This window comes from Neorhizobium puerariae, from assembly GCF_042429745.1.
GTDB classification, from domain to species: domain Bacteria; phylum Pseudomonadota; class Alphaproteobacteria; order Rhizobiales; family Rhizobiaceae; genus Neorhizobium; species Neorhizobium puerariae.
The window spans coordinates 1-114,491 of sequence record NZ_JBHMAA010000018.1 but is presented as its reverse complement, the minus strand read 5'-3'; the positions used below and the strand labels follow the sequence as shown (position 1 = coordinate 114,491).

The following is a 114,491-nucleotide window of genomic DNA, read 5'->3' as shown; positions in this document are numbered from 1 at the left end:
TGCCTGCTCTTCGTTTCCCTTTCCTATGTGCTGGTCAATCTGGTGGTCGATCTGCTCTATCCCCTGTTCGATCCCCGGGTGGTTGCCGAATGAAGACGTTCACTCTTAATGGATTGGTCGGCGGCATCCTGATCGCCATCCTTCTGATTACCGCCGCGATCGGCCTCTTCTGGACGCCCTTCGATCCGATGAAGCTCTCCTTCACGGCAAGGCTCGCCGCCCCGAGCGCCCAGCATCTGCTCGGAACGGACGAGTTCGGGCGCGACGTTTTGAGCCGGCTCATGGTCGGCGCCCGGGCGAGCGTCTGGATCGGCTTCCTGACGGTCTGTTTCACGACGCTGTGCGGCACGATGATCGGCCTCGTCAGCGGCTATGCGCGTGGCTGGGTCGATGGCGTGATCATGGCGATCAACAATGCGCTTCTCGCCTTTCCGGGCATCCTTCTTGCCCTTGGCCTGCTCGCGGTCTTCGGCGCCAACCAGTATGGCATCATTTTCGCGCTCGGCATCGCCTATACGCCATCCATGGCACGCGTCGTGCGCGGTACGGTTCTGTCGCTGCGCGAACGCGAATTCATCGAAGCCTCGCGGGTGATGGGCAATGGCGAACTCTACACGATGTTCCGACATATCCTGCCGAACTGCCTGGCGCCGATCACCGTCCTTGCGACCTCGATGTTCGGCTGGGCCATCCTGTCGGAAAGTGCTCTCTCCTTTCTTGGGCTCGGCGTGCCGCCACCGGCGCCGACCTGGGGCAACATGCTTGCCGCCGGTCGTCCGCTCATTCAGCAGGCCGTCTGGCTCGGTCTTTTCCCCGGCCTCTGCATCGCCCTGACGTTGCTCGGCATCAATCTTCTGGGCGATGCGCTTCGCGACAAGCTCGATCCGCGCATGAGGGGCCTGAAATGACGACGGATACCATGCTCAGCGTTCGCAACCTCTCGCTCGAAGTTGCAAGAACCGGTCACAAGGTGGTCAACGATATCAGCTTCGGCATCGTAGCCGGCGAGATATTCGGCATCGTGGGCGAAAGCGGTTCCGGCAAGACATTGGCGACCCGCGCGCTGATCTCGCTTCTGCCGCCGGCGATCCGCGTTGCCGGCGGGTCGGTCGCCTACAAGGGCAGGGAAGTCATGTCCATGTCGGATCGCGAGCTTCGCCGTCTACGCGGAGCCGAGATCGGCGTGGTGTTTCAGGAGCCGATGACCTCTCTCAACCCGTCGATGACGATCGGCAGGCAGCTGGAAGAAGGCCTGATCCTCCATATGAAGCTTGCGCCGGAGGAGCGCCGCGAGCGCATCCTCGACATGTTGCATCGTGTCGGCATCCGCGATCCGGGCGGTGCGCTGGCAGCCTACCCGCATGAGTTTTCCGGCGGCATGCGGCAGCGCATCATGCTCGCCTCGGTCATGCTCTTGAAGCCGGCCCTGCTGATCGCCGACGAACCCACGACCGCGCTCGATGCCGTGATCCAGCGCGACGTCATGGAACTGATGGTGGACCTGACGCGGGCCGAGGGCACCGCGGTCCTGCTGATCAGCCACGACCTGCCGATGGTGGCGCGCTATACGAGCCGTATCATGGTGATGGAAAAGGGCGCGATCGTCGAGCAGGGCCGGACGGAAGATTTGCTCGATGCGCCTCAGCATCCCTATACCAGAAAACTCCTGTCTTCCCTGCCGTTCCGGAATGCCGCGCGGGCGATCGATGCGAGCGGGGTGCCGATGGTGTCGGCGCGCAATATCGTGGTCGATTATCCCGGTCGCAAGTCGCTGCTCAAGAAGGGTAAGCTGAAGCGTGCCCTGCACGGTGTCAGCATCGACATCCACGAAGGAGAGGTTGTTGCGCTTGTCGGCGGCTCCGGTTCCGGCAAGACGACATTCGGGCGTACGATCGCGGGTCTCGTCAAGGAAAGCGGCGGTCAGATCCGGTTTCGCGGCCAGTCGCGCAATGAAGACTGGGCCGGCTTCCGGCTCAATTGCCAGATGGTCTTCCAGGACCCGTATTCCTCCCTCGATCCGCGCATGACTATCCTGTCCCTGGTCGAAGAAGCATTGCGGCTGGTCCCCGGACTTGACGCCGCAGCCAAACGCAAGCGCGCGCTGGAGACGCTCGAGGAAGTCGGCCTGGGCGCCGCCTATGCCGATCGCTACCCGCACGAGCTTTCCGGCGGCCAGCGGCAGCGCGTGGCGATTGCCCGGGCGGTGGCGCGGCGGCCCCGTTTTCTGATCGCCGATGAACCGGTCTCCGCGCTCGACGTCACCGTCAGGGCGCAGGTGCTTGAGCTCTTCTCCGAATTGCAGAAGCGGCACGGCTTTTCCTGCCTGTTCATCAGCCATGATCTCGGCGTCGTCGAGCAGGTCGCCGATCGTGTTGTCGTCATGCAGGACGGCAGGATCATCGAGGAAGGGGACCGCGACACGGTTTTTGATCATCCGAAGGAAGCCTATACGCGCCGGCTTCTCTCGGCCATTCCCGCCCTCGATCAGAACGACAAGGGCGGCGTGACTCTCAAATGGCGCCTGGAGACGTAACGTGGACACGCTTTCGAATTCCGACGTGATCGCCGAACGGCTGGCGGAAATCTGTGACGCCCAGCCCTTCGTGACACGATTTTCGGTTCGCAACCTGAAGACCGGCGAGACCATCGAACGCGGCGCCGATGAGGAAACCCCTTCGGCCAGCACCCGCAAGACATCGATCATGATGGCGGCGCTGAAGGCCGTGCATGAAGGACGGCTCGACCTCAACGAGCCGATCACCTATGAGGCCCGCCTCGCCGAGGAAGTGGCGAGCGGCATGTTCCGTTACCTGACGCCCGGTATCGTGATCTCCCTGCGCGACGCGATCACCGGCATGATGGTGCTGAGCGACAACGTCTGCACCAAGATGGTGTTCGAACGGCTGACGCTGGAGGAGGTCGATGGTTACTGCAAGTCGATCGGCCTTGTCGGCACCCATCATCGTTTTCTCATCCCGCCGCTGGCCCTGTCGCCGGACCACGCGCTGAAGTCGGTAACGACGACCACAGCGCGCGACCAGACGATGCTTCTGCAGATGATCCTTGATGCGCAGACGTCCCCAGCCGTGCAGGAACGGCTCGGCACCTCGGCCGAACTCTGCGCATATGCGTTGCAGACATTGAAGAACCAGATCCTGCGCTATGCCATTCCCTCGCGCCTGCCATTCGGCACAGTGGTGGCGCACAAGGGCGGAACAGGCAAGCGCGGCCGTATGAACGCCGGCATCGTCTACCGCGACGGCAGGCCCTTCTACATCATCTCCGCCTATACCGACGAGGTTCCGCAGGTCATGCCGGACGGGACCCCCGGTTACACAATGTCACTGGAGACTATCGGCCGGCTTTCGCGCGCCTGCTGGGACGGCTTTTTCCAATAACGATCAACAACAGACAAGAGGGTAGAACAATGAAAAGATTTCTTCTCGCAGGCGTCGCCGTGCTGGCTCTTGCCAGTGGCACTGCTGCACGTGACATCACGATTGCGCAAAGTTCCGATCTGCGCAGCGCCAATCCGGGTGTCAACCGTGACGGCAATACCGATGGCGTGATCCTGCACATCGTAGAAGGCCTTGTGGGCTATAACAACAGCGGTGAAGTGAAGCCGCTGATCGCCAGGAGCGTCGATACCTCGGCGGACGGGCTCACCTACACGTTCAAGCTTCGGAGCGACGTCAAATTCCACAATGGCAAGCCGCTCATAGCAGACGATGTGGTGTGGAACTGGACACGCTATCTGAAGCCCGAGACGAAGTGGGCCTGCCTGTCGGACTTCGCCGAAGGCGGCGCAGCGCATGTCACCGGGGTGAAGGCGGTCGACGCATCGACTGTCGAAATCAAGCTCGAAAAGCCCTCGGCCGTTTTCCTCGGCCTGACGTCGCGTCCTGAATGCGGGTATACGGGCATGATCTCGCCTGAATCCGTTGCTGCAGACGGCAGTTTCACCAAGCCGATCGGCACCGGCCCGTTCATGTGGGACGAATGGAAGAAGGGCGAGTATATCCACCTGAAGAAATTCGCCGACTACGTTTCGCCGGCCAATGGCGGCAAACCTGACGGCATGGTCGGCTCCAAGCGACCGCTCGCCGATGGTATCAAGTTCATGGTCATTCCCGATCCATCGACCGTAAAGGCCGGCCTGGAATCGGGCGTGCTCGACACGGCGGAACTCTCGCCGGATCTCATTCCGGAGTTCAAGTCGAACCCGAAGATGCAACTCATCATCGCACGGAACAATGGCAAGAACCTGTTCTACATCCAGACACGCGACAAGGTGCTCGGCAATCTGCACATTCGCCGCGCCATGGCGATGGCTCTCGATCTCGACGAACTGGTGGCCGCCGCATCCAACGGAACCGGCGAAGCGAATGGGTCGATGGTGTCGCAGGATTCCGTCTATTTCGACGCGGCCCAGAAGCAGCGCCTGCCTTTTGACCTGGAGGCTGCCAGGAAGGAGCTTGCCGCGGCCGGCTACAATGGCGAGCCGATCTCGATCATCGCCAACAAGCGCGGCAACGTGCCGAGCTTCCCGGCCGCTGTGATGGCGCAGGCGATGCTGCAGCAGGTCGGTCTCAACGTCCAGATCGAGGTCCTCGACTACGCGACCCAGGTCGATCGCCGCCGGTCGGGCAACTATCAGATCATCTCGCAATCTGTTGCGCCGCGCCTCGACCCGGCCCTGATGTATTCCTTCTATGTTGGCGACAAGGACAAGAACGCCTCGCTGATGTGGGATGATCCAAAGGCGATCGAACTGATGAAAGCTGCCTATGTCGAGGCCGACCAGGCGAAGCGGCAGAAGATCTTCGACGAGTTCCACGAGTTGATGTTGAAGGAGATGCCCGGCATCTTCCTCTACGACATGGTCGATGTCTGGGGTGCCACGAAAAAGCTGAAAGGTCAGCCGGTCTGGCAATCGAACGCCCGCCTCTGGGAAGTATCGGTCGACTGAAGTCCTTGCCCGCGCCGCCGTCGGACCGCGGCGCGGGCAACTCAATTTTCGCGGAGAGGCCGGCGCCCTGGCGGCGAGAGGCTTCTTGCGCCCTGAATGGCGCCGACACGATAAGAGGAAGAGCGATGAACCACGAGGCAGTGCAATCGATTGCCGCGGCGATCGAAGCGATGAAGCCGGAATTCACGACGCTGAGCGACAGTATCTGGGAATTCGCCGAGCTGAAGTTCGAGGAGAAACGCTCATCGGAACTCCTGGCCCAGACGCTTGAGGAGAACGGTTTTCTCCTTCGGCGCGGCGTAGCGGGCATGGAGACGGCCTTCATCGGCGACTTCGGTTCCGGCAAGCCGGTCATCGCCTTTCTGGGCGAATTCGATGCGCTGGCCGGAATGAGCCAGGCTGCGGACACCGCCAAGCACCAGGCCCTGGTCGAAGGCGCCACCGGGCATGGCTGCGGCCATAACCTGCTCGGTGTCGGATCACTGATGGCAGCCATTGCGCTCGCCCGATACATGAAGGCGAATAATCTGCAGGGCACCGTCCGCTATTATGGCTGCCCTGGCGAGGAGGGGGGCTCAGGCAAGACCTTCATGGTGCGCGACGGTTTGTTCGGCGACGTGGATGCGGCCCTGACTTGGCACCCCGCGCCGTTCAACGGCGTTCGATCGACCAATAATCTTGCAGTCATCGAATATTATTACCGTTTCAAGGGCGTCGCCGCCCATGCCTCGAATGCCGCTCATCTCGGCCGCTCGGCGCTTGATGCCGTCGAATTGATGAATATCGGTGTCAATTTCCTGCGAGAGCATATGCCGCAGGACTGCCGTGTCCATTATGCGATCACCGATACGGGCGGCAAGGCGGCAAACGTCGTACAGGCCAATGCTGAGGTGTTGTATCTGATCCGTGCTCCGGAAATGCCGCAGGCGCTCGACCTTGCCAAACGCGTCGAGAAAGTGGCGCGCGGCGCTGCCATGATGACGGAGACGGAGGTCGAGATCGTCTTCGACACCGCCTCGACCAATCTCCTGCCCAACATCACGCTCGAAGCCGCCATGCATGAGAACATGGCAGCGCTCGGCCCGATCGCCTTCGACGAGGCGGATCTCGCCTTCGCCCGGTCGATCCAGCAAACCTTTACCGACGAGGCGATCAGGAGCAGCATCCGGCTTTATCAGATCAGGGGCGATGTATTTTCCAATGCGAAGATCGACGGATCGATACCACTGCATCTCGGCCTGCGTGAATTCGAGGGCCATTCGCATTTCCGCGCAGGTTCAACGGATGTCGGTGACGTCAGCTGGGTGACGCCGACGGCGCAATGCTGGACGCCGGCCTGGGCAATTGGCACCAACCCCCACACCTGGCAGGTTGTCGCCCAGGGAAAAAGCGCAGCCGCTCACAAGGCGATGGCGCATGCTGCAAAGGCGCTTGCGACAACAGGGCTCTCGTTGATGACGACACCCGGACTTTTGGCCGCGGCCAAGGCGGAATGGGCGGACAAGACCGAAGGGCAGGCATATACCTGCCCGATACCCGACCATGTGACGCCCGGCTCGGTTCACAGCCGGTAGCCCACTTCCTTCCATTGGCGATGGCCAACCTGATGACCTGCATCCGACTTGCCGGCCGCATCGTATGGAAACGCTCCAAAGATATGGAAGTCGAAAGCTCGAAGTTAATGCGCTCCCTGCTTTCGAACCTCCAACGGCTTCGGAAAAGGCAAAGATAACAAGCTCCGAATGGCGAGTGGGAGGGCGTGTCTTCCAGAAGCGGAATCATCGTGTCGCTCGCTTGAAGCGGCAGAAGGATCTTGCTGGCGTAGAATATCCAGATCGATCGGCACCGCGCATCAGGAGGGACCACTTAAATGAATTTGAGAGGATGTTCCAGACCTTTCCGCAATAGATACCTTTCAAAATATGATGGCAAAGTTGGCTTGACAATAAATCTATATATTGGAATAAATTGGCTAATGGGGATGCTGAGCGTCCGGTATAGGTAGAAATCAGAGCCTCAGTGCATGAACGAAGGACTATCCTCGATTGGCATCGACGTCGGAGGAACGAAGCTCCTCTGCGGGATCGTCAAGGCGGACGGAAGCATTCTGACAGTTCGCCAAGCGGAGACGAGGGCCTCGCATCTTCTGTCGGACATGGAAGCTCTGGTCGCGGATGCGCAAGCCGAGGCTCGAGGGTTGGGTTTGGCGGTCGCAGGCATTGGTATCGGGATGAAGGGCGCGATTGATCCGCGGGCCGGTAAGTTGGTACGGTCGATCACGCTGGGGTTGGCCGACCTCGATATTACCGGTGTTCTGCGGAACCGGAGCGGCCTATCCGCCTGGATCGAGAACGACGTTCATGCTGCGACGCTTGGCGAACTGAAGTTCGGCCTGGGACGAAAGCACCGCGATTTCATCATGTTCAATGCTGGCACCGGCATTGCCGCTGGCTATGTCCTTGACGGGAGGCTGCATGTCGGGGCGAGCGGCACGGCCGGAGAGATCGGCCACATGGTCGTCTGTGGTGACTTGGACTTGCGCTGCAGTTGCGGACGATCCGGGTGCCTTGAAGACCTGATTCACAGAAGTCGCCGCGGCGAGCAGATCGCGATTGCATCGCATGAGGCGCTGAAGGATGTGCCGATCGCCTACCAGCTTCTGGCCCTTGCACTCACCAACCTGATCAATGCGTTCAACCCGTCGGCTGTGGCCTGCATGGGCGGCATGCTGATGAACAATGCGCCCATGATCGACATATTGGACCAGACCGTCAGGCTCATGGCGCTCTATCCCGCCGCGGAAGCGCTGGCTCCGATAGTCCCGGCTTATGGCGGCTATCAGGCCGGGCTGCTGGGTGCGGCTTCCTTACCCTTTCTGTACACCGATACCGGCGGCCGTGATGCCGCCTTGAAGCAAGGAGTCAATCATGTCGAGGCTGGACGGTTATATCCGTGAAACCCCCGAGGCCCTGGGGCGCCTGATCGACGCGCCTCCGGCGGTTGAGCCGGTCCGCGCTGCACTCGTGGGTCGCAAGCTGCGCAAGATCTGGATCTCGGGTTCGGGAACATCGCTTTTTGCCTCGGAGATCGCTGCGCGCATCTGGGAGGAGGCGCTCGGTATCGACGCCGAGGCCATCGGTGCCCTGCAATTCCGTGAACAGGTGGAAAGCCTCTATATCGGCCCCGACACGCTGGTGATCGCGATTTCCCAAACGGGCGCGACCAATGTTTTGGTCGAGGCGCTGTCTGTCGCCCGCGCACGCGGAGCCTTGTCCATCGCCTGCACCGCTTTTCCGGAATCGCCGCTGGCGCAGGCGGCCGACATCACGCTCGACAGCCGAACCGGGCCGGAGAACACGCCGGGCAAGACCAAGGGCTTCATCACCACGACCGTCGCGGTCGGTATTGTTGCCCTTGCCCTTGCAGATGACGATTGGCGGGCGCCAACAGAAGCCCTTCTCGACAAGATCGTCGCCACGCTTGCAGCGACCGATATTGCGATCGATGACTGGGTCATGCGGCTGAAGGAGGCGAAAGCCATCTGGACCGTCGGCTCCGGTCGCATGGCACCGGCCGCGGTCGAGGGCGGGCTGAAGATTCTCGAAGTTGCCAAGCTGCCGGTCATCGGCAAGGAACTGGAAGAGATGATGCACGGCCAGTTCCACGCCATCGGCGAGGGGGCGGGGATCGTCTTCGTGGCGGGGATCATGAGCAAGGCGAACCGCATAGGGGATCTGCGCCGCGTCATCGATACGGTCAATGTTCCTGTCGTCGCGATCGCCGACGGCCAGGCCGCGGCGGCCTGCCACGACCTGAAATGGGATCTCGTGCTGGACACGGCGGGCGTCGGCCCGTTCGAGCCCCTGGTCGGCGCGATTCCATTACAATTGCTGGCGGAAAAGCTGGCGCGCGCGCGCGGTCTCGATCCTGACCAGCCTCGCTACCCGGAGCTTTATCGCATTTCCGGATCAAAGAGTATTTACGCCAAGGCCGCCGGGAAATAACTCTTGATGTAAACCATCAAGTAAGGGCCTCATTTGGCACGCAAACGCAGCGATACGGGCGATAATCCCAGCTACAATCTGTACGTGGTCATGGACCTCGTGCGAACGCACGAGGTCCTGTCGCGTGCCGATATCGTCCGGCGAACCGGGCTTGCGGCGCAAACCGTATCGAACATCGTTGAAGTGCTGCTCAAGGCAGATCTGTTGCGCGAGGAGCGGCGTCCCGTCACGGGCAGGGGGCAGCCACCGCTCGATCTGCGAATCAACCCGAAGGCACGTTATGCGCTTGGAGTGGCGCTGGCGGGCGGGCGGATGATATCGGTATTGTGCGACCTGGCCGGCGAAGAAGTCGCACTGATCGACGAGGCCATCAGTTCGATGGACCCCGCAGACGTGCTGCCGAAGGTTGCGGCCCATTATCAGGAACTGCTCGACCAGGCCGACGTGCCGCGCGAGCGTATGCTCGGCATGGGTTTGGTGATGCCTGGGCTGACAGAGTCCGGCCAGTTCAGCACGCTCGTCAGCGAGCATCCGTGGCGCGGTATGTGGCAAGATCGCCCCTTCATCCAGGAACTTACGGAACTGACGAGCCTGCCCGTGCTGACTGACAGCGACCGCAGCGCCGCGGCGCTGAGCGAACGGCTGAGCGGTACGGGACGGGGCATACAGAACTTCCTTTATGTCTATTTCGGCGCGGGCATCGGCGCGGGCATGGTTTTTGCCGGCCTTCCCTATCGCGGCGGCACCGGGCGCGCGGGCGAGATCGGCCACATGGTCGTGGTCGAAAACGGCATCCCCTGCGGGTGCGGCAACCGGGGTTGCCTTGAGCGCTACGCTTCCCTGCAAGCATTGCAGGCGGCATTGACCGGCAAGGCGTTCGGGGAGGGGAGGCTCGATCCCGGCCTCCTGTCTCACGCCGTCCGCGAGGGCAATCCTATCGCGATGGACTGGCTCGATCAGGCTGCCGGACACCTGAGAAGCGCCATTGTCTCGATCGAGAATACGCTGGATCTCGACCAGGTCGTTCTCGGCGGCATCATCCCGGGCGAAATACTCGACGCGCTGATCGAGCGCCTTCTGCCGCTTCCAGCCAGCGTCCGCTCAGGGCTCGGCATGGCTGAAACACGGCTGATGAAGGCGGCGATCGGGCGTACCTCTCCAGCACGGGGCGCGGCCGCGCTGGTGATCCTGCAGTCCACGGTGCCGGATTTCTCGGTGCTGGGAAGCCAGGGGCAGATGGCCGTCCGCCCCGGCATCCTCGGTCAGAGAGGCGAGAATTCACCGAAATAGCTGTGCGTCTCGCCCGGCGCCACGAAGCGTGTGGAGGGTCGCTCGTCGAAGCTCCCTTTGAAACCTTCAGCATCGCCGTGGCCTGTCCAGGCCTCGATAGACAGGAACGCGGCACCCTGGGCGGCCCAGAGGATGAGATGTGGAAAACCGCCGACGCGGACCCGCATGCCGCGGCCGGCGCTATCGCGGAATTCAAGGCCATCGCTGTTGGCATCGAAGAAGCACAGTGCGCCGAGCTTGAAGCTGTCTCGCGTATCGATGCCAACCCGGCGATCCACGATGCCTGACGGTTTGCTGCGACCGGTAAACATCTTGTTCTGGACAAGCGGGATTTCGCTTGCCTCGTCCCGGTCGAAAACGACTTCGCCAAGGCCGTCGGCAAAGACGAACGCGGGATGGATGCCGGTGGAATAGGGCATGGGCCGATCGCCGGTATTGGTCACGTCGACCGATTGGCGCAGCCCTGCGTCAGTCAGACGGACTGTCACCGCGAGCCTGAATGGATAGGGGTAGGCCGCCTCGGTCGTTGCGTCGTTTACCAGTTCCAGAACGACGCGGTCGGCGGTCTGCGCGGCTACCGAGAACGTTGAAGTGAGGGCAAATCCATGGGTCGTCATCTCGCGCTCGACGCCGTCGATGCGGATCTTGCCATCCTTGGGAGAGCCGCAGACCGGGAACAGGATCGGCGCCGAACCTGACCACCATTGCGGGTCTCCGGGCCACATCAACTCTTTTCCCGAGTGCTTCCAGCTCTTAATTTCGGCCCCTGCCAGAAAAATTTCTGCTCTGTCATCCCCATGATAGATAACGATCTTTTCGCTGTCGTTCGACATTTTTGCCCTTTCTGCACGGCAAATAGCTCATATGCGCCTTTCACCCCGCTTGACACGAGATGAAAGTCGGATTTGTATTACTTCCATAAATTAGACTTATTCGCGAGACGCCGCAAGACAGCTCTTCAGGAACTGGGGCGCGGCACTCGCGATCACTCAGACCACAGGCGGGGCAGGTCCGGTCAGTGGCGCACGACAAGGTGGAAATTTTACATGGCATGGCGGATCGGCGTAGATTCTGGCGGAACGTTCACGGACGTCTGCCTGTTCGATGATGCAACCGAGCGGATGGAGATCTGGAAGGTTCCTTCCACTCCGCATGATCCTTCCGAAGCCATCTCCGCAGGCATTGAGCAGGGCATCCGCAATTCGGATGCGACGATCGCCGATGTCGGTTATCTTGGTCACGGCACGACGGTCGGCACCAATGCGCTGCTGCAGCACAAGGGCGCGCCGACCGGCCTGATCACCACCGAAGGTTTCCGTGACCTTCTGGAAATCGGCCGCCAGAAGCGTCCGAGCCTCTACGACGTCCAGATTGACAAGCCTGAAATCCTCGTGCCGCGCAACTGGCGCAAGGACGTGTCCGAGCGCATGCGCCACGACGGCGAAGTCGAGACCGCGCTGGACGAGGATGAACTGCGTCACATTATCCGGCAGATGCGCGATGGCGGTATCAAGTCCATCGCCGTGTGCTTCCTGTATGGCTTCATGCACACCCGGCATGAGAAGATCGCCCGGCGCATCCTCAACGAGGAATTCCCGGATGGTTTCCATACGGTCTCGCACGAGGTCGCTCCGGAATTCCGTGAATTCGAGCGGATGACGACCACGGTGGTCAACGTCTATCTCGGCCCGATCATGCGCACCTACATCAACCGCCTGGCAGAGCGCCTGACCGATCTGGGCGTCGCGGTTCCGGCGCATCTGACCCAGTCCAACGGTGGCGTGATCAGCCTCGACCAGGCTGCGGCCTTGCCGGTCCGCACTATTCTCTCCGGCCCTGCGACCGGTGTCGTCGCCGCGCAGGAAATCGGCAAGCTGATCGGCATCGAGAACCTCATCACCTTCGACATGGGCGGCACGTCTTCGGACGTGGCGCTTCTCGAAGGCGGCAAGTGCCGTCTCTCGGGCGAAGCGCTGGTCGAGGGCTATCCGATCAAGGCGCCGATGCTCGACATCCACACGGTGGGCGCCGGCGGCGGTTCGATCGCCTATATCGATAATGGCGGTCACCTGAAGGTCGGCCCCCGTTCGGCGGGCGCCAATCCAGGCCCGGTCTGCTATGGTCTCGGCAATGAGGAACCGGTCGTCACCGACGCCAACGTCGTGCTCCAGACCCTGAACCCGGAATATCTTCTGGCCGGGCGGCTGAAGATCAACCAGGAGCTGTCTGAGGCCGCGATCGCAAAGCTAGCCGAGCGGCTCGGCCTCGACATGACCGCAACGGCGGAAGGCATTCTTTCCGTCGTCACCGCCAACATGGCCCGCGCGATCCGCGTGATTTCGGTTCAGCGTGGCCATGACCCGCGCGACTACGCGCTCATCGCCTTCGGCGGCGCCGGCCCGCTGCATGCCTGCCGTCTGGCCAAGGAACTCGACATGAAGCGGGTGGTGATCCCGCGCCATCCGGGCATTCTCTGTGCGATGGGCCTGCTTCTGACGGACCTGAAGACCAATTTCTCCGCCACCAGCCTCAGCCCGCTCGACGAAAAGTCGCTGCAGGTGTTGACCAGTGGCTTTGCCGAACTCGATGCACAATGCCACGGGTGGTTCGAGCGAGAGCATGTTGCCAAGGACAAGCAGGGTATCGGCCGCAGCGTCGACCTGCGTTATGTCGGCCAGAACTACGAACTGGCGATCCCGCTGCCGGCTGGTCCGATCACCGGTGAAACTATCGCTGCGCTCCTCGAGGCGTTCAGCGCCGAGCATCTTCGTTCCTATGGATTCGTATCGGAAGGCGAACCGATCCAGATCGTCACGCTGCGTGTCGAGGCGACGGGCGGCGTCCGCAAGGCCGAATTCCCGGCCTATCCGGAGGAAGGTCCCGATGCTTCCGCTGCCGTCATGGGTAGTCGCAAGGTCTGGATGAGCGAGGCTAACGACTTCGTCGAGACGAAGATATACGAACGTTCGTCGCTCAAGGCCGGCAACCACGTGGCAGGCCCGGCGATCATCGAACAGCTCGACGCTACCACGGTCATCCCGCCCGGCATGGTCGCCCGCGTCGAACCTCATCTCAACCTCATCATCGAGGTCACGCAATGAACAAGCCCATCCAAGACGCAACTGTAGCCGTAACCGAGGCGACGATCAGCCCCATCACCGTAGAGGTGATCGGCTCTGCCCTCTCCTCGATCGTCGAGGAGATGGGCGAAGCCCTGGTCCGGGCCTCATACTCCACGAACATCAAGGAACGCCGCGACAGCTCCACCGCGCTGTTCGACATGGAGGGCACGACGCTCTGCCAGGCCGAGCACATCCCGATGCACCTGGGGTCCTTCATGGAAATGATCCCGTGCATCATGGAACGCTATCCGGTCGGTACGCTTCGTCCGGGCGACGTGTTCGTCGGCAACGACGCCTATGTCGGTGGCGGCACCCACCTGCCGGACATCGTTCTGGCAGAGCCGATCTTCTTCGACGGCAAGCCGGTCATGTGGGCGGTCAATACCGCGCATCATTCGGACTTCCTCGATCGCGGCCATGACCACATCTTCCAGGAAGGCATCCGTATCCCGCCGATCCGGCTCTATGCCGCAGGCAATCTGGTGCAGGACGTGCAGGATCTGATCCTTCTGAACTGCCAGCTGCCGCACGAGCGTCTGCCGGACTTCCGTGCCCAGCTCGCGGCGAACCGCATGGGCGTGCAGCGCGTCCAGGCGTTATGCGGCAAGTATGGCCTCTCTACCGTGCTGCGCGCCGGCAAGGCGCTGCAGGACTATGCCGAACGTAAGATGCGCGCCGGCATCCGCGCCATCCCCGACGGCGTCTACAGTTTCGAGGATACGTTCGACAGCCCCGGTTCGCGTGGTGAAAGCCTGTTGTTCAAGACCGAGATCACCGTGAAGGGCGATGAAATGCACCTGCATTTCGAAAGCCCGCCGCAGGTGCGCGCGGCCATGAACATGAACTATACCGCACTTCTGGCGACGGTCTATTACGCGGTGAAATCCGTAGTCGATCCGTCGATCCTGCCGAATGCCGGCCTGTCGCGGCCTTTGTATGTCACCGCGCCCAAGGGTACGATCCTGCATTGCATGTCGCCGGCCGCCGTCGATGGTCGCATCGGCCCGGCGCAGCGCGTCGTCGATATCATCCATGGCGCATTGATCCAGGCGGTTCCGGACAAGGTTACCGCCGCAGGCAACGGCGGCGTTCCGGCGGTCCAGTTCCTGGGCCAGGGCGCTGACGGGCGGATGTGGGGCTATAACGAAACCATCGGCGGCGGCTCGGGGGCGCGCTTCAACAAAGACGGTCTCGACGGCGTTCATGTCCATATGACCAATACGTCGAACCTGCCGGTCGAGGCGCTCGAGATCGAATACCCGATCATGCTGACCCGCTACGAGCTGGTGAAGGACTCCGGCGGCACCGGCAGATACCGTGGCGGCATGGGCATTCGACGCGTTTATAAGGTCTTGGAAGACTGCCATGGCCGAATGGACATCACCCGCGTGCTCTCGCAGCCCTGGGGTGTTCATGGCGCCGGCAAGGGTTCGTCCGCCAGTATCGACGCGACGGGCGTGACCTTCAATGGCGAATACGGTTTCTTCAAATCCGGCACGGTCATCGAGGTTCGAACCGCCGGTGCCGGCGGCTACGGAGATCCGTCCGCTCGGAGCGCCGAGGCGGTATCCCGCGACCTGGCCGAGGAACGTATCTCGGAAACGGCGGCGCGTGCCGCATATGGCTGGGCCGGCTGACTGTACGGCGCAGGCCGACCGCCGAGCCGGGAGGCCCGCGATAGATCTGAAACGCAAGCGAAGAGCTGAAAGAAAAAAGGGGATTCCGATGAACATTACTCGCCGCTCCATTCTCTTGGGTGCAGCCGCCATGCCGTTCCTGAACGTGGCCGCAGCTCTGGCACAGCCCGCAGACAGGAAGATCATCTTCGGCCTCTCCACCTACCCGGCCAATATCCATCCCTGGCTTCACGCCGGGACGGCGGCCGCGACGGTGAAATTCGCCATCCACCGCTCGCTTCTGGGCTATGATGCCAAGGGCAATCTCAAGGGGGAGCTCGCCGAAAGCTGGAATTACGAAGGTGAAGGCAAGTGGCTGTTCAAGCTGCGCACCGCCACCTGGCATGACGGTAGCCCTGTCACGGCCGAGGACATACGCTGGAACATCGAGACCGCTGCGGCGCCGAAGTCGACGGCCGTCATGGCGGCGCAAATGCGCACTATTTCCAATATCGAGGTTGTCGACGACAAGACGATCCGGCTGACGACCGCCAAGCCGATCCGTACCCTGCCGCTGACCTTCGCCTCCACCTACTTCCAGATGGTGAAGAAGGACTCGATCACCGACACCGTTCCAGGCATCGGCGCTGGTCCGTTCAAGTTCTCCAAGGACGAGCGCGGCGTGGCGATGGAGGTCGAGCCCTATAGCGACTACTACGAAGCCGGCCTCCCGGTAAACAAGGGCGTCCGTTTCGTCGCCTATGCGGACGAAAATCTTCGCGTTTCAGCACTGGAAGCCGGCGAGGTCGATGTGATCGAATTCGTCGCCTGGAGCGCCATGGACCGCCTGTCGAAAGAACCGGCCGTCAAGATGGATCACGTCGACAGCGGCCAGTTCATGTATCTGGTGTTCAACGCGGATGTGAAGCCGTTCAACGATCCTCGCGTTCGTCGCGCCATTGCCCATGCGATCCGTCGCCAGGAGGTCGTGGATGCGGTCTTCTTCGGCCAGGGCGGGCCGCTGGAAAGCCTGCCGATCCCGTCCAACTCGCCGATCTACGATCCCGCGGAAGACCACGTATTCAACTACGACCCGGAAAAGGCCAAGGCCCTGCTGGCCGAGGCCGGCTATCCCAATGGCTTCAAGACGAAGATCCTGTCCACCGCGCAATATGCCATGCACCGCGACACCGGCCTCGTCGTCCAGCAGCATCTGGCGGAGATTGGCATCGAAGCGGAAATGGTACTGCCCGACTGGCCGACCCGTGTCGGCATGGGCGACCGGGGCGAATACGAGATCGCCGTCGGCGGCCTCGCCTTCAGCTCGAACGATCCGGACGGCATGTCTGACGGTTATTCCAGCAAGCTTGCACCTTCCAACCTGCGCAGCTGGAATATGGTGATCCCCGGCGTCGACGAGGCGCTGGAGGAGGGGCGCAGCGAATTCGATCCGGCGAAGCAGAAGGAAATCTATGCCAGGTTCAAGAAGCTGGTCATCGAAAACGTTCCGATCGTTCCGCTGACCTGGCGCCGCCAGAGCTATGGCATGCGGGCCAATGTCACGGGCTTCACCAACATGCCGGGTGCTTTGACAAACTATTCCGGCAAGACACTTCTTACGACCAAGCTTGAAGGCTGAGGCAGAAGGAGGACCGGTTCTCGATGTGGTTTTTAAAACGGCTGGGGAGTTCGGTCCTCCTTGTCTTTCTGATCGTGACGCTTGTGTTCCTGGGGCTCCGGCTGGTGCCGGGGGACCCGGCACTGGCTCTCCTGTCGCAGAGCGGCGCGGCGGTCGACCCCAATTCGGTGGCGCAGTTACGGGCACAGCTCGGTCTGGACCGGCCTTTCGTGTTCCAGTATCTCGATAATATCGCCGCTCTTCTGCGCGGCGATCTCGGTGTCAGCATGCGCGACGGCGCGTCTGTTGCCAAGGAGATCGGGCTACGCCTGCCGCGCACCCTGGAGCTCGTCGCTCTGGCCGCGGTCATCTCCTTCGTCGTCGCGGCGCCCATGGGGCTTTATGCGTCCACCCGGGCCGGCGGCTTGCTGGATCGGGTCGGTTTAGCCGCGGCCGCAGTTTCGGTCTCGGTTCCGAATTTCGTGATCGGCTCGATGATGGTGCTGCTCTTCGCCACAACGCTACGATGGCTGCCGACCGGCGGCTATGTGCCGTTCTCGGAAGATCCCATCCGCCACTTCGGTCTGGCCCTGATGCCGGCGGTCACCATGGCGATCGGGCTTTTTGCTCTTGTTTTCCGTATGATGCGGACGACCTGCCTCGAGGTCATGCAGCGAGATTATGTGCGGACTGCCGTCGCCAAGGGCCTGTCGCCTCGCCGCGTGCTGTTCCATCACGTTCTGCGCACCGCGTTGATGCCGGTGCTGGCGGCCTTCGCGCTGAACCTCGGCATCCTGATCGGCTCGGCGGTCCTGGTCGAATATGTCTTCAATTATCCCGGCCTCTCGACATTGATGATCGACGCGGTGAACTCCCGAGATTATCCGATGGTGCAAGGCTGTGTCCTGGTGATCTCGGTGATCTTCGTGGGGCTGAACCTGCTCGTCGACCTTTGCTACGGTTGGCTCGACCCCCGGATTCGTCAGTTATGAGAAAGTCACTTCCCTTCATCGCCTTCGGGATTATCGTTCTCGTCGCGCTGATCACCCCGCTTCTGCCGCTGCCCAATCCGGTGACGATGAATATCGTGAGGCGGATGGCGAGCCCATCCGCCTTGAACTGGCTCGGCACCGACGAATATGGGAGGGACATGCTGTCGCGTCTTCTCTGGGGTGCACGGATTTCGCTGGCGGTCGCGGCCTCCACCGCCGTGCTCGCCTGTCTGATCGGCGGCGCGCTCGGCATCGTCGCCGGCTATTTCGGCGGCTGGATTTCGGCGATCATCATGCGCGCGACCGACGTCGTGCTCTGTCTTCCCCACCTGCTCGTTGCCATGCTGGTCGTCACCTTGTTCGGCCCCGGCCTCTCGACGCTGATCCCGGTGCTGGTCTTCGTCTATATTCCAAGCTTCGTGCGCGTGGCCCAGGTTTCGACGGCGATGATCCGCCCGAACGCCTTCGTCGAGGCGGTCGGTACGCTGGGCGCCCGGCAGTTCCGCATCCTCACCCGCACGATCTTGCCGAATGTCGCCGGGCCGCTTCTGGTACAGGTGAGTTTGACAGCGTCCTCGGCGATCATGCTGGAATCCGGCCTGTCGTTCCTGGGCCTCGGCGTACAGCCGCCGGCGCCCTCCTGGGGTTCGATGATCGGCAATGCGCGCGGTGTCATGAACATGGCGCCGATGCTGCTGGTCTGGCCCTGTCTCGCCCTGGTCCTTGCGGTTCTCACGATCAATTCGGTCTGTGACCGGTTGCGCGACCTGCTCGATCCTCACCAGGTTGCCAAGGCGCCGCTCAAGCAGACTGCCGCGGCACTGGCGCGCCGCGCCGCATCCAGGGTACCTGCGGCGGGCGATCTGGTCGAGATCCGCAATCTGGATCTGGCGCTGGCCGGATCTGGCGAGCCACCTGTCAACCTGGTCTATGGCGTTGACCTGACGGTGAAGGAGGGCGAGACGCTCGCCATCGTCGGAGAAAGCGGGTCGGGCAAATCCCTGACGGCGCTGGCGCTTGCCGGCCTGCTTCCTCCGGCGGTGCAGGTCGTGGGTGGCAGCGCACGGCTGGCAGGACAGGATATGCTCAGCCTCCCGGAGCCTGAATTGCGGATGCTACGCGGGTCGGCTATTTCCATGGTCTTCCAGGACCCGCTGTCGTCGCTCAACCCGGTCCATACCGTGGGCCGCCAGTTGACCGAAGCGATCCTCGCCCATCGGCCGATGTCGAACGCGGCTGCCCAGGCTGAAGCCGTCGAACTACTGAAGCTGGTCGGTATTCCTGATCCGGTCGCACGGGCGCGCAACTTCCCTTATGAAATGTCGGGTGGCATGCGACAGCGCGTGATGATCGCCATGGCGATCTCCAACCGCCCGAGCGTGGTGATCGCCGACGAGCCGACCACGGCGCTGGACGTTACCGTTCAGGCGCAGGTCCTTGATCTCCTGCGTGACCTGAAGGAGAAGGAGGGGATCGCGATGATCTTCATCGCGCATTCGCTACCCGTCGTTTCGGAAATCGCCGACCGTGTGGCCGTCATGTATAGCGGCGAGATCATCGAGGAAGGCTCGGCCCACACCGTGTTGCGCCGCCCGATGCATCCGTATACGCGAGCCCTGATTGCCTCGAGCCCTGAGGGCGATGATCTGCCCGAGGGTATTCCCGGCCGCGTGCCGCCTCCGGCCGCCCGCCCGTCAGGTTGCGCCTTCCGCGCCCGCTGCGCCTATGCAGCGGAAATCTGCGCCACCGGCCACCCGCCGCTCGTTTCGATCGGCGGCGACCACAGCACCCGTTGCGTCCGCTGGAGGGAAATCGCATGACCGAACCCTCGAACACCATAATTCCGGTGACGGCCGCTTCCGAACCGCTGATCGCAGCGAAAGGACTGGGTAAGGAATTCTATGCCCGCAGCATGTTCCGCTCGGCAGTCACCGTGCGCGCCGTTTCGGACGTTACCCTGTCGGTCGGCCGCGGCGAAATAGTCGGCCTTGTGGGCGAAAGCGGGTCCGGCAAGAGCACGATCGGCCGCATGCTGATGGGCCTGATCCCGCCGACCAGTGGCGACGTCACCTTCGATGGCGCTGCTCTCGGCAAGACCCGCGGATCGGCGCTCAGGCGGATGCGCCGACGGATGCAGATGATCTTTCAGGACCCCTATTCCAGCCTCGATCCGCGTCGCAGCATTGGCGCGCAGATCGCCGATGGGATGCAGATCCATGGTCTGGTGGACGCGTCCGAAACCAAGTGGCGCGTGGGCCAGTTTCTAGAAGAAGTCGGCTTGCCGGCCGAGGCCGCACGACGTCATCCGCATGAATTCTCCGGCGGCCAGCGCCAGCGCATCTCGATTGCGCGCGCGCTGTCCACGGAGCCGGAATTCATCGTCGCGGACGAGCCGGTCTCGGCGCTCGACGTGTCGATCCAAGCTCAGATCGTCCGGCTTCTTCACGATCTTGGCCGCAAGCGCTCACTGTCGATCCTGTTCATCAGCCATGACCTGGCGGTGGTACGTTCGCTCTGCGACCGGGTGGTGGTGCTCTATCTTGGCCGGATCATGGAGGAAGGGCCGGCGCGCGAGGTCTTCCTCAATCCCCAGCACCCCTATACCCGCGCACTGATCTCCTCCGCCCCAAGTCTCGATGCCGAGCAGCGCAAGAACCGTATCCTTTTGAAAGGCGATCCGCCGAGCCCCGTCAACCCGCCGTCCGGATGTGTGTTCCGCACGCGTTGCATGCATGCAATTCCGGCCTGCGCCACCGCTGTCCCCGCACTGGAGAAGCGTGCGGAGGGGCACTACGCCGCCTGCATCAGGCCCGAGGTGGCCTCTACGTCGCCTTGAGCGACCTCAACACCATCAGAATGACAAGGAGAACGCATGCAAACCCGGAAATATGACCAGCTCGAAGTCCGGATCTTCGAGAAAGACGAAGAGATCGGCGTCGATGCCGCAGCCGAGCTCGCCAAGACGATCAAAGCCGAACTGGCGAGGAAGGATGAGATCACCATCATCATGGCGCTGGGTGCGGCCCAGCCGTTTTTCTTTCCGGCGATCATCGCGCGCGATGACATCGAGTGGTCCCGCATCAATGTCTTGCACGTCGATACCTATATGGGCGTCGCCGAAGACTGGATCGAAAGCGGAGCATCCCGGATGCGCCGGCATCTGCTGGATCATGTGAAGCCGAAGGCCTTTTACCCGATGCTGGGCGATACCGTCCCGGTCGAGGCCGAGCTGGAACGCTATACGAAAATCTACAACGAACTGCAGCCCTGCCTGACCGTGGTCGGTATCGGCGAGAGCGCTCATCTTGCCTTCAACGACCCGCCGGCCGACTTCACGACAACCGAAGTCATAAAGGCCGTCATGCTGGACGAAAAGACCCGTGGCCAGATCAAACGGCGCGGCTTTTTCGAAAACCCGGATGACATTCCTTACTATGCTTTGTCGCTGACCATGCACGCCCTGCTGAAGACCGGTCGGGTGCTCGCCTTGGCGCACGAGCCGCAAAAGGCCCAGGCAGTGAAGGATCTCTTGGAAGGACCGCTCAGCATCATGTGCCCTGCTTCGATCCTGCAGAAGACCGCGAATGCGACGCTGTTCCTCGGCCCCGAAAGCTCGGCACTCCTGGAAGCCAAGTGATCGCCGGGATCACCACCGGCCGACACGAAAACGCGCGCCAGGACGGCGCGCGTTTTCTCACTGAAGCTTGGGGGCGCCGCAAAGCTGTAAAGGATGCGAAAGGCATTGCCTCAATGTTCTGCCTGGCGAGGTCAAGCACTCAAAGGACCGGAAGAAGGATTCGTATAATCTCGGCAAGACCTTCTTATATCTCATCGCTTTCGCGATACTGAAGGGCTGCTCGCAGGACAGCTTTCTCTACCGGCATGGGGATCGTTTTACAGCTTCGTCTTCTACCTGGAAATCGCTCTCAATAGTGTTGGTTGCGCCAAGATCACGCGGAGCGTGGGCGGCCAAATGGTTATCTTTCGCATTCCTGCCGATTATCCGGAAAAAATCTTAGCAGTCAGCATTTTCGGTTGACGCCGCTTTTTCAAGCGTCTCCCGCCATTGGGGCGCGGCAATGGCAAGCATCAATTTTCGGCGCTCCCGTAGACTACGCCCGCGAAGATCCGCAACGCCATGCTCTGTCACGATCAGTCCGGCTTCGCTGCGCGGTGTGCTGATCGGTCCGGAAAGACGGGCGACGATGCGGCTTTTTCCGGATTTGGCAACAGTGGAAGGCAGGGCGACAATAGGTAATCCACCTGGTGATCTATGCGCACCGCGAATGAATTCCGCGGCACCGCCAACGCCACCGACATAATGAGAACCAACTGTTTCGGCGTTGATTTGTCCGGTCAGGTCGACTTCGATCGCGGAATTGATGGCGGCAAGCTTGTTCACGTTGGCCAGCACGCCGGGATCGTGGGTGTATCCGGTGCCGCAAACAAGCAGGGCAGGGTTCTCGCGGGCGAAGTCATAGAGCCGATGGCTTCCCAGAAGCCAGCCCGCAACTGAAACACCCGTGTTGATCGACTTGCGGGCATTGGTGATGACACCGGCTTCCATAAGCTCTGCCACCCCGTCGCCGATGACGCCGGAATGAATGCCGAGATCGTGATGCTTCCGCAGGGCATCGAGCACTGCCTCCGGAATCTGTCCAAGTCCAAGCTGCAAGGTTGCGCCATCCTCGATCAGGCTTGCGACATTGCGTGCGACATGTCTTTCAACCGGCCCCGGCTTGATGGGGGGCAGTTCCAGCAGAGGATGCGAGGTATGAATGACGCCATCGAGTTCATCGGTGGCGATAGTCACTGCACCGAATACATTCGGCATCTGATCGTTGATTTCGGCGACGACGATCCGGGCGGTTTCGATCAGCGGCAGCAGATATTCCTGTACGAGGCCCAGACTATGGCGGCCCCGGGCATCCGCTGGCGGCAGATGGAGCATCAGAACGTCAACCGGCTCGAGTGCCGCTGCAAACTGCGAATACGGTAGCGGCAGAATATCGAGAAGGCCGGCTGCCGCCAACCGTCGGTTATTGGCGCTGGCACAATAGGATATGAAGCGCACGACATCACCAAATTCCGGCGAGGCCGTGTCGGACAATGTCAGGCCAATACCGGCCCGAAAGCCGCCGATTGCATGACGGTCGCGCATCAGCGCGGCCGTCAGCGTGGTTGGTTCGGCCCCTGCCTGTCCCCAGACCACCATTGCGCCGGCCGGAATCCAGTCCTGCATACGCAATTCGTCGAGATGGATTACCCGTGTGGTCGTCGCGCCGCGTTGCCTGCGCACCTGAAATGCGTCCATGACTTTTTCCCTTGCATGAAAGAGAACTGCGCAGTGAGCGAAGAGCGTCACCGTCGTTGGCCCGTATTCGCGTATCCGGTCAGACAGCCAGTTCCAGGGGGGCCGCGGTGCGCCCTTGCAGCTCTGCCAGCGACAATCCGTCGACCATATCGACGACCCGGAAGCCATGCGGCAGGACGTCAAGAACCGCGAGATCCGTGTAGACGCGGTCGACCGAACGTTGGGCCGTCAGCGGGTAGGAGCAGTATTCGACCAGTCGTGGCGCTCCGGTTTTCGTGACATGTTCCATGGCTACCCATACCCGCCTTGCGCCAACGGCGAGATCCATCGCGCCGCCTACGGCCGGCGCAAAGTCGCTGTCCGAACGGGCCCAGTTGGCGATGTCGCCGCCCATCGCCACTTCGTAGGCTCCAAGTACGCAGAGATCGAGGTGACGGCCACGGATCATCGCGAAGCTGTCGGCATGATGAAAGTAGCTGCCGCCCCGGTTGAGGGTCACATGCTGCTTGCCGGCATTGATGAGCCAAGGGTCCAGCGTCTCCGGAGTGGCTACAGGACCGATGCCGAGGATACCGTTCTCGGCATGGAAGACGACCTCGATCCCGGCAGGGACGTGATTGGCGACAAGCGTCGGCACGCCGATGCCGAGATTGACGTACCAGCCCTCGGGAATATCTCGGGCAATACGTGCCGCGATCTGGTCGCGGGTGCGGGCTGTCCATGAAGTGGTCATGTTGGAATCCTTAAGCAGCAGGGGAACCGTAGGGAATGTGGACGACCCGGTTGACGAAGATACCGGGTGTAACGACCCGTTCCGGGTCCATGTCGCCAAGCGGCAGAAGATGCTGTGTCTGTGCGACCGTCAGCTTGGCGGCCATGGCACAGATCGGGTTGAAGTTTCTGCCGGACGCCCTGTAGGCGAGATTTCCCCAGCGATCTGCTTCCCATGCCTCGATAAGTGCGACGTCGCCATGAAGAGCTGTCTCCAGCACGCATTCGCGCCCGTTGAACGCGCGAATTTCCTTGCCGGCGGCGAGCCGCGTGCCGACCCCAGTCGGAGTGAAGAAGGCAGGTATGCCGGCCCCTGCGGCGCGCATCCGTTCCGCCAGCGTGCCCTGCGGCACGAGTTCCAGATCGAGCCTCCCCTCCCGATAAAGCTCCTCGAATATCGTCGAGCCGGGAATGCGCGGGTAGCTGCAGATCAGCTTCCTCACGCGGCCTTCGCGCAGCAGCCGTGCCAGACCGACCTGGCCATATCCGGCATTGTTCGCAACCACAGTGAGGTCGCTTGCTCCCGTTTCGAGAACGCCTTCGATGAGATGCGTTGCCTGGCCCACGGCGCCGAAGCCCCCGAGCAGGAGCGTGTCGCCGTGTCGTAGCCCTTCCAATGCCTGGGCAATCGTCTCGGTCGTCTTGTCAATCATTCCCTCTCCTCCCAGAGACGTCGGTTCCACAAGAAACCTCGTGGTTCAATGTGGAAAAGTTCGTTATACGGACAAATGTCCATAAAATATCGCAACGTGATTTGATATTGTCAAGCTGGCAGACAGGCGGCAGAAGGTCGAAAATGCAGTGGCGAGGCGATGTGCCATAATTTATATCTATATATATCAATGTGATAAGTCGTATTTCGAGACCCTGTCGATCGTTTGCCATGGGAAGGATGCTTGACGACCCTGAAACATCGTCTACGCTGATTATCGAACAAATGTTCGTATTACGGACTTTTGAGAGGAAACATATGCTTCTTCAGGGAGGAGGAAGATGGTGAGGAAAATCATTGCATCCGTGATGGCTGTGGGGCTGCTTGCATTCGCCGGAGGCGCTGCTGCGCAGGAAAAGCCCAACGACCCGGCAACGTATAAATTCGGGGCCATTCTTGCCATGAGTGGCAAAGCGGACTGGTATGGCAAGGTCATGAGTCGTGCCATTCAGCTCGCCGTTGATGAAATCAACGCCAAGGGCGGTGTCGATGGCATTCCACTCGAAGCGATCATCGAGGATCACAAGAGCGGCGTGGCCAAGGAAGGCGTTTCGGCAATGAACCGCCTGATCAGCATTCACAAGGTTCAGGCCGTTCTGACCTCGTTCTCGCCGCCGACACTGGCCATTGCGCCGATTGCTGACGAGAAGGGGATACTGCTGCTCAATGGCGGCGGTACCAGTGCCGCCTTGCTCAACGCATCGAAGAACATGTTCCACAACCGCACGTTGTCCTCCGACCTGGGGCTGGCTGCGATCAAATGGGCGGAAAAGCGTGGTCTGGGCGATATGGCGCAGATGGTCTGGAAGAACGATGCCGGCGAAAGCGTTGCCGCTTCTGCCCAGCCCTATTGGGAAAAGGCCGGGCACAAGGTGGTTGCCACGGAGTTCGTCGAACTGGGAGCTTCCAATATCGACACTCAGGTTGCCAAGGTTCGGGTTTCCAATCCGAGCTGGGTCGGCCTTTGGCTATTCAGCCCGGAATCCGGCCTTGCCATCAAGAAGCTGCGTGAATTCGGGGTGAAGGTGCCGTTGATCGGCATCGAGTTTACCGGCGACATCAAGGAGATCGCCGGCAACACGGTCGAGGGCTTCGAATATGCCTCGGACTATTTCACGCCGTCCAATGAATATCCGTGGTCGCGTGACTTCGCGGCCGCCTACAGGGCTCGCTACGGTGAAGACCCGGAGTTCTACGCGGCCAATTACTACGAGAATGTCTATGTTCTCGCCGAAGCGATCCGCCGCGCCCGCGCCAAGGGCGGCGACTATTGGGACGGCAGGAAACTGATCTCCGCCATTCGCGAGAACCCGGTCTTCGATAGCGTGTACGGCGGCTCGATGACCTATCAGTCGAATGGCGTCGCCAAGAAGCGCGTTGCGATCTTCAAGGTCGAAGAAGGCAAGGGCAAGTTCGTTGAGTATGTCAGTCTCGACTGACAGGCCCGTTGGCCGGGCTTGAACCCCGGGGGCGGTTCGAGCCGCCCCTCCCACATCTATTCGTGACATCAAATTGAGGGTCGATCATGGACCTTGTTATACAGCTATTGCTGAATGGCGTCGTGAACGGCAGCCACTACGCACTGCTCGGGTTAGGCTTCGGGTTGATCTTCGCGACGACGCGGATCGTGCATTTTGCCTTCGGTTCGATCTTCACCTTCGGTGCTTATGTTGCCTGGTTCGTGTCCGGCCATACGGGCGCTCCGATCCTTCTCGGCCTCGTTGCCGGCATCGCGGTGGCCATGGCGCTCGGCGTCGCCTCCTATGTCGGCCTCTACCAGCCGCTGGAGCGCCGCGGCGTCAGTCCGCTCATTCCGCTGATCGCATCGCTCGGCCTGACAATTGTTCTCGAAAATCTTGTCGGGATCATTTTCGGTACCGGTGCGCGCACTATCGGCGTTGATGCCAGCATTTACTTTCTTGGACCGGCTTTCTTCACGTCGATCCACATCTGGCAGGTCGTGAGTTTCCTGCTGGTTTGCGTGCTGCTTTATCTGTTCGTGAACTACACGCGTTACGGCAAGGCCATCATGGCGATGACCGACGATCCGGAAATGGCGCGGGTTATCGGTATTGATACCGCCCGCGTGTCGATCCTCGTCTTTGCCCTGGGTTCCGCTCTTTCGGCCATAGCCGCCCTGCTGGTCACGCTGAAGGACGGCGCGAGCACGCATATGGGGTTCACGGCCGTGTTCATGGGTTTCGTGGCGGTAATCGTCGGCGGTGTCGGCTCTCTGCGGGGAGCCATTGCCGGCGGCTTCCTGCTTGGCCTCGTCGAAAGCCTCGGTCTCTGGAAAATCTCCACCGAATGGCAAAGCTCCATCGCATTCATCGTGCTCTTCTTGATGATCCTTCTGCGCCCGCATGGCCTCTTCAGTCTCGCGCGCAGGTAGGGAGAACACCAAATGGACTTTCTTTATCATATCGGCGTGCTGTTTTGCCTTTACGCCATCCTTGCGATATCGTTCAATCTTCTCATCGGTTTCGCTGGGCTGTTCGCCCTGTCCCATGCCGCGCTCTATGCGATCGGTGCCTATACGACCGCCATCCTGACGACCAAGCTCGGCCTTGCCTTTCCGCTGCCGTTTCTCGGTTCGGTGCTGTTTGCGATGCTTCTGAGCACGATCATCGCTTTGCCGGCGCTGCGTGTGAACGGGCACTATCTCGTCATCGTCTCGCTCGCCCTCCAGATCATCGTGCTTCAGGTCATCCTGAACTGGAAATCGCTGACCGGCGGAACCGATGGTATCGGTGGCATTCCGCCTTACCACTTCGGCAACATCGTCATCGATACACCGTTCCGCTTCATGATTGTCGCGTTCATTGCCCTCGTCCTGTGTTATTGCATCGCGGGGGTTCTGATCCGCTCGCCGTTCGGCCGGGCGTTGCGCGCCATGCGCGACAATGAATCCGCTGCCCAGGCTGTTGGCCTCGATATCCTGTTCATGAAGGTTGCTGTTTTCGCCATCTCGGCCGGTCTGGCCGCTGTCGCGGGGTCGTTGTTCGCCCAGTATTTCAGCTATGTCAGCGCCGAGAGCTTCTCCATCAACGAAACCATCTACATTCTCGCCATGGTCATCCTCGGCGGCGTAGGCAATCTGCGCGGCTCGGTGCTGGGCGCGGCCATTCTCATCATTCTGCCGGAACTGTTGAAATTCCTGCCGTTGCCGGTCGATATCGCTGACAAGATCCGTCTGGTTCTTTACGGATGCGTGTTGATGGCGGTGCTGGTTTTCGCACCCCAGGGGCTGCTTCCCGAACCGCGCGGCCGCAAGGCGATGTGGGTATCGCCGGATACGGACGACGATCGGACGGACGACGAAGCCCTGCTATCGTCCGAAGGCGGCAAGCGCGACGAAGTGGTGCTCGAAGGCCGTAATCTCGGCAAGCGTTTCGGTGGCGTCGTGGCGGTGTCCGACTTCTCGATTTCGCTGAAGAAGGGGCATATCACCGGTCTTCTCGGCCCCAACGGCGCTGGCAAGACCACGGCCTTCAACCTGCTGACAGGCTTTCTGAAACCGACATCCGGTCAGATTCTTCTCCATGGACGCGATATCGCCCGCAAGAAGCCGCATGAACTGGTTGAAGCTGGCGTGGCGCGTTCGTTCCAGGACCTCCGGCTGTTCACCAACATGACGGTGCTGGAAAATGTAATGGTCGCATTGCCCGGCCAGAAGGTGCGCGGCATCTGGCGGTTGTTCCTGACGCCGATGGCCGGGCGCAGGCGGGAGCAGGATGCCATTCGCAAGGCAATGCACATCCTGCGCTTTGTCGAGCTTCACGACCGTGCCTATGAGACGGCCGCCGATCTTTCCTATGCGGAAGAGAAGCTGCTGGTCGTTGCCCGGCTTCTGGCAACGGGGGCGGAAGTGCTGCTGTTCGACGAACCGATGTCCGGCCTCGACCAGACTACGCTGCACGACATCTTCCCGGTGATCCGCAAGCTGGCGGAACACGGCAAGGCCGTCTGCATCATCGAGCACAATCTCGACGTCATCAAGGAACTCTGTGACGAGGTCTTCTTCCTTGATGAGGGGCGCACCATGGCCGTCGGCAAGCCCGATGAGCTCATGAACAATCCCGAGCTCGCCGAAAGGTATTTCAAATGACCGGTCCCATTCTTGAAACAAGGGGTCTGAGCGCGGGTTATGGCAAGAAGAAAGCCATCCAGGGCATTGATCTTCGTCTGGCGCAGGGCGAAACGCTCCTCATGCTCGGGCACAATGGTGCTGGCAAAACGACCTTGATGCGGACGATCTTCGGCCTTTTGAAGCCGATGTCGGGAGACGTGCTCTATGAGGGGCAGGCGATCACCGGGCGCATTCCCGCGCGCAATGTAGTCGAGGGCATCGCCTTCGTGCCGCAGGGACACGGAATTTTCCCAAGCCTGACCGTCCGCGACAATCTGGAACTTGGCGGTTTCGTCGATGCCGATGCGGCCAGGAAGAAAAAGCGGATCGAGGAAATCTACGGAATGTTTCCGATTCTCCGCGATCGCGCCGGGCAGATTGCCGGCACGTTTTCCGGCGGCCAGAAACAGATGCTCGCCATCGGCATGGCACTGATGCACGGGCCGCGCGTGCTGATCCTGGACGAACCCTCCATCGGCCTTGCTCCCAATCTCGTGGGACGGGTCATGGAATCGATTGCCGAGATCAAGGCGCGCTTCAATGCCTCGGTCATCGTGGTGGAGCAGAATATCAAGTATTCCCTGCCCATCGCCGACCGCGTCATGGTGCTGAAGACAGGCGGCGTTATTTACGAAGGCGATCCAGCCCCGCTGAACGATCACGCCCGTCTGGTCGAGCTTTTCTGAGCTGCAAGCATGGCGCCGGCGCTTTGGCGCCGGTTCTACCTGCCAATGATTGAAAGTCGCATTCGCCGGAACAGCTTATGCTGGACCGAGCGACAGATCGGAATGATGGAGGAGTCTATCCTTTGCAAAATACGAACAAAAGTCCATTTAACGAACATATTGAATATGTGATGACGGTTGCCGGGCAACCACGGAGGGGCGCATGAAGGAGGCCTTTATCGTCTCTCCGCTGCGCACGCCGATCGGGCGCTTCGGCGGCGGATTGCGGCCGCTGACGGCCGATGCGCTGATGGTCCACGTCATCAAGGCGTTGCTTGCCCGAACCGGTATCCCGCCCGAAACCATCGGCGATGTCGTCGCTTCGCAATCCTATGCGTCGAGCGAAGCGCCGTGCATCGGGCGCTATGGCGCTCTGGCGGCCGGATTGCCGATCGAAGTGCCGGGATTCACGCTCGACCGGCGGTGCGGTTCGGGTCTTCAGGCCGTGGTTACAGCGGCCATGCAGATCCAGACAGGCCAGGCGGATGCCGTTCTGGCGGTTGGCGTCGAGAGCATGAGCAACATCGAATTCTACACGACCGACATGCGCTGGGGCCACCGGATGGGAAACGTCCAGCTCCACGATCGTCTCGACCGGGGTCGGGTGAAGTCGCAACCCATTGAGCGCTTCGGAACGATTTCCGGCATGCCGGAGACGGCAGACAACCTGGCACGCGACTACGGCATCTCGCGCGAAGAGGCCGATGCCTTTGCCGTGCGCAGCCATCGGCTGGCGGCCGCGGCATGGCGGGAAAACCGTTTCGATGCAGAAGTGGTGCCGGTCACCGTTCCGGGGCGCAAGGGCGAGAGCACCCCGTTTTCGCAGGACGAGGGTATTCGCGAAGATAGTAACGAGGCACAGCTGGCAAGGCTGCCGACGCTTCTGCCGCAGGGATTTTGCACGGCCGGCAATTCCAGTCAGCAGAACGATGCCGCCGCAGCCTGCCTCGTCGTCAGCGAAGACTACCTGAAACAGCACGACCTGCGGCCCATGGCACGGCTTGCGGGATGGTCGGCTGTGGGTGTCGAACCGAGCCGCATGGGCATTGGCCCGGTGCCAGCGACACAGCGGGTGCTTGAACGAACAGGTATCGCGCTCGACCGGATCGATCTTATCGAGCTGAACGAGGCATTTGCGACGCAGGCACTCGCCGTTCTCAAGGCGCTTGAAATCCGGGATTTCGACAGGGTCAACGTCAACGGCTCCGGCATCTCGCTGGGACATCCGATCGGTGCGACCGGCGTCCGCATGCTCGCCACCCTGCTTCACGAAATGGACAGGCGTAGGGCTCGCTATGGGCTCGAAACCATGTGCATCGGTGGCGGCATGGGCATGGCCGCGCTTTTCGAGCGTATCTGATCTTTTTCGGAAGGAGGAAACGATGGTTGCCTATATGGCGGTTCTGACAAAGGTCGTCAGCCTGGAAGGATGGGAGCCCTATCAGGCGCGTGTGGCGGACTGCATTGCCCGAAACGGGGGCGAGTACGTCGTGCGCCGGGGGCAGGCGCAGGCGCTCGAGGGCAGTTTTGCCCATGATCGTTTCACGCTTTTCCGGTTTCCGTCGCTCGAAGCTATCGAGCATTTCTGGAATTCCGCCGAATACCAAAATGAAATCAAGCCATTGCGCGACGGCCTGGGCGTTCTCGACGTCTGGGCGGTGCAGGGCGTCGAATAGCGGCCGGCCTTTCAGGCATCAGCCTCGTTTTATTGAGGGAAAAGACACATGAGAGAAGTTATCGTCGCCGGTGTCGGCATTACCCGTTTCGGAAAGTTTCTGGAACGCAATCTGAAATCGCTCTCAGAGGAAGCCGTGAGCGCGGCCCTGACCGATGCCGGCGCGCAGCCACATCAGGTCGACCAGGTGTTCTTTGGCAACGCGGCCGCAGGTCTGGTAACCGGTCAGGAGATGATCCGGGCGGAGGCAGCGCTTCGCAATACCGGGCTGGATGGCAAACCGATGTTCAACATCGAAAATGCCTGTGCCTCCAGCAGCAGCGCCTTCCACCTTGCATGGCTGACGATTGCCAGCGGTCAGGCCGAGACGGCGCTCGTCATCGGCTGCGAGAGGCTGTCGCACGAAGACAAGCGGGTCTCCTTTGAAGTCTTCGCCCGCGCGGTCGATCTGGAGGAGCCGCTGCCGGAAGGCTATCAGGCCGGAAGTGGCTCGCTGTTCATGGACCTCTATGCGGCCAAGGCACGCAAGTGGATGGAGGCAACTGGCGGCACGCGTGAGGATTTTGCCCGCGTCGTGGTCAAGAGCCGCCGTGCCGCTCACCTGAACCCTATCGCGCAATTCCGCAACGAGACCACCGTGGAAGAGGTACTGGCGAGCCGGATGATCAGCGATCCGCTGACACTTTTCATGTGCTCATCCATCGGCGACGGGGCGGCCGCGGTCCTGCTCTGCTCCGACGAGTTTGCCCGCAAGCTTGAGGTCAAGCCGGTTCGGGTCCGGGCATCGGCCATCGTCACCGCCAGAACGTCCGGAGAGCGAGAGCCGGTTGCAGTCATCGCCTCGCGCAAGGCTTATGAAATCGCCGGTCTCGGTCCGCAGGATCTCGACGTGGTGGAACTGCACGATGCCTCCGCACCTGCCGAACTCATTCATTACGAGAATATCGGGCTTTGCGAGGCGGGCGGCGCCATCGGGCTTCTGCGCTCCGGCGCGACGGATATCGGTGGGCGGGTGCCAGTCAATCCGAGCGGCGGCCTGCTGAGCCGCGGTCACCCGATCGGCGCGACCGGTGCGGCCCAGATCGTGGAGTTGACCCAGCAGTTGAGGGGGCAGTGCGGACCGCGCCAGCGGGAAGGCGCACGGGTTGCGCTTGCGGAAAACAATGGCGGTCAGCTCGCCGGCGATTCTGCTGTTGCCTGCGTCACCATCCTTTCGGTTTGAGGGGCGATCATGGAACGGACAGCTATCGTTACAGGCGGGGCGCAGGGTATTGGCCGTGCCATCTCCCGCGCCTTGCTGGATAAGGGATGGACGGTCGCGGTGTGGGATCGCGATCCGTCGGCGCTCAATGCCTTGATCGACGAGGCCGGCCCTGACATCGGACGTCTGGTGCCGCAGACGGTTGACGTGACCTCGGGGGTGGAGGTGTCGGCGGCGGTCGAAGCGCTGAAGACGCAGGATAAAACCCCTTCGCTTCTGGTGAACAATGCCGGTGTTTCCCGTGACAAGCGCATCGTCAACATGAGCGAGGAGGACTGGGACTTCGTTCTGTCCGTGAACCTCAAGTCACAGTTTCTCTGCTGCCGCGCCGTCGTGCCCGGCATGATCGAGGCGGGATTCGGGCGCATCGTCAATATTTCCTCCCGTGCCTGGCTCGGCGGGTTCGGGCAGGTGAACTATTCCGCTTCCAAGGGGGGCGTGGTGAGCCTGACGCGCACGCTGGCGCTGGAGCTGGCCAGCAAGGGCATCACGGTCAATGCCGTCGCACCAGGCATCGTCGAGACGCCGCTTCTTCTGAGCTATGCGGACGAGGTGCGCGACAAGCTGAAGAAGACCGTACCTGTCGGCCGTATCGGCGGGCCGGAGGACATTGCGAGGGCGGTTCTGTTTTTTGCCGACCCTGAAAACAGCTATGTGACCGGCCAGTTGCTCTATGTGTGCGGCGGCCGCTCGCTCTCCAGTCCCAGCGTTTGAAAGGAAGCCCCCGAATGAGCGTGGAACGAAAAGATACCGATCATGTCGCGGTTCTTAAGCTGAATGCACCGGAAACGATGAACGCCCTGACCGTCGAGGAATTGCGCAGCCTGCGCCGTCATCTGGCCGATTGCCGCGACGACGGCAATATACGTTGCATCGTCGTGACGGGTGCCGGCACCAAGGCATTCTGCACCGGTGCCAACCTGAAGGCGACCATGCCGCCGGAAACCTCGTTTGCGGCCGGCGTATTGAAGAGTCGCGACGCGGAAGCCGGTATCGGTGGGTATACCCGCCTGCTCGACCTGAGCGATCTCGATCTGTGGAAACCGGTGATTGCTGCCGTCAACGGTTATTGCCTTGGTGGTGGACTGGAACTTGCCCTGCAATGCGACCTGCGGATTGCCAGCGAGACGGCAAGCTTCGCACTGCCGGAAGTGACCGTCGCCAGCGTGCCCGCAGTCGGTGGCGTTCAATATCTTCTGCGCGCGCTGCCCGCTGCCCACGCAATGAAACTGGCGCTAACAGGCGGCCGGATCAAGGCCGACGAGGCGTTGCGGATCGGCCTCGTCAGCGATGTCGTGCCGGGCGATGTCCTGATGGAGACCGCCTTCGATCTCGCCGCAAAAATTGCCGCCAACGGTCCTCTCGCGGTGCAGATGGTGAAGAAGCTGGCTCTTGAAACGGCCCACATGGCGCCACGCGATTTCGTCGCTCACTCGAACACCGGCTGGGGTCTTCTTCGCGATAGCGCTGACCGGATCGAGGGACGCAAGGCCTTCGCGGAAAAACGCAAACCTGCCTATTCGGGCAGCTAACGGACCCGGCTGGCCCGATTGACGGCCTCTCTCGAAATTTCGGAACGAAACCATGAATTTTGAACTCGACGAAGAACAGGAAATCCTCGTGGAATCGGTGCGGCGCATGTCTTTCGACACGCTCCAGCCCATTCTGGACCGCCACGACAAGGACAAGCCGCTGCCCAAATCGGCGATGCTGGAAATCTATGGGCATCTGGCCGGGTTTGGCATCGCGGCGGCGCGTTTGCCGGAGGAACTGGGCGGTTCCGGGCTTTCCATGCTGAGCTACGGTCTGGTGATGGAACAGTTGCCGCCAGCCATCGCGCTTTCGCTTCTCTCGCATGACGGGTCGATGACCCGGTTCAGTGCCGGAGCCAGTGAAGCATTGCGCAGCCGGTACCTGCCGGATTTCATCGCGGGTCGAAAGATCATCTGCACGGCGAATTCCGAGCCTGACGCGGGGTCCGATTCCAATGCCGTTTCCACCCGGCTCGAAATCGAAAGGGACCGGGCGTTCATAACCGGCACCAAGCTGTGGATCACCAATGCGTCGATCTGCGACTGCATGGTCGTGTCCTGTTCGACCGGCAAGGATGCGCAGGGACGGCCCGTTCCGCAGCGCGTCTTTGTCGATCTGGCCAAGGCGCGGGTCGGTCTGCATGAAACCGCACTGGCCGGTCTGCGACAGGGGCATCTCTGTGAAGTGGTGTTCGACCGGACGGAGGTTCCGCTCGACCATCTCATCGGCGAGCCGGGGGATGCCGGCAAATACATGACCATCGTGTGGAACGCCAACCGGCCGCTGATCGGGCTCATGACGCTCGCGATTGCACGGCGTGCTTTCGATGTCGCGATGCAGCATGCCATGGACCGCCGGCAATTCGGTGCGCCGCTCGCGGCACGACAGCTTGTTCAGCAGGAATTGTCCGACATGGAGGCCGCTCTGGTCAGCGCGCGTCTGACCTGCCTGATGGCGCTGGCCAATCTGGACTCTGGACGCCGGGGCAATGGTGTTTCGGCGATGTCGAAACGGCTGGCGACGCAGGCCGCAGTCGATGTAATCGACAAGGCCATGCATATTTGCGGCGGGATGGGGATCACGGAGGAACTCGGCCTGGCACAGCTTTGGCAAGACGCGCGTGTCTTCCAGGTGCCGGATGGCACTCAGGGCATCCTCGCGCTCATTCATGGCAGGGAATTGACAGGCATCAGCGCGTGGCGCTGAGGGTCCGGGAAGGAAGGAAACAATGGGAGGAAGCGAAATGAACCGACTGCACTGGTCCCCGCGCTCGCCTTATGTCCGCAAGGTCATGGTAGCGCTGCACGAAAAGGGGATCGCCGATCAGGTCGAAACCGTGCGCACTCTGGCCGATCCGATCTTTCCTCCGGAAAGCTTTTTTCCGATCAATCCGCTGGCGAAGATCCCGACGCTGGAACGGGAAGGCGAACCGGTCCTGGTTGACTCACGCGTCATCGTCGAATGGGCGGATCAGCAGGCTGAAGGGGCAGTTCGTCTTCTGCCGTCCGATCCTGAAGCGCGTCTCGTGACCCTTCGGGACGATGCCATCGGGACGGGGTTGATAGACATTTCGATGACTAGGCTGATCGAGGCGGTCCTGCGACCGGAAGACAAGCGCGACGAACGGATTATCGCGACATGCCGGAAGAAGGCGAAGGCCGTGCTCGATTGGCTGGAGGCGCATGTTCCGAATCTGGAGGCGCGGCCCTTCGATGCCGGCCATCTGGCGATCGGCGTTGCGCTTTGCTACCTCGATTTCCGCTTTGCTGCCGATCAATGGCGCGAGGGACGGTCGGCGCTGGCCGCGTGGCATCAGGGTTTCAGCGAACGCCCTTCGGTCATCGCGACGGCGTTTCGCGACGATCCGCGTCCTTCGAACTGAGATGTGGCGGCGGGCCTTGCCAGTCATGGCCCGCCGTTTTCATTACCAGCCCATGGTCTGGCTGAGCTTTTCCGCAGCCCGCTGGAGTGCGGGCAGGAAGGTGTTCTTCAGGTCGTCTACGCTATGACGTGCGGTGACGGTCGATGCATTCAGTGCCGTCGTGATCCGCTGGTTGGCGCCAAGGATCGGCACGGCAATCGACCGGATGCCGATCTCAAGCTCCTCGTCGTTGATCGCATATCCCTGCGAACGGATGCGGGAAATTTCCTGCCAGAACGTATCGCGTTCCGTGATCGATTTCGGCGTCAGTTGCTTGAGCGGATGCGCGGAAAGCCAGCGATTGAGCTCCTCGTCCGCAAGGGCTGCCAGCAGCACCCGGCCGATGGATGTGTAGGCCGCCGGCAGGCGCGTGCCGTTGACGATGCGTGAGGAATAGATGCGGCGAATTTCCATGCGGTCGATATAGATGATCTCCGCCCCTTCGAGGATTCCGACCGATGCGGATTCGTCGAGTTCCTCTGTTAGCTTGTGCAGTATGGCAGCCGAACCGTCACCCAGACCGCGGGGCATGAGAAAGCCACGGGAGAGATTGACCAGTTTGGGCGTGAGCCAGAAGAACTTGCCATCGAAATCGACGTAGTTGATCTCTTTCAGCGTCAGCAGCAGGCGGCGTGCGGTGCCACGGCTCAGCCCCGTCAGTTTGGCAGCATCCGTCAGCGTCATCCGGCCCTGCTGCTTGACGGCGGCGGGGCTGGTGAAACATTCCAGTATGCTCAAGCCGCGGGCGACGGCGACGACGAAATCCGAACCGCGCTTGTCGTCTTCCGTATCCGGATTATCGTCTGTTTCCGGTGTCATCGTCTTGGTCATCCTTCCTGGCGCTCCCGGGATTGTAGATTTCCGGCGGCTTCGGGCCGCTCCTTTTCTCCTCTATACTTGACATTGAGGCGTAAGGGAATCTACATTTTGAACAAATGTTCGCATTGCGAACATTGTCGAATGTTTCGGGCTTATAGACTGTTCTCGCAGAGCGGTTCGGCGGCGGCGGAGCGGAGGCATTCACGAGAATCATGTCAGGGAGGAATACATGAGCGAACTGGAACTGCGCATCGGTGCGATCGAGGATCGCATGGCGATTGCGGAATTGCGCGCCCACTATTGCCATGTGCTGGATGATCGGGACTGGAGCGCGCTTGCCGGTCTGTTCACGCAGGATGGGGAATTCCAAGGCCTTGCCCATGTGAAAGGGCGGGATGAAATCCTGCGCTTCTTCCGGGATACGGTGGATGGCATTGCCCAGGGCTTCTGGCACTTCTGCACCAACGCCACCGTGAAGCTTGACGGCGACACCGCCACCGGGCGCATCTCGATGCAGTATCTCTCGGTGAAGAACGGGATCTCCTACGTTTCCGCCGGGCATTACGATGACGAATTTCGCAAGGAAGACGGCGTCTGGCGTTTTCGTAAGCGCAAGATCACCTTCTACTACTTCGCACCGCTTTCGGAGGGCTTTGTCGGACGGCCCATCTATATCGATCCGCAGGGGCTTCCGCTCAGTGCCGAAGCGCAGGCCGACCGCTGGAAAGACCGCGAGCACAAGGACGTCGTGGCATGATGATGCAAAGCAGAATGATCGGCAGAGCGCGTGTGAGCCGTGTCGTGGAATATTCGGCGCCCACGCACGATCCGGCATTTCTCTTTCCCGATCTGGCGCCAGAGGATCTGGCCAGCCTGTCAGCGGAACTGGCGCCGCATCACTATGTCCCGGCGATGAACCGACTGGTGGTGACCATCCAGATCTGGGTCGTGCAGATCGATGGCAAGGTCATTCTCATCGATACCGGCGTTGGTAATGGCAAGCCGCGCGGCCCGGCACGCATGAACGCCCTGAACAATCGCGTGCCGGAGTGGTTGCAGGCCGCAGGCGCGGGATTTGCGGATGTGACCCACGTCGTGCAGACCCATCTGCACGCCGACCATACCGGGTGGAACACCGTTCTGGATAATGGCGAGTGGCGTCCGGCATTCCCGAACGCCCGCTATCTCATGCCGCAGAACGACTATGAGCATCTGGCCAAGGCGGCGCGCGACGGGTCCGACCTGACGATGGACCGGAGCTGGCAGGATAGTGTCGCGCCCGTAGTCGATGCCGGGCTGGTCGATTTCGTCAGCGATGATGCGGGCGTGATTGCCGGTTGCCTCAAGGTCGAGCCGGTGCCAGGCCACACGCCGGGCATGCTGAGCTATCGTCTTGGTTCGGAAGGCGAGGAGGGCTTGTTTTGCGCCGACGTATTCCATTCTCCGATCCAGATCCTGCGGCCAGATATCAATACGGCCTATTGCCAGCTTCCCGAAATGGCCAGGGCAACGCGGGCGCGGGTGCTGGCGGAAGCCGCCGAACGCGGCACGCTGATCATGCCCATGCATTTCGGCGCGCCGTATTGCGGTTACGTTCGCAAGCAGGGTGACGGTTACCGGTTCGAAGGCGCCGTCTGGCCGTAACGGCTGTCCTGGCCGTGTTGTCATCAAGGGGGAGAGGGCGCATGTCGCATCCCCTCCCCTCCGGAATCTGATGGAAGGTGGCCTCTTATGGATATCGGTCAGCTCAAAACCCTGATTCACGTCGCGGAACTAGGGAGCCTGAGCAAGGCATCCGCGCGACTCAACATCGTCCAGCCCGCCCTGAGCCGCAAGATCAGGCTTCTCGAAGAGGAGCTGGACGTTGTTCTGTTCGACCGGGACGGACGTGGCATGGTGCCGACCACGATGGGCGGCAAGATCATCGATCACGCCATAAAGGTCATGGACGAACTGGAAGACATACGCAGGCTGGCCGCGTCCAGAACCGAGAAACTGACGGGCGAAGTCGTGATCGGCGTTACCCCGACCGTGGCCGAGTTCGCCACCGTGCCGCTGGCCCAGAGATCCGCTGCCGAGCATCCGAATCTCGCGGTGCGGTTCACATCGGCTTTCAGCGGCTATCTGCTCGACTGGTTGCAGAACGGGGATATAGACGTCGCGCTGTCATATGATCCGGAGCGGGTGGCAAGTCTGCGGGTTCGTCCGGTGATGATCGAAAATCTGCTCCTTGTCCGCCATGGTCAATGTGCGGGCGATGGCGAAACCGGCATAGTGTTTTCCCGGCTGGCGGAGGAGCGGCTGGTATTGCCCAGCCAAAGGCACGGATTGCGCAAGATCCTCGATGCCTGCGCCCTTCGGGCGGGCATCGCGCTCCAGCCTTCCGTCGAGGCGGATTCGCTCAACGCCATCGTGGCGCTGGTGCGCAATGGTTTCGGCTCAACGATCCTGCCCCTGCCGCCGGTCCATGACGCTGTGCTGGAAGGGCGGCTGCATGCCGTTCCGATTTTCGATCCTGCCCCAACCCGTACGCTGGTCATCGCATCGGCCTGCGACCGGGGAATGACCGATGCCGCCCAATTCATTGCAAACGCGTTCGTCGATGTCGCGAATGAATTCGTCTCCCAGCGCCGATGGGCAGGCACCATGCTGGCGTGAGCCGATCGGTTGCCCATCGCAAGCCGGCATATCTCATTGAGCGTAACTCTATTGGTGCCACGGCCAGCAAGCTCTTAAAAACAGAGGGGAATTGGTTATGGGCGAAGCACTGAGCGGAATGCTTCTCTTGGAAGCCGCGCATCAGGCACCGCTGATTGGAGACGTCGCATGCAAGTGACCCGGGGTGACGATTTTCAGGACATAAGAGATGCAGTTCGCGCACTCTGTGCCGAGTTTCCGTCCGAATACCATCGCCGGATCGACGAGGCGCGCAGCTACCCGGAAGAATTCGTCGATGCGCTGACGAAGGCTGGATGGATGGCGGCCCTCATCCCGGAAGAATATGGGGGGGCCGGTCTCGGTTTGACGGAGGCGTCCGTCATCATGGAGGAAATCAACCGTTCCGGCGGCAATTCCGGCGCCTGTCATGGCCAGATGTACAATATGAATACGCTTGTCCGGCACGGCTCGGAGGAGCAGCGCAGGCGTTACCTGCCGAAAATCGCCTCCGGCGAACTGCGTCTTCAATCGATGGGCGTGACGGAGCCGACGACCGGCACTGACACGACTCGGATCAAGACCACGGCTGTCAGGAGAGGGGATCGCTATGTCATCAACGGCCAGAAGGTGTGGATCTCCCGCGTTCAGCATTCCGATCTGATGATCCTTCTGGCGCGGACGACGCCCCTCGAGCGGGTGAGCAAGAAGTCGGAGGGCATGTCCATCTTCATCGTCGATCTGAAGGATGCCATCGGTAGGGGCATGACCGTTCAGCCGATCCCCAACATGGTCAATCACGAGACCAACGAACTTTTCTTCGACAATCTGGAGATACCGGCGGAGAACCTGATCGGCGAAGAGGGGCAGGGCTTCAAATACATCCTGACCGGCCTCAATGCGGAGCGGACCCTGATTGCGGCGGAGTGCATCGGTGACGGGTACTGGTTTGTGGAGAAAGTGTCCGATTATGTGAAGGACCGTCAGGTCTTTGGACGTCCGATCGGCCAGAATCAGGGCGTGCAGTTTCCGATTGCGGAGAGCTATATCGAAATCGAAGCCGCCAATTTGATGCGCTACGAGGCATGCCGCCTTTACGATGCGCTTGAGCCCTGTGGCGCACAGGCCAATATGGCCAAGTATCTGGCCGCCAGGGCTTCGTGGGAAGCTGCCAATGCCTGCCTCCAGTTCCATGGCGGCTTCGGATTCGCATGCGAGTACGATGTCGAGCGCAAGTTCCGCGAAACGCGCCTCTATCAGGTCGCGCCCATCTCGACCAATCTCATTCTGAGCTATGTCGCGGAACATGTTCTCGGCTTGCCGAGGTCGTTCTGATGTCGTCGCCCGGCGCGCCTGCGCTTGCAGGTCTCAGGGTCGTCGCCATCGAACAGGCGGCCGGAGGGCGATTGCCTCCGTCAACGACATGGCTGCATTGTCAGCACCCGCACCTGCGCCGGGTATCGGTGGAGACCGAGGCGGGTCCTGTCGCCTGTCCGGCACCTGCCGGTCTTCGTCGGTGCCGCCGCGCAGTCATGATGTTGTACCGGCGCTTGGCCAGCATGGACATATCGAGGAGAAAGCAAGATGACCGATACTTACCCTCGGGAAATCGATATCGGGCATCTTCGCTCGTGGATCGGCCGTGAGGAAACCGCAACCGATACCGTTTCCATCGACCTTGTCCACAAGTTCAATGCGATGCTCGATCTTTCATCGGCAATACCGGCGGCAGGCGATGTAGCACCGTTGCTCATCAACTACTGCCTGGCGCAACCGGTGGTCAGGAACAGTCTTCTGGGCCATGACGGCCACCCGCAAAAGGGCGGTTTTCTGCCGCCCGTGCCGCTGCCGCGGCGCATGTGGGCGGGCAGCAGCTTGACCTTCTACGGTGATTTCCGCGTGGGCGATGCCGTGACCCGTATTTCGCGTATCGCGGATGTGGCGGTGAAGGACGGTCGCTCCGGCGTGCTTTGCTTCGTAACGGTCGAACACCGTTCCGTGGTGGACGGTCGTCTGGTGGTCGAGGAAAGGCAGGACATCGTCTATCGCGAAGCGGCGGCGATTGAAGGTGGCGCGAGGGCAGCCAATCCCGCCACGCCTGCACCTGCCGGCTCGCACGGCCGGCCCGTGCAGGTCGATCCGACGCTTCTCTTCCGTTATTCGGCTTTGACCTTCAACGGACATCGCATTCACTACGATCAGCCCTATGCCGTTCATGTCGAGCATTATCAGGGGCTTGTCGTGCATGGGCCTCTGCAGGCGACGCTTCTTCTGAACTACGCCCGCGAATTGCGGGGCAGCGTGCCGAAGCACTTTATCTTCCGTGGACTTTCACCATTGTTCGATCACGACCGTATTTCGCTGAATGCGCAGGAGGCCGATGGTCGCCTGAAACTGTGGACGGCGCGGGAGGGCGGTCCTGTCGCACTTAGCGCGGAGGCGGTTTGGGGATGAGTCATACAGATTTCACTGTGCCGCTTTTTGTTCCCGGCAACCGCCCGGAACGGTTCACGAAGGCCGCGGCATCCGGTGCGGATGCGATTATCGTCGATCTCGAGGACGCCGTTCCGGCCGATGCCAAGGAGGCTGCTCGTGCAAGCCTTGATACGGACTTCACGCATCTGCCGGTCTTTCTGCGCATCAATGGTGAAGGAACGCCGTGGCATTCCGATGATCTGCGTGCGGCGGCGGCCTTGTCCTTCGCCGGCGTTATTGTGCCCAAAGCGGAACTTGGCGGCGATCTTGCTGCGTTGGCGGCAACGAGCAGTACGCCCCTCCTTGCGTTGATCGAAACTGCGCGCGGCCTCGCCGAGGCCCGGCAGATCGCCGCATTGCCAGGGGTTGAACGGCTGATTTTCGGTTCGGTGGATTTCTGCGCCGATCTCGGATGCGCCCACACGCGCGAGGCGCTACGTTATGCCCGCTCGGAACTGGTTATGTCCTCACGTCTCGCGGAGCTTTCCGCCCCGGTTGACGGTGTGACGACAGCCATCGGAGAGATAGAGCTTGTCATGGAAGATGCCCGCCATGCGCTTGAACTTGGCTTCGGCGGCAAACTCGCCATTCACCCCAAGCAGATTGCGCCAATCCTTGCCGGCTTCAGCCCCGAGGCCTGGGAAGTCGATTGGGCGAACCGGGTTCTTGCCAGCGGCGATGGTGCGGCACGTGTCGACGGAGCGATGGTGGATGAACCGGTGCGCATGCGCGCGAGGGCTATTCTGGCCAGAGCGGCGCGGTAGGCCGTGGCCCAATTGCAGTAAGGAGGAAGCCGAATGAAGATTCTGGTGCCCGTGAAGCGGGTTGTGGACTACAACGTGAAGATCCGCGTTAAGGCGGATGGGAGCGGTGTTGAGCTTGCGAATGTGAAGATGTCGATGAACCCGTTCGACGAGATCGCGATGGAAGAGGCGCTGCGGTTGAAGGAAGCGGGCAAGGCGACGGACGTGGTTGCGGTATCGATCGGGCCGGCGAAGGCCGAGGAGACGCTGCGCACGGCGCTGGCGATGGGCGCCGACCGGGCGATTCTGATCGAGACCGACGAGACAGTCGAGCCGCTGGCCGTGGCCAGGCTGCTGAAGGCGGTGGTGGCTTCGGAGGAGCCGGGCCTGACGATCCTTGGCAAGCAGGCGATCGATGACGACTCGAACCAGACGGGCCAGATGCTCTCGGCGCTGACCGGCTATCCGCAGGCGACGTTCGCCTCGAAAGTGGTGGTGGAGGACGGCACGGTTGTCGTGACCCGCGAAGTGGATGGCGGCCTGCAGACGGTCGAGTTGAAGCTTCCGGCCGTGGTGACGACGGACCTGCGCCTCAACGAGCCGCGCTATGCCTCTCTGCCGAACATCATGAAAGCGAAGAAGAAGCCGCTCGACAAGAAGACACCTGCCGATTTCGGCGTCGACGTTACGCCGCGCCTCAAGGTGCTGAAGACGGAAGCGCCGGCCGGCCGCAAGGCGGGCATCAAGGTCAAGAGCGTCGCCGAACTGGTCGAGAAGCTCAAGACCGAAGCCGGCGTGCTCTAACAGGCAGCAAGAGGAGACTTACATCATGACCATTCTTCTTCTGGCCGAACACGACAATGCGGCCCTTTCCGACCAGACGGCGAAGGTGCTGACGGCGGCCCTCAAGATCGGCGGCGATGTCCATGTCCTCGTCGCCGGCTCGGGTGCGGCGGCGGTGGCCGATGTAGCTTCGAAGCTTTCGGGCGTGTCGAAAGTTCTTCTGGCCGACGATGCCGCCTATGCCAACTGCCTTTCCGAACCGCTGACCGACCTCCTAGTCTCGCTGGCGGCGTCCTATGAGGTGGTGATCGGTGCGGCGACCTCGGTTGCCAAGAGCGTCCTGCCGCGGGTTGCGGCGCTTCTCGACGTGGCTCAGGTATCGGAGATCGTCGAAGTCGTCAGGGCCGATACGTTCAAGCGGCCAATCTATGCCGGCAATGCCATCCAGACGGTTCAGTCCATCGATGCGAAGAAAGTGATCACCGTCCGAACGGCGTCCTTCCCTGCGGCTGCTGCCGGTGGTTCGGCTGTCATCGAAGCCATTGCCGCTGTGGGCGACAGGGGCATCTCGAAATTCGTCTCGGAAGTGATTGCCGCTTCGGAGCGTCCGGAACTGACGGCGGCGAAGATCATCATCTCGGGTGGTCGCGCGTTGGGTTCTTCGGAGAAGTTCAATGAGGTGATCCTGCCGGTGGCCGACAAGCTGAGCGCTGCGGTTGGGGCGTCCCGTGCGGCTGTGGATGCGGGCTATGCCCCGAATGACTGGCAGGTTGGCCAGACGGGCAAGGTGGTGGCTCCTGATCTTTACATCGCCTGCGGCATCTCCGGTGCGATCCAGCACCTGGCCGGGATGAAGGATTCGAAGGTGATCGTCGCGATCAACAAGGACGAGGAAGCGCCGATCTTCCAAGTGGCCGACTACGGCCTCGTCGCCGACATCTTCGAAGCCCTGCCGGAGTTGCAGAAGGCGTTATGATAAAAAAGCAGGAAGGAGCAGGGCTGTGTTGTATTTGGACGCCGAAGCTCTTTCCTGTTTCAGCCGACCGGACAATCAAATCGATAGCAGAGCCGAGTGAATCTTCATGGTGCGCGTTTCCGTGTGATGCGACGAAGAACAGAGGATCGGCCGTTCGACTCCGCTTGGAGAGTCGGCCGAAGGTCTGAACGGCAAACAAAGATGAATGGTCCTTTGCCTCCTCTCGCATAAGAGGACATCGGTTTTAAGCGAGGAATCCGTTCCTTCTATGGAAGTTACTGCTCCTGGCAGGCTGCAACGATGCGTTTGCTGGTTGCATGAAGCAGCGGCAGAAGGCTTTTTGCCCGGTCGGGTGTCAGGCGCTGCGAGATGCTGGAAATGGTCAGGGCAAGATAGGGCGCGCCGTTGGGGTTGGGGACGGGAACCGTCAGGCCAGCCACGCCGACGAAGGTCACGTCGCGCGCCCAGCCGAAACCTTTCCGCCGCACCATGTCGACTTCCTCGCGCAGGCATGCGGCATCCGTTTCGAGAAACAGCGACGGGGTCTGCGCCGCCCGCAGGATGATATCCTCGGCTTCCTCCTCTGGCATGGCGCCGAGAAGCGCGCGCCCCGAATGGCCGCTGACGAGATGCAAGGTCTGATTGGCGGAACGACATGCGTGCGCACCGGGTAAGCACCTTCGCAGCGAAGGAGGTAGTGGGCGTGGTCGCCCCGGCGCATGGCAAGATAGACGGTATCCCCGCATTCGTCGGCGAGCGTCTGGACGATCTCCCGCAGTTTGCGGAGGTCGCCGATCGGACTGGGCGCGTTCAGGCCCATCTCATAGACCACCGACCCCAGCTGATATCGGCGTTCGGTGGTTCTGCGAATGAAGCGCTCGCCAACCAGCATATTGAGAATCCGGTGAGCCGTCGGCCGGCTCAATCCGGTTGCCTGCGTTACATCGATAAGGCGCGCTCCCCGCTGACCATGGCGGGAAACCTCGCGGAGGATGGCGCAGGTTCACCTTGGCGGAGTCTTTCTTTGCTGCAGGGCTGCGCTGGATGATATGGTGGCGCGCGACTATGGGCGGATCGTTACCATTGCCTCCGTGGCGGGCAAGGAAGGCAATCCGAACGCATCCTCCTATTCGGCCGCAAAGGCAGGCATCATGCCGAAGATACCTTCAAGTTCGCCATGATCGATCCCTTCTCCGGTCCAGCTGCGGTCGTGACTGAACGCATCAACAAGATCCTCCGTCACTCGGTTGCCGAGGTCAACGCCAATGGCGGGCTGAACGGCCAGAAGATCGAAATCCTGACCTTCGACAACAAGATGTCCCCGCAGGAGACGGCGATTCAAGCGCAGAAGGCGATCGACGCCGGCGCCCGCATCCTCCAGACGAGTGTTTCCTCGTCCAACAGTTCGCCCTTGTCGATTTCGTACGCAAGTACAACCGCCGCAACCCCGACAAGAGGGTGATCGTGTTCGACGGCGCATCCCATGATCCGGCGACGAACGGGGCCAAGTGCAGCCCCTGCAGCTTTTCCTGGGTTCTCAATGCCAACATGAAGACGGCCGGCCTCGCTTCCTACCTGAAGACCCGTCCGGATATCACCAAGGTCTTCCTGCTGAACGCAGAGGGTTCTTCCGGGCAGACGACGCGCCAGAGCGTGATCGACATGGTCGGCAAGGCACGCCCGGATATCGAGTGGGTTGGCGACGATACGCATCCGCTGCAGAAGATCACGGATTTCGCGCCTTACATCGCCAAGATCCGCGCTTCGGGCGCGCAGGCCGTTATCACCTCCGACTGGGGTGCCGATCTGGCGCGGTGTTGAAGTCGGCGGGAGAATCCGGCCTTGGCGTGCAGTGGTTCACCTATTTCTCGACCGGCCCCGGCGCCCCGACGGCCATTGCCCAGGCCGGTCTGAAGGATCTCGTCTACTCGGCCTCCGATGGCGACGCCGGTATCGACAATGCGGAGCTGAAGGCGTTCGAGACCTCCTTCCGCGCGGAGCAGGGCATATCCGCAAGCCCGTTCCCTGGTGACACTTCGGCCATCCGCGCCCTCGCGGTGGCGGCAAAGAAGGCTGGTTCCAACGAGACCGATGTACTCGCATCCGCGCTGGAAGGCGTGGAGTTCAAGACGGTTTACGGTGCACCGGCGACCATGCGGCCGGACGATCACCAGATCATCACCCAGATGACGGTTTCGACCTTCGGCCCGGTTTCCGGCGATGCGCTGGACGAGGACAGGACCGGCTGGGGCTGGACGAACGTCGCTATCGTTCCCGCGGCGGACGTTACACTGCCTTCGATCTGCAACATGGATCGCTCCTGAAAAGGAGCGGTTGCCGCCGGTCGTGCTGAAGCACGCCTCCGCCGCATGTAAATACAGTCGAGAGCGACACGATGCCAGTTCAATACCCCTGTCGCGAAGTCGCCTCCGGTCTCGGTTTTCCCAAAGGTCCGGTGGTTCTGCCCGACGGTTCCCTGATTGTATGCGAGATCCGGCGCCGCTGCCTCACGCTGATCGTGCCGGACGGAACGAAGACGACGCTGATGACGATCGACGGCGCCCCGGACGGGGCGGCTGTCGGCGCGGACGGCGCGCTTTACATCTGCAACAACGGTGACGGTTTCGCCTGGGGCGAGCCCGGTGGCTGGACACAGCCGGTCGGCGGCAATCCCGCCTATTCGGGCGGCCGTATCGAACGGATCGATCTGCAGAGTGGAGAGGTGCGGGAACTCTATCGTGAGTTAGGCGGGCATCCGTTGCTGATGCCCAACGACATCGTCGTCGACGGCGATGGTGGTCTCTGGTTCACCGATCACGGCATCCGCGACGTGCGCGGTTTCCGACACGGCGGGCTCTATTACGGCAAACCGGATGGCAGTCATGTCCGCGAGGTCGCCTACCCAGACCTCTTCATCATCAACGGTCCGAACACGGGCCTTGGCCACAATTCCATCGTCTACATCATCGAGGCGCAGGTCGATTACATCCTCGGCGCGCTCGACCATGCCGAGACCCGAGGCATCGCCGTGATGGAAGCCCGCGCCATGGAACGCGCCGGTCATCCTGGGCACGCGGGCAGTGGCGATGCCGCTCGCCTGCGGCAATACGGTTGTGCTCAAGGCATCGGAAATGTGCCCCCCGCACCCATCGGCTGATCGGTGAATGCCTGGTGGAAGCCGGATTGCTGGAAGGCGCGATCAACGTCATCAGCAATGCGCCGGAGGATGCGGCCGAGGTTGTGAAGACCCTGGTCGAGGCCCCCGCCGTCCGCCACGTCAATTTCACGGGCTCGACGGCAGTCGGCCGCATCATCGGTCGGCTCGCTGGCGAAAACCTCAAGCCGGTGCTCCTCGAACTCGGCGGCAAGGCGCCTTTGTCGTTCTGGACAGCGCGGATATCGACGGAGCGGTGAACGCCGCTATCTTCGGCGCGTTCATGAACCAGGGCCAGATCTGCATGTCGACGGAGCGGATCATCTTGGTCGAGGGGGTCGCAGACGCTTTTGTAAGCCGCCTGGCCAAGCGCGCCTCTGTCCTGCCCCATGGCGATCCGCGCGGCGATGTCGTGCTGGGTTCGCTGGTCAATCCGGCCGCTGCGGAAAAGATGGACGGCCTGATTGCCGATGCCGTTTCCAAGGGTGCCAAGGTTGTTGCGGGAGGCGTGCGTCACGGAGCCGTTCATTCGGCGACGCTTCTCGACGGGGTGACGTCCGAGATGCGCATCTATTCCGAGGAATCCTTCGGTCCGGTGAAGTCGATCATCCGGGTAAAGGACACGGAAGAGGCCATTCGCGTCGCCAATGATACGGAATACAGCCTGTCCTCGGCAGTATTCGCCCAGGACATCCGGCAGGCGCTCGACGTTGCCAACAGGCTGCAGAGCGGCATCTGCCACATCAACGGTCCGACCGTTGCGGATGAGCCGCAAATGCCGTTTGGCGGGGGCAAGGCCAGCGGCTTCGGCCGGTTCGGAGGAAAGGCCGCAATCGCCGAGTTCACCGACCTTCGCTGGATCACCATAGAGGACGCGGGCCAGCACTATCCATTCTGAACCGCATCTTCGGGCAGTGGCATTGCCCCGGCCGTGCCTCCTCGCAGAGGTCTGCCGACCGGCATTTTCGTTGCCGGCGGCAGTGTGAGCAGACCGCTTACTGCTCCATGCAGATCCGACCGTAGACCAAGATCCGAGGCATCAAAACATCCTCTCCTTCCTGCATTGGTCTGTGTGCGTCGGGCGATCGCTGGGAATGGTTGTAGCCAGGAAACAGAGTGAACTCGCGGCACATTCGCCAAGAAAACAACAACCAGTTAGATGCTGCATGCTTTTTCTTATCCGCCTGTCAATCATCATTCAGATGGCATGCCGACAGATGCCCCGGTGCCATCTCCCGTTTAAGTGGTGCTTCGACGCGGCGGCTGTTCATCGCGAACGGGCAGCCGGGACGGCACGGACGCGATCAGGCCAGCCTTATGGGGGTGGTGCGGATCGCTCAAAACATCGGTGAGACCAAACCAAGAATTTTGCGGATGTTACGCACAATGGAACGGCGTGGTTTGGTTCGGAAGAGCGATACCGGCACCTATCGTCTTGGCACGACGGCAATCGTGCTCGGAACGGTCGCCTCGACAGAGGTCGATCTGGTGCGCATCGCCAACCCCATCCTGGAAGAACTTGGCCAGAAAGCGAATGAAACCACTCAATTGCGCATCATCGACAATGGCGAATCGTTATGCATCGCTAAGTTCGAGCCGATGCGAGACCTGCGCGTGCAGGCGATGATCGGCCGTCGCCCGCCGCTAACCGCCGGCTCCTACGAGGTCCTGCTCGCCTTTCTCCATCACCAGGTGCAGCGGCAGATGATCCCGGATGTCCTGCCGAGATTGAGCAAGCGGACAATCACAGATCGCGGCAAGCTGCTTGCGGAGTTGGAGAAGATCAAGCGCCAGGGATTCTGCGTCAGTTTCGGAGAGATGAGCGAGCAGCTTGTCTCCGTATCCGCGCCGGTTCTGGCCTTTGACGGCTCGGTGATTGCCGCGGTGAATGTAGGCCCCCCGGCGTTTCGAACGCAAAGAAGCGATGTCGACCGCTTCATCGTTCTGCTCAAGGACGCTGCCGGCAAAATATCCGCCCGGTTGGGCTGGTAAGCCTGAACCGGTTCGTATCCGTCAGGGCCCATCCCGGGAGACGGTGTTCAAGGCGCTTTCGCGTTCGACGCGTGCGACTTTACGAACGATTTACCGCCCCGGGATGAACAGAGGGAACGTCGGGGCCTCCCGCGGTCAGCCGAAGGCTTTCTCCTCGTCAGAACGTTCCCAGCGCGCTATCGCTGTCACCGCATGGAAATCCATCCACTGGGGATAGTCCGCGCGGGCGCTGTCGGCGCTGATCTTTCCAGCGGCGAGGTCATCCTCGATCGCGGCGACGGGGCGCTCGTCCGGGCGACCGTAGCCGCCGGCGCCGGGCGTTTCGATGACGGCACAGGCATCGGCCGCCAGGGGGATCGACGTCGCCTTGGAAGAAAGCGCCACCTTGCCGCCGTCCGCCGTTTCCAGGTAGAAGCGTCCGCTCGCACCGGCCTCTCCGCCGAAAATGCCCCAGGGCTTGTGCCGGAACCGTTCGCCGACGCCATTGAACTCGCAGGTATGCCCGACCGGCCGGATGACCCGCCGGATGCCCATGCCGCCGCGATGGCGACCTGCGCCGCCGGTGTCGGGAATGAGGGAGTATTCCTCCACGCGCAACGGATACTCCATTTCGATCGCTTCGACGGGCAGGTTCGATGTGTTGGTTATATGGACCTGCACGCCGTCCTTGCCGTCGCGGGCAAAGCGTGCGCCCATGCCACCGCCGAGGGTTTCGAGGTAGACATACATGCGCCCCGTCGCGGGGTCCGTGCCGGTGAACACGGCGGACGTGTTGGCGCCGTTCGCCGCGGCAATCACCTGCTGCGGGACGACAGGCGCCAGTGCACCGAGAACGCAGTCGACCACGCGCTGGCACGAGTTCGCACGCATCGCGACGGCCGCCGGGGCGATGCAGTTGACGAAGCTTCCGGCCGGAGCCTGAATCTCGATCGCGTTGAAAATCCCCTGGTTGGTGGGAATCTCCGCGTCGAGCAGCGCTTTCAGCGAGTAGCAGATCGCCGATTGGGTAGCGTTGAAGGTCAAGTTGAAATTGCCCTTGACCTGGGGGTCCGTGCCGGCGAAGTCGAAGACGATCCGGTCGCCGGATTTGGTGATGGCGAGCACGATGCGGATGTCGTCCGATCCCGCGCCGTCGTCGTCCATCACATCCTCGAAGCGGTAAGTTCCGTCGGGTAGCGAGGCGATCGCCTTGCGCATGCGCATCTCGGTGCGGTTGATGATGGCATCGAAGATGGCCTGCATACGCTCCACGCCGTGCACGGCAAGGACGTCGCGGAGGCGTGCCTCGCCGAGGCGGCAGGCGGAGATCTGGGCGTTGAAGTCGCCCCGCCGCTCGTCGGGCAGGCGCATGTTGAGGAGAAGCAGCTTCAATAGGTCCTCGTCGCAGCGGCCGCGGTGATAAAGCCGCATGACCGGAATGCGCAGGCCCTCCTTGTAGATCTCGTCGAGACCGCCCGACATGGAGCCAACCGCCGCCCCTCCGACATCGGCGTGGTGGATTATGTTGGCGACAAAGCCGACAAGCCTGTCGCCGTCGAAGATGGGGGCGGCCATGTTTATGTCCGGCAGATGGGTGCCGCCTGCCACATGTGGGTCGTTGGCGATGAAAATATCGCCGGGGCCGATATCCTCGCCGAAGCGGGCGATCAATTCACGCATCATTCCGCCCATCGAGGCGAGATGCACGGGAAGCGACATTTCCGCTTGCACGACGAGCCTGCCCTCGGCATCGGCAATGGCGGTGGAGTGGTCGTGGCGCTCCTTCACATTGCTGGAGAAGGCGCTGCGCATGATGGTGATGAAACACTCGTCGGCGATGGATTTCAGGCCATTCCAGGCGATTTCCAAGCTGATCGGGTCGATCTCGGCATTAGCCATTGGGAAGCTCCATGATCATGTTGAGGGCGTCATCGACGCGGATTTCAGCGCCAGGTGGGACGACGGTCGTGCTGTCGAACTGGGTGATGATGGCCGGCCCGGAAATGATGGTGCCGACGGGGAGCGCGGAGCGTGCATACATCGGCGTCTCGACCGGGCCAGCCTTGTCGAACCAGACGTCCAAGTGGTCGAAGGCCTCGGCCGCGCTGGCGTCGGGTGTATTTTTCGCTTCCTGTTGCGCGAGCTGAGCGGTGGCGCGCAGGCGGATGTTCACCGTCTCTACGATACCGTCCGGATCGCAATCGCCATAGCTGCGGCGATATTCGGCGAGAAATGCTTCCTTCAGCATTTCCGCGTCCGGGCAGGCGACGGACGTTGCGCCGCTCGCCGCCTCGACCGACAGCTCGTAGTTCTGGCCGAAATAGCGCATGTCGAAGCTGAGGGTCATGTGCTGTGCGGCGGAGGAATCGGCCTCGTGCTCCAACCATGCCTGCGCTCTTGCGACAAGGGCGGCGACTTCGATCTCAAGGGTGGCCATATTCTCCTTCCGCACGAGAGTGCGGCAGTTGACGACGAAATCTTCCTGCAGATCGGCGAGGATCAGGCCCTCGGCGCAAAGAATGCCCGGCGCGCGCGGAACGATGATGCGCGTCATGCCGAGGGAGCGGGCGACATCAGCGGCGTGCAGCCCCCCCGCGCCTCCGAAGGGCATCAGGGTGAAGCGGCGAGGATCGTAGCCTTTCTCGATGGAGACGACGCGGATCGCGCGGGTCATATTGGCGGTGGCGATGCCGACGATGCCGAGTGCCGCTTCTTCAAGAGAGACGCCGAGCCGGCCGGCGAGCGGTGCGATCGCCTTGACGGCCAATGTGCGGTCGATCGTCAATCCGCCGCCGGCAAGTTGTATGGGCAGGCGACCGAGAAGAACGTTGGCGTCGGAGACCGTGGGCAATGTGCCGCCCTTGGCATAGCAGGCCGGACCGGGCACAGCACCGGCGCTTTCCGGGCCGACCTTCATCAACCCGTCGGCACCGATCTGCGCGATAGAGCCGCCACCGGCGCCGACGGTATGGATGTCGACCATCGGCAGACGGATGCGGAAGCCAGAAATATCGCGGACGCTGGCAAGCGTCGTCTTGCTTTCGCGAATGAGGCAGACGTCGGTGCTGGTGCCGCCAATATCGAGCGTGATCACGTCGCTGATACCGGAGCTGGCGCCCGATCCTGCTGCGCCGACCGCGCCTGCCGCCGGCCCGGAAAGAGCGGTGCGAACGGGAAATTCCCGCGCCCGCTCGACGGACATCAGCCCGCCACTGGACTGGAAGATGCCAAACTCGGCTTTCGGAGCGACGGTTTTCACCTCGGCTTCCAGTCTTGCCATGTAGCTGCTGACCTCCGGCTGAAGGAAGGCATTGATCAGCGTCGTCGAGAACCGCTCGAATTCGCGGAATTCCGGCTGGACCTCCGCCGACGTCGAGACGAAGAGGTTGGGCATCGCCTCGCGTAGCGCCGCGGCAAGCCGCTTTTCATGGGTGGGGTTGAGGAAGGAGAAGATCAGGCAGATGGCGACCGCCTCGATTTCCGGTCGGGCCCGGATGGCCTCGATGACCGAAGCGATCTCGCTGTCCGTCAGCGGGCGGATGACCTCACCCGTTGCGCCGATCCGCTCGTCCACTTCGAGCCGATACTGGCGGCCGGCCAGCGGAGCGGGCGCATCGGTCTGGAGATCGTAGATCAGGGGGCGAGCCTGTCGGCCGATCTCCAGAAGGTCGCGGAAGCCGCGGGTGGTGATGACGGCGACCTTTGCGCCCTTGCGCTGGAGCAGCGCATTCGTGGCAACAGTGGTGCCATGGGCAAAGCGGCCAATGGCTGACGGATCGATGCTGTGCCGTTCGGCCAGTTCGCGCAAGCCGTGAAGCACCGCGCGGGATGGATCGTCCGGCGTCGAAGGGCGCTTGTGAATGACCGTTCTGCCGCTGGTCATCTCCCGCGCGCAAAAGTCGGTGAATGTGCCGCCAACGTCGCAGCCGACAATCCAGTTCTCCATGACGTGTCCCCGTGGTCCGAGTGAGAATTCCTGTGTGTCATTGACATTTAAAATACACAGTGTATAAAAACAAGTCGAAAAATTATTTTTAAGCGCGACGAGGGCAGAGAACGGCTGAAGGCCGCTAAAGGCTGAAAAGTGGGAACTTGACGATCAACAAAAACTGCGTCTCATATATATAGACCGACCGGTCGGTCTGTAGTTGCGAATGAGCATTATACGCGGCCGCCGGCCGCCCAACCTGTGAGAAAGGGTCGGAAGTGACTGAGATATCTCTCCTGAGCGAGGCCGCGAGGGCCTGCCCCTATCACGCCTACCGCCAACTGCGAGCCGAAGAGCCGGTCAAGTTCCTCGCAGATCAGAATATCTGGATTCTGAGCCGTTATGAGGACTGCGACTACGTGCTAAGCCATCCGGAACGTTTCACTTCACGCGAGGCGCTATCCAGCGCCAACGCTTACCGCAGCTGTCCCGCGGCGCTTGAAACGCTTGCGAAATCCCGCGCTCTTCCACGCCAGAGGACGCTGATCCTGGCTGACGGCGAGCAACATCAACGTCACCGCAAAGCGATCCAAAACGCGCTTTCCCCGGCGCGGATGATGAAGGAATTCGGCCCGACGATCGAGCGTCGCGTGAATACCTATATCGACACCTTCGTCAGCGAAGGCCGCTGCGAAGCGGTGAGCCAGCTGGCGATACCGCTGCCGATGTCCTTGGTGGCGGTCATCTTCGACGTGCCGGACGAGATGATCGGTACGCTCAAGGGCTGGTCAGACAGCTTCTTCGCGGCACTCAGCGGCCTTGTTCCGGAAGAGGTGGTCATTCGCGCTGCCCGTGATACCCTGGAATTCGAGAACTTCATTCTGGACCGCGTGGCCGCACGCCGAGGTACTGATCGCACGGACTTCCTCGCACGCCTGACCAACGGCGTCGACGGGGCCGAACCGCTCAACGATGCCGAGATCGTCAACATCTGCTCGCAGATTCTGGTGGGTGGCAATGAAAGCACGATCAGCCTCATCGGCAACCTTATCTACCAGATCGCGGCGACCGAGGGGTTGGAGTCGGAACTTCGCACCGATCCCACCAAGATACCGGCGGCAGTCGAGGAATGCCTCCGACATGAGCCGCCCCTGCAGGCGATGTACCGTATCACCTTGCATGAGGAGACAATCGGCGGACAGGTCATCCCGGCCGGTGCCAAGCTGATGCTCAATTTCGGCTCCGCCAACCGCGATGAGAATTTCTATCGCGACGGCGAGGATTTCGATCCGGATCGCGACAACACCGAGACGCTGCACCTTACCTTCGGGCGAGGCCGCCATGCCTGCGTCGGCCAGACGATCGCCCGGCGCGAAGCCGTGATCACCGTCACCGCACTCGTCAACCGGCTACAGAACATTCGGCTCCTGCCCGACCACCCGCCAGCGCGCAGCAGGATCTTCGGGGTTCGTGGGTTTGAGAAGCTGCATATTGCGTTCGAACGTCGTCATCAGGAAACGGAGTGAAACGATGGTCAAGATCAAGGTCGACATGAACCTCTGCGAGTTCCATGGCCAGTGCGTGTTCATCGCGCCGAGGGAATTCCGTTTCGAGGATGACGATCTCGTCTACAGCGAAGAGGTCGACGAGGAGCATCGCAGCCGGGTGGAGAAGGCGGCCAAGGCCTGTCCGCAGCTGGCGATCAAGGTCGAGTGATGGGCGCGCGGGAACATTTCGTCGTGGTCGGCGCCTCGCTCGCCGGCCTGCGTGGCGCCGAAGCGCTGCGTGCCGCCGGCTATGACGGCCGGATTTCCGTGGTCGGCGGGGAGGGGCGGTTGCCCTATAACCGACCGCCCCTTTCGAAGAAGATCCTGACGGGCGAACAGGCGATCGAGGATGTGTCCTTCCCGATTGCCGAAGACCTCGACGTCTGCTGGCGTCTCGGCTCTGCCGCGGCCGGGCTCGACGTGGTGCGGCGGCAGATTACGCTCGGTGACGGCGGGATGGTCGATTACGATCGCCTGCTGATCGCCACGGGCGTTTCGCCGGTCATTCCGAACATACCGGGCCGCGACCTTGCCGGCGTCCATATCCTCCGGGACGTCGAACATGCGCTGGCGCTTCGTCGGGATCTCGTGCCCGGCCGCTCACTGGCGATCCTCGGCGCGGGGTTCATCGGCTGTGAGGTCGCCGCCAGCGCAAGGCAGATGGGGCTGGACGTCACCATCGTCGACCGTCTGGCGTGGCCGATGAACCGGGTGATGGGCGAGGAGATGGCGGGGCTCTTCCGTACGATCCACGAGGAGCAGGGCGTCCGGTTCCATATGAGCCGCGAGGTCGTCGCGTTGAACGGGGAGACCGCCGTTACCGGCGTTGAACTCGACGGCGGCGAAATCCTGAAAGCGGATGTCGTTCTGGTGGGAGTGGGCTCGCGGCCGGCAGTCCAGTGGCTGGAAGGGTCAGGTCTGGTACTGCAGAACGGCGTCGTCTGCGATGCTGCCTGCCTTGCGGCGAACGGGGACGGCCGCATTGCCGCCGCTGGTGATGTTGCCGCATGGTCGCACTTGGGCTTTGGCGGCGAGGTCATGCGGATGGAGCACTGGACGAATGCCTTCGAGCAGGGCGCGGCCGCCGCCCTTGCCCTGATAACCGAATCCCCGGACCCCTATTTGCCGCTGCCATCCTTCTGGTCGGACCAGTACGCCTACAAGATCCAGGCGCTCGGCCGGCCGCATGCCACTGATCGGGCAAGCTTGATGGCCGGTAGTCTCGAATCGCGCAAGTTCGTCGTTGAATACGGCAACGACACCGGCATTACCGGCGTGCTCTCCGTGAACATGCCAGCAAGGATGGCAGGCTACCGCCGGGACATGGGGGCGGAAATCCTGCGACGCGCAGGTCGCGCCTGAGCCCTCTCGGCCGCTGCGCCCCCATGTGCTGCGGCTGGAAACCAAAATGGGCAGGTGCCCGAAAAAACAGCACGAAAGCCGCATGTTTCGCACGCATTTTAGGCGCATCGGAGGAAATTTCCCAAAGAGCGTTTTGCAGACAACAAGACGGTTGCAGAAAATGATACACGGTGTATAAAATAAATCCCGTGCCCGACAGATGCATCGACCAGACAGAAGGCGAAGCCCCGTGAGCAGCATTTCCGATCAGCCCGACGTAACGCAGCGCCTGACGGTGGAGCTATCCGACGGCGCGACCGTATCGGTGCGGCGCTGGGGGCCGGAACGGGAGCGGCGCATCGTCCTCTCGCATGGCAACGGGCTGGCCGCGGACGGTCTATGGGTCTTTGGACGCGAACTGCTGACAGATTTCGAGGTTGTCGCTTTCGATCTGCGCAATCATGGCCAAAGTGCTCCGGCCGACCAGCCGGAAATGCCCTGGCCGCGCTACATTGCCGACATTCCCGAGATTTTCGACGCGATAATCGATGGCTTCGGTGCGCGCGAGACCCATGGTGCATTCCATTCGATGAGCTCCGCCTGCACGCTAATCGCGCAGACGCAAAACCCGCGTCCGTGGGCCTCGCTCACGCTTTTCGAGCCGCCGATCGCGCCCGCCTCGTCGCCGGACCTCGTCGCGAAATTCGACGTCATGCAACAAGGGCTTGCCGAGCGTACCATGGCACGGCGACGCGAATTTCCCGGCCCCGAGGACCTTGCGCGTTCCTTCGGTCGCGCCCCTACCTTCAATGGCATCCCCCCCGATGCGATCCTCCAGCTTGCCCGTGCGACGCTGCGGCCGGCCGATGCCGGCTGGCAGCTTGCCTGCGCCGCCGAGATTGAGGCGTCGAACTTCGTTACCGCCGTGGATCTTGCCCGGCACTGGGCCGACTTTTCCCGCGTCGACGTGCCCGTCCAGCTCATTCTCGGTGACGAGGCCGTCCATGACATGCCCCTCCTGGCCAGGTTCGGCCGGTCGATGGAGCAGAGCTTCGGCTTTTCGGTGATCACCTGTCCGGGGACCAATCATTTCATGCAGCTCCAGCAGCCGGCGTTTTGCGCCCGGCAGGTCGCCGCATTCGCAAAGAGAAATTCCAAGGCGCCCCCAGGTGCCGACGCTACAAATAACAACAAGGGAACGAACAATGAAACAACTCGCGGAAGTGCCATCGGAGTCTGACTTACAACAATATGATAGCCTCATCGATGCATTGCTGTATTGGGCCGGAAGAGATCCAAACGCGATGGCCGTCGAGACCCGTGATGATGGCTGTCTGACTTATGGCGAGCTGCTTGCCAATGCCGAGGCGCTGGCGCGGGGCCTTGTCGCATTCGGGCTCACCGTCGGCGACCGCGTCGCCATTCAACTCCCGTCCACACCGGAATTCGTCACGACCTATATCGCATGCAAGCTTGCCGGATGCGTGCTGACGACCCTGCATATGCCCTATCGCCAGGAGGAGCTGCGGCCCCTGATGGCGTTTGCTGCCCCGAAGGCCGTCGTCACGGCGCAAGTCGGCAAATATGACGCGCCGGCCACGATGCGCGTGCTTGCCGAAACCATTCCCTCGCTCAGGCATGTGATCGTTGTCGGCGAGGCCCGCCCGGGCGAGGTTTCCTTCCGCGACATGATCGCCAACAACCGCCACGGTTCGCTGCCGGAACGGCCTCCAGCCGATTGCGATGCCGCCCTCTGCTTTACCTCGGGCACTTCGGCGGCGCCGAAGGCCGTCCTGCGCACACAGCGCTCCTTTGCCCGCAATGCCTCGGTTTTCTCGCAGATGCTCTCCATCGGCACGCAGGATCGCGTTATGATCGCGCCGCCGCTCACCCACGTATTCGGTTTGTCCTGTGCGGGCAACGCCATTCATTCCGGCGCGACGATCGTCCCAATCCCGATCTTCTCGCCGGAAATCTATGCCGACTATCTCTTCGAGATGAAGCCGACGGTAATTTATTCCGCCCCCGCGCACCTGGCCGCGACACTGAAAAGCGGCGAGATGGACAAGCGCTCGGCCGATACGGTGCGCGATGTCATCGTGGGGGGTGCGATCTGCCCTCCCGATGTCGCGGCGCAGTTCGAAGCGAAGCTGCCGAACGGCCGCGTCGGCTGCCTTTTCGGCATGACCGAGACGACGCTGAGCACGCAGACCGATCCCTTCGCGCCCGCCGCTATCCGTCACGGTACGGTCGGCAAGCTGGCGCAAGGCCTTGCGGTGCGGATCGTCGACCGTGAGACCGGACAGCCTTTGCCCGCCGGCGCGGAAGGCGAGATGCAGCTTTCCGGCTATTCCGTGCTGGAGCGCTATGTAGGGGAGCACGAGGCCAACAGCACGGCCTTCACCACCGACGGCTGGTTCCGCACCGGCGATATCGCCTCGCTCGATGCGGAGGGAAACATCATGATCACCGGCCGTGTCAAGGACGTGATCAACCGCGGCGGCATCAAGATCAATCCGTCCGACATCGAAAGCGTGCTCGATGGTCACGATGCGATCGTGCAATCGGCCGTGGTGCCGATGCCCGATGAAATCCTCGGCGAGCGGCTTTGCGCCTATGTCGTCGTGCGGGCGGGAACATCCCTGACGCTCGATGAGGTCTGCGCCTATCTCGCCGAGCGGTCTATCGCCAAGATGCGCTGGCCCGAACGGCTGGAGGTCGTCGATGCCATGCCGATGACGCCGACGCGCAAGATCATCAAGCCGGTCCTCGTCGCCGACATCCGCAAGAAGCTGGGCCAGGCCTGTGCCTGATCCCGCTCGACTCGGCGCTCGCCGCTCTGCCCAGAAATCGAGAACAGAAAGATACTGACAATGATCGGTTACCAGCTTACGGCCTACGGTCCTCCCGCCTCCCATACAATCGCGACACTGCCGGATATCGTGGTCGGGCCGGGACAGGTCTTGATACGCAACGAGGCCATCGGCCTGAACTTTCCCGATGCGCTGATGGTCCAGGGCAAATACCAGAAGCGGCCCGAACCGCCCTTTGTTCCCGGCCGTGACTGTGCCGGCACGGTGATCGCCGTCGGGGAAGGCGTGACAGGCTTCAAGATCGGTGACCCGGTCGTCGCCCAGGTTTTTTCCGGTGCCTTCGCCGAACAGGTCGCGGCCCCCGTGGAGCGGGTGTTTCACCGTCCGTCCGGCGTTTCTGCCATAGATGCAGCCGGTGCAGCAACCGTCTTCAACACCGCTTTCGTCGCGGTTTCGATCCGCGCGAATGTCAAGGCTGGTGACCGCGTGGTGGTGACGGGCGCAGCCGGCGGTGTCGGAGCGGCTGCGGTGCAACTCGCCGCCAATCTCGGTGCCCATGTCGTCGGTATCGTCTCCTCCGAAGAAAAGGCGGAACTGGTGCGCTGCTGCGGCGCGGAACGGGCGCTTGTCATCGCCGTGCGCGACGAGGAGGCCCTGAAGGACGTTTTCAAGAACGAGGTGCGCCGCGCCTGGAGCGATGACCGCGGAGCGGACGTCATCATCGACACGGTGGGTGGCGCCATGTTCCAGGCGGGACTGCGCGGGCTCGGCTTTGCAGGCAAGCTTGTGATCGTCGGTTTCGCCTCGGGCGACATTCCGGCCGCCAAGGCAAACTATCTGCTCTATAACAACCTGACAGTGATGGGCGCGCCGCTCGATATCCATTTCGACGAGGCACTGGACCGAATGCGTGACGGGGCTGCCTGGTGGCTGGGCCTGCTTGCGCAAGGCAAGGCGCAAGCCAATGTCACGGCAGTCCTGCCCTTCGAGAGGCTGATGCAGGGCCTGCAGGATATTCTCGACCGCAAGGTTGCCGGCAAACTGGTAGTGCAGACCGGGGCGGTTGTATGATGCAGGCGCCGGATTTCTCGCAATTGTGCTTTCGCCCGTTTCGCGAGGACGACACGCTCCTGGCGTCGCTCGGCAAGGTCTGCATCGCGGAGAACGGAACCGGCCTCGTGCTTCGGCTGGAGTGCGGTGCCAACGCCGTCAATCCCGGCGGCTTTGTCCATGGCGGCGCGACGGCGGCGCTGTTTGATGTCGCGCTCTACGAAACCGCGCGGGCAGCGTTCGAGGCCGAAGCCGTGACGAGTGCCCTCGACGTCAAGTTCCTGGCGGCTGGCGGCCCGCAATTGCCACTCCATGTCGTGACGCAAAACCTCAAGGCCGGGCGCACGATGGCGACCTGCATCGGTTCCGCTTTCCAGAACGGCAAGATGATTGCCTGTGCCACCGGCCAGTTCGTGAGGGGCGCAGCGGATATGCGCGGCGCCTCGATCTCCAATGCTCCATAAAGGACAACCGATGACCGCTCTCGTCTTCGAGCAGGTGCTGAACGGCCTCCAGCTAGGCGTATTGCTATTTCTGATCGCGGCCGGTCTGACGCTGATCTTCGGCGTCATGGACTTCATCAATCTCAGCCATGGCTCGCTTTTCATGCTGGGAGCCTATTTTGCGGTGACCTTCCAGGGATTGACGGGCAGTTTCCTTCTGGCAGTCGTCCTTGCCGGGCTGGTCGTCTGTCTGATCGGCCTCCTGTTCGAGGTGGTACTGGTGCGCCGGCTTTATGAGAGAAGCCATCTCGATCATGTGCTGATCACGTACGGTCTGATCCTCGTCGCCAACGAGGCCGTCAGCATTGCCTGGGGCTCCTCGCCGATCTTTTCCGGCCTGCCTGAGGCACTCTCCCGCCTCACCGTTCTGCCCTTCGGTATATCCTATCCAGCCTATCGCCTGCTGGTGATCGTCGTCGGGATCGCTGTCGCCGCGCTTCTCTTCTACCTGGTCAAGGAAACGCGGATCGGCATGCGGGTGCGCGCCGGAGCCACCAACCGGACCATGGTGTCGGTGATGGGCGTGAATATCAGCCTGCTGTTCACCGTGGTCTTCGCCTTCGGCGCGTTCCTCGCCGGCCTTGCCGGTGCGCTGGCCGGACCGCTCCTTTCCGTCCAGCCGGGCATGGGCGAGACTGTATTGATCCTCTCCTTCGTCGTCGTGGTGATCGGTGGTCTCGGCTCCATCAAGGGCGCGCTGCTCGCCGCCGTGATGGTCGGGTTGATCGACACCATGGGCCGGGCCTTCCTGCGCGATTTCCTCTCGGCCTTCTTCTCGCCGCGCATCGCCAGCGAGACCGGGCCGGCGCTCGCCTCGATGCTGGTCTACATCCTGATGGCGCTCATCCTGTTTTTCCGTCCCGAGGGCCTGTTGCCCATGCAGAAGAGGACCTGAGCCATGCCTGTCCGCAATTCCCTGGTCCCCGCAGTGTGGATCGTCCTGCTCACGGTCGGCATCGGCCCGCTGATGGCGCTCCTCGCCGACGACTCCTATCTCCTGTCCATCTTCGAGCGCTTCCTCATCTACGCCGTCGCTGCCGTGAGCCTGAACCTCATCCTCGGTTATGGCGGAATGGTCAGCTTCGGCCATGCCGTCTATCTCGGCATCGGAGCCTATGCCACAGGCATCCTCGCCGACGCCGGCGTCAGCGCGCTATGGATACAGGCTCCCGTGGTCCTGCTCGCCTCGGCCGGGGCAGCGGCCCTGATCGGGATGGTGGCGCTGAGGACCAGCGGCGTGCATTTCATCATGATCACGCTGGCGTTGGCGCAGATCCTCTACTACCTCGCGCAATCCTCCTCCGCCTTCGGTGGCGATGACGGCATGGTTCTCCGCGAGCGCAGCACGCTGTGGCCAGGATATGACGCCTTCGACCCGTGGCATTTCTATGCCTTCGTCGCCGTGTCGGCCGTGTTGCTCGTCTGGCTCGTCGACCATGTGATCCGCTCGGATTTCGGCCGTAGGCTGGTGGCGGTGCGGGAAAACAGCCAGCGCGCCAATGCGCTCGGCTTCGACGCCACCGCGACAAAACTCCTGGCCTTTGTCATCGCCGGTGCGGTGTGCGGGCTTGCCGGCCTGCTGCTCGCTAACCAGAGCGAATTCGCCACCCCCAGCTATTCCAACTGGCAGCGGTCCGGGGAGCTTCTCGCCATCGTCATCCTCGGAGGGGTCGGGACCCGGTTCGGACCGATCTACGGTGCGCTTGCCTTCGTTGTTGTCGAGCATCTCCTGACCGGGATCACCAGCCATTGGCCGATCCTCTTCGGGCCGCTCCTGATCCTCGTTGTGCTGTTCTTCCATTCAGGCCTCTCCGGCGCGGTTTCCATGCTGGGAGAAAAGCTCCGTACCCGGCAGACGGCGGAAGTGGCGCGATGAACCAGCCGGCACTCGACATGCGCGACATCACCGTTCGTTTCGGTGGTATTCTCGCGCTCAACCAGGTCAGCCTCTCGCTCCGCCCCGGCAGCGTGCACGCGCTGATCGGCCCGAACGGTGCCGGCAAGACGACGCTCGTCAGCGTGCTGTCCGGTGAGCGGCGGCCCGACGGCGGCTCGGTCGTCATGAACGGACGCAACATCGACGGGCTCAACGCGCTCCGCCGGGCACGCCTCGGCCTGACGCGCACCTATCAGTTGACCGCGCTTTTCCCGCGCATGACCGTGCGTGAAAACCTCCTGCTCAGCCTCGTCGCATGCGATCGCCCCGGCCTCGGCATCGCCGACTTCTTCCGTTGGCGGGACTTCGACCGGCACGCCACCGAGGTCGATGATTTCCTCGAACGCTTCGCGCTGCGTGACAAAGCGGCGGTCCATCCCGCGTTGCTTTCGCATGGCGACCGCCGTCGGCTGGAGATCGCCATGGCGCTTGCCTCCGGGCCGAAAATCCTCCTCCTCGATGAGCCGCTCGCCGGCCTTTCGCTTGCCGACGCCGAGGCGCTGGTGAAGATGATCGAAACGACGATCAAGGGCCGCATTCCCATTCTTCTGATCGAGCATGACATGGATGCGGTTTTCTACCTGTCGGACGAAATCACTGTGATGGTGAACGGCACCGTGCTGGCCAGCGGCTCTCCCGCCATGATCAAGGCCTCCGCCGAGGTTCAGGCCGCCTATCTGTCCGAAGAGGACGATTTCTGATGCTGATCTTCGACAAGGTTTCCGCGGGATATGGCCAGAGCCCGGTGCTCTTCGATCTCAGCTTCGATCTGCCCGGCGCGTCAGTCTCGACGCTGCTGGGCAAGAACGGCATGGGCAAGACCACCACGATCCGCACGATCTTCGGCCTGACCGACCGCATCACGGGCGACGTCGTGCTCAACGGCCGCCGCATCAATGGCCTGCCGCCCTACCAGATCGCCCGCATGGGGGTCGCGTTGGTGCCGGAAGGCCGGCAGGTCTTTCCAACCCTCACGGTCGTCGAAAATCTGGTCGCGACCTCTCGCGACAGCACGGCCCGGGCGCGTGCTGCCGGGGTGCAGAGCATCTTCGAACTTTTCCCGCGGCTGGAGGAGCGGAAGGGCTCCTATGCGAACCTGCTTTCAGGCGGTGAGCAGCAGATGCTCGCCATCGGGCGCGCGCTGATGACACGGCCGCGTTTCCTCATTCTCGATGAGGCGACGGAGGGACTTGCGCCGACGATCCGGCGTGAGATCTGGGCCGCCCTGAAGCGGCTCAAGGAAGAGCACTACACCATCCTCGTTATCGACAAGAGCCTGAAACCGTTGTGCAAGCTCGGCGACCATCACAACATCCTTCGTAAGGGAGAGATGGTCTGGAGCGGTAACTCCCAGGAACTGGCGCGGCCCGACGGCAAGGCAATGGCGCTTCTCGGCGTCTGATGAAGGTACGACGAATACCCGGAGGCAGAGGGTTCTCCGGGGTGAACTCCGGTGCCGGAAAGCACGACGGCCCGGCAACCAAATGTGCAAAAAAGGGGAATGAACATGAAGAGACTTCTTATCCCGGCGATGCTCTCGCTTGCCTTGTCTTGCGCCAGCGCTTCCGCAGACGACACCGTCGACGTCGGCCTTATCCTCTCCCTCTCCGGCTCCGGGGCGGTCCTCGGTGCGGAAATGAAGAAGGGCGCCGACCTCGCGCTCGAAATGTCCGGGGGCAAGCTCGGCGGGCTGAACGCCCGCTTCATTTATGAGGACGACCAGAGAAAGCCGGACGTCGGCAAGACGGCGGCCGAAAAGCTGACCCGATCCGAGAAGGTCGATTTCGTCATCGGTCCGAGCTACTCCAACGTGATGATGGCAGTGCACACGCCGGTCATCCGTTCGCGCACGATCCTGATTTCGCCCAATCCGGCCCCCGCCGATCTCGCCGGGAAAAGCTGCAACGAAAACTACTTCGTCGTACCGTTCCAGAACGATCAGCCCTCGGAGGCGCTCGGCCTTCACCTCAATGGAAAGGGTGTGAAGCGCGTCTTCGTCGTCGCTCCGAACTATCAGGCCGGCAAGGATGTCGTCGACGGGTTCAAGCGCACGTTCAAGGGCGAGATCGTCTCGGAAATCTACACCTCTCTGGAGCAGAACGATTTCTCCGCCGAGATGACCGAGATCAAGTCCCGTGCACCCGAGGCCGTGCTGGCCTTCATGCCGGGCGGTCTCGGTGTCCAGTTCGTCAAGCAATACGATCAGGCCGGGCTGAAGGGCGTGGCTGGCCTCTATACCGTGTTCACCGTTTTCAACGGCGTGTCGCTCGATGCGATCGGCGCTGCGGCAGACGGCGTCTACTCCGTCGATCAATGGACCTACGATCTAGACAACGACGCGAACCGCGCGTTCGTCGAGGCATTCCAAAAGAAATACGGCACGCTGCCTTCGAATTTCGCAGCCATGGCCTACGATTCGGTTCGCCTGATCGACGGAGCGGTCGCCGTGGCCGGTGGCATCGGCGATATGAACGCTGTGCGCAAGGCAATGAAGGAGGCGAAGTTCCACTCGGTCCGAGGCGATTTCGCGTTCAATAACAACCAGCACCCGATCCATTCCATGTATTTGGCAAAGGTGGCTGACGAGAACGGTGCGCGCGCGGTGCGCCGGGAAGCGCTGATTGCAGAAAAGATGGCCGATTCCTTCGCGACGGACTGCGCGCTCAAATAGACCGCATTCATGGAGCTTCGGGCCGTGGAAGAGGGGGATCGCCACCTTTTCCACGGACGCCTGCCTGTAAAAGGTAGTTATTCGGGGCTGGATTGCGGTGGGTAGAAGGAATAGGAGTCTTCGAAAAGCATCGGAATGATCGAGCCCGACATGGCATTTTCTGAAGACACCCCCATCGAAGACAAACGTGGAAAACGCGGTCGGCCGAAGGGACAGGCAACTCAGGTCGTTTACAGCGTGCTGCGGGGGGAAATTCTGACCCTTGCGCTCAAGCCGGGCCAATATCTGGAGGAGCTGGTTCTGGAGAAACGCTTCGGCGTTTCGCGCACGCCGATCCGCGAGGCGCTCATTCGCCTGCAGACGGATAGGCTTGTCAAGTTCTCCCCGAATCGTGGCCACTATGTCGAGACCGTCAGCTTCGAGGACGTTCCGCGGATTTTCGAGGCGCTGGATCTGCAGCAGGCCGGCGTCCTGCAGCTCGCCGCCCTAAGACGCAGCCCGCGGCACATTCAGGATCTCAGGAAAATCAACGTCGAATACCGCCGTGCCGGCGAACGGAACGACTACAAGGCAATGGCCGAATTCAATCACGATTTTCATCTGCTGATCGCCAAGGCCGCAGGTAATTCCTTTCTTTCGGAATTCTACGAGACCATGCTGAATTTCAGCATTCGGCTCAGCTACCTGATGTTCCAGACGGCCAGCCGGAACAAGGAGGATTTCGAAGCCTACTACATGCAGGTGTTCAGCGAGCACAACGAGATGATCGACCTCATCGAGAAGGGTGAGGGGGGGCTGCTGCAGGAGTTGAGCCGACGTCACATCCGGCTGTTTTCCGACAGGATCGTCCGCTTCCTGACCGAGCGCGCCGAACTCGACGCATTCGTGGAGAATTTCGCCGGTCGGATCGACCGCAAGGAGTAGCCGAAGGACGTACTCCGATCGAAGCCGCTCCAATATGTGCTTTCCATTTCAATCATGGCGGACCCGACGTTGATCAGTTTGAATGAGTATCTTGAAGGAGGCGCACGGCGCAATGTCGTTGATGCAGCCGCTGCTCTCTTCAGGAAAAGCGGCTTCAATGCGGTCTCGATGATTGAGGTCGCTCAGGCGGTAGGCCTTTCCAAACCCGGCCTTTATCATCACTGGCCGAACAAGGAGGCGTTGCTTCAGGCGATCGTCGGCCTGTCGAGCGAATTGCTTCTTCGCCAGCTCGAGGATGTCCGGGAGGCAAGCGCCGACCCAGCCGAGCGGATGCGGATTTACATGTGTAGCCGGCTCGAGGTCGTATCACGTCACCAGGACCTCTTCACCGTGACCTGGCAGGAGCGTGCGATTCTGAGCTCCACAAGCTTCGGCCGGCTTGCCGCAGTGGCGGAGCAGTATCGCAGTGGCGTGCGGCTTTTGATCGATGAGGCCAAGGGCGCCGGGCTGATCCGGCCTGAAGTCGACAGCCACCTGCTCATGCTTGCGATCGATGGGATGACCGGCTGGGCCTATTTCTGGTATCGGGACAAAGGCGCGCTTCGTCCCGATCAGATCGGCGATGCTTTCTGGGATATGCTGGCAAACGGCGTCGCCCGCCCGCCGGAGAGTTGACGAGACAAGCATCCCGCGTTCAGGCGGAATCGCCTGAGCGCAGATAAGATGCTCTAGATTCAAATGGTTAGAGCGTCCTTGGCGCGTCCGTTCGGGCGCACGGCGCTCTAGCCCATGCGCTCGGAGGCAAAGGAGCCTGGCGATGCCGGGAATACTACCGTCTTGTTCCCGTTGAGAAAGGTTCGTCGGCGGATATGGGCGTGGATCGCCCGGGCCAGGACCTGGCTTTCGACGTCGCGTCCCAGGCTCACATAGTCTTCAGGACTCTGCGCATGGGTCACACGGATGATGTCCTGCTCGATGATCGGCCCCTCATCGAGATCGGTGGTGACATAGTGCGACGTCGCTCCGATGAGCTTCACGCCACGCTCGAAGGCTTGCTTGTAGGGGTTGGCGCCCTTGAAGCTCGGCAGGAAGGAGTGATGGATGTTGATGATCCTGCCAGACATCTCGCGGCACATCGTCTCTGACAGCACCTGCATGTAACGGGCCAGAATGATCAGCTCCGACCCCGTTTCGCGCACGATCCGCATCTGCTCGGCCTCGGCCTCTCGCTTGTTGTCTTTGGTGACCTTGATGCAGTGAAACGGAATGTCATGGTTAACCACGACCTTCTGATAGTCCATGTGGTTGGAGATGACCGCAACGATGTCGATCGCCAGGGCACCGATACGCCAGCGGTAAAGCAGGTCGTTCAGGCAATGTCCGAAGCGGCTCACCATGATGACGACCTTCATCTTTTCGCTTTCGCTGTGGAAATCGGCGCTCATCTCGAGCTTTTCAGCGATCGGTGCGAAGCCGACACGCAGAGCCTCCAGATTACGCCCCTCCTCGCTGGTGAAACTCACACGCATGAAGAAGCGGCCGGTTTCAGTGTCGTCGAACTGAGCGCTGTCGGTGATGTTGCAGCCGTTTTCGGCGAGAAAGCCCGCAATGGCCGCAACAATGCCGCGCTTCGATTCACAAGTTACGGTAAGGGTATATTTGAACATGACACTCTCCGGTCGGAAGGTCGTTTATTGCGGGAACCGGGCGGGCTCAGGCCGCAAGGCCGTCTGGCTCACGCAAGCCATGCGTGCGGCAGCACGCCGTCAGCGTATTGGCGAGAAGGCAGGCAATGGTCATGGGGCCGACACCGCCGGGAACCGGCGTGATTGCGCCCGCGGTTTGGGCGGCATTGGGATCGACATCTCCCACGAGACGCGACCTGCTGGCCTCTTCTATGCGGTTGATGCCGACGTCGATCACTGTCGCGCCCGGCTTGATCCAGTCAGGTTTCACCATGCCGGGGCGACCTACGGCGGCAATCAGTATATCGGCGCGGCGGCACAGCTCTGGCAGATCCCGCGTCCGGCTATGCGCGATGGTAACGGTACAATCGGCCGTAATCAGGAGCTGCGCCATGGGTTTTCCGACAATATTGGACCGGCCGACGATGACGGCGTTTAATCCTGTCAGGGAACCGTGGTGGTCGCGCAGCAGCAGCAGGCAGCCGAGCGGGGTGCATGGCACCATTGCCTTTTGTCCGGTACTGAGCAGTCCAACGTTGGAGATATGGAATCCGTCGACATCCTTGCTCGGATCGACGGCATTGATGATCGCTTCGGTATTCATGTGGCCGGGCAGCGGTAATTGCACGAGAATGCCATGCACTGTGGGATCTGCGTTGAGCCGTTCGATCAGGGCGATGACATCGGCCTGCCGCGCCGTGTCCGGCAACCTGTGCTCGAAGCTTGCCATCCCTGCTGCCTTCGTCTGGATGCCTTTGTTGCGGACATAGATCTGGCTTGCCGGATTCTGCCCAACCAGAATCACCGCCAGACCGGGCGTAATGCCGTGGTTTTCCTTCAGCCGGGCAACCTCAAGGGAGACCTGCTCGCGTAACATTTCGGCAAAGGCCCTGCCATCGATCATCTTCGCGCTCATCTTCAGGTCTCCACAAACCGCGCGGCGGTAGTATTCAGCGCATGCCAGAGTGTACCGGCGGCAGACCTCATGCCGAGCACCGCGAGACGATCCGCCGCGCGGCGGATCGCGGACACGCTCATATGCTCAAGTCCCGTGCGGCTGCCCGTTCCTGGCTCGAGCCGCGCCGGGTCGAGGTTGACTAGTTTTGCCATCAAAGTCAGAACAGGTGCCTCCCCTGCCGAGGAGAGGATTTCGAAAGCCACGAAGCCGTCGGTCTGGTCGGTTACCGAACAGCCGGGGCATTGCGCGGTCACTGCGGCGGCGAAATCAGCCTCGGCTTGACCCCGCCCTTCGAGCAGCCATTGATCGGGGCCGGTCCAAAGCGCCGAAACATCTGTATTGCACACCCATTTTCCGGAGCCGGGAAGAGTAAGGCCGAATGGGGTCGGTGCGGTAACATTCCGGCGCAATGCGAGTGATGCGAGCGCAAGATCGGCATTTTCCTCGATGGTCAACACGCCATGCTGCGCCTTGCGAGCGGTATCGTTGCCCAAAGCGGTGGTTGGTTTCAGGTCAGGCACGCAGACGTCCTCCCTCGGGATCGATAAAGTGGGGCGATACGACACGTAGCCGGACGATTTGGCCTTCAAGCGGATTGGCTGCAACAATCACCTCGCCCATCCGCGTGGCGCCATTCACCAGGAAGCCGAGGCCGATGCCCGAGCCGACATGGGGGGAGAAACAGGCCGAGGTGATCCAGCCCTCGTCGGTCTCTGTGACCTGCTGTACGCCCTCCGTGAAAAGATGCGAACCAGCGATCACCGGATCGGACGGGTGGACCGGCTGAAGGCCAACCAGGATGCGCGTTTCTGCGGCCAGTCCCTCACGCCGCGTCATGATCGTTCCAATCGCGTCCTTCTTTGTCGAGACCATTCGGCCCATGCCAAGCATCTGTGCAGTGGTTTGGCCATTCAACTCGTTGCCGGCGGCGTGACCTTTCTCAATGCGCATGACGCCGAGGGCCTCGGTGCCATAGGGGACCGCACCGAGGTCTGCGCCCTTTTCTATCAGTCGCGCGATCAGCGCGTTGCCATACCGGGCGGGAACGGCAATCTCATATGCGAGTTCCCCGGAGAAGGAGATTCGGAAGAGCCGCGCTCTAAGCCCGCCACAGACCGTGAGGCTGGTGCATGCCATGAAGGGAAAAGCCTCATTGGACAGGTCGGAATTGTCAACGATGCGCTCCAGCAGCAAGCGAGCATTCGGCCCTGCGACGGAAAACTGCGCCCAGGCATCGGTGGTCGAGATGAGCTGCACGTCGAGTTCAGGCCAGAGGCACTGGCGTGCAAATTCCATATGGCGGTAGACCGGGCCGGCCTGCGCGGTCGTCGTCGTGACGACATAGTGATTTTCGGCAAGCCGCGCGCAGGTGCCGTCGTCATAGGCGTGGCCGTCTTCCCGCAGCATGAGGCCGTAGCGCACCATGCCAACATTCAGGCTCTTCATGGCGTTGCAATAGAGCCGGTCGAGGAATTCAGCGGCATCTGCGCCCTGCACGTCGACTTTGCCAAGCGTCGTAACATCACAGATGCCGACACCCTGGCGAGTGGCGAGCACCTCGCGGTCGACAGTCTGTCGCCAGTGCGTCTCTCCGGTCTTTGGGAAATATTGCGCGCGCATCCATTGCCCGACTTCGACGAAGACCGCGCCTTCCGCTTTTGCCCATTCGTGGCTCGGGGTCAGCCGGCGAGGCCGGAAATGAGCGCCGCTGTCGCCGCCGCCGAGAACCGAAAGTGAGACGGGTGTGTAGGGTGGACGGAAGATCGTCGTACCTGTCTCAGGGATCGGCTTGCCGGTCAGTTCCGCCATAACCGCGAGCGCCGTAACGTTTGACGTCTTGCCCTGGTCGGTGGCCATGCCGAGCGTGGTCCAGCGCTTCAGATGCTCGACGGGGCGCATGTTTTCCTGATGCGCCAGCTTGATGTCCTTGACGGTGACGTCGTTCTGGAAATCGACCCAGGCGCGGCCCTTGCCGGGCACATGCCAGAGCGGCTGCATCTTCGCCTCGCTGTCGAAACAGCGGGGAAGAGGCGGGACCGCCGCCTCGATCCCGAGCGCACGAAGGGCTGCTACCGCCGCTCCCGCGCCCGAGGCCATGGCCGCTGCGGTGTCGCCGTTTCCGACCGCAGCACCGGCTGCCGCCATGCCGTCCGGCAGGCCGTCGCCAGGCAGGAAAGTCTGCCGCGCCTCGTCCCACGCCGGACGGCCGCGATGATGCGAGGCGAGATGGATGTTCGGGTTCCAGCCGCCGGAAACGCCAAGCGCGCCGCAGGCGACCCACTCCTTCGCATTGTCCCGTGTCACCTCGATCGAGGTGAGCCCCAGGCGACCCTTGCTGTCGGAGACGGTTGCACCTGCGATCAGACGGTAGTCTCCGGTTGCCTTGGCATCGTCTCGCGAATCCACCACCGCCGCGATCCGTACGCCCTTCGCGAGCAGGTCGCGCGCCGTCCGGTGGCCATCGTCACCATTGGTGAAGATCGCGACCGTTTCAGCGGGGCAGGCCGCCCAGCGGTTGGCATAAGCACGCATCGCGCCAGCCAGCATGATGCCGGGACGGTCGTTGTTGCGGAAGGGAATGTGCCGCTCGGTCGCACCGGCGGCCAGGATCGTGCGTTTCGCGGTGATGCGCCACAGCGTCTGGCGCACCTTTCCGCCCGGCGCGGCAAGGTGATCGCTTACCCTTTCGACCGCGCCATAGACGCCGTGGTCGAAAGCGCCGAAGACGGTGGTGCGGCGCATGACGCGCAAGTTGGCGAGATTCAGGAATTCGGCTTCGATGCCGGCGATCCAATCGGTCGCTGGCGCATCGTCGAGGTTATTACTTTCGGCCAGCAACCGTCCGCCGAGGCGGCTGTCCTCGTCGGCGAGGATGACCCGGGCTCCGGCACGCGCCGCCGTCAGCGCGGCGGCAAGGCCGGCGGCGCCACCGCCGATCACCAGCAGATCACAATGCAGGAAACCCTTGTCGTAGATGTCGGGATCGGCCTGCATGGACAGGCTGCCGAGGCCCGCTGCCCGCCGGATCGCCGGCTCATAGAACTTCTCCCAGAACGCGCGCGGCCACATGAAGGTCTTGTAGTAGAAGCCGGCAGTGAGGAAGTCGGCGAAGAGGTCGTTCACCGCCAAGGCGTCGAAACCGAGCGAGGGCCAGCGGTTCTGACTGCAGGCTTCGAGACCGTCGAAGAGCTCGACTACGGTTGCGCGGGTGTTCGGCTCGCATCGTGCGCCAGAACGCAGTTCCACCAACGCGCTCGGCTCCTCGGAGCCGGCCGAGAAGACACCCCGCGGGCGATGATACTTGAAGCTGCGCCCGACGAGACGGACGCCGTTCGCCATAAGCGCGGAGGCGAGCGTATCGCCCCGATGGCCTTCGTAGGGTTTGCCGTCAAAGGTAAAACGCAGCGTTCTGCTGCGGTCGATCAGTCCGCCTTCGAGCCTCATGCTGCATCACCTCTGTGAGCGCGCAGGACCACGTCACGGGCAAGTTCCGCGCTGAGGATTTCGTGCGTCACCGTGTTGCGGGTTACGACCAGCCAGCTCCGGTCGCCCTGTTCGTGGAACCACAGCTCGCGATGTATGCCGGCGGGATTGTCGCGCAGGTAGACGTAGTCATTGAAGGCGTCCAGCGCATCGCCGGCCATGCCGTCGGGCCGGTCGAGGAGGGCGGCGTCGCCGAGATAAGTGAATTCCTGCGCGTCGCGCGGACCGAGAAGAGGGTGGGGGATCAGCATCGGCTTGGCCTCAATGCAGGTTCGGTTGGGCGCCCATGCCCTTTTCGTCGATGGTGTAGCCGTGCTGGAAGCGATCCAGCCGGTAGGCGCGGGCAGTGTCGTGGGGGGTGTCGGTGGCGAGAAGATGCGCAAAGGCATAGCCAGAAGCTGGCGTCGCCTTGAAGCCGCCGTAACACCAGCCGGCATTCAAGTAGAGTCCTTCGACCGGTGTACGGTCGATGATCGGCGAGCCGTCCATCGACATGTCCATGATACCGCCCCAGATGCGCAGCAGGCGCGCGCGGCCGATCATCGGCATCAGCGCCATGCCGCCCTCTGCCACGTCCTCGACGACAGGCAGATTGCCACGCTGGGCATAGGAATTGTAACCGTCGATATCGCCGCCGAAGACGAGGCCACCCTTGTCGGACTGGCTGACATAGAAGTGGCCGGCGCCGAAGGTGATGACGCCGGGAATGGTCGGCTTCAGCCCTTCGGAAACGAAAGCCTGCAGAACATGGCTTTCGATAGGCAGGCGCAAGCCGGCGCGTGCCATCACCTGTCCGGTGGAGCCGGCAACCGCAACACCCACCTTGTTCGCACCGATATAGCCACGCGAGGTCTCGATACCGCGGATGCTGCCGCCCTCGATACGGAAGCCGGTGACCTCGCAGTTCTGGATCAGGTCGACGCCCGCGCGGTCCGCGCCGCGGGCATAACCCCAGGCGACGCCGTCGTGGCGCGCGGTGCCGGCGCGGCGCTGCAGGAGGCCGCCTTTGATGGGGAAGCGGGCGTTGTCGAAGTTGAGGAAGGGGATCATCGCGCGCACCTGCTCGCGGTCGAGAAGCTCGGCATCCGCGCCGGCAAGCAGCATGGCGTTGCCGCGCCGGCGGTAGGCGTCGCGCTGCGCGTCGGTGTGGATCAGGTTGACGATGCCGCGTTGGCTCACCATGGCGTTGAAGTTGAATTCCTGTTCCAGCCCTTCCCAGAGCTTCATGGAGAATTCGTAGAAGGGCTCATTGCCGGGCAGGAGATAGTTCGAACGGATGATCGTCGTGTTGCGGCCGATGTTACCCGAGCCGAGCCAGCTTTTCTCCAGCACGGCGATCTTCGCCTTGCGGAAGGTGTTGGCGAGGTAATAGGCCGTTGCGAGGCCGTGGCCGCCGCCGCCGACGATGACATAGTCGTAGGCCGGTTGCGGATCGGGGTTGCGCCAAAGCGGGCGCCAGCCACGATGCCCTGTCAAGGCTTCCTTCAATATCCGCAGAGCTGAGTATCGCACGTACGATGATCCTCGAATGAGCAGGTATATGCCCGATGTTGTAGCCCACCGCATCGGGAAGAAATTGCATCTGGCGGCCATTTTCTTGTCTCTGCCTGCCGTACATGATAGAGGGATGCCCTCCTGCAACGAGGCTGCTCACGGTCGCAATGAAGATCGGTTTCATCCTTATTCCCGGTTACGCGTTGATGTCGCTGGCGAGTGCGGTGGAACCCTTGCGCGCGGCCAATCATCTTGCGGGAAAGACGCTCTATCCATGTTCCTTTCATTCGGCGGCGGGCGGCTTCGTGGCGTCGACCTCCGGCGGCGGGTTCGATACTGCTCCATTGTCTCGCGCGCATGAAGAAGGGCTCGACATCGCCTTCGTCGTCGCGGGCGGTAATCCCATGCTTTACGAAGATCCGGTGCTTCTGCGTGGTCTTCGGGCGCTGACCCAGCGAGGCGTGCGGCTGGGCGGGATCTCAGGTGGCTCGGCTGTCCTCGCAAAGGCCGGATTGATGGCAGGACGACGCTTCACTGTTCATTGGGCGCATATCGACTCGTTGATGGAGTTTGCCCCCGACCTGTTGATCGAGCGAGCACTCTATGTCATCGACCGTGACCGATACACTTGTGCCGGCGGTGTAGCGGCCATGGACATGATGGGCGCGTTGATCGCACGCGAACACAGCGTCGCCTTCGCGCGCGAAGTCAGCGACTGGTTCATTCACCCGCGCCTGCGCACGGCGGACGAACCGCAGCAGGCGCGCGCCGGCCAACGCTTCAATCTCCATCATCCGATGCTGGAGGCGGCGGTGGAACTCATGACGAGCCATCTCGCGGACCCGTTGTCGCCCGATCAGTTGGCTGCGCTGACCAGGATGAGTGCGCGCCAACTCCACCGGCTGTTCGCCAGCCAGTTCGGTGTGTCGATGATGGTCTTCTATCGCGACCTGCGCCTTGCCAAAGCGGACGAACTTTTGCAGCAAAGTTCTCTTTCTCTGCTGGAGATCGCCATGCTGACCGGCTTTTCCAGCGCCGCCCATTTCACCCGCTGCTTCACGGAGAAATACGGTCTGCCGCCGAGCCGGAAACGGCGCGCGCTCACGGCAGGGCTCCGACGGTGAGCGGTGTCATGCGCTCCTTGTCTGGAAATGGCGCAGGAGGTACGGAATGTCATCCGCGAGATCGACGGACACGGCATGACCAAGCTGAGTTCATGGAGGGCGGCCAGATCGTCGAGCAGGGGCTGGACAATCCCCAAACCGAATGTTGCCGGCGTTGGCAAAAAGCAATGATAAAGAGAGAACTGCTTTTCTCGCTGACCGTTGCCGAGGCCGGGCGGCGCTATGCGGCAGTGACGCTCTCGAAGGTCGAGGACGACGGCATCGCCGATCCCCGTAATCCTCCTCAGTCTACTTCAACGCATATATCGCATACAGCCTCAAGCTCCACATGCTTTGAGGTCTTGTCACAGCCTGTCGCTATCATAAGCGCGATCAGCCAGAAGTATTTGAGCGGTCCCGACGGTCGCAAACAAGTCGCGGCGATGATCTCTTTGCCGGTGGGGCTTCCGGCTGTCGTCCGTTCCCCAATGATTGCCCTGATGGGCGCCGCGCTGGGCACGTCCATCAGCCCGTCACTGCTTCAGCAAGCTTATGAGTGGCTGCTGCCGATTGCGGGCATGGTTCTTTTATCCATTTTCGGCGGCGGCCTATCGTGGCTCTATTTCAACAAGATTGGTCGTCTTGATCCCGTCACGGCTTTCTTTTCGGCCATGCCCGGAGGAGTGATCGAGATGGTCATGTTGGGCGGTGCACATGGAGGCGACGAAAAGATCATCGCTCTGGTGCATGCCTCGCGCATCTTCATCGTTGTGCTGGTGACACCTTTTCTTGTTTCTCTGATATCAGGCGAAGCGATCGGCGCCCGCACAGCGTTATATCTGCCCCTTTCCAGTTTGGACTGGTCGGCAAGCAGCTGGCTTTTGTTTTGCATGGGCGCGGGTTCTGTTCTGGGGGCGATCCTCAGGTTTCCAGCCTACCCGCTCCTTGGACCGATGGCCGTTAGCGGATTGCTCCATTATTTCGACGTGATGAATATTCATACGCCAAGCATGCTCCTCTGGGCAGCGCAAGTGGTAATCGGTTGTAGCATTGGCCTTCGCTTCGCAGGAGTGCCGCTGGCCAGACTCTTGCTCACCTTTTTCCTCTCGATCGGCTCGGTTGCAATCCTGTTGTCGTCTGCGACGATCTTTGCGGTTGGCGTCTACGCTCTGACAGGAATAGCGATCCCTTCGCTTCTATTGGCCTACTCGCCCGGAGGGTTGGCGGAGATGAGCATCGTCGCCCTCACGTTGCATATCGCAGTGCCCTTTGTCGTCACTCATCATGTTCTCCGCGTTATCCTGGTGATTCTCGGGGCTTCAACGGTGTTCGGCTTTTTTGTCGTACAGAAGCAAACCAAGTAAACACTTTCCGCGGTTCCGCTGCATCGTCGATGCGGCGGAACACTTAGCGTCGGTCACGTTATATGCAGGGTGACGCCGCGATCACGCTTCAGTACATCGAGCACGATCGACGTTCGCACATGCTCCACCGAGTCATGAGGCAGCAGAACGTTGTTTATAAAGCGCGACAGCTCTGCAAGGTTCCTGACCGCGACCTTAAGATGATAGTCCATATCGCCAGTTAGCGCATAAGCCTCGATCACTTCCGGCAAGTCGTTCACCAGACGAGCAAATTTCTTTGCGCCATCGTGATTCTGTTTTGCCAGCGTGACCGATATCACTACCAGAAGATCGAGACCGATCCGACTACGATCCAGGACAGCTTGGTATCCCTCGATATAACCTTCCACCTCCAGCCTTGAACGTCGGCGAGAACATTGAGATGGAGAAAGCCCAATGCGATCCGCAAGTTCGTTATTGGTCAGCCGGCCATTTTTCTGCAATTCATCCAGGATCTTGAGGTCGAACCTATCCAGCCGGTCATTCATTGCGCGTTATCCGAAGTTAATGCACGAACCATGCACCGAAATAAATTAACATATTAATTATGCAAGGCTTTTGTGCGGCTTTTCGGCCATTCTCCGCCTGTCAGTTATCCATGGATTCAGGCGGCGAAAACAATGCGGATTACGATTGGAGATTTACTTCTCAGGCGTCTCACGGAACTGGGGATAGAGTATCTTCTGGGAGTGCCGGGAGACTATAACCTCCAGCTTCTGGAGCAGGTGAAAAACATGGGCGGGCTTGAGTTCGTCGGAACGTGCAACGAATTGAACGCTGCTTACGCTGCTGATGGTTATGCCCGGCTCAAGGGGTGTGCGGCCATTCTCACGACCTATGGTGTCGGAGAACTGAGCGCCATTTGCGGCGTTGCGGGTGCAAGTGCCGAGCATGTCCCTGTCGTATGTATCACAGGTGCGCCGCCGCTCTACGCCATGGAGCAGGGCATCGCGCTTCACCATACCCTTGCAGACGGCAACTACGATGACATGATGAATTGCTTCCGCCAGTTCACTGTGGCGCAGACGAGGCTGACGCCAACGAACGCAGCTGTCGAAATTGACCGCGTCCTGTGTGCATGCATTCGGGAGAAGCGGCCTGTCTACATCCAGTTGCCATCGAATATCTCCTATCTGGAGGTTGACGCGCCGGAAGGTGGCCTCGATCTGTCCTTTCCGAGCGAGCCTCTGCAGCTCGAGGCTGCATGCGCCCACCTGTTGCGGGTCTGGAGCCAGGCGACGAAGCCGGCACTTCTGATCGACATGGATGCCGAGCGCTTCGGCCTTGCCGCATTGCTCAAAAGGCTGTCGGAAAAAACACAAGCGCCCTATGCGTCGCTTACGACGGGCAAGTGCATTCTCGACGAAACGGCTCCCCTGTGGGCCGGGCTCTATGTCGGCGAGGCGTCCAGCGAGCAGGCGAAACAATGCATCGAAGGGTCCGATTGTCTGATCGCCACGGCTCCTCGGTTCATCGAGGGCAATTCCGGCCTTTTCACACAGAAATTGCCTGCAAGGACGGTCATGTTGGGAGGCAATAGCGTCACTATCGAGAACGTCCATTATGAAGGCGTTCGGGCCAGCGAGTTGATCGCAAGGCTGACAGATGGCCTTGAATCGAATGTCTGTGTGGATTTACCGGCAGCAGCGCGCCAATCTTGGCAGGTCGAACAGGATGCGCCCCTAACTCAGTCCCGGCTATGGCCTCGCATCGCCCGTTTCATTGATAAAGGTGATGTCGTGCTTGCGGAGAGCGGAACCTCGAATATCGGCTTGACACCGCAGATGCTCAGCGAAAACGTAACTTATGTTACGGCAAACATCTGGGGGTCCATTGGCTATACGCTGCCGGCGACGCTCGGCACCACGCTGGCCGCACCCGACCGACGTCATCTCCTATTCATCGGCGACGGTTCGTTCCAGCTTACCGTTCAGGAACTTTCCACGATACTGCGCCTGGGATTGAAGCCGATCGTCTTCCTGCTGAATAATCGGGGTTACACGATCGAGAGATTTATCCTCGGCATGGAGGATGCGTATAACGACGTTGCAAACTGGAAGTATGCGGACCTGCTCGGGGTATTTTCCGACGCCGGCAACTATATGGCCATGCAGGCGCGGACTGAAGCGGAGCTGGAGGCCGCGTTGGAGAAAGCAGCAGACAGCAACAGTCTTTGCTTCATCGAATTGCATCTCGATCCTTTCGATGCTCCGGCTGCGCTGAAGGTCTTCGGCCCCGCGACCGCCGAGTTCGACTACGGTCCCCGCGGTCCTCAGCGCCTTCTCGCCTGAAAGACAAAAACCAAAGGCCGGAGCGGTTTCTCCGGCCTTTGGTTTTTTGGTATGTCCTTGATTGGGGCAACTCCAGAGAAAATGTGGGAGTGTTGTTTCGGATAGGACACATAACGTTCAGATGAAGACCGACTGCGTTGTCGTCAGTTCTCTCAGGCCTTCGGCTCCGAACTCCACGCCTATGCCGGATTGCTTGACGCCGCCGAACGGCGCATTGGGCTGGATTGCGCCGTGGCGGTTGATCCATACAGAGCCGCATTCCAGACGGCTTGCCACCGCCTTGGCTTTCTCGATATCGCTCGACCATACCGAGCCACCCAATCCTGCCGGATTGTCGTTGGCTTTCGCCACCGCTTCGTCGAGACCCGTGTAGCGGATGATCGGCAGGGCAGGGCCGAACTGCTCCTTGTCGACCAGATCTGCACCATGGTCTATGTCTGCAATCAGGGTGATCGGGTAGAAATAGCCTGTCCCCCGCGAAGGAGCGCCACCTGTCAGCACGCGTCCGCCTTTCGCCACTGCGTCACGGACATAGTCGGAGACGATGTCGAACTGCATGCGGTTCTGGAGGGGGCCAAGAGCGTTGTCTTCCACCAATCCATCGCCGACCTTCACATTCGCCGCGTAGGCCGCAAGCGCCTGGCAGACGTCCTCGTAGATGCTGTCGTGGACATAGAGCCGCTTGAGGGCCGCGCAGGTCTGGCCGTTATTGATGAATGCGCCCCAGAACAGGCCTTCTGCTATCGCCTGCGGATCGGCGTCCGCCAGCACGATGCCGGCGTCGTTCCCGCCAAGTTCGAGCGTCAGGCGCTTTAGCGTAGCAGAGGCGCTCTGCATGACCTTCCGGCCGGTGGGAGTGGAGCCGGTGAACACGACCTTGCCGATATCCGGATGGCTGGTCAGCAGTGCCCCGACCTCGTTGTCGCCGGTGACGACGTTGACCACGCCGGGAGGGACGATCTCGTTGATGATTTCCACCAGCCGGATGGTCGAGAGAGGGGTGAAGGGCGAAGGTTTGACGACGACGGTGTTGCCGGTCCGGATAGCGGGCATGATGTGCCAGCACGCGATCATGACCGGCCAGTTCCATGGCGTTATGGACGCGACGACCCCGATCGGCTTGCGATGCAGTTCCACGCGGCCTTCCGGCGTGTCCTGCAATACTTCGACGGGCAGATCGATCGAGGCAGTATGGCGTGTCCAGGCGACGGCGCCCCCGATCTCGAACCGCGAGCCCAATCCGCCGAGGGGCTTGCCCTGTTCGAGGGTCAGCAGCCGCGCGAGCTCCTCTGACTTTTCCTCGATCCTTGCCGCGATTGCTGCGACTGCTGCGGCGCGATCAGCGGAAGACCTGGCGGACCATGCCGGGAACGCCGCCTTTGCAGCGGCAATGGCGGCTTCAGTCTGATCGACGGTTGCCACGGGCATCCGGCCCACGACCGTACCCGTCGAGGGGTTCAGGACATCGGCATGGCGATCGGCACGAATGGCTTTTCCGTTAATGAGGAGGTCGTATTCAGACATTTTCGCTCCGTATCGAGGTTGGGCCGGACATGGTTACGCTTCCTCTTCGAAAGCTACGGCGCGTGTGCGCCGGGCCATGGGCAAAAGGACGATGGCGATCAGGATGGCACCGCAGGCCAGCAGGGTTGCACTGATCGGACGTTGCAGGAACACCATCGGGTCCCCACCCGACAGCAGCATGGCTCTGCGCAGATACGCTTCGATCATGGGGCCAAGCACGAAGGCCAGGATAAGCGGCGCAGGTTCGCAGTCGATCTTCCGTAAAGCATATCCAAGCAAGCCGAAGCCAGCCATCAGAAACACTTCGAAAGAGGCATTGGATATGCTGTACGCCCCAATGACGCAGAAAACCACGATCATCGGGAAAAGGAAACGGTAGGGCGCCGATATCAGCCTCACCCAGAGTCCGATCATCGGCAGGTTGAGGATCAGCAGGAAGACATTGCCGACCCACATCGACGCGATGATGCCCCAGAACAGCTCCGGTTGCCGGGCCATGACGGCAGGCCCCGGCTGGATGCCCTGAATGATCATGGCTCCGATCATGAGGGCCATGACCGGATTGGACGGAATGCCGAGCGTCAGCATCGGGATGAAGGACGTCTGCGCTCCTGCATTGTTGGCCGATTCCGGTGCAGCGACGCCTTCGATCGCGCCATGGCCGAATTCCTTTCGGTTCGGCGAGATCTTTTTCTCGACCGCGTATGCGGTGAAACTGCCCAGCATGGCGCCGCCACCTGGCAGGATGCCGAGCAACGCGCCGATTCCGGTTCCGCGCAGGATCGGCATGACGGACCGTTTGAGATCGGCAAACGAGGGGAAAAGGCTGCCGACTTCGTAGGTGCTGGTCATACCATCCTCGCCGCGCTCGATATTGGCGATGATTTCGCCGATGCCGAACAACGCCACCGAGATGACGACGAAGTCAAAGCCGCCGAAAAGCCTGGGTTCGCCGAAGGTGAAGCGGGCGATACCGGAACTGACGTCGGTTCCCGCGGTGCCCAGCAGCAGTCCGAGCAGGATCATGCCAAATGCATGGAGAAGCGATCCGCGGGAAATGATGACCGATGCGACCAGTCCAAGGAGCATCAGGGAGAAATAATCCGCAGGGCCGAAACTCAACGCCAGCGATGCAAGCGGCGGCGAAAGGAGCGCGATCAGCAGGGTCGCGAGCGTGCCGGCGACGAAAGAACCGATTGCCGCGATGGCGAGAGCATGACCGGCCCTGCCTTTCCGCGCGAGCTGATATCCGTCGATTGCCGTCACCACCGCAGATGATTCTCCGGGCAGATTGACAAGGATCGCAGCAGTAGAGCCGCCGTATTGCGCTCCGTAATAGATGCCGGCCAGCATGATGAGTGCGGCATCCGCCGAAAGGCCAAATGTCACGGGCAACAACAGTGCGATCGTCGTGATAGGCCCCAAGCCTGGTAGAATGCCGATCGCGGTTCCGAGGATCACCCCGAGAAGACAATAGAAGAGGTTCTGCAGGGCGAACGCGGTCTCGAGGCCGAGAATAAGATTCTGTAGAATATCCATGTCGATCTGCCTGTTACGGGAGCAGCCATTCGCCAGCGATCGGCATCGGTACGCCGAGCAGCGTCACGAAGACGAGGCAACATATGGCCGACAGAGCAACGGTTCCGGCTGTCGCACGCCAGCTGAAACGAAACTCCGGGCTCGCCAGGGCCGCGATATGCAGAACTACAACGAGCGCGAGCGCCAGTCCGATCGGCTCTACCAGCAATCCGAACGCGATGACGGAAAGGGTGATCATGATCACCGGGCGCCAGGCGATGGCTTCGATTGCCTGTCCCTGCGTCAGAAAGCTGGCTATGACGGCAATGATGCCGACGCCGATCAGGAGGACGCTGATCAATACGGGGAAATAGCCGGCGCCCATGGCGCTCGAGGTTCCCAGCGGATATGTCCGCGCGATCATCAGCGCAATGGCGCCGACGGCGATATAAAGCAGGCCCGCTACGAGATGCCGCGGTGCGGAAATGCTGAAGTTCGACATGCGAACCATCCCAACGTCACTACGAGTTATCAAATTGGTCGCCCCGTCTGCTGCGGTTGCGAATTTCATCCCGGAGCGGGTTTGTGGTGCGGCGCACATTCGACTGCCGCACCAGCCATCGTTACTTGGCCTTCAATCCAAGATCGCCGAGGATCTTTCCGCGTGTTTCGTAATCGGCGGTGATAACGCTGCGGAAATCATCTGGAGAGCCGGCAGAAGGGCTTACGCCAAGCGCGTTCAGCGCATTGATCGTCTCCGGCTCTTTCAGTACCTCATTGATGCTGCCGTTCAGCTTTTCGACGACATCCTTCGGCGTCCCTTTCGGAGTAATGATGCCATAATAGATGCTGTAGTCGAAGCCAGGCCAGGTTTCCGCAACGGCCGGGACGTCGGGCTTGAAGCGGGAGCGCTGCTTGGAAGTCGCGGCAATGAGCTTTAGTTTCCCCGCGTCCATCAGCGGTTGAATGGATGTCAGCGCGCCAAAGGCCAAGGTGATCTGCCCGCCGGCAAGGTCGGTCATCGAAGCGGAGGTCCCGGGATAGGGAACATGGATCATGGAAAAGCCTGCCCGCTTCTGGATGTCTTCGCCGGCCAGGCGGTGAGGGGAGGACGGTCCCGAGCTGCCGAAGCTGAGCTTTTCGCCCGATGTCTTCGCGTAGTCGACCATTTCCGCGATCGTGTTCGGCTTGAAGCTGGTATTCGCGACGACGAAAAGCGAGGCCTCTGCAAGACGGGCGACGGGTTCCATGTGGTCGAGCGGATTCCACTTCGATCCTTCAGCCAGTTGCGGTTCGACCGTCAGCATGGAGTCGGTCGCCAGGGCCAGCGTGTACCCGTCCGGCTTTGCACCCGCGACCTTCTGCGCGCCAAGAAGTCCGTTCGCGCCGGGCAGGTTTTCGATGATGACCGGTGTCCCGAGCTTCTGGGCAAGGCGATCGCCCACCTTTCGGGCCAAGACGTCGGCCTGCCCGCCTGCCGTATAGCCGACGACAAGGGTGACCGGCTTCGAAGGGTAATTCTGAGCCTGAGCGATGGAGGCGCCTACAACAGCAAAGGCGGCGCCAAGATACATGATAGCTTTAGATTCGCGGAACATCTGATCTCCTCCCTAAGACGAAGCGACACCTTGCAAGGCGCGCGCCTCCCAACGCGATGCAATGGAACTTTAAGGAGAGCGGATGCATCTCGCCAATATATGTTTAAGAACCTATCCATCTGTTATCCAGAAGGCTTGTTATCTGTCGAGAGCTGTCGGCGTGGTGGGGTGGGAAATACGTCGCGGCATATCCAATGCCCCAGTTGCGCCTGATTGAGTATTACGGAGGTCAGAACCTTTGCAACTTCTTCGAAAGCGCGGCTATGGGGACGTTCCTTAAGCGACACCTGTTCAAGTGTTCTGAAGAGCTCGGGAGATACGATGGGACGTGCGCTCAGCGTGCCGACGCGCAGTTGTTCGGAGACCGATGCCCGCGATAGTATCGAGCATCCGATGCCGTGCTGCATGGCTTTCCGCAATGTCGCCAGCGAGTCGATCTCAAGCATCTCGCTTGGTTTGACCTTGCTTCTAAGCGCGTGGCTGTCAACGATTGCGCGTAATGACCCTGCTGGATAAGCAGCAATGATCGGCTGCTTTGGAAGATCGGAAAAAGCAATGGGCTCCCGATCTTTTCCGACGATGTCCGGCTTTCCCACGAGGCACATTTCCTCAGTCAGCAGCGGTCTGCTCGACAGCCGGGCGTCCTCGATCGTATTGTAAGCAACGGCAATGTCGATGTCGCCCGAAAGCACCTTGTTCACGTTCGTGATGCTCAGGCCTTCGCTGATGTGAAGGATAATTCCGGGGAGTTGCTCTCTGACCGCCAGAATGAACGGAAGGACCACCAGGTCGACTGCGGTATGAGCAAACCCGATAGACACCGTTCCCGTCGGCACCTCGGAGAATGTCTTGATGTCCGCTTCGGCTTTCTTCACCGAGCTGAGAATAGCCTTGGAATGCTCGTAAAGACGCTGGCCTGCCGAGGTCAACACGACGCCGCGAGCACGGCGCTCCAGGAGAGGTGTTCCAAGCTCCTCCTCCATTATGCGCAGATGATGGCTCAGTGCGGATTGTGCGACGTTAAGTGTTTGAGCCGCGTGGGTAAATGCTCCCGCTTCGGCAACGGCGACGAAATATCTCAGCTGTCTTAAATCAAGTGGCACAAACTCTTCCTATCTGGAAACAAGAACGATCGCATCACTAAAATATAATTGAAAGATGGAAACTGTCATGCCTTTTTGAATGCCGTGTGGTGTGAAGCCTGCCGATCTGGCCAGGGCTGCTTCACATGCGCCGGCATGGGAGGAATGAATGACGGATCTTCCGAATCGTATTGATATTGTCGAAGAGGGGCCGCGCGAAGGCTTTCAAATCGAAGCTGGTCCTATTTCAACCGCGGCGAAAATCGAGCTGATCGATGCGCTGTCGTCGACGGGTGCGCAAAAAATCCAGATCGCGTCCTTCGTCAGCCCAAAGGCAGTTCCCGGTTGGGCCGATGCGGACGAGGTCGTCTCCGGTTTCTCGCCCCGGCACGGCGTGGAATATACAGCTATCTGGTTCAACGAACGCGGCATGGACCGGGCGGTTGCCCACAAGGGCAAACTCAGTAATTCCGCCGCTATTTCTCTCAGTGCCTCGGAAGCGTTTTCCGAGCGAAACCTGCGTCGGGACCTGCAGGGTCAGCGCGCTGCGATGGTGGAGTACGTACGGGCGCACATGGCGGCTGGCGTTCCCGTCGAGCGTGTCATCGTCATGGCTTCGTTCGGATGCAATTTCTCTGGAAGGGTCAGCACCGACGCGGTGCTCACTGCGGTCGCGGACGGTCTGGCGATTGCCGACGACAACGGAGCGCGTATTCAAACGGTCACTCTTGCCGACAGCATGGGCTGGTGCTCCCCGTCAGCCGTCCGCCGGTTGGTCGATGCGGTACGAGAGCGGTGGCCCGATATGTCATTCGCCCTCCATCTTCACGACACGCGGGGTCAGGGCATTGCGGCGGCCTATGAGGGAATTCGTCTGGGCATCAGCAAATTCGATTCCGCTGTCGCCGGCCTTGGAGGTTGTCCGTTCGCCGGTCAGCCCGGTGCGCCCGGTAATATCGCCACCGAAGAACTTGTATTGCTGGCGCAGGAAATGGGCATCGAAACGGGGATCAATCTCGAGGCGATGATCGAAACGGCACGTCTGGCCGAGCGTATCGTCGGCCACCCCCTGCCGAGCGCCCTGCTGCGCTCCGGATCTCTTAAAGCATTCTTGAAGGATAACTGATCGATGGACAGTGAAAGCAAACCCCTTTCGGGTGTGCGGGTGCTCGATTTTGGTCATACGATCATGGGCCCGTGTGCGGGAATGATCATGGGCGACCTCGGGGCCGACGTCATCAAGATCGAACCGATCGATGGCGACCCTACCCGGCGCCTGCCAGGCTTCGCGGCCGGCTTTTTTGCAACGTTCAATCGCAACAAACGTTCGATCGCTCTCGACCTGAAAAGCGAGAGCGGGCGTCAGGTCCTCTATAGACTGGCTGCCACGGCCGATGTCGTGATGGAAAATTTCGGTCCCGGCACGATCGAGCGGCTGGGCTGCGGATGGGACGAACTGAGCAAGATCAACCCGGCACTGATCTTTCTGTCGATGAAGGGGTTTCTCAAGGGACCCTACGAGAACCGCGGCGCGCTGGACGAGGTCGTTCAGATGCAGAGCGGCCTGGCCTATATGACGGGACCGCCCGGCAAACCCTTGCGGGCAGGTGCATCGGTCATCGATATCCTCGGTGGAATGTTCGGCGTCATAGCCGTTCTGGGCGCCTTGCTCGAGCGCCAAACCACCGGCCGGGGCAAACGCATCGGCTCCTCCCTGTTCGAAAGCGCAGCTTTCCTGATGGCGCCACATATTGCCGGCGGCGTGGCTTCCGGCGAGCCGATGCGGCCGTTTCCCGCGCGCAAGAATGCCTGGGGAGTGTATGACGTCTTCGATACGAGGGATGGCGACCAGATATTTGTCGGCATCACCAGCGATGCGCACTGGCAAAGGTTCTGCCTCAATTTCGGTTTGACAGATCTCGGAAGCGATCCGTCCCTGGAGACAAACCCCAAGCGATGCGCCGAGCGTGACAGGCTTATTCCGATACTGCAGGCGTTGTTCGCGTCGAAGAGCACGGAAGAATTGCTGGCGTCCTGCGAAGCTGCAACAATTCCCTATGCCCGCGTCGGCCATCCTGACGATCTCGCCCACGACCCGCAGCTATTGGCGGGCGGTATGCTGAACGTTGCACTGTCAGCGCTGGGCGGCGGCGAGAAGATCAATCTTCCCGGTCTGCCCATGGAGTTTGGTGACCAGCGGACCCGCACGCTCGTCGATCGGCAGCCACCCGGGCTTTCGCAACATGCCGCCGAGATTCTCACTGAGGTGGGTTTCTCTCCCGAGGACATCGAGAGCTTGCAGAAAACCGGCGCCGTCAAATTGCAGTCTTAGCGCTTCGAGGAGAACGGATAATGATTGGCATAACTGGCGCTTCCGGCAATCTCGGAAAAGCCATCCTGGAGCAATTGTCCCGAGTGGGCGGACAGAGGCCTGACATCGTCGCCTGCAGCCGTAAACCGGGTCGTGACCTTTCGGCTCTCGCAAGCGAAACGCGCTACGCCGATTTTGCCGAGCGGGAGAGCCTTGCGGATGCTTTTCGGGGTCTTGACACGCTGCTGCTCGTGTCCGTGGAGTCTTCCGACGATGTTCGTGTGGATCTCCATTGCAACGCGATAAACGCGGCAAAGGCCGCCGGTGTTCGCCGCGTTGTCTATACCAGCTTTTTCGATGTCGATCCGGCGTCCCCGTCATTCGTTGCGAAAGTTCATCGGGATACCGAAGCGGCTCTGATGGCGTCCGGCCTGTCCTGGGTCATGCTGCGCGACGGGCCGTATCTGGATAATTCGGCCCGACGCATGGCTCTGGCTGCCAAAGATACCGGTCTGTTTCGCTGGTCGGCAGGGGAGGCGGCCCTTCCTTTCATCAGCCGCGGCGATCTTGCCGCCGCTGCCGCCGCTGCGATCTTGTCCAACCATGACAGGGTGGCATTTCGGCTCGCCGGTCCGCAATTGCTGACATTTGCCGACCTTGCCGGTCTGGTGTCGGCCCGTCTGGGTCAGCTCGTCACCTATCAGGCAATTTCCGATGCAGAGTTCGCGGAGGAACTGCGGATGAACGGCTTGCCTGACGACCTCGTCCACCGCCGGGTCGCTTATGCCCAGGCGATGCGTCTTGGCTACATGAGCGATCTGAACGACGACTTTTATAAACTGACGGGGCGGCGGCCGGAAGATGCGCGCACGGCGCTTCAAAGTATCGATCTCAGCGAACCAGTCCACTGATCGTTCGGGAGGGAGTCCCGTTCGGTGGATACAGGGAGGACAACTTGAATACGCAATCTAGACTATTCGAAAAGGCGATCTTCGCGAAGGTCGCCTGGCGCATCCTGCCGCTTCTCTTCATCGTCCAGCTACTTGGAATCGTTGACCGCTTCAATGTCGGCTTCGCCCAGTTGCAGATGTCAGCCGATCTCGGGCTTTCCCATGCGGCTTACGGTTTAGGCGCCGGCCTTTTCTTTCTCGGATACTTCGTCTTCGAAGTGCCGAGCAATATGATTCTCGCGAAAGTCGGCGCTCGGACATGGTTCACACGGATTCTCGTGACCTGGGGAGCCGCGACGATTGCCATGGCCTACGTCACGAACGAAGGATGGTTCTATTTCCTGCGTTTCCTTGTGGGCGCCGCCGAGGCCGGGTTTGCGCCAGGGGTTCAGCTCTATTTTTCGAAATGGTTTCCGAACGCCTATCGTGGCCGCGCCAATGGCCTCTTCCTGATGTCCATCCCCTTTGGAGGGTTGATCGGCGGGCCGCTGTCGGGGTTCATTCTCGAACATATGACCGGTCTCGGCGGGCACAACGGATGGCAATGGATATTCCTGCTCGAAGGTGCCATCACCGTTGCATTCGCGCCGATTGTCTTCCTGTTCCTTCCCAGCGAACCAAAGCATGCCAAATGGCTTGACGCCGAGGAACGGGCGGTAATCGACAGAAGCATCATCGAGAACGGGCAAGGCGCAAGGGCGCATTCCCTCCGGGACCTGACCCAGGGCCACAAGGTCGTTCTTCTCTCGGCGACCTATTTCCTCCTGCTTCTCGGCAATTACGGCATTTCATTCTGGATGCCTCAGATCATCAAGAATTCCGGCATTTCCTCCGCTTCCACCATCGGTTGGCTGGCTGCGATTCCGGCGCTCTGCACCCTTGTCTGCATGCCGCTCATCAGCCGTGCATCCGATATCGGCGGGCGGAAATGGTTCATCGTCGGCGGAGCGCTGCTGGCATCCTCCGGCCTGATCGTCACGTCGTCCTATCCGACGAATACCGTCCTTGCCCTTGTCGGTCTGGCCATGACCAGCGTCGGCGTGCTGGGCGTCGTGCCGACATTCTGGGCCTATGTCGCTCGATCCTATGTCGGCGCCGCGGCCACCGTCGGTTTCGCGCTGATCAACTCGATTGGCAACCTCGCGGGCTTTGTTGCGCCCTACTACATGGGCGTCGTTGCGGATACGACGGGATCGCCCGCAGGGGGCGGATATGCAATCGCGATTGCCGGCCTTTGCGCAGCGCTGCTTGCGGTGTTGTTCTTCGAGGGCAGCCAGCAGCCGCATCATGCAGTGGCTGGGAAGAACTGAAATGGACGTCACGGCTGTTCCTGCTTCCAGGGCCGATATGATCAACGAGGTTAAATGACATGAGTGAAGTCGAAACGACCGGCCAGAAGATAGCTCGCTCGTTGATCGCCAACGGTGTAGATACCGTATTTGGCATCCCCGGCGCTCATATGTACGATTTCAACGATGCGCTTTACGAAAACCGCCACAAGCTGCGTTTCATTCACACGCGACATGAGCAGGGCGCTGGATACATGGCTTATGGCTATGCCAAGTCGAGCGGAAAGCCCGGTGTCTTCACGGTTGTGCCGGGGCCGGGAGTGCTGAATGCGGGAGCGGCTCTCTGCACTGCCTATGGTGCGAACGCACCCGTATTCTGTATCACCGGCAATATCATGTCGCATTTGATCGGTCAGGGGCGGGGACAGCTTCACGAACTGCCCGATCAGCTCGCCACGCTTCGCGGCCTGACCCGCGCCTCCGAACGCATCGCGCATCCAACGGATGCGATGAGCGTCATGAGCGGGCTGTTCACGAGGATGAAATCGGGGCGTCCCGGTCCGGTGGCGGTCGAGGCGCCATGGGATGTTTTCGGACAGAAAGGCGTCGCCGAAGCGCCGCTGATCGGCGAGGAAGCGTCCCCGCCGCTCATCAATCCGGCCGATATCGCTGCCGCCGTGGCTCTCATCAAGGCAGCGAAGAACCCGCTGATCATGGTCGGCGGCGGCGCGGTTGATGCTGCGGAAGAGGTGCTTGCTCTCGCAAGGGCCTTGCAGGCGCCGGTCACGGCACATCGTTCGGGCAAGGGTATCGCCCCGGCGGACGATCCGCTCTCATTCGATTTCGTGGCGGGATTTGACTACTGGCGAACCTGCGACCTTCTCATCGGTATCGGCAGCCGCCTTGAACTCCAGTTCATGCGCTGGCGGTGGCTGCCGCCGGGTTTGAAGACTATTCGTATCGATATCGATCCGACGGAAATGGTGCGGCTGAAACCAACCGTTGGTATCGTCGCCGACGCCGGCGACGCGGCATCAGCGGTTTTGAACGAACTGGGCGAAGGACGCGCTAACCGTGAGTCGGAACTGGCATCTTTCAAAGACCGGGCGAGGGCAGCCTACGAGAGCGTCAGTCCACAGGTGCCGTATCTCGATGTGATCCGCAAGGTTCTGCCACGAGACGGGTTCTTCGTGGAGGAGGTGAGCCAGATGGGCTTCACCGCCCGGTTCGCCTTCCCGGTCTATGCCCCGAGGCAGTATGTCACCTGCGGTTATCAGGATAATCTCGGCTTCGGCTACAATACCGCATTGGGCGTGAAGGTCGCCAACCCGGACAAATGCGTCATCTCCGTTTCGGGTGATGGAGGTTTCATGTTCGGCGTTCAGGAACTTGCAACTGCTGTCCAGCACAATATCGCTGTCGTAGCAATCGTCTTCAACAATTCTTCGTACGGAAACGTTCTCCGCGACCAAAGACAAAACTACCAAGGCCGCTATATCGGTTCGGACCTGAAGAACCCCGATTTCTCGACGCTGGCGGAGTCGTTCGGTGTGCGGGCATGGAAGGTTTCCTCACCCGAGCAACTCAAGACCACGCTCGAGAAGGCGATTGAAATCGATGCGCCTACATTGATCGAAGTCGTGGTCGAGAAGGGGTCCGAAACCAGTCCCTGGCCTTTCATTCATCCGGCTGCACCAAGCGAAGGCTGATCGCCGTCGATTATTTCCAGCGCCATCCCGGCTGCCGGACGAGGAGACCAGGGAGCGCCGCAACCGGTTCAAGAGCTATCAGACAGCTACGTCCATATCGACGGTTGCAGGTTGCGTCATGTCGTTGGAAAGCTGGTCATGTCGCGTCCCGGGAGAGGTACTGTGCAAGCTGGCCGATCAAAATGTTCTTACTGTTGCGATAAATTACCGAGAGGTCGAGGCAATCGCTATGATCAGTGAGATTGAGCCATTTCAGTTGCGGGTCCAGGTTGCGGATGCAGGCTGCATGCACTATCGCAATCTTTTCGCCGCCGATCGCCATATCCAAAGCCGACTGGCAGCTTCCGACCTCGGTAATTTCCAGCGGTCCGAGTTCCTCTTGCGCAAATGCGTGCGAGAGTGATGACCGTAACTCGCTATCCCCGGGAATCATTACAAGCTGAGTCTGAAGCACATCTCGCAGCGACAGGTCTTGGCGCGCTGCCAAGTTGTGCTGTTCGACACAGACGAAAGCGATGTTCGACCGCATTATGAAAAGCCGTTGGAGATTGTCACTCAGCGCGTTGCGGAAATAGCCAATGCCGATATCCACTTGCCCGGAAGCCACGAGATCCGCCGTGGTAGCGGACCCGTTTATCTCGATACTGATTTCCACATCGTCGTTGACCTTGAGAAAGGCATTGATCTGTCGGGACACAAGACGAACCACGTTGCTGCCGGCGGATATGCGTATCTTTTGCTTGTGTGCCCGGTGGGTATCGAGAAGGCTGAGTGCGTCCTCCAGGCGAGAGAAGACGATGGCGATCTCGGTGCGGAACTGCCGGCCGGCCGGCGTCAACACGAGACTGTTGGGATGACGGTCGAAGAGCCGTATTTTCAGGTCTTCCTCGAGCAGGCGGATGCGTGTCGACACCGCTGGAACGGTCAGTTTCAGTTCCTGTGCAACTTTCCGCAGGCTACCTCGCTCGGCCACCAAGTGGAAAGCCGCCAGCCTCTGTAGATCGATGGACATCCAACGCAATGGAGCCTCCCGAAAATCCTCTCGCGATCGTTAGATTAAATCTGGCTTAACCTCCAACAAAATCTTCTTGTCTTTCTTCCGTTGGCGAGATCGCCGATTGTCCGCTCATCAGAACCGGCCAGCCGCACGTGGGTCGCTGCTGGAAATCGCATGAGGAGGACAATTATGCGCGCTCTACACGATCTGATCGATTTCCCGCCCCGCAGCGAAAAGCCGCGTCGACGCGGCATTACCATGATTATCGACGAGACGAGCTTCGGCGCCCGCAATCCGGAATTGATGGCCTATGCCGATTTCATCGATCTGGTTAAGATGACCATTCCCGGCGTATGGATTTCCGACCAGACATTCCGTGAAAATCTGAAACTGTACCGGAATGCCGGAGTCGACATTCAGCTCGGCGGCGTGCCGTACGAACTTGCCGTCGCGCAGGGCAAGCAGGAGCAATTCCTTGATCGGATGCTCGAACTCGGCGCCAACATCGTTGAGGTGGAGAATCACACCGGTGCGATGGATATGGCGGAAATGCAGCACGAGGTGCGGCGTCTGAAGGACAGGGGATTCGGTGTCGTCAGCGAAGTCGGCGCCAAGTGGGTTCAGTTCGACGACACCCGCAAGGACAAGAACTCGATCGATATATCGGCCGTTGTCGACAAGATAGGCCAGCTCATAGAGGCGGGCTCCGATCATATCTATTGGGAGGGCATGGTGGTTCGCGCCCTGCTCGGGAACCGCCTGGAAAACGAAAGCGGCCAGCAGCAACTCCTCGAGGTCATGCGTCAGGTCGATGCCGAGAAGGTCATTCTGGAAGTCTGGAGCGCCCGCGGCGCACCGAACACGCCGCTATGGGCGTGGCTCGTCCATCATCTCGGTCCCGAGGTCAATCTCGCCAACGTGCCCAGCAATCAGATCATGTTCCTGGAGTCCATCCGCCATGGCTGCTTCTATGATCCGGGCCATCCCTACCTCCGCTGGCTGAACGGCAACCGTCCGGTGGAGAAGTGGTGGCAGATGCCATTGCCGGACTATAAGACCGACCTCGTCTGAGACGACGTCCCTGCGGTGGATATCCGCCGCCACGGAAATCCGAACATGCTTCTGGGAGGGCGGCAACATGGATGTTCCAAGACAAAACCCCGGTGCTGAGGATCGTACGAGCAGGCCCGAAAGCCGCGCCCATGCGGCGCTTGCCGATCTGACCTCGGCCCTGGGCATCGAAAATGGCGATGTCGAGCTGACTGGAGACGACCCGATATTTCCGAGTCCCTACAGGATCGGTTGCGCCGGAGCGGCATCGCTGGCCGCGAGCGCTCTGGCGGCGGCACGCTTCTGGGAAAATCGCGGCGGCGAAGCGCAGCGCATCGGTGTCGACGCGCGTCATGCGGCGGCTTCGCTCAGAAGCGGAAAATACTTTGAGATCAATGGCGTTGCCGGACCGTCCCCGTTCGACGATTGGACGGATTACTATCCTGTCCGAGACGGACGTTACGTCTATCTGCAGAACAATGCCGCCCCGCATCGCCAGGCCTTTCTTTCCGTCATCGGCGCGGTGGACAACAAGGTCCAGGCTTTCGAAAAGACCCGGGGCTGGGACGGCGGCGAGCTGGAGGATGCGGTCCACGCCGCAGGCGGCGTGGCGGGATTGGTGCGCACGGCTGCCGAGTGGGCGGCTCACCCGCAAGGCAAACTTATCGCTTCCGAGCCTTTGGTGAGGATAGAACGGATCGGCGACGCGCCGGCGCCGGCGCCTTCACGACGCGCGGCCCGCCCGCTGGAGGGGCTCAGGGTGCTGGATCTTACCCGGGTGATCGCCGGCCCCATCTGCAGCCGGACCCTGGCGTCACATGGCGCGGACGTATTGCGCATCAGCGCCGCGCACGTTGCCGATATCGGGCTTGCGGAACTGGAAACGGGCATCGGCAAACGTTCCACGCGGCTGGATCTGCGCCATCCCGACGATCGAACGGCGTTCGAAGGCCTGCTCGCGGGGACCGACGTGGTGGTTGACGGCTATCGCCCGGGTGCGATGGCGGCACACGGCCTCACTCCCGCGGCGTTTTTGATTGTTGCTTCGGCGTTGCGCAAAACCTGTCCGGCCCAGCGTCAAGATGGTGAACGCACATATCCGCAAATCGACTTCTGCCGATATCTTACAATTATTCAAGTTGTCGAATGTGCGATCATTCGGGGATATGGCTCTGATTGTCGTCACCTTTAGACAGAACACGGTATTATCCGCGTTCCTCCACCGCGATCCTTTCGAATTGCTCAACGAGGTTTGTGTAGTGGCTCTTTCGGTAGGCGAGCACCACGAAACTTCTGGTGTCGGGGGCCGACAGTTTCCGCGAGATGATCCCCGAAACGCCTGTGTGCTCGTATATGTCCGGCAAAATCGCGATTCCGACGCCTGCCGCGACAAAGCCGAGAATGGCCGCACCATCTCGGGCGTGCTGGGTCACCTTGGGCAGAAAGCCGGCGCGGCTGCAGAGAAACGAGACATGTTCGAACGAGCCTGACCGGGCGGCGAAAGTGACGAAGGCTTCGTTGGCGAGCGCTTCTATGGACACCATTTCACCGGACCTGCTCCACTTGCTGTCGGCCGCTGCATAAAGGCGTAACTCATCATGCCAGATGTTTGTCGTTGCAAGGTTTGGATCCTTTTCGGCGTGGTAGGGCAGCCTGAGGAAGCCAACGTCCAGAGCGCCTGACCTCAACATATCGACTTGCGCTTCCGTGGAGGAATGAAAAATCTCCTGGGATACGTGCGGATATAGCTCGCGGAAACGCCTGAGCGTTGCGGGAAAGCTCGCACGCATGGGAACCGAGGCCGTGAACCCGACCCGAAGCCTGCCTGCTTCGCCGCGGGCAGCTAGCTTGGCGAGGTCGCGGGTCTGGTCGAATTTCGCTACCGCCTCGTAAACATGCGGCAAGAGGAATTCACCTGCCGGCGTCAGCCGGACGCTGCGTTGCGTCCGCTCGAAAAGGGCAACGCCGATCTCGTCCTCCATCGCTTTGATCTGCATGCTGAGCGGCGGCTGGCTGATGCGAAGGCGTTCGGCCGCCTGGCGAAAGTTGAGCTCTTCCGCGACAGCCAGAAAGTAGCGCATGTGCCGAATATCCATACGATTTCTCGATATGTTTTGAGTATCATTGCGTGACAAATAATATATTGGACGAAATTTGTCCAATCCACGATCCTGGTCTTCGAGGCATAAGCGACATTCGACCAGGGGGGCTGGCCGGTGGCGCAAGTCATAAAATGCCGGCGAGGAGAAGCCATGTCATCCAGATACCCGACCGTTCACATCCGCGAGGAATTGCTGCGCGACGGTCTTCAGATCGAGGACGAGTCGATATCGGTGGAAGCGCGGGTGAAACTTCTCGATCTTTTGTCGCGATCGGGTCTGAAGCAGATCGTCATCGGTTCGTTCGTCAGCCCGAAGTATACGCCGCAGATGGCAAAGACCGATGAAGTCGCCGCACGGTTTACGCCGCGGGAAGGGGTTACTTACACCGCGCTTATTCCCAATGAAAAAGGTCGCGAGCGCGCGGCGCCTTTTACCAACAAGATCCAGATGGAACGTCACAGCCTGGCGCTCACCGGTCTCCACATGTGCGATGTCTTTCCCAGGCGTAACTGGAATCGCAGCCAGCAGGACGAGATCGACAAATGGCCCGCCATCATCGAAAGGGCTGTCAAGACCGGTTTCAAGGACGCGTCTATCTCGGCGCATGCCTGCTGGGGTTCCAACTTTACCGGGCCTGTGGCGCTGGAGGACTTGATGAAAATGCTGCAGCGGCAGCATGACCTGTGGACCGCAGCCGGCTTGACCGTGACCGGCTGCCGCCTGGGCGATCCCATGAGCTGGGTCATGCCGCATCTTGTCGAGGAAACCATCCTCGCCATCCGCGAGCGCTGGCCGCAGATTCGCGACTGGAGTCTTCATCTTCACAATGGACGCGGCATGGCGCTCACCAGCCTCTATGCGGGCCTTCGGGTGCTGAACGGCGACGATATCCTGCGTGTCGAGACGACGCTTGGCGGCATTGGCGGTTGCCCCTATTGCGGCAACGGGCAGGCTGCCGGCATGGCGCCGACCGAAGACTTCGTCAACATGCTGGAGGAGATGGGCATCGATACCGGCATTGATCTCGATATCCTGATCGAGGCGGCCTGGCTGCTCGAAGAGTTCCTTGGCCGTCAGGTCATCAGCCAGGTTCCGAAGTCCGGCCCGAGACCGCGCGGCGGCAGGCTTTACCCCGCAAACATCCCCTTCGTACAGACATTCGAGGAGGCCCGGCATTTCAGGCTAGGCCCTTCCGCCTACAAGGACTGCCCATCGCCATGGACAAAGCCAATCGAAAGCCCACAACTCGAAGCCTTGGGTCCGCGGAACAAATAGCGGTCCTTATCCATCAGATCGTCGATAGCATTGAATAAGGCGCCCCAAATGCTCCAGAACCTGTCCGTACCCGGCAGCGAAACTCTTGAAGCGAAACCAGCCCACCTGCCTTTGGCTGGCATCAAAGTCGTGGAATTTTGCCATATAGCCATGGGCCCGACCGTTGGCTTGATTCTGGCGGAACTGGGGGCCGATGTCATCAAGGTGGAGCCTCTGCCGAACGGGGACCGCACCCGTTACCTGAAGGGTCATATTGCCGGCGCCTTCGGCTACTTCAACCGTTTCAAGAAAAGCGTGGGCGTTGATATCAAGACCGATAAGGGTAAGGAGATCGTAAAACGCCTTGTCGAAAACGCCGATGTCGTGACCGAGAATTTCGGTGCCGGCACCGCAGATCGGATCGGCATAGGTTACGACCAGCTTTCGAAATACAATGATCGCCTCATCTACTGCTCCCTGAAGGGGTTCCTCCCAGGGCCTTATGAAGACCGGGCCGGTCTCGACGAGCTCGCACAGATCATGTCCGGGCTTGCCTATATGACCGGCCCGCTTGGCCAGCCTCTCAGGGCTGGGTCATCGATCATCGACATTGGCGGCGGCATGTTCGGAGCGATCGGCATTCTGGCGGCGATTGTTCAGCGGCAGGTGACCGGTAAGGGGCAGAAAGTCGAGAGCGCGCTTTACGAAACCGCGGTATTCTTCACGGGCCAACATATGGCGGGGGAGGCTCACACGGGGAAGAAGGCCCTCCCTTATCCGGTTCGCGAACGCTCCTGGCCGATCTACGAGACGTTCGAGACTGCCGACGGCCGCAGTGTCTTCATTGGAGTGACGAGCGACAAGCAATGGCAGGCCTTCTGTACCGCTTTCGGCCGTCAAGATCTGCTGGCAATGCCGGAATACAAGACCAATGAATTGCGGCGCGACAACAAGGAGAAGCTGCGGCCGATGGTCGTGGAAATTGCCGCCGGATTGAACGCGCATGAACTGATCGAAACGCTGGCGCCAATTGGGTGCCCGGTCGGGCTGGCGGCCGTTCCCGGTGATCTTTTCGAGGACCCGCATCTGAACTTCGAGGGGCGGATGACAGAAACCACTTTGCCGGGTGGAAAGAAAGCCAAGCTCCCGCGCTTGCCGCTGAAGATGTCCGACATACCCACTGCATCCCGTCCCCACAGCCATGTTCCGGAATTTGCGGAAAACACCGAGGAAGTTCTCAGCGCTATAGGCTTCAGTTCGGAAGATATCAGGCGGCTGCGCGACGAGTCAGTCATTCAGTGACAGCTGAGACGACGAGGGGTTGAGGAGGCAAGATATGCCATTGAACAGCTTACCCGCGATCTTCATGCGAGGCGGCACCAGCAAGGCGATCATGTTCGATCGCCGCGACCTTCCGCAAGACAGGGCAGAATGGGACGCCATCTTCCTTGCCGCCATGGGCAGTCCTGACCCTGGCGCGCGCCAGCTGGACGGCATGGGCGGCGGCATAACGGCGGTTTCGAAAGTCTGTATCGTTTCTCCTTCCGATCGGGATGACGCAGATGTCGATTACACGTTTGCTCAGGTGGCGGTGCGCGATGCGAAGGTCGATTACAAGAGTAATTGCGGCAATATGAGCTCTGCCATCGGTCCCTTTGCCATTGAAAGGGGCATGCTCGAAGCCCGCCGGGCTGAAACCTTGGTTCGCATATACAACACGAATACCGACAAGATCATTCATTCCACGTTCCAGACCAGGGATGGTATGCCCGAATATTCCGGCGATCTGTCCATCCCCGGCGTTTCTGGAACCGCCTCGCCCATCCGTCTAGATTTCATCAAACCCGGCGGTGCCACGACCGGTAAGCTTTTGCCGACCGGCAACGTTGTCGACGTGCTGGAAGTGGAGGGGCTTGGCCGGATTGAGGCGAGCCTGATCGATGCCGCGAATGCATGTGTTTTCGTAAGAGCCGAGGATATCGGCCTTGGGGGGGCGGAATTGCCCGACGAAATAGAGCGCCGGCCGGATATCCTAAAGCGTCTGGCTGCCATTCGCGAAGCGGGGTCCGTCGCAATGGGGATTGCTCCGGACCTGGAAGCGGCGAAGAACTCGCCCGTCGTTCCTTATGTCGGCTTTGTCAGCCCATCGATGGACATGTCGACACTGTCCGGCGAGCAGCTCCACGCCGCAGACATGGACGTCAACATGCGGATCATCGCCAACGGTCTTCCGCACAAGGCGCTGCCGCTGACGATATCGCTCTGCGCTGCAGTTGCAATGCGTATGGATGGGAGCATCCCGGCGCAAAGCACCAAGGCGGTTTCAGCAGATGCGCCGCTGAAGCTTGGAATGCCGTCCGGAGTCTTGACGGTCTCAGCCGACGTCCGCAACGACGGTGACGCTTGGGAAGCCGAATACGGTTCGTTTTATCGAACCGCACGCAAACTCTTCGAAGGCAAGGTTTCCTTCGAAAGCAGACGGTATTGATTGGAGGAATTCATGGCCACAGATAAGGCAGGTCTCGTCGTCACGGCTCATCCGGGTGACTTTGTGTGGCGCGCCGGCGGTGCAATCGCGCTGCACGCCGGTCTCGGTTATCGGATGAAGATCGTCTGCTTGTCGTTTGGCGAGCGCGGCGAAAGCCAGGGCGCCTGGCGCCAGGAAGGCATGACGCTCGCCGAATGCAAACGACAGCGCCAGTCGGAGGCCGAGAAAGCTGCAGAAATCCTTGGCGCTGAGATCGAGTTCTTCGATGCGGGCGATTATCCGTTGCGCCTCACGGATGCGATGCTTGATCGGCTCATCGATATCTATCGAGACGTCAAGCCGTCCTTCGTGTTGTCGCATTCGAAATCGGACCCCTACAACGTCGACCACCCCGAAGCCGTCCGTTTTTCGAACGAGGCCCGCATCATTGCCCAGGCAGCGGGCCACAAGCCGGAGGACAAACCGGTTTATAGCGCGCCGCAGGTTTTCATGTTCGAGCCGCATCAGCCCGAGCAATGCGGATTTGTACCGGACCGAATCCTGAACATTTCTTCCGTCTGGGATATCAAGCGGCGCGCATTCGAGCAATTGCCGGCGCAAAAGCATTTGTGGGACTATTACGAACGTGTAGCGCTGAACCGTGGCATGCAGGGCGGGCGTAACAGCGGCAAGCCGATGACGCATGGCGAAGCATACCAGAGCACCTATCCCGAGGCCGTAGAGGTGATGGGATGAGCGTGCTCAACGTTGTCGTCACGGATATCCCGCGCCTTGCCGCACCGTTTGTCGACGAGTTCGCCACCTACGGCGTGACCATCGTCCATCAGGCCGATGCCGAGGACACGCTCGCGGCTGCACGCGAGCGCCACGACAATGAGGCCTCGAAGCGCAACCGTCTTGCAGCCGGAGAGCTGGGGCTGGACATCTACGGAATGCGCCCGGCGCTGGAGCAGGCCGGATTAGAATTTGTCCACTCGACGGAGTGGAAAGGGTAGCGCGGCTACAGCCGCGCTTTAACGGGTTTGTCAACTGGGAGGAAAAAATGTTTGACAGACGGCAATTCCTGAAATTGGGGGCAGGGGGCGCGGTTACCGCCTTGACGCTTCATGCGACGGCTCGCGCGCAAAGCACGCCCGCGGGTTATCCTGCGGATTACGGTTCGATCATCGAAGGCTCCCGCAAGGAGTCCGGATTGATCGTTTATTCCAATATGTCGGATTCGCAATGGAAGCCGCTGCTGATGGCTTTCCGCGAAAAATACCCCTGGATCACGCCGCAGACGCTGGACGTCAACGGCAGCGAGGCGATGGAACGTTATCTCGCGGAGACATCGACGGGAAGCCGCTCGGCCGACCTGCTGATGACCGTCGCACCCTCGTCCTGGATCGATATGATCGCGCGCAACGAGATCGTGGATTACAGTTCACCGGAAGCTGCGGCTTTCCCGGCCTGGAGCAAACCGCATCCGGGTCTCTATACGTCGGCTCTCGATCCGCTTGTCTTCTTCTGGAACAAGGCTTTGCTGCCGAAGGAATTATGGCCGGCGAGCTTCGCCGACCTGGTCGAGAAGGTGAAGAAAAACCCGGCGATCTTCAACAAGAAGCTTACCAGTTATGGTGCGCATCTGACGTCCTATGGTCACGACGCCCACTTCTTCTTCGCGAAACACCATGGCGACAAGGTCTGGGATTGGTATCGGACGATTGGACCTGCCACGCGCTTCGAGCGTGCTGCCGGCCCTATGGTCGAAAAGGTAACGACGGGCGAATACGTGCTCGGCTACTTCTGCGGCTCGGCTGCATCCCGTATGGCCGCCAAGGATCCGGCCCGTTCACAGATCGTCGCGATGAGCTACATCAACGACGGCACGCCGATGGTCTTCCGCGGCCTTGGAATTCCGAAAAAATCCACCAGTGTGAACTCGGCCAAGCTATTGCTTGATTTCGCCCTTTCGGAAACCGGCCAAAAGGCGCTTTCCGCAGGGTCGCGCACGCCGCTCCGTCCCTCGATTACCGCAGAAGCGGTCAGCGGCGGTGAGACATATGCCTCGATTACCCAGTCGATCGGCGAGAAGAATGCGATCATGGTCAGCTATGATCCAGCACTCGTCAAAGATTCCAAGGCATTCGTCGCCCGGTGGCGCGAAGCCAACGGCGTCTGATCAGTCACCGGACTGTGGCCGAAAACTAAACTGAAGGACCGGCTCCGGTCCTTCATGTCCCTTCAGGAGGATTTGCTATGGTCAGCCTGCCATCAGCATCACAGACTTTTAGCAGGGCTCAGGCTCCGCGGCAGGATCTGGCACGCACAGGCCTGCGCCATCCGGCACGCTCCGTCTTTCTGCAATACGGCATCGCTGTCCTGACGCTCGTGCTCGTCGCGGGACCTATACTGCCGCTCATATATCAGTCGGTTTTGGACCGCCCACTGTACGAGGGCGCCAACGCGAAGCTGACATTGGAGAATTACACGGATCTGTTTACCGCCGGTCCGTTCAAAACCGTCATCGTGAACACGTTCATATTCGCGTTCCTGTCGACGGTCATCTCGCAGTTCATCGGCGTTCTGTGCGCCGTGCTCGTTGGGCGCACCAATGTGCCGGGGCGCAGGCTCTTCGGCGATATGTTGCTTTGGCCGCTGCTGATCTCCCATCTCATCTTGTCATTCGGCTGGTTTCTCATCTATGGCCCTGCCGGCTATGTGACCATGTGGGTGCAATCGATCATCGGCTTCCAGCCGTGGAATCTTTACACGTTATGGGGAATGTCGCTCGTCGCCGGCATTTCGCAGGCGCCCCTGGCGGCCCTTTATTGCCTGGGTTCGATCACGCTCTCCGACCCCTCTCTGGAGGATGCGGCGCGCACCTGCGGGGCAAAACCGGCGCGAACGTTGTGGTCGATCACCCTTCCGCTGTTGACCCCTGCGATTCTGTACGGTTCGGTGCTGAACTTCACCAGCAGCCTGGAAATGCTATCGATCCCGCTGATTTTCGGCGAGCCGGGCGGCATCTCGCTGTTCACCACTTTCCTTTATTCGCAGGGCGTGTCTTCGCCTCGGCCCAATTACGGTCTCGTGGCGACCGCGGCGGTGCTGCTGTTGATCATCGTCGCGTTGCTGGTCTTCCTTCAGGGGCGCTTGCTGCGAAATACGCGAAAGTATGTGACTGTCGGGGGCAAAGCTTCTCGCAAACGGCTGTTCGACCTTGGAAACCTACGCTGGGTCGCGTTCGCCTTCCTGTTTTGCTATACGTTCTTCTTCATCGTATTGCCTCTCGGCATTCTGGTGCTGCGCGCCTTCACCCGGTTCCTGACCCCCCTGATGCCTATCTGGCCGCTGTTCACCCTGGACAATTTCCGTGGTGTCCTCGCATCCGAGGCCAATATGCGCGCCATTGCCAACACGGTCATGATTGCCGTCGTAGGCGGCGCTATCGCAACGGTTTTCATCGCCGCGGTAACGCTCATCATCCACCGATCGGAGTTCCGTTACCGGCGCCCGCTCGAATATATCGCGCTTTTCCCGCGTGCCATTCCTGGACTGATCGCCGGTATCGGTTTCTTCTACATGATGGTCTTCATTCCGCCAGTGGGTTGGCTGCGCAACAGCGTCTGGATTCTGATCCTCGCCTATACGATGCGCTATATCCCGACCGCCTTTGCGAGTCTGTCGCCGACACTGATGCAAATCGGACCGGACCTCGACCGCAGCGCCAGGGTCATGGGTGCAGACTGGCTTACCGCCGTCTCGGCAGTCATCCTCAAGCTGATGAGGCCGGCCCTGTTCTCCTGTTTCGCGATCCTGTTCATCCATTTTCTCAAGGAATACTCGATCGCGATCTTCCTCATTGCACCGGGCAGTGAAGTCATAGGAACCACGCTGCTGCAATATTGGGTCCTCGGCGATATGGGGCCGCTTTCGGCGCTCGCCACCATCCAGATCATCCTGACCATCCTCTTCATCGCCATTGCTAAGAAGGTCCTGAAGGTAAACATCTATGACTGAGCTCATCATCGAGAACATGTCGCGCGACTTTGGCTCGTTCCATGCCACACGCGATATCAATTTCCACATCGCAGACGGTGAGTTCGTAACACTGCTCGGTCCCTCCGGATGTGGCAAGTCGACCACCCTGGCGGCCGTCGCTGGCCTGGACCGCCCGACCGAAGGCACCATCCGTACGACGGAGAAGGTTTTCTTCAGTTCGGCGCAGAAGGTGTTCCTCCCGGCTGAGGACCGCAATTGCGGGCTCGTCTTCCAATCCTATGCGTTGTGGCCGCACCTCACGGTTTTCGACAATGTCGCCTTTCCGCTCAAACTTCGTCGGGTTCCCAAGGTCGAGCGAAACCGCATGATCGAGCAGGTGCTTGCACTGGTCGAGATGGAGCCTTTTGCTGGCCGCTATCCACACGAGCTATCTGGCGGCCAGCAGCAGCGTGTGGCGCTTGCCCGCACCCTGGTCTACAAGCCGTCTATCCTGCTGCTCGACGAGCCGCTTTCTAACCTCGACGCCAAGCTGCGTGAACGCGCGCGGGTGTGGCTCGGCGAACTCAAGCGTCAGCTGAAGATGACGACGCTTTACGTAACGCATGATCAGGCCGAGGCGCTGACTTTGAGCGATCGGATCGTCATCATGGATAAAGGGCGTATCGTCCAGATCGCGACACCTGAGGAAATTTACGAGAACCCGGCAGAAGCCTTCGTGGCCGATTTCATCGGCACCAGCAGTTTCTTTCCAGCGACTGTCGTTGGTCTCACCGGAAGCAATGCCACGGTCCGCTTCTCGGACGGTTCGGAACTTAAGGTGGCCGTCCGAAAGGACATAGCGCAAGGTTCTAAAGTCAGGATTTCCGTTCGCCCCGAGCGCATGCAGGTTCTGTCAAGCCGGTCCGAGGCGCCTGAGGAGGACGGCACCGTGCTCAGCGCGAGAATCCGTTCACGAAGCTACCTCGGTGCCCGCTTCCAATATGAACTCGAAGCCGGCGACGCGATCGCTAAGGTAGAGACCCACCGCCGGCTCGAAGATGCAGATGCACTATTATGGGTTCCCTCGTCCGGCTCGATCGCTTTCAGGGACAAGGTCGTCGCGGCCTAATTCATTCAGGCAATTACGCGCCGGCGCTACTCGCGCCGGCATTGCCTTCTTGCAAAAGCGGCTCTTGTGCTTGGACAGCGCCGGCTTCATCCCATGGAGATGACATTTCCAAATTGAAGGCGCTTTTGCAGAAGCGCTGCCGAGTGCGAAGCATGCCCTCCCTGTGGAAGAGCTCACTTCCTTGAGCTACCGCAGCGCCGAGCAGCTCGATTGCTACGGATACGATCTAATATGAATGGGAGAAGCGCTCCACGGGTGTAGCCTGCTATTCTTCCAGGGCCGCAAGTCTCCGTGATTTGCGGCATATGCGGACCTTATGGGTTGGTATACCCGTTTCTCAACACCGCCGATCCGCATCAGGATAGGGCTGCATGGTGAGTAAACCCTAGCTACGGAAATGCGGCAGGCTGTACTCCGTGTCCATTGCGCAGCCTAGATCATGCAACGCTTTGTCGATCCAGCCGCGATCTTCCTGTTCGGGAGCATTCTCTGCTTCGTGGCGTGCCTTGCGTTCGGCCGCTTCGCAAACCTCATCCGCATCGCGATAGGCAATGCAAACGATGCCATCCTCGTCGGCTGCAATCAGATCGCCGCTTTCGATCACCATACCATCAAGAGCAATCGGGTAGTTGATCTCTCCTGGACCATTCTTGTAGGGCCCGCGATGCGTTACTCCAGCCGCGAAGACAGGCAAAGGGTGAATGCGAAGGATATCGTAGTCGCGAATGGCGCCGTTCACGATAATTCCTGCCAGCCCCCTTGCCGCCGCTATCCTCACCATGCGTTCCCCAAGAATGGCATTCGTGAGGTCGCCGCCGGCGTCCACGACGAGTACGGCTCCAGCAGGAGCGATATCGAGCGCCTTGTGGACCATCAGGTTGTCTCCGGGCGCTGTCCTGACCACAAATGCCGGGCCTACCATCCGCGACGTGCCCATTGGTCTCAAACGCGATCCGCCGGCCGACAGTCGGTGGATGGAATCGCTTATGCATGCGACCGGAATATTCTGATATCTGGCGACGAGTTCGAGGTTGACGGAGGGGCGCGAGGCGCCGACACGGAAACCGGGAGTCATGATGGAATGCCCTCATTGAGGTTTGTTTGAAAAAAGCATGGCTTTTCAAGCAGCATGGCGAGACGCCATGCTGCCGGGAGTCGAGAACGCGGAACCGCTGATCACTCTTTTTATTCAGGCGCGAGCATGATCTCGTATCTGCGATCCATGGCATCACTGATGCGAATGCCTCTGGCAAGAGCCGTACGGATCTCGTTCTCCGTCGCGAGAAATTCGCGCGCGACGTTGACCACGTCCAACAGGCGATCGGCAGGGATGACTGCGACGCCGCTACCGTCGGCAATAATGAAATCACCAGGCCGAACGTTCACGCCGCCGATCGTCACAGGCTCGTTGGTCGATATCTCAGAGACCCGGCCGCGAGCGGTAACCGGCGTGACGCCACGCGAAAATACCGGCATATCCAGGAACTCGGCCTCGTCGATATCTCGCGCCAGGCCATCGACCACGATCCCCGCCACACCCTTCGCTCGAGCTGCCGTGCAAAGCAAACCACCCCACCCGGCGCAATCGCTACGATCCGTGTGCTGCACTACGATAACGCGGCCGGTCGCGGCAATATCGATCGCGGCGGTGCCGAGGTGTCGCTTTGCAACCGCACCGTCGTGCCTCTGCAGGGCAACGGTTACGGCAGCGCCAAAAATGCGGTGGCGGGTCGATTGCCGGCCTATTCCGGTAATACCCGGCGGCAGCCCCAGCCGTTCGAGGGCATCGGAAATCAGGCAACTGTCGTAGGACAGCATCTCCTGGCGCAGTGCGATGCCTTCCGCGCTATTCAGATCCGCCACCGTCATGAAGCGGCCTGTTCGAGATCGATGGGCGTCGCGATCTGGAGCTTCTTGCCTTCGGGGTCCTTCAGGTTAAAGACGCGACGACCGCTGGAGGCGGCAGGCAGCAGCGGCCGCTGGAACTCGAAACCCTTGTCGACGAACTCCTGATAGCAGGCATCGATGTCGGTCGTGCGTATCGCGATGTGCTGGAAACCCTTCGGCTCGTCGGCGGACTCGTTCAATTCCAGGATCGGAGCGTCGAGCCCGCCTGGAAAGCGCAGTTCCACTGAGCCCCCGGTGTGGGCGGTCCGGCGGGTCTCTACGAAGCCGACACGTTTGAGGAATGCAACCATCTCCTCCAGGTCGTCGACATTGATTTCGATATGGTCGATGCCATTCAGATAAGCGGACATGGAAACTCCTAGGTTCGAGGGATTGAGAGGCGATTTAGAAGGATGTCGACCATTCGCTGCCGAAGTCTTGGACGAAATGTCCCGGCCCGACCTCGCTGTAGCCCCGGACCGGTGGTATGTAGTCGGCGCTTCTGATCGGGCTTTTGATTTCGTCGCTGCTCGTCGGTCGTCGCATATGTCGGCGCGAGGGTTCAGGGATAGGGACCGCCGATAGCAGTCGCCGCGTGTAGGGGTGGCGCGGGCTCCGAAAGATCGCAGCACGCGGTCCGATTTCGACGATCTCGCCGAGATACATGATCGCCACCCTGTGGCTTATGCGTTCGACGACGGCCATATCGTGGGAAATGAACAGATAGGCGAGCTTCAACCGTTCCTGCAGGTCCAGCAGAAGATTGACCACCTGCGCTTTGATCGACACATCGAGTGCCGATACCGCCTCGTCGGCGACGAGCAGCTTGGGTTTGACCGCCAGCGCCCGGGCAATGGAGATGCGCTGCCTTTGGCCTCCGGAGAATTCGTGCGGGAAGCGGGACATCATGTCCGGACTCAACCCAACCCGCTCAAGGAGTTCCGCGACACGCGCGGCGGCAAATGCACGATCCCCCAGTCCATGGCTGATAATCGGCTCTGCAATGGCGTCGCCCACCCTTATGCGCGGGTTCAGGCTCGCATAGGGGTCCTGGAATACCATCTGAATCTCGGTGCGCATGCTCCTTAGCCGGTCTGCGGCGAGGCTGCGTAGATCGATTCCCTCGAACACCACGTTTCCGGCCGTGGGTTCCTGCAATCGAAGAATCGACTGCCCGGCGGTAGATTTGCCACAACCGGACTCTCCGACCAGTGCCAGGGTCTCCCCCTGCCTCAGTTCGAACGATATGTTTTCCACTGCATGAACGCGAGCCGTCACCTTGCGTAGCAGACCGGCACGAATCTCGAACCGCTTGACCAGGTTGGAAACACGCAGAAAAGGCTCGTTTTCCCAGTCCACCGTGTCCGGCGACTCTCGGGGTGTATCGGCCTCTCCCGTGGCCTTGTCGAGGGCCGGGAAGCGCATCGGCCGCTCAATGCCGCTCATGGAGCCGAGCCGCGGCACAGCCAGAAGCAGCGCTTTGGTATAGGGTTTTTGCGGGTTTGCGAACAGCTCGCCGGTCGGACCGTTCTCGACCGCGTCACCTCGGAACATCACGAGCGTTTCGTCCGCCACTTCCGCGACGACCCCCATGTCATGTGTGATGAACAGAACGGACATGCCTGTCTCGTCCTGCAGTTCCTTGATCAGCTCGATGATCTGGGCCTGAATGGTAACGTCAAGCGCGGTGGTGGGCTCGTCCGCAATGAGGAGCTTCGGATTGCATGACAGCGCCATGGCGATCAACACGCGTTGGCGCATGCCGCCGGAGAAATTGTGCGGAAAGTCCTTGAGACGCGCCCGAGCCGATGGGATGCGCACACGGTCAAAAAGACGAACGGTTTCGGCCTCCGCCGCCTGTGCGCTCAATCCACGGTGCTCAATGAGAGTCTCCGACACCTGATGTCCAATCGTATAGACCGGGTTGAGACTGGTCATCGGCTCCTGGAAGATCATCGAAATGTCAGAGCCTCGCAGTCTGCGCATGCGGCGGTCGGTCATCGCCGTCAGAGACTGCCCTTGGAACAGTATCTCACCGCTAACGCAGGACTTGCGTGCATCGAGCAAGCGCGTGATCGCAAGCGAGGTGACGCTTTTCCCCGATCCCGATTCCCCAACCACGGCCAATGTCTTTCCGGAAGCCACGTCGAAGGAAAGGTCTTTCACGACCCGGTTCCAAACTGTTCCTCCCTTCGGATCGGACGACCTGAAGGAGACGTTGAGGTTGCGAACCGACAGGAGCTGCTTAGAGGCCTGTCTCGACATATCATTCATGCCGCTTTTAAGGACTGCTTCGTTCACTATTGTCCTGCCTCCGTCGTCCCCTGCCGGAACTTGAAATCGTTTATCGTGACGTGTGACGGCGATAAATTTCCATACTTGCGGGTAAGCATTTTCATCCTTCGCAGCCAGCGATCCAGCCGGCCCAGCTCTATCTTCATCGACCGCTTTGATGCGGGTCGAGCACGTCGCGCAAAGCGTCCCCGAGAAAGTTGAATCCGAACACGACGATGGTGATGGCCATTCCGGGTGCGATGGCCAGCCAAGGTGCCTGGATCATGTAACGCTGCGTCTTGCCGCTCAGCATGGCTCCCCAGGATGGTTCGGGCGGCGGCGTACCAAGCCCCAGGAAGCTGAGGGAAGCCTCCGAAAGGATGGCCGATCCCAACCCTGCGGTGGCCAGGATGATGAAAGGCGCGATGCAATTGGGAAGTACATGGACCAGCAAGATCCGGACATTGGTGAGGCCGAGATTGCGGGCCGCCATGATGTAGGGCCGCTCGCGGATGGAAAGCGTCGTGGATCGAATGACGCGGGCCGCGCCTGGAAGCATCACGATCGCGAGCGCCAGGATGACGTTCTCCAGACTCGACCCCAGCACGGCCACCATAGCAAGCGCCAGAATGAGGGTCGGAAAAGACATCAGCATGTCCATGACGCGCTGGATCGCGAAATCCAACCTGCCGCCGGCGAATCCGCTGATCAGGCCCAGCAAGGCGCCGGTGGTGGTGCCGATCCCCACGGCCATGAAGCTGACATAGACCGAGGTACGGGCACCGTAGATCAGTCGGCTGAGAATATCCCTTCCGAATTCGTCCGTACCCAACCAGTTTTCGGGGCCAGGCGGCGCCAGCAGGTTCGCGGAGTTGACCAGATAGGGGTCGTGAGGAGCAAGAACCGGGGCGAACAATGCGACGAGGGCGAAGACCGGAATGATAACGCCACCGATGGCGCCAAGCGGCTTGCGACGCGCGAAGAGATATACCTTTCTCCACAGGGACCGCCGGAAGAGAGCTTGCTCCGCAGTATTTTGAGCTACCGTTGTGATCATGTCAGCTGTTCCTCAATCGTAACGGATGCGAGGGTCGAAGACGCCGTACATGATGTCGACGATCAGATTCATGATCACGTAGATGACGCCCATGAGAAGGATGATCGCCTGCACCACCGGATAGTCGCGGTTGTAGATCGCGTCGACGAGATACCGGCCAAGACCGGGCAACGTGAAGATCGTCTCCAGCACGACGGTCCCGTTCAGCAAGGTACCGAGTTCGATGGCGCTGAGGGTGAGAACTGGAAGAATCGCGTTGCGCAACGCATGTTTCAGCATGACGACCCATGGCTTGAGGCCCTTTGCCCTGGCCGTACGCACATAGTCTTCCTGCATCACGTCCAGCATCGTCGATCGCGTCATGCGCGACAAAAGCGCGGCATTGCTAAAGGCTAGAACCAAAGCAGGCCAGATGATCTGCTGAATGTTGACCCAGGGGTTTGTGGTAAACGGGACGTAGCCGAGTGGGGGCGCCCAATTGAATTGCAGCGTCAGCACAAGGATCAGCATAGTGCCTACCCAGAAGGTCGGTATGGCCAAGCCGGCTATCGAAACGGATCGGATGACGTAATCGACCCAGTTATCCTGGCGGACTGCCGAATAGACGCCGATCGGAATCGAAATCAACATCGAAAGCGCGACCGCCATCAGCGCGAGTTCCAGCGTCAGCGGAAGGCGCTCGGAAATCTCGGTTAAAACCGGCCGGCCGCTCCATAGGGAATTGCCGGCGTCGAGTGTGAGGATTCCGCCGATCCAGTCGAAATACTGCATGATGATGGGTTTGTTCAGGCCAAGCTGGTCCCTCAACGCTGCAACCGCCTTGGCGGATGTGGCGCTGCTGCCATCCTCACCTCCCGCCAAGATCATTCGCGCAACATCGCCCGGCAGCATTCTCATGATGACGAAGACGATGACCGATATGCCGAACAGGATCGGCATCAACACGAGCAGGCGCCGGATGATGTAATTCAGCATTCCCGGCCACCGAAAGATGTGGGATTGCCTCCAACAGCCGATATCGCCCGAGAAGCAATGGTCTCGAAGTGCTGCAATGAATCCTCCTCAATTCACAAGGCTATGACGCGCATCCAATCCATGCGTGAAATGGCCTTCCTCCTGCCCGCCGGAGCCGGCAGGCTGCATCGCGCAAAGAGCGAGGATGAGAGCGTGCCTCCCCCCCCTCGTATTTGCATGCATGACCGCATCGAGTGCACGGATGCTCAGCGGCCGACCGGCGCGATCCGTTTGGCGCGGATATTCCCAGCCGCACGAAACGTCGTCGCCGCCTAGCTTTGTCCGAACCCGGTCCCAGCCTTGCGATAGGCTTCGCGTGGTGGGCTGAAGATGTCGAGGACGCGCGCGCCCTGCGGACCGGCCTTAAGCGTATGGGGGACGTTGCTGGGCGTCCGCCAGAAATCGCCCTTCGCCACCGCGATTTCTTCTCCGCCCTGAAATCGCATAGCCGAGCCCTCCAACATCAGGCCCCATTGCTCTTCCACATGATGATGCACCGTGCCCTCGGCATTCGGGGCAATCGTTACCACTGAAAGCATCACATGTTCGCCGGCGAATATCCGGGTATTCAGCCCCGGCGCGAGCTCGCGCCTCAGCCCGTCGGATTCGTCATCGAGTTTATGAAATTCTTCTCGCTGGCTCATGCCGTTCCATCTCTGCTCATTCTATACATCGTTCACGCATAATCAGATGGAAATATTTCTGTCACACCAAGGGCTGTGGCTGGAAATACTATTTTTTGAAGACAGCCATCATCACATTCTAATAGACGCTGGGGCTTCGCAGGCGAATATAACGCGAAGGGAGGAGCTGGGATCGCGGTTGGTCGCCGGGTGCGAACCTGGGGCAAGGCGCAATTCCATTCCTGTCATACAGCAATTCAAAGTTTGGATGCATCGGGAGCGTGACGCATCCACGATCTGGAGAAACGTGGCCTTGTTCAGTGGATTGGATCATATCGATATCGCCGTCGAGAATTTCAGCGAAACTGTGACTTTTCTAACCGAGCTGGGGTTCGAGATTATCCGGGATAACGGCAACCGGGGAACTGTGGAAATCCGTTTTCCCGGAGGGGCTGATCAACCGTTCATCGAGTTGCGGCCGTGTGTTGACAAGCAGGGCAACAGGACCCCCGCTGGGCTGCGCCACCTGGCGCTTCGAGCGCAAGACTTCGAAAAGACCTATTCCGAACTGAAGGAAAAGGGCTTCGAGTTCCGCGGCGTTCCGCGTTTGGTGGAATCCAGTGGACGCACGGTGGTAAGCATCAACGATCCCAACGGCTCGCAGCTGCAAATCGTGTCCGCTGAGACGGATTAATCCGTGGGAAGAAAATGCCGCTACGTTTCGTCGACCCGGTGATTTGCACGATGCCGCATCTCGCGCCGCTCTGACGGCTGGCTCATCCCGCAAGGCCCGAGCTGGTCGGCAGGCTGGGTTGACGTAGAATGCTCGACAAGGGAGGAGCGAATGAATCCATCATTTTTTTTGAATCGGCGGCAGATGCTGCTCAATATGACCGCCCTTGGCGTGGGCGGAGCCGTATCTGCGGCGTTTCCCGGGGCAGGTTTCGGACAGGCTGCCCCAGCCAAGGGAGGGATACTGTCTGTCGCGACTTCCGGGGACCCGCCGAATTACGATATCTTTTCCAATACCACCGGGCGTACGCTACGCGTGGTCGGTCCCTGTTACAATGCTCTGGTGATGGTGGACCCCAAAGATCCCTCGCGCATCGTCGGCGACCTGGCTACATCCTGGGAGGCATCCCAGGATGGCTTGGCCTTCACTTTCAAGATCGTCGAGAATGCGAAGTTTCACGATGGCAAGCCCCTGACCTCGGCGGACGTGAAGGCCACGTTCGAAACGATCCGCAATCCTCCGGAAGGGACCGTCAGCGTCCGCAAGGATTTGTTCACAGTCGTGGATGCGATCGATACTCCCGACAGCTATACTGTTGTCTTCCGTCTGAAACGACCTAGTGCTGCATTTCTCAGCGCGCTTGCAAACCCCTGGTGTCTGATTGCGCCAAAACACGTTCTGGATGCAAAGGGAAACACCAAGAGTGTCGTCGTCGGGTCCGGTCCGTTCATGCTGAAGTCCGCCAATAGCGGCGTCAGTGTCGAACTGGTGAGGAACCCCAATTACCATGTTCCGAACCGTCCCTATCTAGACGGGATCACCGTCTATGTCGTGCCCGATCGCGGAACCGTCGCCCTCTATCTGAAAACCGGGCAGTTGTTGATCGATATCGACATCCCACCCAGCATCGCCTCGGAACTGCAGAAGACGGCGGCCAGTACGGTGAACGTGCTGTCAGCGGTGAACTTCAATGGCGACTCCTTCGTGATGAATTCCAAAAAGGCGCCATTCAACGACATTCGCGTCCGCAAAGCCATTGCCCTGAGCACCGACCATGCCGATGCCTTGAAGGTCGTGTATAATGGCGCGGGCTCCGTAACAGGCTTCCTGGCACCAGGACAGTGGGCTCTGCCAGCCAATGTGCTCGCGCAGCAACCCGGCTACGGCCCCAACATGGAAGCGCGTTTGGCGGAAGCCAAGCAATTGCTCAAGGACGCCGGTTTGGAAAGCGGCTTCAAGACGGTCATCACCGGCCGCAAGAATGCCGGAACCCATGAGGGGCGCGTCGTCTACCTGGCGGATCAGTTCCGCAAGATAGGCATCGATGCGAAGATTCGTCTTGAGGAGACGGCCAAATATCTGGAGATCATGAATAACCGCGAATTCGAAGTCGCGACGACGATCATCAGTGCTACCGCCGACGATCCCGATGCGTTGTTTGCGACCTTCCATACTTGCAACGGAGCCGAAAACTACGCCGGTACATGCAATCCGCGCGTGGACGAGCTATTTGCACAACAGAGCCGAACTCTGGATATCCAGAAACGGCGCGAACTCGTCAATGAAATGGAGATATTGGCGCTGAACGAGTTCGGCTACATCAATCTCTACTTCAAGAACAAGTTCGTAGCCGTCCACAAGCGGTTGCAAGGGTATGTCATACACAACGAACCAGACAATAACATGCGTTTCCAGGAGGTGTGGCTGTCCTGACCCTTGAATTGTGGCGGGACTTCTTGTTGGAAGCGGATGGTGCGGTGAGAGTGGAAATACCTCACCGCGTCATCTTCCCCAAGCTGACACCGCGTCGGACGGGGCGAAAGCGCTGACGCTCATTCCTGAACGGCCGCACTATCGTCCACGGCCAGAATGCTTGCATTCCAGATACCGCCCTCCACGAGATCCGTCGAAACATCGCGGATGATGCCGGCGACCAGTCTTGTCGCGGAGCTCACTTCCCGTTCGGCCGAATAGGCTACCGCGACGATGCGTGACGGGGTGGGATCGACTATTTTCGACGCCCATACGATCTCGTTTTCCAACAGTTCTCCAATCCCTGAAAGCGGCAGAATGCTGGTTCCTACGCCCTGGAGGACCAGATTCATGATGGAGTGATAGGTATCGGATTCGACTTTCGGCAAGATCGAGACGCCGGCGCTGCGAGCGCATTCCTCGATCGTGGTCCTGATACCCCGTTTGGTGCCTTGAAGGATGAGTTGCTCGGTTACGAGATCGGGAAAACGAACGCGCTTCCTCGGTTCTTTTCCGTGGACGGCGCGCTCCACGAGAAAAAACTCTTCCCGGACCAATGGTGTCAGATGGAGCGATTTCGTCGGCTCGGGATCGCAGGTGACCGCAACATCCACTTCACCGCGCTGAAGCCATTGGAGGTTGGTGCCGGAAAATCCAGAGACGAAGCGCAGCGTCAGGCCGGCGTGTTCCCGTTCGACGCGCTGGATTAACGCCGCGCCGATCATGGTGGAGATGCTTGCCGTCAGGCCGACCGTCACAAGTCCTCCGCGCGCAGCCAGTCCAGCCGCCGTGCATTGCCTGATTTCGTCGATCTTCCCGAAAATCGCCTTTGCATGCTCGACAACTTCCAGACCGATATCGGTTGTGACCATGCCGCGCCCATGGCGCCTGAAAAGCCGCGCACCAAGCTCCTCCTCCAGAAGTTTGATATGTCTGCTGAGCGCTGGCTGGACGACATTCAGTTTCTGAGAGGCTTTCGCGAGGCTGCCCATCTCTGCAACGCATACGAGGGTTCGAAGTTGAGCGACGTCCATAGGCAGGCACGATCCTTATCAAGCCTCAAGAGTACGTCGGTACAGATAACATGCAAGACGGTTGACTGAACAGACGGGACCGGCCAGCGCGTCAGCGCCTGGCAGGCACAGGGCGCCGTCTCAGAGGCACGAAAGCCTCGGCACGAAGTAACAACTGGTTGCGGTTAAGAGCTTTAAAACCTTTTGTTACCGAGTCCTACAAAGCCAGGCCTGCTTGAACGTGGCTCCGCCGCGTGTCGCGACGGAGCCGCCAAGACGAACTCTATTTGACTTCAGTCAGTGTCCCCTTGCGTCGAGAAGCGGTGCCGTCGGGCAGAAAGATGTTCGTATAGGCTACGCCGTTCCGGAAATCATCCACGTGAACGACGTGCTGTCCGGCACGCCGCGACCAATAGATCATGTAGACGTCGTTACCGATCGGTGTCACCGTAATGTCGACCGTTGCCGTGTTCTTGCCGTCAGGCGAGGTGAAGATCATCTGCTTCGCGGACTTGAAGTCGAGACGGAACTTCTGGTCGCCGAAGTCGACGTCATAGGATTTGCCTGTGGCGACGAACTGAGCGTCCGTTGCTACCGAAACGACATGCGGGTCGGCGTCTTCGGCGAAAGCGGACGTCGTGATCAATAGAAGTGACGTCGCGGCGGCGGCGAGCATTTTGTTCATGGTGGTCTCCAATGAAAGAACACAAGGGGCAAAACGCGTCCAACTGGCGGCTTTTCCTTGGGTTCGGTTGGTTATTGACCGGCATTTTCGCCGATCGGCTAAATCTTCTCCGTCCGCTGGACAGGTTTGTT

Annotated in this window: 102 protein-coding genes and 5 pseudogenes (1 of these 107 running past the window's edge); 75 read left to right on the top strand and 32 right to left on the bottom strand. The window is 60.7% G+C overall.

The window, feature by feature from the left end; translation table 11 throughout:
• The 9 genes from ACFFP0_RS17190 to ACFFP0_RS17150 form a co-directional block, all read left to right on the top strand.
• Positions 1 to 93, top strand: partial view of an ABC transporter permease gene (locus ACFFP0_RS17190; protein ID WP_377263178.1) — the 3' portion only. The gene continues 852 nt to the left of window position 1, outside the view; the window shows 93 of its 945 coding nt (coding positions 853–945); its start codon lies beyond the left edge, outside the window; it ends in the stop codon at positions 91 to 93.
• Positions 90 to 908, top strand: a complete 819-nt coding sequence (locus ACFFP0_RS17185) for an ABC transporter permease (RefSeq protein ID WP_377263176.1) — start codon at positions 90 to 92, stop codon at positions 906 to 908. The genes ACFFP0_RS17190 and ACFFP0_RS17185 overlap by 4 nt, the downstream gene beginning before the upstream one ends.
• Positions 905 to 2,533, top strand: coding sequence for a dipeptide ABC transporter ATP-binding protein (locus ACFFP0_RS17180; protein WP_377263174.1), 1,629 nt, complete (start codon positions 905 to 907; stop codon positions 2,531 to 2,533). Before ACFFP0_RS17185 ends, ACFFP0_RS17180 begins: the two co-directional genes overlap by 4 nt.
• 1 nt (position 2,534) lies before the next feature.
• The gene (locus ACFFP0_RS17175) at positions 2,535 to 3,398 is read left to right on the top strand and encodes a serine hydrolase (RefSeq protein WP_377263172.1); all 864 of its coding nucleotides are present in this window, start codon (positions 2,535 to 2,537) and stop codon (positions 3,396 to 3,398) included.
• Positions 3,399 to 3,427: 29 nt separating this feature from the next.
• Entirely contained in the window at positions 3,428 to 4,969 is a 1,542-nt protein-coding gene (locus ACFFP0_RS17170; RefSeq protein ID WP_377263170.1) for an ABC transporter substrate-binding protein, read from the top strand.
• Positions 4,970 to 5,094: 125 nt separating this feature from the next.
• Positions 5,095 to 6,543 (top strand): M20 family metallopeptidase, encoded by a 1,449-nt coding sequence (locus ACFFP0_RS17165; RefSeq protein ID WP_377263168.1) that lies wholly within the window; start codon positions 5,095 to 5,097, stop codon positions 6,541 to 6,543.
• A gap of 449 nt (positions 6,544 to 6,992) precedes the next feature.
• Positions 6,993 to 7,925 (top strand): ROK family protein, encoded by a 933-nt coding sequence (locus ACFFP0_RS17160; protein WP_377263166.1) that lies wholly within the window; start codon positions 6,993 to 6,995, stop codon positions 7,923 to 7,925.
• Positions 7,897 to 8,973, top strand: coding sequence for an SIS domain-containing protein (locus tag ACFFP0_RS17155; protein WP_377263164.1), 1,077 nt, complete (start codon positions 7,897 to 7,899; stop codon positions 8,971 to 8,973). Before ACFFP0_RS17160 ends, ACFFP0_RS17155 begins: the two co-directional genes overlap by 29 nt.
• A 33-nt stretch (positions 8,974 to 9,006) precedes the next feature.
• A complete protein-coding gene (locus ACFFP0_RS17150) occupies positions 9,007 to 10,263 on the top strand; it encodes an ROK family transcriptional regulator (protein WP_377263162.1) in 1,257 nt (418 codons plus the stop codon).
• Here the strand turns inward: ACFFP0_RS17150 and ACFFP0_RS17145 are convergent.
• Positions 10,236 to 11,096: an aldose epimerase family protein gene (locus ACFFP0_RS17145; protein ID WP_377263160.1), complete on the bottom strand. Its 861-nt coding sequence runs from the start codon at positions 11,094 to 11,096 to the stop codon at positions 10,236 to 10,238. The two genes, ACFFP0_RS17150 and ACFFP0_RS17145, sit on opposite strands and share 28 nt — an antisense overlap.
• Positions 11,097 to 11,309: 213 nt before the next feature.
• On the opposite strand from ACFFP0_RS17145, the gene ACFFP0_RS17140 reads away from it, so the two are divergent.
• The 7 genes from ACFFP0_RS17140 to ACFFP0_RS17110 all read left to right on the top strand — a co-directional run bounded on the left by ACFFP0_RS17140 (position 11,310) and on the right by ACFFP0_RS17110 (position 21,248).
• Complete coding sequence (locus tag ACFFP0_RS17140) at positions 11,310 to 13,364, top strand: hydantoinase/oxoprolinase family protein (protein WP_377263158.1); 2,055 nt, start codon at positions 11,310 to 11,312, stop codon at positions 13,362 to 13,364.
• Entirely contained in the window at positions 13,361 to 15,022 is a 1,662-nt protein-coding gene (locus ACFFP0_RS17135) for a hydantoinase B/oxoprolinase family protein (RefSeq protein ID WP_377263156.1), read from the top strand. Before ACFFP0_RS17140 ends, ACFFP0_RS17135 begins: the two co-directional genes overlap by 4 nt.
• A gap of 88 nt (positions 15,023 to 15,110) precedes the next feature.
• Positions 15,111 to 16,640, top strand: coding sequence for an ABC transporter substrate-binding protein (locus tag ACFFP0_RS17130; RefSeq protein ID WP_377263154.1), 1,530 nt, complete (start codon positions 15,111 to 15,113; stop codon positions 16,638 to 16,640).
• Between the two features lie 23 nt (positions 16,641 to 16,663).
• Entirely contained in the window at positions 16,664 to 17,611 is a 948-nt protein-coding gene (locus tag ACFFP0_RS17125) for an ABC transporter permease (RefSeq protein WP_377263152.1), read from the top strand.
• Positions 17,608 to 19,431 (top strand): dipeptide/oligopeptide/nickel ABC transporter permease/ATP-binding protein, encoded by a 1,824-nt coding sequence (locus tag ACFFP0_RS17120; RefSeq protein ID WP_377263150.1) that lies wholly within the window; start codon positions 17,608 to 17,610, stop codon positions 19,429 to 19,431. Before ACFFP0_RS17125 ends, ACFFP0_RS17120 begins: the two co-directional genes overlap by 4 nt.
• Entirely contained in the window at positions 19,428 to 20,447 is a 1,020-nt protein-coding gene (locus tag ACFFP0_RS17115; protein WP_377263148.1) for an ABC transporter ATP-binding protein, read from the top strand. Before ACFFP0_RS17120 ends, ACFFP0_RS17115 begins: the two co-directional genes overlap by 4 nt.
• Positions 20,448 to 20,483: 36 nt before the next feature.
• Positions 20,484 to 21,248 (top strand): 6-phosphogluconolactonase, encoded by a 765-nt coding sequence (locus ACFFP0_RS17110; RefSeq protein ID WP_377263146.1) that lies wholly within the window; start codon positions 20,484 to 20,486, stop codon positions 21,246 to 21,248.
• 378 nt (positions 21,249 to 21,626) lie between these two features.
• Here the strand turns inward: ACFFP0_RS17110 and ACFFP0_RS17105 are convergent, their stop codons facing one another.
• From ACFFP0_RS17105 to ACFFP0_RS17095, 3 genes are all read right to left on the bottom strand, one after another.
• A complete protein-coding gene (locus tag ACFFP0_RS17105; RefSeq protein WP_377263144.1) occupies positions 21,627 to 22,925 on the bottom strand; it encodes an acetyl-CoA hydrolase/transferase family protein in 1,299 nt (432 codons plus the stop codon).
• Positions 22,926 to 23,004: 79 nt separating this feature from the next.
• On the bottom strand, positions 23,005 to 23,658 hold the full coding sequence (locus ACFFP0_RS17100; RefSeq protein WP_377263142.1) for a 3-oxoacid CoA-transferase subunit B: 654 nt from the start codon (positions 23,656 to 23,658) through the stop codon (positions 23,005 to 23,007).
• 10 nt (positions 23,659 to 23,668) lie between these two features.
• A complete protein-coding gene (locus ACFFP0_RS17095; RefSeq protein ID WP_446692712.1) occupies positions 23,669 to 24,346 on the bottom strand; it encodes a 3-oxoacid CoA-transferase subunit A in 678 nt (225 codons plus the stop codon).
• Between the two features lie 343 nt (positions 24,347 to 24,689).
• On the opposite strand from ACFFP0_RS17095, the gene ACFFP0_RS17090 reads away from it, so the two are divergent.
• The 11 genes from ACFFP0_RS17090 (at position 24,690) to ACFFP0_RS17040 (ending at position 35,613) form a co-directional block, all read left to right on the top strand.
• Positions 24,690 to 25,847: an ABC transporter substrate-binding protein gene (locus ACFFP0_RS17090; protein ID WP_377263138.1), complete on the top strand. Its 1,158-nt coding sequence runs from the start codon at positions 24,690 to 24,692 to the stop codon at positions 25,845 to 25,847.
• Positions 25,848 to 25,933: 86 nt separating this feature from the next.
• Positions 25,934 to 26,800, top strand: a complete 867-nt coding sequence (locus ACFFP0_RS17085) for a branched-chain amino acid ABC transporter permease (protein ID WP_377263136.1) — start codon at positions 25,934 to 25,936, stop codon at positions 26,798 to 26,800.
• Between the two features lie 12 nt (positions 26,801 to 26,812).
• Positions 26,813 to 28,516, top strand: coding sequence for a branched-chain amino acid ABC transporter ATP-binding protein/permease (locus ACFFP0_RS17080; protein ID WP_377263134.1), 1,704 nt, complete (start codon positions 26,813 to 26,815; stop codon positions 28,514 to 28,516).
• The gene (locus ACFFP0_RS17075; protein WP_377263132.1) at positions 28,513 to 29,223 is read left to right on the top strand and encodes an ABC transporter ATP-binding protein; all 711 of its coding nucleotides are present in this window, start codon (positions 28,513 to 28,515) and stop codon (positions 29,221 to 29,223) included. The genes ACFFP0_RS17080 and ACFFP0_RS17075 overlap by 4 nt, the downstream gene beginning before the upstream one ends.
• 202 nt (positions 29,224 to 29,425) lie before the next feature.
• A complete protein-coding gene (locus ACFFP0_RS17070; protein WP_377263130.1) occupies positions 29,426 to 30,622 on the top strand; it encodes an acetyl-CoA C-acetyltransferase in 1,197 nt (398 codons plus the stop codon).
• Positions 30,623 to 30,644: 22 nt separating this feature from the next.
• Positions 30,645 to 30,938, top strand: coding sequence for a DUF1330 domain-containing protein (locus ACFFP0_RS17065; RefSeq protein WP_377263128.1), 294 nt, complete (start codon positions 30,645 to 30,647; stop codon positions 30,936 to 30,938).
• A gap of 48 nt (positions 30,939 to 30,986) precedes the next feature.
• Positions 30,987 to 32,159: a thiolase family protein gene (locus tag ACFFP0_RS17060; protein ID WP_377263126.1), complete on the top strand. Its 1,173-nt coding sequence runs from the start codon at positions 30,987 to 30,989 to the stop codon at positions 32,157 to 32,159.
• Between the two features lie 9 nt (positions 32,160 to 32,168).
• Positions 32,169 to 32,912, top strand: coding sequence for an SDR family oxidoreductase (locus tag ACFFP0_RS17055; RefSeq protein ID WP_377263124.1), 744 nt, complete (start codon positions 32,169 to 32,171; stop codon positions 32,910 to 32,912).
• Between the two features lie 14 nt (positions 32,913 to 32,926).
• Positions 32,927 to 33,730, top strand: coding sequence for an enoyl-CoA hydratase/isomerase family protein (locus ACFFP0_RS17050; protein WP_377263122.1), 804 nt, complete (start codon positions 32,927 to 32,929; stop codon positions 33,728 to 33,730).
• 52 nt (positions 33,731 to 33,782) lie between these two features.
• On the top strand, positions 33,783 to 34,937 hold the full coding sequence (locus tag ACFFP0_RS17045) for an acyl-CoA dehydrogenase family protein (protein ID WP_377263120.1): 1,155 nt from the start codon (positions 33,783 to 33,785) through the stop codon (positions 34,935 to 34,937).
• A gap of 37 nt (positions 34,938 to 34,974) precedes the next feature.
• On the top strand, positions 34,975 to 35,613 hold the full coding sequence (locus ACFFP0_RS17040; protein ID WP_377263118.1) for a glutathione S-transferase family protein: 639 nt from the start codon (positions 34,975 to 34,977) through the stop codon (positions 35,611 to 35,613).
• 42 nt (positions 35,614 to 35,655) lie between these two features.
• Here ACFFP0_RS17040 and ACFFP0_RS17035 read toward each other — a convergent pair whose 3' ends face one another.
• Positions 35,656 to 36,483 (bottom strand): IclR family transcriptional regulator domain-containing protein, encoded by an 828-nt coding sequence (locus ACFFP0_RS17035; protein ID WP_377263116.1) that lies wholly within the window; start codon positions 36,481 to 36,483, stop codon positions 35,656 to 35,658.
• A 217-nt stretch (positions 36,484 to 36,700) separates the two neighbouring features.
• Between ACFFP0_RS17035 and ACFFP0_RS17030 the strand changes: the two genes are divergently transcribed.
• From ACFFP0_RS17030 to ACFFP0_RS16995, 8 genes are all read left to right on the top strand, one after another.
• Positions 36,701 to 37,228: a nuclear transport factor 2 family protein gene (locus tag ACFFP0_RS17030; RefSeq protein WP_377263114.1), complete on the top strand. Its 528-nt coding sequence runs from the start codon at positions 36,701 to 36,703 to the stop codon at positions 37,226 to 37,228.
• Positions 37,225 to 38,115 (top strand): MBL fold metallo-hydrolase, encoded by an 891-nt coding sequence (locus ACFFP0_RS17025; protein WP_377263112.1) that lies wholly within the window; start codon positions 37,225 to 37,227, stop codon positions 38,113 to 38,115. Before ACFFP0_RS17030 ends, ACFFP0_RS17025 begins: the two co-directional genes overlap by 4 nt.
• Positions 38,116 to 38,202: 87 nt before the next feature.
• A complete protein-coding gene (locus ACFFP0_RS17020; protein WP_377263109.1) occupies positions 38,203 to 39,129 on the top strand; it encodes a LysR family transcriptional regulator in 927 nt (308 codons plus the stop codon).
• A gap of 168 nt (positions 39,130 to 39,297) precedes the next feature.
• Positions 39,298 to 40,461, top strand: coding sequence for an acyl-CoA dehydrogenase family protein (locus ACFFP0_RS17015; RefSeq protein WP_377263107.1), 1,164 nt, complete (start codon positions 39,298 to 39,300; stop codon positions 40,459 to 40,461).
• A gap of 249 nt (positions 40,462 to 40,710) precedes the next feature.
• On the top strand, positions 40,711 to 41,580 hold the full coding sequence (locus ACFFP0_RS17010) for an HTD2 family dehydratase (protein WP_377263105.1): 870 nt from the start codon (positions 40,711 to 40,713) through the stop codon (positions 41,578 to 41,580).
• Positions 41,577 to 42,365 carry an HpcH/HpaI aldolase/citrate lyase family protein gene (locus ACFFP0_RS17005; protein WP_377263103.1) on the top strand — a complete coding sequence of 263 codons (789 nt, stop codon included), beginning with the start codon at positions 41,577 to 41,579 and terminating at the stop codon, positions 42,363 to 42,365. The genes ACFFP0_RS17010 and ACFFP0_RS17005 overlap by 4 nt, the downstream gene beginning before the upstream one ends.
• 33 nt (positions 42,366 to 42,398) lie before the next feature.
• Positions 42,399 to 43,148, top strand: coding sequence for an electron transfer flavoprotein subunit beta/FixA family protein (locus ACFFP0_RS17000; RefSeq protein ID WP_377263101.1), 750 nt, complete (start codon positions 42,399 to 42,401; stop codon positions 43,146 to 43,148).
• A 25-nt stretch (positions 43,149 to 43,173) separates the two neighbouring features.
• On the top strand, positions 43,174 to 44,103 hold the full coding sequence (locus ACFFP0_RS16995; protein ID WP_377263099.1) for an electron transfer flavoprotein subunit alpha/FixB family protein: 930 nt from the start codon (positions 43,174 to 43,176) through the stop codon (positions 44,101 to 44,103).
• A gap of 275 nt (positions 44,104 to 44,378) precedes the next feature.
• Here the strand turns inward: ACFFP0_RS16995 and ACFFP0_RS16990 are convergent, their stop codons facing one another.
• A complete protein-coding gene (locus ACFFP0_RS16990) occupies positions 44,379 to 44,738 on the bottom strand; it encodes an IclR family transcriptional regulator domain-containing protein (protein ID WP_377263097.1) in 360 nt (119 codons plus the stop codon).
• 357 nt (positions 44,739 to 45,095) lie between these two features.
• On the opposite strand from ACFFP0_RS16990, the gene ACFFP0_RS16985 reads away from it, so the two are divergent.
• From ACFFP0_RS16985 to ACFFP0_RS16960, 6 genes and pseudogenes are all read left to right on the top strand, one after another.
• Entirely contained in the window at positions 45,096 to 45,284 is a 189-nt protein-coding gene (locus ACFFP0_RS16985; protein ID WP_377263095.1) for an SDR family NAD(P)-dependent oxidoreductase, read from the top strand.
• Positions 45,281 to 45,565 carry an ABC transporter substrate-binding protein gene (locus ACFFP0_RS16980; RefSeq protein ID WP_377263093.1) on the top strand — a complete coding sequence of 95 codons (285 nt, stop codon included), beginning with the start codon at positions 45,281 to 45,283 and terminating at the stop codon, positions 45,563 to 45,565. Before ACFFP0_RS16985 ends, ACFFP0_RS16980 begins: the two co-directional genes overlap by 4 nt.
• Positions 45,562 to 46,427, top strand: a pseudogene (locus ACFFP0_RS16975) (ABC transporter substrate-binding protein). The gene ACFFP0_RS16980 and the pseudogene ACFFP0_RS16975 overlap by 4 nt, the downstream one beginning before the upstream one ends.
• 71 nt (positions 46,428 to 46,498) lie before the next feature.
• Positions 46,499 to 47,023: pseudogene (locus ACFFP0_RS16970) on the top strand (SMP-30/gluconolactonase/LRE family protein); the annotation flags it as partial.
• Between the two features lie 121 nt (positions 47,024 to 47,144).
• A pseudogene (locus ACFFP0_RS16965) lies at positions 47,145 to 48,155 on the top strand (aldehyde dehydrogenase family protein); the annotation flags it as partial.
• 365 nt (positions 48,156 to 48,520) lie between these two features.
• A complete protein-coding gene (locus ACFFP0_RS16960) occupies positions 48,521 to 49,249 on the top strand; it encodes an IclR family transcriptional regulator (RefSeq protein WP_377263322.1) in 729 nt (242 codons plus the stop codon).
• 135 nt (positions 49,250 to 49,384) lie between these two features.
• Here ACFFP0_RS16960 and ACFFP0_RS16955 read toward each other — a convergent pair whose 3' ends face one another.
• The gene (locus ACFFP0_RS16955) at positions 49,385 to 51,127 is read right to left on the bottom strand and encodes a hydantoinase B/oxoprolinase family protein (protein WP_377263091.1); all 1,743 of its coding nucleotides are present in this window, start codon (positions 51,125 to 51,127) and stop codon (positions 49,385 to 49,387) included.
• A complete protein-coding gene (locus ACFFP0_RS16950) occupies positions 51,120 to 53,174 on the bottom strand; it encodes a hydantoinase/oxoprolinase family protein (protein WP_377263089.1) in 2,055 nt (684 codons plus the stop codon). Before ACFFP0_RS16950 ends, ACFFP0_RS16955 begins: the two co-directional genes overlap by 8 nt.
• A gap of 401 nt (positions 53,175 to 53,575) precedes the next feature.
• Between ACFFP0_RS16950 and ACFFP0_RS16945 the strand changes: the two genes are divergently transcribed.
• The 14 genes and pseudogenes from ACFFP0_RS16945 (at position 53,576) to ACFFP0_RS16880 (ending at position 66,616) form a co-directional block, all read left to right on the top strand.
• Positions 53,576 to 54,682: a cytochrome P450 gene (locus ACFFP0_RS16945; protein WP_377263087.1), complete on the top strand. Its 1,107-nt coding sequence runs from the start codon at positions 53,576 to 53,578 to the stop codon at positions 54,680 to 54,682.
• Between the two features lie 4 nt (positions 54,683 to 54,686).
• Positions 54,687 to 54,872 (top strand): ferredoxin, encoded by a 186-nt coding sequence (locus tag ACFFP0_RS16940; protein ID WP_377263085.1) that lies wholly within the window; start codon positions 54,687 to 54,689, stop codon positions 54,870 to 54,872.
• Positions 54,872 to 56,065: an NAD(P)/FAD-dependent oxidoreductase gene (locus ACFFP0_RS16935; protein WP_377263083.1), complete on the top strand. Its 1,194-nt coding sequence runs from the start codon at positions 54,872 to 54,874 to the stop codon at positions 56,063 to 56,065. The genes ACFFP0_RS16940 and ACFFP0_RS16935 overlap by 1 nt, the downstream gene beginning before the upstream one ends.
• Positions 56,066 to 56,294: 229 nt before the next feature.
• Positions 56,295 to 57,284: an alpha/beta fold hydrolase gene (locus tag ACFFP0_RS16930; protein WP_377263081.1), complete on the top strand. Its 990-nt coding sequence runs from the start codon at positions 56,295 to 56,297 to the stop codon at positions 57,282 to 57,284.
• Positions 57,250 to 58,857, top strand: a complete 1,608-nt coding sequence (locus ACFFP0_RS16925; protein ID WP_377263079.1) for a class I adenylate-forming enzyme family protein — start codon at positions 57,250 to 57,252, stop codon at positions 58,855 to 58,857. The genes ACFFP0_RS16930 and ACFFP0_RS16925 overlap by 35 nt, the downstream gene beginning before the upstream one ends.
• 60 nt (positions 58,858 to 58,917) lie before the next feature.
• On the top strand, positions 58,918 to 59,928 hold the full coding sequence (locus ACFFP0_RS16920; RefSeq protein ID WP_377263077.1) for an NADPH:quinone oxidoreductase family protein: 1,011 nt from the start codon (positions 58,918 to 58,920) through the stop codon (positions 59,926 to 59,928).
• Positions 59,925 to 60,371 carry a PaaI family thioesterase gene (locus ACFFP0_RS16915; protein WP_377263075.1) on the top strand — a complete coding sequence of 149 codons (447 nt, stop codon included), beginning with the start codon at positions 59,925 to 59,927 and terminating at the stop codon, positions 60,369 to 60,371. The genes ACFFP0_RS16920 and ACFFP0_RS16915 overlap by 4 nt, the downstream gene beginning before the upstream one ends.
• Before the next feature lie 10 nt (positions 60,372 to 60,381).
• Positions 60,382 to 61,305, top strand: coding sequence for a branched-chain amino acid ABC transporter permease (locus tag ACFFP0_RS16910; protein ID WP_377263073.1), 924 nt, complete (start codon positions 60,382 to 60,384; stop codon positions 61,303 to 61,305).
• A gap of 3 nt (positions 61,306 to 61,308) precedes the next feature.
• Positions 61,309 to 62,286 (top strand): branched-chain amino acid ABC transporter permease, encoded by a 978-nt coding sequence (locus tag ACFFP0_RS16905; RefSeq protein WP_377263071.1) that lies wholly within the window; start codon positions 61,309 to 61,311, stop codon positions 62,284 to 62,286.
• 32 nt (positions 62,287 to 62,318) lie between these two features.
• Positions 62,319 to 63,047, top strand: a pseudogene (locus ACFFP0_RS16900) (ABC transporter ATP-binding protein); the annotation flags it as partial.
• A complete protein-coding gene (locus tag ACFFP0_RS16895) occupies positions 63,047 to 63,748 on the top strand; it encodes an ABC transporter ATP-binding protein (protein ID WP_377263067.1) in 702 nt (233 codons plus the stop codon). The pseudogene ACFFP0_RS16900 and the gene ACFFP0_RS16895, both read left to right, overlap by 1 nt.
• A 105-nt stretch (positions 63,749 to 63,853) precedes the next feature.
• A complete protein-coding gene (locus ACFFP0_RS16890) occupies positions 63,854 to 65,017 on the top strand; it encodes an ABC transporter substrate-binding protein (RefSeq protein ID WP_377263065.1) in 1,164 nt (387 codons plus the stop codon).
• Positions 65,018 to 65,167: 150 nt separating this feature from the next.
• Positions 65,168 to 65,941, top strand: a complete 774-nt coding sequence (locus tag ACFFP0_RS16885; RefSeq protein WP_377263062.1) for a GntR family transcriptional regulator — start codon at positions 65,168 to 65,170, stop codon at positions 65,939 to 65,941.
• A 54-nt stretch (positions 65,942 to 65,995) separates the two neighbouring features.
• A complete protein-coding gene (locus ACFFP0_RS16880) occupies positions 65,996 to 66,616 on the top strand; it encodes a TetR/AcrR family transcriptional regulator (protein WP_377263060.1) in 621 nt (206 codons plus the stop codon).
• Between the two features lie 107 nt (positions 66,617 to 66,723).
• On the opposite strand, the gene purU is transcribed toward ACFFP0_RS16880, so the two are convergent.
• The 6 genes from purU to ACFFP0_RS16850 are packed head-to-tail and all read right to left on the bottom strand — an operon-like array spanning position 66,724 to position 73,579.
• Complete coding sequence (purU, locus tag ACFFP0_RS16875) at positions 66,724 to 67,608, bottom strand: formyltetrahydrofolate deformylase (RefSeq protein WP_377263058.1); 885 nt, start codon at positions 67,606 to 67,608, stop codon at positions 66,724 to 66,726.
• Positions 67,609 to 67,654: 46 nt separating this feature from the next.
• On the bottom strand, positions 67,655 to 68,542 hold the full coding sequence (folD, locus tag ACFFP0_RS16870) for a bifunctional methylenetetrahydrofolate dehydrogenase/methenyltetrahydrofolate cyclohydrolase FolD (RefSeq protein WP_377263056.1): 888 nt from the start codon (positions 68,540 to 68,542) through the stop codon (positions 67,655 to 67,657).
• A gap of 2 nt (positions 68,543 to 68,544) precedes the next feature.
• Positions 68,545 to 69,105, bottom strand: a complete 561-nt coding sequence (locus ACFFP0_RS16865; RefSeq protein ID WP_377263054.1) for a sarcosine oxidase subunit gamma — start codon at positions 69,103 to 69,105, stop codon at positions 68,545 to 68,547.
• Positions 69,098 to 72,028 carry a sarcosine oxidase subunit alpha family protein gene (locus ACFFP0_RS16860; RefSeq protein ID WP_377263051.1) on the bottom strand — a complete coding sequence of 977 codons (2,931 nt, stop codon included), beginning with the start codon at positions 72,026 to 72,028 and terminating at the stop codon, positions 69,098 to 69,100. Before ACFFP0_RS16860 ends, ACFFP0_RS16865 begins: the two co-directional genes overlap by 8 nt.
• Complete coding sequence (locus ACFFP0_RS16855) at positions 72,025 to 72,318, bottom strand: sarcosine oxidase subunit delta (RefSeq protein ID WP_377263049.1); 294 nt, start codon at positions 72,316 to 72,318, stop codon at positions 72,025 to 72,027. Before ACFFP0_RS16855 ends, ACFFP0_RS16860 begins: the two co-directional genes overlap by 4 nt.
• A 10-nt stretch (positions 72,319 to 72,328) precedes the next feature.
• Complete coding sequence (locus tag ACFFP0_RS16850; protein WP_377263047.1) at positions 72,329 to 73,579, bottom strand: sarcosine oxidase subunit beta family protein; 1,251 nt, start codon at positions 73,577 to 73,579, stop codon at positions 72,329 to 72,331.
• 149 nt (positions 73,580 to 73,728) lie between these two features.
• Between ACFFP0_RS16850 and ACFFP0_RS16845 the strand changes: the two genes are divergently transcribed.
• Together ACFFP0_RS16845 and ACFFP0_RS16840 are read left to right on the top strand one after the other, a co-directional pair.
• Positions 73,729 to 74,685 (top strand): GlxA family transcriptional regulator, encoded by a 957-nt coding sequence (locus ACFFP0_RS16845; RefSeq protein ID WP_377263045.1) that lies wholly within the window; start codon positions 73,729 to 73,731, stop codon positions 74,683 to 74,685.
• Between the two features lie 92 nt (positions 74,686 to 74,777).
• Positions 74,778 to 76,028, top strand: coding sequence for an AbrB family protein (locus ACFFP0_RS16840; RefSeq protein WP_377263043.1), 1,251 nt, complete (start codon positions 74,778 to 74,780; stop codon positions 76,026 to 76,028).
• A 53-nt stretch (positions 76,029 to 76,081) separates the two neighbouring features.
• Here the strand turns inward: ACFFP0_RS16840 and ACFFP0_RS16835 are convergent, their stop codons facing one another.
• On the bottom strand, positions 76,082 to 76,555 hold the full coding sequence (locus tag ACFFP0_RS16835) for an Lrp/AsnC family transcriptional regulator (RefSeq protein WP_377263041.1): 474 nt from the start codon (positions 76,553 to 76,555) through the stop codon (positions 76,082 to 76,084).
• A gap of 132 nt (positions 76,556 to 76,687) precedes the next feature.
• Between ACFFP0_RS16835 and ACFFP0_RS16830 the strand changes: the two genes are divergently transcribed.
• On the top strand, positions 76,688 to 78,358 hold the full coding sequence (locus ACFFP0_RS16830) for an alpha-keto acid decarboxylase family protein (protein WP_377263039.1): 1,671 nt from the start codon (positions 76,688 to 76,690) through the stop codon (positions 78,356 to 78,358).
• Between the two features lie 117 nt (positions 78,359 to 78,475).
• On the opposite strand, the gene ACFFP0_RS16825 is transcribed toward ACFFP0_RS16830, so the two are convergent.
• The 5 genes from ACFFP0_RS16825 to ACFFP0_RS16805 all read right to left on the bottom strand — a co-directional run bounded on the left by ACFFP0_RS16825 (position 78,476) and on the right by ACFFP0_RS16805 (position 84,101).
• Positions 78,476 to 79,882, bottom strand: a complete 1,407-nt coding sequence (locus tag ACFFP0_RS16825) for an aldehyde dehydrogenase family protein (RefSeq protein WP_377263037.1) — start codon at positions 79,880 to 79,882, stop codon at positions 78,476 to 78,478.
• A gap of 33 nt (positions 79,883 to 79,915) precedes the next feature.
• Entirely contained in the window at positions 79,916 to 81,421 is a 1,506-nt protein-coding gene (locus tag ACFFP0_RS16820; protein WP_377263035.1) for a tripartite tricarboxylate transporter permease, read from the bottom strand.
• Positions 81,422 to 81,434: 13 nt separating this feature from the next.
• The gene (locus ACFFP0_RS16815; protein WP_377263033.1) at positions 81,435 to 81,902 is read right to left on the bottom strand and encodes a tripartite tricarboxylate transporter TctB family protein; all 468 of its coding nucleotides are present in this window, start codon (positions 81,900 to 81,902) and stop codon (positions 81,435 to 81,437) included.
• Between the two features lie 121 nt (positions 81,903 to 82,023).
• Positions 82,024 to 82,998 (bottom strand): Bug family tripartite tricarboxylate transporter substrate binding protein, encoded by a 975-nt coding sequence (locus ACFFP0_RS16810; RefSeq protein WP_377263031.1) that lies wholly within the window; start codon positions 82,996 to 82,998, stop codon positions 82,024 to 82,026.
• A 122-nt stretch (positions 82,999 to 83,120) separates the two neighbouring features.
• Positions 83,121 to 84,101: a LysR family transcriptional regulator gene (locus ACFFP0_RS16805; RefSeq protein ID WP_377263029.1), complete on the bottom strand. Its 981-nt coding sequence runs from the start codon at positions 84,099 to 84,101 to the stop codon at positions 83,121 to 83,123.
• A gap of 148 nt (positions 84,102 to 84,249) precedes the next feature.
• On the opposite strand from ACFFP0_RS16805, the gene ACFFP0_RS16800 reads away from it, so the two are divergent.
• The 5 genes from ACFFP0_RS16800 to ACFFP0_RS16780 are packed head-to-tail and all read left to right on the top strand — an operon-like array spanning position 84,250 to position 90,339.
• Complete coding sequence (locus tag ACFFP0_RS16800; RefSeq protein ID WP_377263026.1) at positions 84,250 to 85,206, top strand: hydroxymethylglutaryl-CoA lyase; 957 nt, start codon at positions 84,250 to 84,252, stop codon at positions 85,204 to 85,206.
• A gap of 3 nt (positions 85,207 to 85,209) precedes the next feature.
• The gene (locus ACFFP0_RS16795; protein WP_377263024.1) at positions 85,210 to 86,412 is read left to right on the top strand and encodes a CaiB/BaiF CoA transferase family protein; all 1,203 of its coding nucleotides are present in this window, start codon (positions 85,210 to 85,212) and stop codon (positions 86,410 to 86,412) included.
• 20 nt (positions 86,413 to 86,432) lie between these two features.
• Positions 86,433 to 87,302, top strand: coding sequence for an NAD(P)H-binding protein (locus ACFFP0_RS16790; protein ID WP_377263022.1), 870 nt, complete (start codon positions 86,433 to 86,435; stop codon positions 87,300 to 87,302).
• A gap of 44 nt (positions 87,303 to 87,346) precedes the next feature.
• Positions 87,347 to 88,651 carry an MFS transporter gene (locus ACFFP0_RS16785; RefSeq protein ID WP_377263020.1) on the top strand — a complete coding sequence of 435 codons (1,305 nt, stop codon included), beginning with the start codon at positions 87,347 to 87,349 and terminating at the stop codon, positions 88,649 to 88,651.
• A gap of 59 nt (positions 88,652 to 88,710) precedes the next feature.
• A complete protein-coding gene (locus ACFFP0_RS16780) occupies positions 88,711 to 90,339 on the top strand; it encodes a thiamine pyrophosphate-dependent enzyme (protein WP_377263017.1) in 1,629 nt (542 codons plus the stop codon).
• 136 nt (positions 90,340 to 90,475) lie between these two features.
• Here ACFFP0_RS16780 and ACFFP0_RS16775 read toward each other — a convergent pair whose 3' ends face one another.
• Positions 90,476 to 91,351: a LysR family transcriptional regulator gene (locus ACFFP0_RS16775; protein ID WP_377263015.1), complete on the bottom strand. Its 876-nt coding sequence runs from the start codon at positions 91,349 to 91,351 to the stop codon at positions 90,476 to 90,478.
• Positions 91,352 to 91,525: 174 nt separating this feature from the next.
• Between ACFFP0_RS16775 and ACFFP0_RS16770 the strand changes: the two genes are divergently transcribed.
• Positions 91,526 to 92,407: a phosphosulfolactate synthase gene (locus ACFFP0_RS16770; RefSeq protein ID WP_377263012.1), complete on the top strand. Its 882-nt coding sequence runs from the start codon at positions 91,526 to 91,528 to the stop codon at positions 92,405 to 92,407.
• Positions 92,408 to 92,474: 67 nt separating this feature from the next.
• The gene (locus ACFFP0_RS16765) at positions 92,475 to 93,578 is read left to right on the top strand and encodes a CoA transferase (RefSeq protein WP_377263010.1); all 1,104 of its coding nucleotides are present in this window, start codon (positions 92,475 to 92,477) and stop codon (positions 93,576 to 93,578) included.
• Positions 93,579 to 93,591: 13 nt separating this feature from the next.
• Here ACFFP0_RS16765 and ACFFP0_RS16760 read toward each other — a convergent pair whose 3' ends face one another.
• Positions 93,592 to 94,467 (bottom strand): LysR family transcriptional regulator, encoded by an 876-nt coding sequence (locus ACFFP0_RS16760; RefSeq protein WP_377263008.1) that lies wholly within the window; start codon positions 94,465 to 94,467, stop codon positions 93,592 to 93,594.
• A gap of 171 nt (positions 94,468 to 94,638) precedes the next feature.
• Between ACFFP0_RS16760 and ACFFP0_RS16755 the strand changes: the two genes are divergently transcribed.
• From ACFFP0_RS16755 to ACFFP0_RS16720, 8 genes are all read left to right on the top strand, one after another.
• Positions 94,639 to 95,763 carry a hydroxymethylglutaryl-CoA lyase-like TIM-barrel protein gene (locus tag ACFFP0_RS16755; RefSeq protein WP_377263005.1) on the top strand — a complete coding sequence of 375 codons (1,125 nt, stop codon included), beginning with the start codon at positions 94,639 to 94,641 and terminating at the stop codon, positions 95,761 to 95,763.
• Positions 95,764 to 95,811: 48 nt separating this feature from the next.
• Entirely contained in the window at positions 95,812 to 97,044 is a 1,233-nt protein-coding gene (locus ACFFP0_RS16750) for a CaiB/BaiF CoA transferase family protein (protein WP_377263002.1), read from the top strand.
• A gap of 34 nt (positions 97,045 to 97,078) precedes the next feature.
• Positions 97,079 to 98,230, top strand: a complete 1,152-nt coding sequence (locus ACFFP0_RS16745) for a 2-methylaconitate cis-trans isomerase PrpF family protein (RefSeq protein WP_377262999.1) — start codon at positions 97,079 to 97,081, stop codon at positions 98,228 to 98,230.
• Between the two features lie 12 nt (positions 98,231 to 98,242).
• Entirely contained in the window at positions 98,243 to 98,965 is a 723-nt protein-coding gene (locus tag ACFFP0_RS16740) for a PIG-L deacetylase family protein (protein WP_377263321.1), read from the top strand.
• Positions 98,962 to 99,225, top strand: a complete 264-nt coding sequence (locus tag ACFFP0_RS16735) for an RraA family protein (RefSeq protein WP_377262996.1) — start codon at positions 98,962 to 98,964, stop codon at positions 99,223 to 99,225. The genes ACFFP0_RS16740 and ACFFP0_RS16735 overlap by 4 nt, the downstream gene beginning before the upstream one ends.
• A 47-nt stretch (positions 99,226 to 99,272) precedes the next feature.
• Complete coding sequence (locus tag ACFFP0_RS16730; RefSeq protein WP_377262992.1) at positions 99,273 to 100,391, top strand: ABC transporter substrate-binding protein; 1,119 nt, start codon at positions 99,273 to 99,275, stop codon at positions 100,389 to 100,391.
• 77 nt (positions 100,392 to 100,468) lie between these two features.
• Complete coding sequence (locus ACFFP0_RS16725; protein WP_377262989.1) at positions 100,469 to 102,232, top strand: ABC transporter permease; 1,764 nt, start codon at positions 100,469 to 100,471, stop codon at positions 102,230 to 102,232.
• Positions 102,225 to 103,322 carry an ABC transporter ATP-binding protein gene (locus ACFFP0_RS16720; protein ID WP_377262986.1) on the top strand — a complete coding sequence of 366 codons (1,098 nt, stop codon included), beginning with the start codon at positions 102,225 to 102,227 and terminating at the stop codon, positions 103,320 to 103,322. Before ACFFP0_RS16725 ends, ACFFP0_RS16720 begins: the two co-directional genes overlap by 8 nt.
• Before the next feature lie 385 nt (positions 103,323 to 103,707).
• Here the strand turns inward: ACFFP0_RS16720 and ACFFP0_RS16715 are convergent, their stop codons facing one another.
• The 7 genes from ACFFP0_RS16715 to ACFFP0_RS16685 form a co-directional block, all read right to left on the bottom strand.
• Complete coding sequence (locus ACFFP0_RS16715; RefSeq protein WP_377262983.1) at positions 103,708 to 104,397, bottom strand: RraA family protein; 690 nt, start codon at positions 104,395 to 104,397, stop codon at positions 103,708 to 103,710.
• Positions 104,398 to 104,507: 110 nt separating this feature from the next.
• A complete protein-coding gene (locus ACFFP0_RS16710; protein WP_377262980.1) occupies positions 104,508 to 105,191 on the bottom strand; it encodes an RraA family protein in 684 nt (227 codons plus the stop codon).
• Entirely contained in the window at positions 105,188 to 105,580 is a 393-nt protein-coding gene (locus ACFFP0_RS16705; RefSeq protein WP_377262977.1) for a VOC family protein, read from the bottom strand. The genes ACFFP0_RS16710 and ACFFP0_RS16705 overlap by 4 nt, the downstream gene beginning before the upstream one ends.
• Before the next feature lie 34 nt (positions 105,581 to 105,614).
• The gene (locus ACFFP0_RS16700) at positions 105,615 to 107,483 is read right to left on the bottom strand and encodes an ABC transporter ATP-binding protein (protein ID WP_377263320.1); all 1,869 of its coding nucleotides are present in this window, start codon (positions 107,481 to 107,483) and stop codon (positions 105,615 to 105,617) included.
• A 163-nt stretch (positions 107,484 to 107,646) separates the two neighbouring features.
• Positions 107,647 to 108,540, bottom strand: a complete 894-nt coding sequence (locus ACFFP0_RS16695; RefSeq protein ID WP_377262974.1) for an ABC transporter permease — start codon at positions 108,538 to 108,540, stop codon at positions 107,647 to 107,649.
• 12 nt (positions 108,541 to 108,552) lie between these two features.
• Positions 108,553 to 109,515 (bottom strand): ABC transporter permease, encoded by a 963-nt coding sequence (locus ACFFP0_RS16690; protein ID WP_377262971.1) that lies wholly within the window; start codon positions 109,513 to 109,515, stop codon positions 108,553 to 108,555.
• 311 nt (positions 109,516 to 109,826) lie between these two features.
• Complete coding sequence (locus tag ACFFP0_RS16685; protein WP_377262968.1) at positions 109,827 to 110,198, bottom strand: cupin domain-containing protein; 372 nt, start codon at positions 110,196 to 110,198, stop codon at positions 109,827 to 109,829.
• 46 nt (positions 110,199 to 110,244) lie between these two features.
• Between ACFFP0_RS16685 and ACFFP0_RS16680 the strand changes: the two genes are divergently transcribed.
• A complete protein-coding gene (locus ACFFP0_RS16680) occupies positions 110,245 to 110,871 on the top strand; it encodes a VOC family protein (protein WP_377262965.1) in 627 nt (208 codons plus the stop codon).
• Between the two features lie 150 nt (positions 110,872 to 111,021).
• Positions 111,022 to 112,623 carry an ABC transporter substrate-binding protein gene (locus ACFFP0_RS16675; RefSeq protein WP_377262962.1) on the top strand — a complete coding sequence of 534 codons (1,602 nt, stop codon included), beginning with the start codon at positions 111,022 to 111,024 and terminating at the stop codon, positions 112,621 to 112,623.
• Between the two features lie 119 nt (positions 112,624 to 112,742).
• Here the strand turns inward: ACFFP0_RS16675 and ACFFP0_RS16670 are convergent, their stop codons facing one another.
• The 3 genes and pseudogenes from ACFFP0_RS16670 to ACFFP0_RS16660 form a co-directional block, all read right to left on the bottom strand.
• Entirely contained in the window at positions 112,743 to 113,420 is a 678-nt protein-coding gene (locus ACFFP0_RS16670) for a LysR substrate-binding domain-containing protein (protein WP_377263319.1), read from the bottom strand.
• Positions 113,421 to 113,573: 153 nt separating this feature from the next.
• Positions 113,574 to 113,654, bottom strand: a pseudogene (locus tag ACFFP0_RS16665) (LysR family transcriptional regulator); the annotation flags it as partial.
• 304 nt (positions 113,655 to 113,958) lie between these two features.
• Positions 113,959 to 114,360, bottom strand: a complete 402-nt coding sequence (locus ACFFP0_RS16660; protein ID WP_377262959.1) for a MoaF-related domain-containing protein — start codon at positions 114,358 to 114,360, stop codon at positions 113,959 to 113,961.
• Positions 114,361 to 114,491: the final 131 nt, after the last annotated feature.

Excerpts from the sequence above, each read along its gene's own strand:
- ACFFP0_RS17185 (WP_377263176.1), top strand. The coding sequence starts at position 90 with ATGAAGACGTTCACTCTTAATGGATTGGTCGGCGGCATCCTGATCGCC.
- ACFFP0_RS17180 (WP_377263174.1), top strand. The coding sequence starts at position 905 with ATGACGACGGATACCATGCTCAGCGTTCGCAACCTCTCGCTCGAAGTT.
- ACFFP0_RS17170 (WP_377263170.1), top strand. The coding sequence starts at position 3,428 with ATGAAAAGATTTCTTCTCGCAGGCGTCGCCGTGCTGGCTCTTGCCAGT.
- ACFFP0_RS17165 (WP_377263168.1), top strand. The coding sequence starts at position 5,095 with ATGAACCACGAGGCAGTGCAATCGATTGCCGCGGCGATCGAAGCGATG.
- ACFFP0_RS17160 (WP_377263166.1), top strand. The coding sequence starts at position 6,993 with ATGAACGAAGGACTATCCTCGATTGGCATCGACGTCGGAGGAACGAAG.
- ACFFP0_RS17155 (WP_377263164.1), top strand. The coding sequence starts at position 7,897 with ATGTCGAGGCTGGACGGTTATATCCGTGAAACCCCCGAGGCCCTGGGG.
- ACFFP0_RS17145 (WP_377263160.1), bottom strand. The coding sequence starts at position 11,096 with ATGTCGAACGACAGCGAAAAGATCGTTATCTATCATGGGGATGACAGA.
- ACFFP0_RS17140 (WP_377263158.1), top strand. The coding sequence starts at position 11,310 with ATGGCATGGCGGATCGGCGTAGATTCTGGCGGAACGTTCACGGACGTC.
- ACFFP0_RS17135 (WP_377263156.1), top strand. The coding sequence starts at position 13,361 with ATGAACAAGCCCATCCAAGACGCAACTGTAGCCGTAACCGAGGCGACG.
- ACFFP0_RS17130 (WP_377263154.1), top strand. The coding sequence starts at position 15,111 with ATGAACATTACTCGCCGCTCCATTCTCTTGGGTGCAGCCGCCATGCCG.
- ACFFP0_RS17125 (WP_377263152.1), top strand. The coding sequence starts at position 16,664 with ATGTGGTTTTTAAAACGGCTGGGGAGTTCGGTCCTCCTTGTCTTTCTG.
- ACFFP0_RS17120 (WP_377263150.1), top strand. The coding sequence starts at position 17,608 with ATGAGAAAGTCACTTCCCTTCATCGCCTTCGGGATTATCGTTCTCGTC.
- ACFFP0_RS17115 (WP_377263148.1), top strand. The coding sequence starts at position 19,428 with ATGACCGAACCCTCGAACACCATAATTCCGGTGACGGCCGCTTCCGAA.
- ACFFP0_RS17110 (WP_377263146.1), top strand. The coding sequence starts at position 20,484 with ATGCAAACCCGGAAATATGACCAGCTCGAAGTCCGGATCTTCGAGAAA.
- ACFFP0_RS17105 (WP_377263144.1), bottom strand. The coding sequence starts at position 22,925 with ATGGACGCATTTCAGGTGCGCAGGCAACGCGGCGCGACGACCACACGG.
- ACFFP0_RS17100 (WP_377263142.1), bottom strand. The coding sequence starts at position 23,658 with ATGACCACTTCATGGACAGCCCGCACCCGCGACCAGATCGCGGCACGT.
- ACFFP0_RS17090 (WP_377263138.1), top strand. The coding sequence starts at position 24,690 with ATGGTGAGGAAAATCATTGCATCCGTGATGGCTGTGGGGCTGCTTGCA.
- ACFFP0_RS17085 (WP_377263136.1), top strand. The coding sequence starts at position 25,934 with ATGGACCTTGTTATACAGCTATTGCTGAATGGCGTCGTGAACGGCAGC.
- ACFFP0_RS17080 (WP_377263134.1), top strand. The coding sequence starts at position 26,813 with ATGGACTTTCTTTATCATATCGGCGTGCTGTTTTGCCTTTACGCCATC.
- ACFFP0_RS17075 (WP_377263132.1), top strand. The coding sequence starts at position 28,513 with ATGACCGGTCCCATTCTTGAAACAAGGGGTCTGAGCGCGGGTTATGGC.
- ACFFP0_RS17070 (WP_377263130.1), top strand. The coding sequence starts at position 29,426 with ATGAAGGAGGCCTTTATCGTCTCTCCGCTGCGCACGCCGATCGGGCGC.
- ACFFP0_RS17065 (WP_377263128.1), top strand. The coding sequence starts at position 30,645 with ATGGTTGCCTATATGGCGGTTCTGACAAAGGTCGTCAGCCTGGAAGGA.
- ACFFP0_RS17060 (WP_377263126.1), top strand. The coding sequence starts at position 30,987 with ATGAGAGAAGTTATCGTCGCCGGTGTCGGCATTACCCGTTTCGGAAAG.
- ACFFP0_RS17055 (WP_377263124.1), top strand. The coding sequence starts at position 32,169 with ATGGAACGGACAGCTATCGTTACAGGCGGGGCGCAGGGTATTGGCCGT.
- ACFFP0_RS17050 (WP_377263122.1), top strand. The coding sequence starts at position 32,927 with ATGAGCGTGGAACGAAAAGATACCGATCATGTCGCGGTTCTTAAGCTG.
- ACFFP0_RS17045 (WP_377263120.1), top strand. The coding sequence starts at position 33,783 with ATGAATTTTGAACTCGACGAAGAACAGGAAATCCTCGTGGAATCGGTG.
- ACFFP0_RS17040 (WP_377263118.1), top strand. The coding sequence starts at position 34,975 with ATGAACCGACTGCACTGGTCCCCGCGCTCGCCTTATGTCCGCAAGGTC.
- ACFFP0_RS17035 (WP_377263116.1), bottom strand. The coding sequence starts at position 36,483 with ATGACCAAGACGATGACACCGGAAACAGACGATAATCCGGATACGGAA.
- ACFFP0_RS17030 (WP_377263114.1), top strand. The coding sequence starts at position 36,701 with ATGAGCGAACTGGAACTGCGCATCGGTGCGATCGAGGATCGCATGGCG.
- ACFFP0_RS17025 (WP_377263112.1), top strand. The coding sequence starts at position 37,225 with ATGATGATGCAAAGCAGAATGATCGGCAGAGCGCGTGTGAGCCGTGTC.
- ACFFP0_RS17020 (WP_377263109.1), top strand. The coding sequence starts at position 38,203 with ATGGATATCGGTCAGCTCAAAACCCTGATTCACGTCGCGGAACTAGGG.
- ACFFP0_RS17015 (WP_377263107.1), top strand. The coding sequence starts at position 39,298 with ATGCAAGTGACCCGGGGTGACGATTTTCAGGACATAAGAGATGCAGTT.
- ACFFP0_RS17010 (WP_377263105.1), top strand. The coding sequence starts at position 40,711 with ATGACCGATACTTACCCTCGGGAAATCGATATCGGGCATCTTCGCTCG.
- ACFFP0_RS17005 (WP_377263103.1), top strand. The coding sequence starts at position 41,577 with ATGAGTCATACAGATTTCACTGTGCCGCTTTTTGTTCCCGGCAACCGC.
- ACFFP0_RS17000 (WP_377263101.1), top strand. The coding sequence starts at position 42,399 with ATGAAGATTCTGGTGCCCGTGAAGCGGGTTGTGGACTACAACGTGAAG.
- ACFFP0_RS16995 (WP_377263099.1), top strand. The coding sequence starts at position 43,174 with ATGACCATTCTTCTTCTGGCCGAACACGACAATGCGGCCCTTTCCGAC.
- ACFFP0_RS16985 (WP_377263095.1), top strand. The coding sequence starts at position 45,096 with ATGGCGCAGGTTCACCTTGGCGGAGTCTTTCTTTGCTGCAGGGCTGCG.
- ACFFP0_RS16980 (WP_377263093.1), top strand. The coding sequence starts at position 45,281 with ATGATCGATCCCTTCTCCGGTCCAGCTGCGGTCGTGACTGAACGCATC.
- ACFFP0_RS16955 (WP_377263091.1), bottom strand. The coding sequence starts at position 51,127 with ATGGCTAATGCCGAGATCGACCCGATCAGCTTGGAAATCGCCTGGAAT.
- ACFFP0_RS16950 (WP_377263089.1), bottom strand. The coding sequence starts at position 53,174 with ATGGAGAACTGGATTGTCGGCTGCGACGTTGGCGGCACATTCACCGAC.
- ACFFP0_RS16940 (WP_377263085.1), top strand. The coding sequence starts at position 54,687 with ATGGTCAAGATCAAGGTCGACATGAACCTCTGCGAGTTCCATGGCCAG.
- ACFFP0_RS16935 (WP_377263083.1), top strand. The coding sequence starts at position 54,872 with ATGGGCGCGCGGGAACATTTCGTCGTGGTCGGCGCCTCGCTCGCCGGC.
- ACFFP0_RS16925 (WP_377263079.1), top strand. The coding sequence starts at position 57,250 with ATGAAACAACTCGCGGAAGTGCCATCGGAGTCTGACTTACAACAATAT.
- ACFFP0_RS16920 (WP_377263077.1), top strand. The coding sequence starts at position 58,918 with ATGATCGGTTACCAGCTTACGGCCTACGGTCCTCCCGCCTCCCATACA.
- ACFFP0_RS16915 (WP_377263075.1), top strand. The coding sequence starts at position 59,925 with ATGATGCAGGCGCCGGATTTCTCGCAATTGTGCTTTCGCCCGTTTCGC.
- ACFFP0_RS16910 (WP_377263073.1), top strand. The coding sequence starts at position 60,382 with ATGACCGCTCTCGTCTTCGAGCAGGTGCTGAACGGCCTCCAGCTAGGC.
- ACFFP0_RS16905 (WP_377263071.1), top strand. The coding sequence starts at position 61,309 with ATGCCTGTCCGCAATTCCCTGGTCCCCGCAGTGTGGATCGTCCTGCTC.
- ACFFP0_RS16895 (WP_377263067.1), top strand. The coding sequence starts at position 63,047 with ATGCTGATCTTCGACAAGGTTTCCGCGGGATATGGCCAGAGCCCGGTG.
- ACFFP0_RS16890 (WP_377263065.1), top strand. The coding sequence starts at position 63,854 with ATGAAGAGACTTCTTATCCCGGCGATGCTCTCGCTTGCCTTGTCTTGC.
- ACFFP0_RS16885 (WP_377263062.1), top strand. The coding sequence starts at position 65,168 with ATGGCATTTTCTGAAGACACCCCCATCGAAGACAAACGTGGAAAACGC.
- ACFFP0_RS16880 (WP_377263060.1), top strand. The coding sequence starts at position 65,996 with ATGGCGGACCCGACGTTGATCAGTTTGAATGAGTATCTTGAAGGAGGC.
- purU (WP_377263058.1), bottom strand. The coding sequence starts at position 67,608 with ATGTTCAAATATACCCTTACCGTAACTTGTGAATCGAAGCGCGGCATT.
- folD (WP_377263056.1), bottom strand. The coding sequence starts at position 68,542 with ATGAGCGCGAAGATGATCGATGGCAGGGCCTTTGCCGAAATGTTACGC.
- ACFFP0_RS16860 (WP_377263051.1), bottom strand. The coding sequence starts at position 72,028 with ATGAGGCTCGAAGGCGGACTGATCGACCGCAGCAGAACGCTGCGTTTT.
- ACFFP0_RS16855 (WP_377263049.1), bottom strand. The coding sequence starts at position 72,318 with ATGCTGATCCCCCACCCTCTTCTCGGTCCGCGCGACGCGCAGGAATTC.
- ACFFP0_RS16845 (WP_377263045.1), top strand. The coding sequence starts at position 73,729 with ATGAAGATCGGTTTCATCCTTATTCCCGGTTACGCGTTGATGTCGCTG.
- ACFFP0_RS16840 (WP_377263043.1), top strand. The coding sequence starts at position 74,778 with ATGGAGGGCGGCCAGATCGTCGAGCAGGGGCTGGACAATCCCCAAACC.
- ACFFP0_RS16835 (WP_377263041.1), bottom strand. The coding sequence starts at position 76,555 with ATGAATGACCGGCTGGATAGGTTCGACCTCAAGATCCTGGATGAATTG.
- ACFFP0_RS16830 (WP_377263039.1), top strand. The coding sequence starts at position 76,688 with ATGCGGATTACGATTGGAGATTTACTTCTCAGGCGTCTCACGGAACTG.
- ACFFP0_RS16825 (WP_377263037.1), bottom strand. The coding sequence starts at position 79,882 with ATGTCTGAATACGACCTCCTCATTAACGGAAAAGCCATTCGTGCCGAT.
- ACFFP0_RS16820 (WP_377263035.1), bottom strand. The coding sequence starts at position 81,421 with ATGGATATTCTACAGAATCTTATTCTCGGCCTCGAGACCGCGTTCGCC.
- ACFFP0_RS16815 (WP_377263033.1), bottom strand. The coding sequence starts at position 81,902 with ATGTCGAACTTCAGCATTTCCGCACCGCGGCATCTCGTAGCGGGCCTG.
- ACFFP0_RS16810 (WP_377263031.1), bottom strand. The coding sequence starts at position 82,998 with ATGTTCCGCGAATCTAAAGCTATCATGTATCTTGGCGCCGCCTTTGCT.
- ACFFP0_RS16800 (WP_377263026.1), top strand. The coding sequence starts at position 84,250 with ATGACGGATCTTCCGAATCGTATTGATATTGTCGAAGAGGGGCCGCGC.
- ACFFP0_RS16795 (WP_377263024.1), top strand. The coding sequence starts at position 85,210 with ATGGACAGTGAAAGCAAACCCCTTTCGGGTGTGCGGGTGCTCGATTTT.
- ACFFP0_RS16790 (WP_377263022.1), top strand. The coding sequence starts at position 86,433 with ATGATTGGCATAACTGGCGCTTCCGGCAATCTCGGAAAAGCCATCCTG.
- ACFFP0_RS16780 (WP_377263017.1), top strand. The coding sequence starts at position 88,711 with ATGAGTGAAGTCGAAACGACCGGCCAGAAGATAGCTCGCTCGTTGATC.
- ACFFP0_RS16775 (WP_377263015.1), bottom strand. The coding sequence starts at position 91,351 with ATGTCCATCGATCTACAGAGGCTGGCGGCTTTCCACTTGGTGGCCGAG.
- ACFFP0_RS16770 (WP_377263012.1), top strand. The coding sequence starts at position 91,526 with ATGCGCGCTCTACACGATCTGATCGATTTCCCGCCCCGCAGCGAAAAG.
- ACFFP0_RS16765 (WP_377263010.1), top strand. The coding sequence starts at position 92,475 with ATGGATGTTCCAAGACAAAACCCCGGTGCTGAGGATCGTACGAGCAGG.
- ACFFP0_RS16760 (WP_377263008.1), bottom strand. The coding sequence starts at position 94,467 with ATGCGCTACTTTCTGGCTGTCGCGGAAGAGCTCAACTTTCGCCAGGCG.
- ACFFP0_RS16755 (WP_377263005.1), top strand. The coding sequence starts at position 94,639 with ATGTCATCCAGATACCCGACCGTTCACATCCGCGAGGAATTGCTGCGC.
- ACFFP0_RS16750 (WP_377263002.1), top strand. The coding sequence starts at position 95,812 with ATGCTCCAGAACCTGTCCGTACCCGGCAGCGAAACTCTTGAAGCGAAA.
- ACFFP0_RS16745 (WP_377262999.1), top strand. The coding sequence starts at position 97,079 with ATGCCATTGAACAGCTTACCCGCGATCTTCATGCGAGGCGGCACCAGC.
- ACFFP0_RS16740 (WP_377263321.1), top strand. The coding sequence starts at position 98,243 with ATGGCCACAGATAAGGCAGGTCTCGTCGTCACGGCTCATCCGGGTGAC.
- ACFFP0_RS16735 (WP_377262996.1), top strand. The coding sequence starts at position 98,962 with ATGAGCGTGCTCAACGTTGTCGTCACGGATATCCCGCGCCTTGCCGCA.
- ACFFP0_RS16730 (WP_377262992.1), top strand. The coding sequence starts at position 99,273 with ATGTTTGACAGACGGCAATTCCTGAAATTGGGGGCAGGGGGCGCGGTT.
- ACFFP0_RS16725 (WP_377262989.1), top strand. The coding sequence starts at position 100,469 with ATGGTCAGCCTGCCATCAGCATCACAGACTTTTAGCAGGGCTCAGGCT.
- ACFFP0_RS16720 (WP_377262986.1), top strand. The coding sequence starts at position 102,225 with ATGACTGAGCTCATCATCGAGAACATGTCGCGCGACTTTGGCTCGTTC.
- ACFFP0_RS16715 (WP_377262983.1), bottom strand. The coding sequence starts at position 104,397 with ATGACTCCCGGTTTCCGTGTCGGCGCCTCGCGCCCCTCCGTCAACCTC.
- ACFFP0_RS16710 (WP_377262980.1), bottom strand. The coding sequence starts at position 105,191 with ATGACGGTGGCGGATCTGAATAGCGCGGAAGGCATCGCACTGCGCCAG.
- ACFFP0_RS16705 (WP_377262977.1), bottom strand. The coding sequence starts at position 105,580 with ATGTCCGCTTATCTGAATGGCATCGACCATATCGAAATCAATGTCGAC.
- ACFFP0_RS16700 (WP_377263320.1), bottom strand. The coding sequence starts at position 107,483 with ATGAATGATATGTCGAGACAGGCCTCTAAGCAGCTCCTGTCGGTTCGC.
- ACFFP0_RS16695 (WP_377262974.1), bottom strand. The coding sequence starts at position 108,540 with ATGATCACAACGGTAGCTCAAAATACTGCGGAGCAAGCTCTCTTCCGG.
- ACFFP0_RS16690 (WP_377262971.1), bottom strand. The coding sequence starts at position 109,515 with ATGCTGAATTACATCATCCGGCGCCTGCTCGTGTTGATGCCGATCCTG.
- ACFFP0_RS16685 (WP_377262968.1), bottom strand. The coding sequence starts at position 110,198 with ATGAGCCAGCGAGAAGAATTTCATAAACTCGATGACGAATCCGACGGG.
- ACFFP0_RS16680 (WP_377262965.1), top strand. The coding sequence starts at position 110,245 with ATGGAAATATTTCTGTCACACCAAGGGCTGTGGCTGGAAATACTATTT.
- ACFFP0_RS16675 (WP_377262962.1), top strand. The coding sequence starts at position 111,022 with ATGAATCCATCATTTTTTTTGAATCGGCGGCAGATGCTGCTCAATATG.
- ACFFP0_RS16660 (WP_377262959.1), bottom strand. The coding sequence starts at position 114,360 with ATGAACAAAATGCTCGCCGCCGCCGCGACGTCACTTCTATTGATCACG.